Source organism: Pseudomonas sp. DTU12.3 (assembly GCF_004124275.1).
Lineage (GTDB): Bacteria > Pseudomonadota > Gammaproteobacteria > Pseudomonadales > Pseudomonadaceae > Aquipseudomonas > Aquipseudomonas helmanticensis.
The window spans coordinates 1,572,437-1,683,233 of the sequence record NZ_CP027218.1; the positions used below are offsets into that span (position 1 = coordinate 1,572,437).

Annotated in this window: 119 protein-coding genes and 2 tRNA genes (2 of these 121 cut by a window edge); 94 read left to right on the forward strand and 27 right to left on the reverse strand. The window is 58.9% G+C overall.

The genetic code is table 11. The features are described from left to right. Together C2E19_RS07025 and map are read right to left on the reverse strand one after the other, a co-directional pair. Positions 1 to 148, reverse strand: partial view of a [protein-PII] uridylyltransferase gene (locus C2E19_RS07025; RefSeq protein WP_129389789.1) — the 5' end (the start) only. It extends 2,555 nt beyond the left edge of the window; the window shows 148 of its 2,703 coding nt (coding positions 1–148); it begins with the start codon at positions 146 to 148; its stop codon lies beyond the left edge, outside the window. Positions 149 to 189: 41 nt separating this feature from the next. Continuing rightward, a complete protein-coding gene (gene map, locus C2E19_RS07030; protein ID WP_129389792.1) occupies positions 190 to 972 on the reverse strand; it encodes a type I methionyl aminopeptidase in 783 nt (260 codons plus the stop codon). A 373-nt stretch (positions 973 to 1,345) separates the two neighbouring features. Between map and rpsB the strand changes: the two genes are divergently transcribed. The 23 genes from rpsB (at position 1,346) to ispD (ending at position 27,443) form a co-directional block, all read left to right on the forward strand. Beyond that, the gene (gene rpsB / locus C2E19_RS07035; RefSeq protein WP_008052780.1) at positions 1,346 to 2,083 is read left to right on the forward strand and encodes a 30S ribosomal protein S2; all 738 of its coding nucleotides are present in this window, start codon (positions 1,346 to 1,348) and stop codon (positions 2,081 to 2,083) included. 192 nt (positions 2,084 to 2,275) lie between these two features. Further along, a complete protein-coding gene (tsf, locus tag C2E19_RS07040; protein ID WP_007908856.1) occupies positions 2,276 to 3,139 on the forward strand; it encodes a translation elongation factor Ts in 864 nt (287 codons plus the stop codon). Between the two features lie 209 nt (positions 3,140 to 3,348). Beyond that, positions 3,349 to 4,092 (forward strand): UMP kinase, encoded by a 744-nt coding sequence (gene pyrH, locus C2E19_RS07045; RefSeq protein WP_003222124.1) that lies wholly within the window; start codon positions 3,349 to 3,351, stop codon positions 4,090 to 4,092. Beyond that, a complete protein-coding gene (gene frr, locus C2E19_RS07050) occupies positions 4,089 to 4,646 on the forward strand; it encodes a ribosome recycling factor (protein WP_007908855.1) in 558 nt (185 codons plus the stop codon). Before pyrH ends, frr begins: the two co-directional genes overlap by 4 nt. A gap of 14 nt (positions 4,647 to 4,660) precedes the next feature. Next, positions 4,661 to 5,416: a polyprenyl diphosphate synthase gene (gene uppS / locus C2E19_RS07055; protein ID WP_129389795.1), complete on the forward strand. Its 756-nt coding sequence runs from the start codon at positions 4,661 to 4,663 to the stop codon at positions 5,414 to 5,416. Beyond that, positions 5,416 to 6,222 (forward strand): phosphatidate cytidylyltransferase, encoded by an 807-nt coding sequence (locus tag C2E19_RS07060; protein ID WP_129389798.1) that lies wholly within the window; start codon positions 5,416 to 5,418, stop codon positions 6,220 to 6,222. The genes uppS and C2E19_RS07060 overlap by 1 nt, the downstream gene beginning before the upstream one ends. Then, complete coding sequence (ispC, locus tag C2E19_RS07065; protein ID WP_129389802.1) at positions 6,219 to 7,409, forward strand: 1-deoxy-D-xylulose-5-phosphate reductoisomerase; 1,191 nt, start codon at positions 6,219 to 6,221, stop codon at positions 7,407 to 7,409. Before C2E19_RS07060 ends, ispC begins: the two co-directional genes overlap by 4 nt. Before the next feature lie 54 nt (positions 7,410 to 7,463). Beyond that, complete coding sequence (gene rseP / locus C2E19_RS07070; RefSeq protein ID WP_129389805.1) at positions 7,464 to 8,816, forward strand: sigma E protease regulator RseP; 1,353 nt, start codon at positions 7,464 to 7,466, stop codon at positions 8,814 to 8,816. A gap of 74 nt (positions 8,817 to 8,890) precedes the next feature. Further along, complete coding sequence (bamA, locus tag C2E19_RS07075) at positions 8,891 to 11,266, forward strand: outer membrane protein assembly factor BamA (RefSeq protein WP_129389808.1); 2,376 nt, start codon at positions 8,891 to 8,893, stop codon at positions 11,264 to 11,266. A 45-nt stretch (positions 11,267 to 11,311) separates the two neighbouring features. Then, positions 11,312 to 11,815: an OmpH family outer membrane protein gene (locus tag C2E19_RS07080; protein WP_007908849.1), complete on the forward strand. Its 504-nt coding sequence runs from the start codon at positions 11,312 to 11,314 to the stop codon at positions 11,813 to 11,815. Between the two features lie 3 nt (positions 11,816 to 11,818). Further along, positions 11,819 to 12,874 carry a UDP-3-O-(3-hydroxymyristoyl)glucosamine N-acyltransferase gene (gene lpxD, locus C2E19_RS07085; RefSeq protein WP_129389811.1) on the forward strand — a complete coding sequence of 352 codons (1,056 nt, stop codon included), beginning with the start codon at positions 11,819 to 11,821 and terminating at the stop codon, positions 12,872 to 12,874. 106 nt (positions 12,875 to 12,980) lie between these two features. Next, a complete protein-coding gene (fabZ, locus tag C2E19_RS07090) occupies positions 12,981 to 13,421 on the forward strand; it encodes a 3-hydroxyacyl-ACP dehydratase FabZ (RefSeq protein WP_003222142.1) in 441 nt (146 codons plus the stop codon). Then, positions 13,418 to 14,194: an acyl-ACP--UDP-N-acetylglucosamine O-acyltransferase gene (gene lpxA, locus C2E19_RS07095; protein ID WP_122591364.1), complete on the forward strand. Its 777-nt coding sequence runs from the start codon at positions 13,418 to 13,420 to the stop codon at positions 14,192 to 14,194. Before fabZ ends, lpxA begins: the two co-directional genes overlap by 4 nt. A 2-nt stretch (positions 14,195 to 14,196) precedes the next feature. After that, entirely contained in the window at positions 14,197 to 15,324 is a 1,128-nt protein-coding gene (gene lpxB / locus C2E19_RS07100) for a lipid-A-disaccharide synthase (protein WP_129389814.1), read from the forward strand. Between the two features lie 14 nt (positions 15,325 to 15,338). Beyond that, entirely contained in the window at positions 15,339 to 15,965 is a 627-nt protein-coding gene (rnhB, locus tag C2E19_RS07105; protein WP_129396097.1) for a ribonuclease HII, read from the forward strand. A gap of 76 nt (positions 15,966 to 16,041) precedes the next feature. Next, on the forward strand, positions 16,042 to 19,563 hold the full coding sequence (gene dnaE, locus C2E19_RS07110; protein ID WP_129389817.1) for a DNA polymerase III subunit alpha: 3,522 nt from the start codon (positions 16,042 to 16,044) through the stop codon (positions 19,561 to 19,563). A gap of 139 nt (positions 19,564 to 19,702) precedes the next feature. Further along, positions 19,703 to 20,650 carry an acetyl-CoA carboxylase carboxyltransferase subunit alpha gene (locus C2E19_RS07115; protein WP_129389821.1) on the forward strand — a complete coding sequence of 316 codons (948 nt, stop codon included), beginning with the start codon at positions 19,703 to 19,705 and terminating at the stop codon, positions 20,648 to 20,650. A 108-nt stretch (positions 20,651 to 20,758) separates the two neighbouring features. Beyond that, the gene (gene tilS / locus C2E19_RS07120; RefSeq protein ID WP_129389824.1) at positions 20,759 to 22,087 is read left to right on the forward strand and encodes a tRNA lysidine(34) synthetase TilS; all 1,329 of its coding nucleotides are present in this window, start codon (positions 20,759 to 20,761) and stop codon (positions 22,085 to 22,087) included. 274 nt (positions 22,088 to 22,361) lie between these two features. Continuing rightward, positions 22,362 to 23,993, forward strand: a complete 1,632-nt coding sequence (locus C2E19_RS07125; protein ID WP_129389827.1) for a CTP synthase — start codon at positions 22,362 to 22,364, stop codon at positions 23,991 to 23,993. A gap of 4 nt (positions 23,994 to 23,997) precedes the next feature. Next, on the forward strand, positions 23,998 to 24,843 hold the full coding sequence (kdsA, locus tag C2E19_RS07130; protein ID WP_129389830.1) for a 3-deoxy-8-phosphooctulonate synthase: 846 nt from the start codon (positions 23,998 to 24,000) through the stop codon (positions 24,841 to 24,843). 156 nt (positions 24,844 to 24,999) lie between these two features. Continuing rightward, the gene (gene eno, locus C2E19_RS07135; RefSeq protein WP_007908839.1) at positions 25,000 to 26,289 is read left to right on the forward strand and encodes a phosphopyruvate hydratase; all 1,290 of its coding nucleotides are present in this window, start codon (positions 25,000 to 25,002) and stop codon (positions 26,287 to 26,289) included. Between the two features lie 171 nt (positions 26,290 to 26,460). Beyond that, entirely contained in the window at positions 26,461 to 26,739 is a 279-nt protein-coding gene (ftsB, locus tag C2E19_RS07140) for a cell division protein FtsB (protein ID WP_007908838.1), read from the forward strand. Then, the gene (gene ispD, locus C2E19_RS07145) at positions 26,736 to 27,443 is read left to right on the forward strand and encodes a 2-C-methyl-D-erythritol 4-phosphate cytidylyltransferase (RefSeq protein ID WP_129389833.1); all 708 of its coding nucleotides are present in this window, start codon (positions 26,736 to 26,738) and stop codon (positions 27,441 to 27,443) included. The genes ftsB and ispD overlap by 4 nt, the downstream gene beginning before the upstream one ends. A 143-nt stretch (positions 27,444 to 27,586) precedes the next feature. Here ispD and C2E19_RS07150 read toward each other — a convergent pair whose 3' ends face one another. Next, positions 27,587 to 28,483, reverse strand: coding sequence for a LysR substrate-binding domain-containing protein (locus tag C2E19_RS07150; RefSeq protein ID WP_129389836.1), 897 nt, complete (start codon positions 28,481 to 28,483; stop codon positions 27,587 to 27,589). A 116-nt stretch (positions 28,484 to 28,599) separates the two neighbouring features. Here C2E19_RS07150 and C2E19_RS07155 point away from each other — a divergent pair, with 116 nt between their 5' ends. The 8 genes from C2E19_RS07155 to rpoS all read left to right on the forward strand — a co-directional run bounded on the left by C2E19_RS07155 (position 28,600) and on the right by rpoS (position 35,837). Continuing rightward, positions 28,600 to 29,712: an S-(hydroxymethyl)glutathione dehydrogenase/class III alcohol dehydrogenase gene (locus C2E19_RS07155; protein ID WP_129389839.1), complete on the forward strand. Its 1,113-nt coding sequence runs from the start codon at positions 28,600 to 28,602 to the stop codon at positions 29,710 to 29,712. Positions 29,713 to 29,807: 95 nt separating this feature from the next. Further along, on the forward strand, positions 29,808 to 30,653 hold the full coding sequence (fghA, locus tag C2E19_RS07160; RefSeq protein WP_129389842.1) for an S-formylglutathione hydrolase: 846 nt from the start codon (positions 29,808 to 29,810) through the stop codon (positions 30,651 to 30,653). 44 nt (positions 30,654 to 30,697) lie between these two features. Next, positions 30,698 to 31,171 (forward strand): 2-C-methyl-D-erythritol 2,4-cyclodiphosphate synthase, encoded by a 474-nt coding sequence (gene ispF, locus C2E19_RS07165; RefSeq protein WP_020795989.1) that lies wholly within the window; start codon positions 30,698 to 30,700, stop codon positions 31,169 to 31,171. Beyond that, positions 31,168 to 32,226, forward strand: a complete 1,059-nt coding sequence (gene truD / locus C2E19_RS07170; RefSeq protein WP_129389845.1) for a tRNA pseudouridine(13) synthase TruD — start codon at positions 31,168 to 31,170, stop codon at positions 32,224 to 32,226. Before ispF ends, truD begins: the two co-directional genes overlap by 4 nt. Then, a complete protein-coding gene (gene surE, locus C2E19_RS07175) occupies positions 32,214 to 32,963 on the forward strand; it encodes a 5'/3'-nucleotidase SurE (protein ID WP_129389848.1) in 750 nt (249 codons plus the stop codon). Before truD ends, surE begins: the two co-directional genes overlap by 13 nt. Positions 32,964 to 33,004: 41 nt before the next feature. Further along, complete coding sequence (locus tag C2E19_RS07180) at positions 33,005 to 33,640, forward strand: protein-L-isoaspartate(D-aspartate) O-methyltransferase (protein WP_174823965.1); 636 nt, start codon at positions 33,005 to 33,007, stop codon at positions 33,638 to 33,640. Between the two features lie 210 nt (positions 33,641 to 33,850). Further along, on the forward strand, positions 33,851 to 34,720 hold the full coding sequence (locus tag C2E19_RS07185) for a peptidoglycan DD-metalloendopeptidase family protein (protein ID WP_129389854.1): 870 nt from the start codon (positions 33,851 to 33,853) through the stop codon (positions 34,718 to 34,720). A gap of 106 nt (positions 34,721 to 34,826) precedes the next feature. Beyond that, positions 34,827 to 35,837 (forward strand): RNA polymerase sigma factor RpoS, encoded by a 1,011-nt coding sequence (gene rpoS, locus C2E19_RS07190; RefSeq protein ID WP_129389857.1) that lies wholly within the window; start codon positions 34,827 to 34,829, stop codon positions 35,835 to 35,837. 541 nt (positions 35,838 to 36,378) lie between these two features. Here the strand turns inward: rpoS and fdxA are convergent. Both fdxA and mutS read right to left on the reverse strand, forming a co-directional pair. After that, on the reverse strand, positions 36,379 to 36,702 hold the full coding sequence (fdxA, locus tag C2E19_RS07195) for a ferredoxin FdxA (protein ID WP_064393166.1): 324 nt from the start codon (positions 36,700 to 36,702) through the stop codon (positions 36,379 to 36,381). A gap of 163 nt (positions 36,703 to 36,865) precedes the next feature. Further along, the gene (gene mutS, locus C2E19_RS07200) at positions 36,866 to 39,436 is read right to left on the reverse strand and encodes a DNA mismatch repair protein MutS (protein WP_174823966.1); all 2,571 of its coding nucleotides are present in this window, start codon (positions 39,434 to 39,436) and stop codon (positions 36,866 to 36,868) included. Positions 39,437 to 39,687: 251 nt separating this feature from the next. Here mutS and C2E19_RS07205 point away from each other — a divergent pair, with 251 nt between their 5' ends. The 22 genes from C2E19_RS07205 (at position 39,688) to C2E19_RS07310 (ending at position 54,929) form a co-directional block, all read left to right on the forward strand. Next, a complete protein-coding gene (locus tag C2E19_RS07205) occupies positions 39,688 to 40,437 on the forward strand; it encodes a DNA-binding protein (RefSeq protein WP_129389863.1) in 750 nt (249 codons plus the stop codon). Next, positions 40,404 to 40,895, forward strand: a complete 492-nt coding sequence (locus C2E19_RS07210) for a hypothetical protein (protein ID WP_129389866.1) — start codon at positions 40,404 to 40,406, stop codon at positions 40,893 to 40,895. Before C2E19_RS07205 ends, C2E19_RS07210 begins: the two co-directional genes overlap by 34 nt. A 193-nt stretch (positions 40,896 to 41,088) precedes the next feature. Further along, positions 41,089 to 41,448, forward strand: a complete 360-nt coding sequence (locus tag C2E19_RS07215) for a hypothetical protein (RefSeq protein ID WP_129389869.1) — start codon at positions 41,089 to 41,091, stop codon at positions 41,446 to 41,448. After that, on the forward strand, positions 41,445 to 41,825 hold the full coding sequence (locus C2E19_RS07220; RefSeq protein WP_129389872.1) for a DUF1090 domain-containing protein: 381 nt from the start codon (positions 41,445 to 41,447) through the stop codon (positions 41,823 to 41,825). The genes C2E19_RS07215 and C2E19_RS07220 overlap by 4 nt, the downstream gene beginning before the upstream one ends. Further along, entirely contained in the window at positions 41,818 to 42,429 is a 612-nt protein-coding gene (locus tag C2E19_RS07225) for a hypothetical protein (protein WP_129389875.1), read from the forward strand. Before C2E19_RS07220 ends, C2E19_RS07225 begins: the two co-directional genes overlap by 8 nt. Positions 42,430 to 42,481: 52 nt before the next feature. Then, on the forward strand, positions 42,482 to 42,664 hold the full coding sequence (locus C2E19_RS07230; protein WP_129389878.1) for a hypothetical protein: 183 nt from the start codon (positions 42,482 to 42,484) through the stop codon (positions 42,662 to 42,664). A gap of 138 nt (positions 42,665 to 42,802) precedes the next feature. Continuing rightward, positions 42,803 to 43,537, forward strand: coding sequence for an XRE family transcriptional regulator (locus C2E19_RS07235; RefSeq protein WP_129389881.1), 735 nt, complete (start codon positions 42,803 to 42,805; stop codon positions 43,535 to 43,537). Between the two features lie 549 nt (positions 43,538 to 44,086). Beyond that, positions 44,087 to 44,533 (forward strand): tail fiber assembly protein, encoded by a 447-nt coding sequence (locus C2E19_RS07240; RefSeq protein ID WP_129389884.1) that lies wholly within the window; start codon positions 44,087 to 44,089, stop codon positions 44,531 to 44,533. A 131-nt stretch (positions 44,534 to 44,664) separates the two neighbouring features. Then, complete coding sequence (locus C2E19_RS07245; protein WP_129389887.1) at positions 44,665 to 45,081, forward strand: tail fiber assembly protein; 417 nt, start codon at positions 44,665 to 44,667, stop codon at positions 45,079 to 45,081. 102 nt (positions 45,082 to 45,183) lie between these two features. Beyond that, complete coding sequence (locus C2E19_RS07250; RefSeq protein ID WP_256661286.1) at positions 45,184 to 45,684, forward strand: tail fiber assembly protein; 501 nt, start codon at positions 45,184 to 45,186, stop codon at positions 45,682 to 45,684. A gap of 122 nt (positions 45,685 to 45,806) precedes the next feature. Further along, positions 45,807 to 46,145, forward strand: coding sequence for a phage holin family protein (locus C2E19_RS07255; protein ID WP_129389890.1), 339 nt, complete (start codon positions 45,807 to 45,809; stop codon positions 46,143 to 46,145). Between the two features lie 70 nt (positions 46,146 to 46,215). Continuing rightward, positions 46,216 to 46,728 carry a hypothetical protein gene (locus C2E19_RS07260; RefSeq protein ID WP_129389893.1) on the forward strand — a complete coding sequence of 171 codons (513 nt, stop codon included), beginning with the start codon at positions 46,216 to 46,218 and terminating at the stop codon, positions 46,726 to 46,728. Between the two features lie 3 nt (positions 46,729 to 46,731). Beyond that, positions 46,732 to 47,340 carry a phage baseplate assembly protein V gene (locus C2E19_RS07265; protein WP_129389896.1) on the forward strand — a complete coding sequence of 203 codons (609 nt, stop codon included), beginning with the start codon at positions 46,732 to 46,734 and terminating at the stop codon, positions 47,338 to 47,340. A gap of 14 nt (positions 47,341 to 47,354) precedes the next feature. Further along, the gene (locus tag C2E19_RS07270; RefSeq protein WP_129389899.1) at positions 47,355 to 47,687 is read left to right on the forward strand and encodes a phage baseplate protein; all 333 of its coding nucleotides are present in this window, start codon (positions 47,355 to 47,357) and stop codon (positions 47,685 to 47,687) included. Then, on the forward strand, positions 47,684 to 48,679 hold the full coding sequence (locus C2E19_RS07275; RefSeq protein ID WP_129389902.1) for a baseplate J/gp47 family protein: 996 nt from the start codon (positions 47,684 to 47,686) through the stop codon (positions 48,677 to 48,679). The genes C2E19_RS07270 and C2E19_RS07275 overlap by 4 nt, the downstream gene beginning before the upstream one ends. Further along, positions 48,676 to 49,311: a phage tail protein I gene (locus C2E19_RS07280; RefSeq protein WP_129389904.1), complete on the forward strand. Its 636-nt coding sequence runs from the start codon at positions 48,676 to 48,678 to the stop codon at positions 49,309 to 49,311. The genes C2E19_RS07275 and C2E19_RS07280 overlap by 4 nt, the downstream gene beginning before the upstream one ends. After that, the gene (locus C2E19_RS07285) at positions 49,312 to 51,759 is read left to right on the forward strand and encodes a phage tail protein (protein ID WP_129389907.1); all 2,448 of its coding nucleotides are present in this window, start codon (positions 49,312 to 49,314) and stop codon (positions 51,757 to 51,759) included. It begins immediately after the preceding gene. 15 nt (positions 51,760 to 51,774) lie between these two features. Continuing rightward, positions 51,775 to 52,203 (forward strand): phage tail assembly chaperone, encoded by a 429-nt coding sequence (locus C2E19_RS07290; RefSeq protein ID WP_129389910.1) that lies wholly within the window; start codon positions 51,775 to 51,777, stop codon positions 52,201 to 52,203. A 101-nt stretch (positions 52,204 to 52,304) separates the two neighbouring features. Further along, positions 52,305 to 52,490, forward strand: coding sequence for a hypothetical protein (locus C2E19_RS07295; protein WP_129389913.1), 186 nt, complete (start codon positions 52,305 to 52,307; stop codon positions 52,488 to 52,490). Between the two features lie 2 nt (positions 52,491 to 52,492). Further along, on the forward strand, positions 52,493 to 53,659 hold the full coding sequence (locus C2E19_RS07300; protein ID WP_034154903.1) for a tail protein: 1,167 nt from the start codon (positions 52,493 to 52,495) through the stop codon (positions 53,657 to 53,659). Then, positions 53,659 to 54,165, forward strand: a complete 507-nt coding sequence (locus tag C2E19_RS07305; protein WP_129389916.1) for a phage major tail tube protein — start codon at positions 53,659 to 53,661, stop codon at positions 54,163 to 54,165. Before C2E19_RS07300 ends, C2E19_RS07305 begins: the two co-directional genes overlap by 1 nt. A gap of 182 nt (positions 54,166 to 54,347) precedes the next feature. Beyond that, entirely contained in the window at positions 54,348 to 54,929 is a 582-nt protein-coding gene (locus C2E19_RS07310; protein WP_129389919.1) for a phage tail assembly protein, read from the forward strand. Positions 54,930 to 55,192: 263 nt separating this feature from the next. Here C2E19_RS07310 and C2E19_RS29135 read toward each other — a convergent pair whose 3' ends face one another. Then, positions 55,193 to 55,474, reverse strand: coding sequence for a hypothetical protein (locus C2E19_RS29135; RefSeq protein WP_256661320.1), 282 nt, complete (start codon positions 55,472 to 55,474; stop codon positions 55,193 to 55,195). Here C2E19_RS29135 and C2E19_RS07315 point away from each other — a divergent pair. The 31 genes from C2E19_RS07315 (at position 55,389) to recX (ending at position 79,225) form a co-directional block, all read left to right on the forward strand. Next, positions 55,389 to 57,038: a phage tail tape measure protein gene (locus tag C2E19_RS07315; RefSeq protein WP_256661307.1), complete on the forward strand. Its 1,650-nt coding sequence runs from the start codon at positions 55,389 to 55,391 to the stop codon at positions 57,036 to 57,038. The genes C2E19_RS29135 and C2E19_RS07315 overlap by 86 nt on opposite strands. After that, the gene (locus tag C2E19_RS07320) at positions 57,035 to 57,418 is read left to right on the forward strand and encodes a phage tail protein (RefSeq protein WP_129389925.1); all 384 of its coding nucleotides are present in this window, start codon (positions 57,035 to 57,037) and stop codon (positions 57,416 to 57,418) included. The genes C2E19_RS07315 and C2E19_RS07320 overlap by 4 nt, the downstream gene beginning before the upstream one ends. After that, a complete protein-coding gene (locus C2E19_RS07325; RefSeq protein WP_129389928.1) occupies positions 57,411 to 57,623 on the forward strand; it encodes a tail protein X in 213 nt (70 codons plus the stop codon). The genes C2E19_RS07320 and C2E19_RS07325 overlap by 8 nt, the downstream gene beginning before the upstream one ends. 9 nt (positions 57,624 to 57,632) lie before the next feature. Next, on the forward strand, positions 57,633 to 58,664 hold the full coding sequence (locus tag C2E19_RS07330; protein WP_129389931.1) for a phage late control D family protein: 1,032 nt from the start codon (positions 57,633 to 57,635) through the stop codon (positions 58,662 to 58,664). Between the two features lie 172 nt (positions 58,665 to 58,836). Further along, a complete protein-coding gene (locus C2E19_RS07335) occupies positions 58,837 to 59,421 on the forward strand; it encodes a hypothetical protein (protein WP_129389934.1) in 585 nt (194 codons plus the stop codon). After that, positions 59,418 to 59,600 carry a DUF2635 domain-containing protein gene (locus C2E19_RS07340; protein WP_129389937.1) on the forward strand — a complete coding sequence of 61 codons (183 nt, stop codon included), beginning with the start codon at positions 59,418 to 59,420 and terminating at the stop codon, positions 59,598 to 59,600. The genes C2E19_RS07335 and C2E19_RS07340 overlap by 4 nt, the downstream gene beginning before the upstream one ends. Continuing rightward, complete coding sequence (locus tag C2E19_RS07345; protein WP_129389940.1) at positions 59,600 to 61,096, forward strand: phage tail sheath subtilisin-like domain-containing protein; 1,497 nt, start codon at positions 59,600 to 59,602, stop codon at positions 61,094 to 61,096. Before C2E19_RS07340 ends, C2E19_RS07345 begins: the two co-directional genes overlap by 1 nt. Positions 61,097 to 61,163: 67 nt before the next feature. Then, the gene (locus C2E19_RS07350) at positions 61,164 to 61,511 is read left to right on the forward strand and encodes a phage tail tube protein (protein ID WP_007908779.1); all 348 of its coding nucleotides are present in this window, start codon (positions 61,164 to 61,166) and stop codon (positions 61,509 to 61,511) included. Further along, positions 61,508 to 61,804, forward strand: a complete 297-nt coding sequence (locus C2E19_RS07355) for a phage tail assembly protein (RefSeq protein WP_003222226.1) — start codon at positions 61,508 to 61,510, stop codon at positions 61,802 to 61,804. Before C2E19_RS07350 ends, C2E19_RS07355 begins: the two co-directional genes overlap by 4 nt. Positions 61,805 to 61,934: 130 nt before the next feature. Further along, a complete protein-coding gene (locus tag C2E19_RS07360) occupies positions 61,935 to 63,515 on the forward strand; it encodes a phage tail protein (protein ID WP_129389943.1) in 1,581 nt (526 codons plus the stop codon). Continuing rightward, positions 63,502 to 64,737, forward strand: a complete 1,236-nt coding sequence (locus C2E19_RS07365; protein ID WP_129389946.1) for a DNA circularization protein — start codon at positions 63,502 to 63,504, stop codon at positions 64,735 to 64,737. The genes C2E19_RS07360 and C2E19_RS07365 overlap by 14 nt, the downstream gene beginning before the upstream one ends. 3 nt (positions 64,738 to 64,740) lie before the next feature. After that, positions 64,741 to 65,787: a phage baseplate assembly protein gene (locus C2E19_RS07370; RefSeq protein WP_129389949.1), complete on the forward strand. Its 1,047-nt coding sequence runs from the start codon at positions 64,741 to 64,743 to the stop codon at positions 65,785 to 65,787. A gap of 114 nt (positions 65,788 to 65,901) precedes the next feature. Beyond that, entirely contained in the window at positions 65,902 to 66,411 is a 510-nt protein-coding gene (locus tag C2E19_RS07375; RefSeq protein WP_129389952.1) for a phage baseplate assembly protein V, read from the forward strand. After that, positions 66,411 to 66,809: a phage GP46 family protein gene (locus C2E19_RS07380; RefSeq protein ID WP_038358016.1), complete on the forward strand. Its 399-nt coding sequence runs from the start codon at positions 66,411 to 66,413 to the stop codon at positions 66,807 to 66,809. The genes C2E19_RS07375 and C2E19_RS07380 overlap by 1 nt, the downstream gene beginning before the upstream one ends. Next, on the forward strand, positions 66,799 to 67,839 hold the full coding sequence (locus C2E19_RS07385) for a baseplate J/gp47 family protein (protein ID WP_129389956.1): 1,041 nt from the start codon (positions 66,799 to 66,801) through the stop codon (positions 67,837 to 67,839). Before C2E19_RS07380 ends, C2E19_RS07385 begins: the two co-directional genes overlap by 11 nt. After that, positions 67,830 to 68,429: a YmfQ family protein gene (locus C2E19_RS07390; protein ID WP_038358020.1), complete on the forward strand. Its 600-nt coding sequence runs from the start codon at positions 67,830 to 67,832 to the stop codon at positions 68,427 to 68,429. The genes C2E19_RS07385 and C2E19_RS07390 overlap by 10 nt, the downstream gene beginning before the upstream one ends. Positions 68,430 to 68,442: 13 nt before the next feature. Then, the gene (locus tag C2E19_RS29060; RefSeq protein WP_174823929.1) at positions 68,443 to 69,378 is read left to right on the forward strand and encodes a hypothetical protein; all 936 of its coding nucleotides are present in this window, start codon (positions 68,443 to 68,445) and stop codon (positions 69,376 to 69,378) included. Positions 69,379 to 69,380: 2 nt separating this feature from the next. Then, on the forward strand, positions 69,381 to 69,770 hold the full coding sequence (locus tag C2E19_RS07400) for a hypothetical protein (protein ID WP_129389959.1): 390 nt from the start codon (positions 69,381 to 69,383) through the stop codon (positions 69,768 to 69,770). A gap of 142 nt (positions 69,771 to 69,912) precedes the next feature. Further along, positions 69,913 to 70,950, forward strand: a complete 1,038-nt coding sequence (locus C2E19_RS07405) for a phage tail protein (protein ID WP_129389962.1) — start codon at positions 69,913 to 69,915, stop codon at positions 70,948 to 70,950. Between the two features lie 43 nt (positions 70,951 to 70,993). After that, complete coding sequence (locus C2E19_RS07410) at positions 70,994 to 71,578, forward strand: tail fiber assembly protein (RefSeq protein WP_129389965.1); 585 nt, start codon at positions 70,994 to 70,996, stop codon at positions 71,576 to 71,578. An 82-nt stretch (positions 71,579 to 71,660) separates the two neighbouring features. Then, a complete protein-coding gene (locus C2E19_RS07415; RefSeq protein WP_129389969.1) occupies positions 71,661 to 72,584 on the forward strand; it encodes a hypothetical protein in 924 nt (307 codons plus the stop codon). Next, entirely contained in the window at positions 72,584 to 73,051 is a 468-nt protein-coding gene (locus C2E19_RS07420) for a phage tail assembly chaperone (protein ID WP_129389972.1), read from the forward strand. The genes C2E19_RS07415 and C2E19_RS07420 overlap by 1 nt, the downstream gene beginning before the upstream one ends. A 39-nt stretch (positions 73,052 to 73,090) precedes the next feature. Further along, positions 73,091 to 74,017 carry a phage tail protein gene (locus tag C2E19_RS07425; RefSeq protein ID WP_129389975.1) on the forward strand — a complete coding sequence of 309 codons (927 nt, stop codon included), beginning with the start codon at positions 73,091 to 73,093 and terminating at the stop codon, positions 74,015 to 74,017. 2 nt (positions 74,018 to 74,019) lie between these two features. Continuing rightward, on the forward strand, positions 74,020 to 74,460 hold the full coding sequence (locus C2E19_RS07430) for a phage tail assembly chaperone (protein WP_129389978.1): 441 nt from the start codon (positions 74,020 to 74,022) through the stop codon (positions 74,458 to 74,460). A gap of 42 nt (positions 74,461 to 74,502) precedes the next feature. Beyond that, positions 74,503 to 75,705, forward strand: coding sequence for a carbohydrate-binding protein CenC (locus C2E19_RS07435; RefSeq protein ID WP_129389981.1), 1,203 nt, complete (start codon positions 74,503 to 74,505; stop codon positions 75,703 to 75,705). Positions 75,706 to 75,714: 9 nt separating this feature from the next. Further along, positions 75,715 to 75,933, forward strand: coding sequence for a hypothetical protein (locus C2E19_RS07440; protein WP_129389983.1), 219 nt, complete (start codon positions 75,715 to 75,717; stop codon positions 75,931 to 75,933). A 36-nt stretch (positions 75,934 to 75,969) separates the two neighbouring features. After that, a complete protein-coding gene (locus tag C2E19_RS07445) occupies positions 75,970 to 76,536 on the forward strand; it encodes a glycoside hydrolase family 19 protein (RefSeq protein ID WP_129389986.1) in 567 nt (188 codons plus the stop codon). Next, positions 76,515 to 77,033 carry a lysis system i-spanin subunit Rz gene (locus tag C2E19_RS07450; RefSeq protein WP_129389990.1) on the forward strand — a complete coding sequence of 173 codons (519 nt, stop codon included), beginning with the start codon at positions 76,515 to 76,517 and terminating at the stop codon, positions 77,031 to 77,033. Before C2E19_RS07445 ends, C2E19_RS07450 begins: the two co-directional genes overlap by 22 nt. A 67-nt stretch (positions 77,034 to 77,100) precedes the next feature. After that, positions 77,101 to 77,601: a CinA family protein gene (locus C2E19_RS07455; protein WP_129389993.1), complete on the forward strand. Its 501-nt coding sequence runs from the start codon at positions 77,101 to 77,103 to the stop codon at positions 77,599 to 77,601. 83 nt (positions 77,602 to 77,684) lie between these two features. Beyond that, positions 77,685 to 78,746 carry a recombinase RecA gene (gene recA / locus C2E19_RS07460; RefSeq protein ID WP_129389996.1) on the forward strand — a complete coding sequence of 354 codons (1,062 nt, stop codon included), beginning with the start codon at positions 77,685 to 77,687 and terminating at the stop codon, positions 78,744 to 78,746. Between the two features lie 8 nt (positions 78,747 to 78,754). Beyond that, positions 78,755 to 79,225 carry a recombination regulator RecX gene (recX, locus tag C2E19_RS07465; protein ID WP_129389999.1) on the forward strand — a complete coding sequence of 157 codons (471 nt, stop codon included), beginning with the start codon at positions 78,755 to 78,757 and terminating at the stop codon, positions 79,223 to 79,225. A gap of 55 nt (positions 79,226 to 79,280) precedes the next feature. Here the strand turns inward: recX and C2E19_RS07470 are convergent, their stop codons facing one another. Continuing rightward, a complete protein-coding gene (locus tag C2E19_RS07470; protein WP_129390002.1) occupies positions 79,281 to 80,399 on the reverse strand; it encodes a TIGR00730 family Rossman fold protein in 1,119 nt (372 codons plus the stop codon). Positions 80,400 to 80,751: 352 nt separating this feature from the next. Between C2E19_RS07470 and C2E19_RS07475 the strand changes: the two genes are divergently transcribed. Further along, the gene (locus C2E19_RS07475; protein WP_008077170.1) at positions 80,752 to 80,946 is read left to right on the forward strand and encodes a hypothetical protein; all 195 of its coding nucleotides are present in this window, start codon (positions 80,752 to 80,754) and stop codon (positions 80,944 to 80,946) included. Here C2E19_RS07475 and C2E19_RS07480 read toward each other — a convergent pair whose 3' ends face one another. Continuing rightward, a complete protein-coding gene (locus C2E19_RS07480; RefSeq protein WP_129390005.1) occupies positions 80,947 to 81,372 on the reverse strand; it encodes a PA3611 family quorum-sensing-regulated virulence factor in 426 nt (141 codons plus the stop codon). A 189-nt stretch (positions 81,373 to 81,561) separates the two neighbouring features. On the opposite strand from C2E19_RS07480, the gene C2E19_RS07485 reads away from it, so the two are divergent. From C2E19_RS07485 to C2E19_RS07495, 3 genes are all read left to right on the forward strand, one after another. After that, on the forward strand, positions 81,562 to 82,308 hold the full coding sequence (locus tag C2E19_RS07485) for a tRNA-uridine aminocarboxypropyltransferase (protein WP_129390008.1): 747 nt from the start codon (positions 81,562 to 81,564) through the stop codon (positions 82,306 to 82,308). A 223-nt stretch (positions 82,309 to 82,531) separates the two neighbouring features. Then, positions 82,532 to 83,182 carry a response regulator transcription factor ErdR gene (gene erdR, locus C2E19_RS07490; RefSeq protein ID WP_129390011.1) on the forward strand — a complete coding sequence of 217 codons (651 nt, stop codon included), beginning with the start codon at positions 82,532 to 82,534 and terminating at the stop codon, positions 83,180 to 83,182. 74 nt (positions 83,183 to 83,256) lie between these two features. Then, on the forward strand, positions 83,257 to 83,619 hold the full coding sequence (locus C2E19_RS07495) for a diacylglycerol kinase (protein WP_129390014.1): 363 nt from the start codon (positions 83,257 to 83,259) through the stop codon (positions 83,617 to 83,619). Here C2E19_RS07495 and C2E19_RS07500 read toward each other — a convergent pair. Then, positions 83,616 to 84,542 (reverse strand): LysR family transcriptional regulator, encoded by a 927-nt coding sequence (locus C2E19_RS07500; RefSeq protein WP_008077179.1) that lies wholly within the window; start codon positions 84,540 to 84,542, stop codon positions 83,616 to 83,618. The genes C2E19_RS07495 and C2E19_RS07500 overlap by 4 nt on opposite strands. 133 nt (positions 84,543 to 84,675) lie before the next feature. Here C2E19_RS07500 and fpr point away from each other — a divergent pair, with 133 nt between their 5' ends. Further along, entirely contained in the window at positions 84,676 to 85,455 is a 780-nt protein-coding gene (gene fpr / locus C2E19_RS07505; protein WP_007908723.1) for a ferredoxin-NADP reductase, read from the forward strand. A 174-nt stretch (positions 85,456 to 85,629) separates the two neighbouring features. On the opposite strand, the gene tsaA is transcribed toward fpr, so the two are convergent. From tsaA to rimO, 6 genes are all read right to left on the reverse strand, one after another. Then, entirely contained in the window at positions 85,630 to 86,328 is a 699-nt protein-coding gene (tsaA, locus tag C2E19_RS07510) for a tRNA (N6-threonylcarbamoyladenosine(37)-N6)-methyltransferase TrmO (protein WP_129390017.1), read from the reverse strand. Positions 86,329 to 86,449: 121 nt separating this feature from the next. Next, positions 86,450 to 87,220, reverse strand: a complete 771-nt coding sequence (locus C2E19_RS07515) for an SDR family oxidoreductase (RefSeq protein WP_129390020.1) — start codon at positions 87,218 to 87,220, stop codon at positions 86,450 to 86,452. Between the two features lie 128 nt (positions 87,221 to 87,348). Next, positions 87,349 to 87,819 (reverse strand): DUF1456 family protein, encoded by a 471-nt coding sequence (locus C2E19_RS07520; RefSeq protein WP_053117744.1) that lies wholly within the window; start codon positions 87,817 to 87,819, stop codon positions 87,349 to 87,351. Between the two features lie 72 nt (positions 87,820 to 87,891). Then, entirely contained in the window at positions 87,892 to 88,602 is a 711-nt protein-coding gene (locus tag C2E19_RS07525) for an rRNA pseudouridine synthase (protein ID WP_129390023.1), read from the reverse strand. Positions 88,603 to 88,793: 191 nt separating this feature from the next. Continuing rightward, entirely contained in the window at positions 88,794 to 89,267 is a 474-nt protein-coding gene (locus tag C2E19_RS07530) for a GNAT family N-acetyltransferase (RefSeq protein ID WP_129390025.1), read from the reverse strand. Positions 89,268 to 89,476: 209 nt separating this feature from the next. Then, positions 89,477 to 90,814, reverse strand: coding sequence for a 30S ribosomal protein S12 methylthiotransferase RimO (gene rimO / locus C2E19_RS07535; RefSeq protein ID WP_129390028.1), 1,338 nt, complete (start codon positions 90,812 to 90,814; stop codon positions 89,477 to 89,479). 349 nt (positions 90,815 to 91,163) lie between these two features. Between rimO and C2E19_RS07540 the strand changes: the two genes are divergently transcribed. Beyond that, on the forward strand, positions 91,164 to 93,005 hold the full coding sequence (locus tag C2E19_RS07540) for a potassium transporter Kup (protein ID WP_372238475.1): 1,842 nt from the start codon (positions 91,164 to 91,166) through the stop codon (positions 93,003 to 93,005). 444 nt (positions 93,006 to 93,449) lie between these two features. Here C2E19_RS07540 and C2E19_RS07550 read toward each other — a convergent pair whose 3' ends face one another. The 4 genes from C2E19_RS07550 to C2E19_RS07565 form a co-directional block, all read right to left on the reverse strand. Continuing rightward, positions 93,450 to 94,745, reverse strand: a complete 1,296-nt coding sequence (locus tag C2E19_RS07550; protein ID WP_129390038.1) for a virulence factor family protein — start codon at positions 94,743 to 94,745, stop codon at positions 93,450 to 93,452. Next, entirely contained in the window at positions 94,745 to 97,384 is a 2,640-nt protein-coding gene (gene mprF, locus C2E19_RS07555; RefSeq protein ID WP_129390041.1) for a bifunctional lysylphosphatidylglycerol flippase/synthetase MprF, read from the reverse strand. Before mprF ends, C2E19_RS07550 begins: the two co-directional genes overlap by 1 nt. A 279-nt stretch (positions 97,385 to 97,663) precedes the next feature. Beyond that, positions 97,664 to 97,740 (reverse strand) — tRNA-Met (locus C2E19_RS07560). 222 nt (positions 97,741 to 97,962) lie between these two features. Next, positions 97,963 to 98,039: transfer RNA gene (locus C2E19_RS07565), tRNA-Met, on the reverse strand. 280 nt (positions 98,040 to 98,319) lie between these two features. On the opposite strand from C2E19_RS07565, the gene dinB reads away from it, so the two are divergent. Next, on the forward strand, positions 98,320 to 99,381 hold the full coding sequence (gene dinB, locus C2E19_RS07570; protein ID WP_129390044.1) for a DNA polymerase IV: 1,062 nt from the start codon (positions 98,320 to 98,322) through the stop codon (positions 99,379 to 99,381). 88 nt (positions 99,382 to 99,469) lie between these two features. Here dinB and C2E19_RS07575 read toward each other — a convergent pair whose 3' ends face one another. The 4 genes from C2E19_RS07575 to C2E19_RS07590 all read right to left on the reverse strand — a co-directional run bounded on the left by C2E19_RS07575 (position 99,470) and on the right by C2E19_RS07590 (position 104,242). Continuing rightward, positions 99,470 to 100,423: a hypothetical protein gene (locus C2E19_RS07575; RefSeq protein ID WP_129390047.1), complete on the reverse strand. Its 954-nt coding sequence runs from the start codon at positions 100,421 to 100,423 to the stop codon at positions 99,470 to 99,472. A 17-nt stretch (positions 100,424 to 100,440) separates the two neighbouring features. Then, positions 100,441 to 102,156, reverse strand: a complete 1,716-nt coding sequence (locus tag C2E19_RS07580) for a proline--tRNA ligase (protein ID WP_129390050.1) — start codon at positions 102,154 to 102,156, stop codon at positions 100,441 to 100,443. Between the two features lie 129 nt (positions 102,157 to 102,285). Next, on the reverse strand, positions 102,286 to 103,845 hold the full coding sequence (locus C2E19_RS07585; RefSeq protein ID WP_129390053.1) for an AmpG family muropeptide MFS transporter: 1,560 nt from the start codon (positions 103,843 to 103,845) through the stop codon (positions 102,286 to 102,288). Between the two features lie 43 nt (positions 103,846 to 103,888). After that, complete coding sequence (locus C2E19_RS07590) at positions 103,889 to 104,242, reverse strand: MGMT family protein (RefSeq protein ID WP_129390056.1); 354 nt, start codon at positions 104,240 to 104,242, stop codon at positions 103,889 to 103,891. Between the two features lie 164 nt (positions 104,243 to 104,406). Between C2E19_RS07590 and C2E19_RS07595 the strand changes: the two genes are divergently transcribed. Continuing rightward, positions 104,407 to 105,414 carry a DUF481 domain-containing protein gene (locus C2E19_RS07595; protein ID WP_129390059.1) on the forward strand — a complete coding sequence of 336 codons (1,008 nt, stop codon included), beginning with the start codon at positions 104,407 to 104,409 and terminating at the stop codon, positions 105,412 to 105,414. Positions 105,415 to 105,566: 152 nt separating this feature from the next. Here C2E19_RS07595 and C2E19_RS07600 read toward each other — a convergent pair whose 3' ends face one another. Continuing rightward, the gene (locus C2E19_RS07600; RefSeq protein ID WP_002554837.1) at positions 105,567 to 105,776 is read right to left on the reverse strand and encodes a cold-shock protein; all 210 of its coding nucleotides are present in this window, start codon (positions 105,774 to 105,776) and stop codon (positions 105,567 to 105,569) included. A gap of 354 nt (positions 105,777 to 106,130) precedes the next feature. On the opposite strand from C2E19_RS07600, the gene dcd reads away from it, so the two are divergent. Together dcd and C2E19_RS07610 are read left to right on the forward strand one after the other, a co-directional pair. Beyond that, positions 106,131 to 106,697, forward strand: coding sequence for a dCTP deaminase (gene dcd, locus C2E19_RS07605; RefSeq protein WP_129390062.1), 567 nt, complete (start codon positions 106,131 to 106,133; stop codon positions 106,695 to 106,697). 107 nt (positions 106,698 to 106,804) lie between these two features. Beyond that, positions 106,805 to 107,014 (forward strand): hypothetical protein, encoded by a 210-nt coding sequence (locus C2E19_RS07610; RefSeq protein ID WP_129390065.1) that lies wholly within the window; start codon positions 106,805 to 106,807, stop codon positions 107,012 to 107,014. Between the two features lie 116 nt (positions 107,015 to 107,130). Here C2E19_RS07610 and pdeM read toward each other — a convergent pair whose 3' ends face one another. The 3 genes from pdeM to C2E19_RS07630 all read right to left on the reverse strand — a co-directional run. Further along, positions 107,131 to 107,787, reverse strand: a complete 657-nt coding sequence (gene pdeM, locus C2E19_RS07615) for a ligase-associated DNA damage response endonuclease PdeM (RefSeq protein ID WP_129390068.1) — start codon at positions 107,785 to 107,787, stop codon at positions 107,131 to 107,133. Beyond that, complete coding sequence (locus tag C2E19_RS07620) at positions 107,784 to 110,273, reverse strand: ligase-associated DNA damage response DEXH box helicase (RefSeq protein WP_129390071.1); 2,490 nt, start codon at positions 110,271 to 110,273, stop codon at positions 107,784 to 107,786. The genes pdeM and C2E19_RS07620 overlap by 4 nt, the downstream gene beginning before the upstream one ends. A gap of 168 nt (positions 110,274 to 110,441) precedes the next feature. Then, positions 110,442 to 110,797, reverse strand: the final stretch of a protein-coding gene (locus C2E19_RS07630; protein WP_034154958.1) for an ABC transporter ATP-binding protein. Its footprint extends 409 nt past the window's final position; 356 of the gene's 765 nt are visible here — the last part of the coding sequence; its start codon lies beyond the right edge, outside the window; the stop codon is at positions 110,442 to 110,444.

The window sequence follows — 110,797 nt, forward strand, 5'->3', positions numbered from 1 at the left end:
GGATGTCGCGGCCATTGCGAAAACGCGCGTCGAGCACTTCGCGAGCCTGGCGGATCGCCTTCTTGAACGCCGCGATAGGACTCGCTTTCAGGGCCAGTTCAGCCTGGAACTGGCCGCGGTCGAAGAGTTCGGGATCCACCTGCGGCATCGATTGGCTTTCCTTCTATAAGGCTGGGAGCGTTGTGTGGATCAGGCCGAGATGCGCGCGATGGTGTCGTCGGCGCGCAGGGTGAAGATCTCGTAGCCGGTATCGGTCACCAGCAGGGTGTGTTCCCACTGTGCCGAGAGCTTGCGGTCCTTGGTGATCGCGGTCCAGCCGTCGCCCAATACTTTGGTGTCGGCCTTGCCCTGGTTGATCATCGGCTCGATGGTGAAGGTCATGCCGGCCTTCAGTTCCATGCCGGTGCCAGCGCGGCCGTAGTGCAAAATCTGCGGCTCTTCGTGGAAAACCTTGCCGATGCCGTGACCGCAGAACTCGCGGACCACCGAGAAACCGTTCTTTTCCGCGTGCTTCTGGATCACTTCGCCGATGTCGCCAAGGCGGCAGCCGGGTTTGACGATCTCGATCGCCTTGTACATGCATTCCTGAGTGATCTGCGACAGGCGCTCGGCCCACACCGGTACTTCGCCGACGTGGAACATGCGGCTGGTGTCGCCGTGGTAACCGTCTTTGATCACGGTAACGTCGATGTTCAGGGTGTCGCCGTTTTTCAGCGGCTTGTCGTTCGGGATGCCGTGGCAGACCACATGGTTGATCGAAGTGCAGATCGACTTCGGGTAGCCCTTGTAGTTGAGCGGGGCAGGGATGGCTTGCTGCACGTTGACGATGTAGTCGTGGCAGATCTGGTTCAGCTCATCGGTGGTGATGCCCGGTTTGACGTGTTCGGCAATCATTTCCAGCACATCGGCGGCCAGTTTGCCGGCGACACGCATGCCAGCGATGTCCTCGGGGGTTTTGAGGTTGACGGTCATACAGGCTCTCTCTGCGCTCGGCGGCGCTTGCTGATACGAATAGGGTGGCAGGTGTGCGTTTTGCGACCCTGAAAAACGCGATTCTAACAGACGCACGGCGCAATTCAGTGCCTGCGTGCATCGCTTCTCTCTATACAATGGTGCGTTCGGGGCCGATTCCAAGGGGGCTGCGCCCATGTCCTTGGTGCGAATACAGATTTCGGGTTCCGTTTCTGCGCACCCTGTGGTATAAAATGCGCCGCTTTCCGGGGATACCCCGAAAGGCTTAAATCCACACACGTGTCGACACGATGACCTGGGTGCTTTTGGCTTTATGCCACTGGTTGGTCATTGGGATACGTGGAGGCCAAACCCGACTTATTAAGGAACTATCATGTCCCAAGTCAATATGCGCGATATGCTGAAGGCCGGTGTGCACTTCGGTCACCAAACCCGTTACTGGAATCCGAAAATGGGTAAGTACATTTTCGGCGCGCGTAACAAGATTCACATCATCAACCTTGAAAAAACCCTGCCAATGTTCAACGAAGCTCTGACTTTCGTAGAGCGTCTGGCCCAGGGCAAAAACAAGATTCTGTTCGTCGGCACCAAGCGTTCCGCTGGCAAGATCGTTGCTGAAGAAGCAGCACGTTGCGGTTCGCCGTACGTCGATCACCGCTGGTTGGGCGGCATGCTGACCAACTTCAAAACCATTCGTGCTTCCATCAAGCGTCTGCGTGACCTTGAAGTTCAAGCCGAAGACGGTACTTTCGCCAAGCTGACCAAGAAAGAAGCGCTGATGCGCACTCGTGATCTTGAGAAGCTGGATCGTTCGCTGGGCGGCATCAAGGATATGGGCGGTCTGCCAGACGCACTGTTCGTGATCGACGTTGACCACGAGCGCATCGCGATCACCGAAGCCAACAAGCTGGGCATCCCGGTAATCGGCGTTGTCGATACCAACAGCAGCCCGGAAGGCGTTGACTACATCATCCCAGGCAACGATGACGCAATCCGCGCTATCCAGCTGTACATGGGTTCGATGGCTGACGCAGTTATCCGTGGTCGCAACAATGTTGCCGGCGGCACTGTAGAATTCGCAGCTGAAGAAACTCAGGCTGCAGCTGAGTAATTAACGCCCTGGCGTTGACTCAGTAAGCAAAAAGGGGGCTTGGCCCCCTTTTTGCCACCTCGAAAACCATTTGTCGGCGGCGCAGCTACAGCTTCTGTAACGTGCAGCAGCTACAAGGTGGGGTTCGGGACGAATTGAACGCCCGTTCGATCGGGTGGAATGGTTGAAAACCTATCCAAGAGGAATTTGAAAATGGCAGCAATTACTGCAGCGTTGGTTAAAGAACTGCGCGAGCGTACCGGCGAAGGCATGATGGATTGCAAGAAAGCCCTGGAAAAGGCTGACGGCGACATCGAAAAAGCCATTGATGACATGCGTGCTTCGGGCGCAATCAAGGCTGCCAAAAAAGCTGGCAACGTTGCCGCTGAAGGCGCCATCGCTCTGAAAGAAGACGGCAAATCTGCTGTTCTGCTGGAAGTGAACTCGCAGACCGACTTCCTGGCTCTGCAGGACGACTTCAAGGCATTCGTTGCTGAAAGCATCGAAAAAGCCTTCGCTGACAAGCTGACTGATGTTGCTCCACTGATCGAAGCTCAAGAAGCTGCTCGCCTGGTACTGGTCGGCAAGGTTGGCGAAAACGTCAACATCCGTCGTCTGGTTCGCGTAGAAGGCGACGTTGTTGGTGGCTACCTGCACGGCAACAAGATCGGTGTTGCAGTTGTTCTGAAAGGCGGCAACGTTGAACTGGCCAAAGACATCGCTATGCACGTAGCGGCCAGCAACCCTGAGTTCCTGCTGCCATCGGAAGTTTCGGCTGAAGCTATCGAGCGCGAAAAAGCTGTGTTCCTGCAGCTGAACGAAGAAAAAATCAAAGGCAAGCCAGAAAACATTGTTGAAAATATGGTCAAAGGCCGTATCAGCAAGTTCCTGGCTGAAGCAAGCCTGGTTGAGCAGGCGTTCGTCAAGAACCCTGAAATCAAGGTTGGCGAACTGGCCAAGAAAGCCGGTGCTGAAATCGTTTCCTTCACCTACTTCAAAGTAGGCGAAGGCATCGAGAAGCCGGTCGACAACTTCGCTGAAGAAGTTGCTGCCCAGCTGGCTGCCGCCAAGCAATAAGACGGTTTTTCAACTGTCGCCCGAAAGAGGCTGCCCGCTTACGCGCGCAGCCTCTTTTCAGATGGGGTTGCCAATTTTTTATTGGTTTCCACTTGGAACTGACTTACAAAGCCATGTTCCGATGGCGCTGAAGCAGCGCCAAGCTAGAGTGAACGCCAGCTGTAAACAGCTCGCAAAGAATTTTAAATACGCCGCAGGAGAGATTCGCAATGGCTCAGCAGGGCAGTGGTTATCAGGCTCGCTATAAACGCATTCTACTCAAGCTTAGCGGCGAGGCCCTGATGGGCTCGGAAGAGTTCGGGATTGATCCAAAGGTATTGGATCGCATGGCGCTGGAAGTCGGCCAACTGGTCGGCATCGGCGTTCAGGTCGGTCTGGTGATCGGCGGCGGCAACCTGTTCCGTGGCGAAGCCTTGAGCAAAGCCGGTATGGATCGGGTTACGGGCGACCACATGGGCATGCTGGCCACTGTGATGAACGCCCTGGCCATGCGCGACGCGCTGGAACGTGCCAATATCTCGGCCATCGTCATGTCGGCGATTTCCATGGTCGGCGTGACCGATCACTACGATCGCCGCAAAGCCATGCGCCACCTGAACTCCAAGGACGTGGTGATTTTCGCGGCCGGTACCGGTAATCCGTTCTTCACCACGGATTCGGCAGCCTGCCTGCGTGCAATCGAAATCGATGCCGATGTCGTGCTCAAAGCGACCAAGGTCGATGGCGTCTACACCGCTGACCCGTTCAAAGATCCGCATGCCGAGAAGTTCGATCATCTGACTTATGATGAAGTACTGGATCGCAAGCTGGGTGTAATGGACCTGACAGCTATCTGCCTGTGCCGCGACCACAAGATGCCGCTGCGCGTATTCAACATGAACAAGCCTGGTGCCCTGCTGAACATCGTCCATGGCGGCGCTGAAGGCACCCTGATCGAGGAAGGTCAACAATGATCAACGAAATCAAAAAAGACGCTCAAGAGCGCATGCAAAAATCCCTGGACTCTCTGGCCCATGCATTCGGCCAGATTCGTACCGGCAAGGCTCACCCAAGCATCCTGGGCAGCGTGATGGTGCCGTACTACGGCGCAGACACCTCCATCACCCAAGTGGCCAACATCACTGTAAAAGACTCGCGCACCCTGCAAGTCGTGGCTTTCGAGCGCAACATGCTCGCGGCGGTCGACAAGGCAATCCAGAGCGCTGGCCTGAACCTCAATCCGACCAACCTGGGCGAATTGCTGCTGATCTCCATGCCTGCCCTGACTGAGGAAACCCGCAAGGGCTTCACCAAGCAGGCGCGCAGTGCTGCTGAAGACGCTCGTGTTGCCGTGCGCAATATTCGTCGTGATGCCCTGGGCGAGCTGAAGAAGCTGGTTAAGGACAAAGAAATCAGCGAAGACGAAGAGCGTCGTGCTGCTGCCGATATCCAGAAACTGACCGACAAGGCAGAGGCTGATATCGACACGGCTACCAAGCAAAAAGAAGCGGATCTGATGGCCGTTTAAGGGTCGAGTTTTTAATGGACAAGACCAAGCAGACTGCGCCGTCCGCGGTGCCGCGCCATGTCGCGATCATCATGGATGGTAACAATCGCTGGGCTAAAAAACGCTTTATGCCAGGTGTCGCCGGGCATAAAGCGGGCGTGGATGCCGTGCGTGCGGTAATTGAGGTCTGCGCTGAGGCCAAGGTCGAAGTGCTGACCCTGTTCGCCTTTTCCAGTGAAAACTGGCAGCGCCCGGCCGATGAGGTCAGCGCCTTGATGGATCTGTTCTTCAAGGCGTTGCGTCGTGAGGCCAAGCGCCTCAACGACAACAACATCAGCCTGCGCATCATCGGTGATCGCTCGCGCTTCCATCCTGAGCTTCAGGCAGCGATGCGCGAAGCTGAAGCGATGACCGTCGGTGCCAATCGCTTTGTCCTGCAGATCGCTGCCAATTACGGCGGTCAGTGGGATATTGCCCAGGCTGCGCAGCGCCTGGCGCGCGAAGTTCAGGCCGGGCATCTGCGTCCGGAGGACATCACGCCGGACCTGTTGCAAACCTGTCTGGCGACCGGTGACCTGCCGCTGCCTGACCTGTGCATTCGCACGGGCGGCGAGCATCGCATCAGCAACTTCCTGCTGTGGCAACTGGCTTACGCCGAGTTGTACTTCTCCGACCTGTTCTGGCCGGACTTCAAACACGATGCCATGCGCAATGCGCTGGCCGATTACGCTTCGCGTCAACGTCGCTTCGGTAAAACGAGCGAGCAGATCGAAGCTGGAGCCCGGGTTTAATGCTTAAACAACGAATCATTACTGCACTGATCCTGCTGCCGATCGCCTTGTGCGGGTTTTTCCTGCTCGAAGGCTCGGGCTTTGCGCTGTTCATCGGTCTGGTCGTGAGTCTGGGTGCCTGGGAATGGGCACGCCTGGCAGGTTTTACCGCGCAAACCTTCCGTGTCGGCTTTGCCGCCGTGGTCGCCCTCATGCTGTTCGTCATGTACATCCTGCCCGGCCTTGCGCCATGGGTGTTGGGTGCGTCCGTGTTGTGGTGGGCGGTGGCGACCTGGCTGGTGCTGACCTATCCGCGCTCGAGTGAGCACTGGTCCAGTGCCGCGACCAAACTGGTCATTGGTCTGTTGATTCTGCTGCCGGCCTGGCAAGGTCTGGTGCAGATCAAGCAGTACCCGCTGGGTAACTGGCTGATCATGGCGGTGATGGTGCTGGTCTGGGGCGCGGACATCGGTGCGTACTTTTCCGGCCGGGCCTTCGGCAAGCGCAAGCTGGCGCCACACGTCAGTCCCGGTAAAAGCTGGGAAGGTGTCTATGGTGGCCTCGCTCTGAGTCTGGTGATTACCGCGATTGTCGGCCTGGTGCGCGACTGGACGGTGGCCGAGTTGCTCAAGGGGCTGATCGGCGCTGCACTGATCGTGTTCATTTCGGTGGTGGGCGACCTCACTGAAAGCATGTTCAAGCGTCAGTCCGGCATCAAGGACAGCAGTAACCTGCTGCCCGGCCATGGCGGCGTGCTCGATCGTATCGACAGCCTGACGGCGGCCATTCCGGTATTCGCAGTATTGCTGTGGATGGCTGCACCTTGAGCCGCCCACAGCAGATCACTGTTCTGGGGGCAACCGGCTCGATCGGCTTGAGCACCCTTGATGTCATCGCGCGTCACCCTGAGCGTTATCAGGTTTTTGCGCTGAGCGGGTTCACGCGACTGAGTGAGTTGTTCGCCTTGTGCCTGCGTCATGTGCCGCAGTACGCGGTGGTCCCGCAAGCAGAAGCGGCGCGCAGCCTGCAGGATGACTTGCGGGCGGCCGGGTTGCCGACCCGCGTGCTGGTCGGGGAAGAGGGCTTGTGTCAGGTCGCGGCGGCCCCTGAGGTCGATGCGGTCATGGCGGCCATCGTCGGTGCCGCTGGTTTGCGTCCAACGCTGGCAGCGGTCGAGGCGGGCAAGAAGATTCTTCTCGCCAACAAGGAAGCGCTGGTGATGTCTGGCGCCTTGTTCATGCAGGCCGTGCGTAAAAGCGGTTCGGTGCTGCTGCCGATCGATAGCGAGCACAACGCGATTTTCCAGTGCATGCCGCAGGATTTTGCGCGCGGATTGAGTTCGGTAGGTGTGCGGCGGATTTTGCTGACAGCTTCCGGCGGCCCTTTCCGGCAGACGCCGATGGCCGAGCTGGAACATGTTTCACCTGATCAGGCCTGCGCGCATCCGAACTGGTCCATGGGGCGCAAGATCTCCGTGGATTCGGCGAGCATGATGAACAAAGGGCTTGAGCTGATCGAGGCCTGCTGGTTGTTCGATGCCAAGCCTGCGCAGGTCGAAGTGGTGATTCACCCGCAGAGCGTGATTCATTCGCTGGTCGATTACGTGGACGGTTCGGTGTTGGCGCAATTGGGTAACCCCGATATGCGCACACCGATTGCCAATGCTCTGGCGTGGCCGGAGCGCATCGACTCCGGTGTTGCGCCGCTGGATCTGTTTGCGATTGCCCGGCTGGATTTCGAAGCGCCGGATGAAGAGCGCTTTCCGTGTCTGCGTCTGGCTCGTCAAGCTGCTGAAGCAGGCGACAGCGCACCGGCCATGTTGAATGCGGCCAACGAAGTCGCTGTGGCAGCGTTTCTCGACGGACGGGTTCGTTACCCGGAAATCGCGAGTATCATCGAGGAAGTCTTGAATCTCGAGCCGGTGGTTGCACTGGATGATCTCGATGCGGTGTTCACGGCGGACGCGAAAGCGCGAGTGCTGGCTGAACAGTGGTTGAGTCGTCACGGCCGATAAGTTTTGCAACACAATGGCTACACGCGGTACTGAACAGGATTGCGGAGAAAGTAGATGAGCGCGCTCTATATGATTGCCGGCACCCTGATCGCCTTGGGAGTGCTGGTCACTTTTCACGAATTCGGCCACTTCTGGGTCGCGCGTCGCTGTGGCGTCAAGGTTCTGCGTTTTTCCGTAGGCTTCGGCATGCCGCTGCTACGCTGGCGCGACAAGCAAGGCACCGAGTTCGTCGTTGCCGCGATCCCGTTGGGCGGCTACGTCAAGATGCTCGATGAGCGCGAAGGCGAAGTGCCGGTCGATCAGCTGGATCAGTCGTTCAATCGCAAGTCGGTACGTCAGCGTATCGCCATTGTTGCCGCAGGTCCCATCGCCAACTTTCTGTTGGCCCTGGTGTTCTTCTGGGTGCTGGCCATGCTCGGCAGCGAGCAGATCCGCCCGGTCATCGGAGCAGTCGAGTCCGGCAGCATCGCCGCCAAGGCCGGTCTGACTTCCGGCCAGGAAATCGTCGCCATCGATGGTGAGCCGACTACCGGTTGGGCCGCCGTGAATTTGCAGCTGGTGCGCCGGCTGGGCGAGAGCGGCTCGCTGCAACTGGTCGTGCGTGAACAAGGTTCCACCGCAGATTCGCCGCGCGAGCTGGCGCTGGATCACTGGCTCAAAGGTGCCGATGAGCCGGATCCGATTCGCTCGCTGGGGATTCGGCCGTGGCGTCCGGCCCTGCCGCCGGTACTTGCCGAACTTGATCCGAAAGGCCCGGCGCAAGCGGCCGGTCTGAAAACCGGTGATCGCCTGCTCGCCCTTGATGGTCAGGCGCTGAATGACTGGCAGCAGGTGGTCGATACCGTTCGTACGCGTCCTGATACCAAAATCATGCTGCGCATCGAGCGCGACGGTGCTCAAATCGACGTCCCGGTAACCCTGGCGGCGCGCGGTGAAAGCAAGTCGCCAAGCGGATATCTGGGCGCCGGTGTAAAAGCTGTCGACTGGCCACCGGAGATGATCCGCGAGGTCAGTTACGGGCCTTTGGCCGCGATTGGCGAGGGTGCCCGTCGCACTTGGACCATGAGCATCCTGACGCTGGATTCACTGAAGAAAATGCTCTTCGGCGAGCTCTCGGTAAAAAACTTGAGTGGACCGATAACCATTGCTAAAGTGGCGGGCGCTTCTGCCCAGTCGGGCGTCGCTGATTTCCTGAATTTCCTTGCTTATCTGAGTATTAGCCTGGGCGTTCTGAATTTGCTGCCCATTCCTGTACTGGATGGGGGGCATTTGTTGTTTTATCTGATCGAGTGGGCGCGTGGTCGTCCCTTGTCGGATCGGGTGCAAGGTTGGGGGATACAGATCGGTATCAGTTTGGTGGTCGGGGTGATGTTGCTTGCTCTGGTCAACGATCTGGGTCGACTGTAACGCTTCGCTGAATTGCGAATCTGCCGCATTTTGCGGCAGTTTGTTTATTGCCAGTTGGAATAAGAAAGGACTTCATGAAACGTCTGCTGCTAACTGCGGTTCTCACCGTATTGATGATCGCCGAAGTTCACGCCGAGTCCTTCACTATCTCTGATATTCGCGTCAATGGCCTCCAGCGGGTCTCCGCGGGTAGTGTCTTTGGTGCCTTGCCGTTGAACGTCGGCGAGCAGGCGGATGATCGTCGCCTGGTGGAATCCACTCGTGCGTTGTTCAAAACCGGTTTCTTTCAAGATATCCAGCTGGGCCGCGAAGGCAACGTTCTGGTAATCACGGTTGTCGAGCGCCCATCCGTCGCCAGTATCGAGATCGAAGGTAACAAGGCGATCTCCACTGAAGACCTGATGAAGGGCCTCAAGCAATCCGGTCTCTCCGAAGGCGAGATCTTCCAGCGTGCCACCCTCGAAGGCGTGCGTAACGAACTGCAACGTCAGTACGTCGCGCAAGGCCGCTATTCGGCTACCGTCGATACCGAAGTGGTATCGCAGCCGCGTAACCGCGTTGGTCTGAAAGTGAAGATCAACGAAGGCACCGTTGCGGCCATTCAGCACATCAACGTGGTGGGCAACACGGTTTTCCCCGAGGAAGACCTGACCGACCTGTTCGAACTGAAAACCACCAACTGGCTGTCGTTCTTCAAGAACGATGACAAGTACGCCCGTGAAAAACTGTCTGGTGACCTGGAGCGTCTGCGTTCCTACTACCTGGACCGTGGCTATATCAACATGGATATCGCTTCGACCCAGGTGTCCATCACCCCGGACAAGAAACACGTCTACATCACCGTCAACGTGACCGAAGGCGAGAAGTACACCGTTCGTGACGTCAAACTCAGCGGTGATCTGAAAGTCCCTGAAGACCAGGTCAAGTCGCTGTTGCTGGTGCAGAAAGGCCAGGTGTTCTCGCGCAAGCTGATGACTACCACGTCCGAACTGATCACCCGTCGTCTGGGTAACGAGGGTTACACCTTCGCCAACGTCAATGGCGTGCCTCAGCCACACGATGACGACCACACCGTCGACATCCTGTTTGCTGTCGATCCGGGCAAGCGCGCTTACGTCAACCGTATCAACTTCCGTGGCAACACCAAGTCGGAAGACGAAGTGCTGCGTCGTGAAATGCGTCAGATGGAAGGCGGCTGGGCTTCGACCTACCTGATCGACCAATCCAAGACCCGTCTTGAGCGTCTGGGCTTCTTTAAGGAAGTCAACGTCGAAACCCCGGCTGTGCCAGGTGTCGACGACCAGGTGGACGTGAACTACGCCGTTGAAGAGCAGGCTTCCGGTTCGATTACCGCCAGTGTCGGTTTCGCCCAGAGTGCCGGTCTGATACTCGGTGGTTCGATCACCCAGAACAACTTCCTCGGTACCGGTAACCGCGTCAGCGTCGGTCTGACCCGAAGCGAATACCAGAGCCGTTACAACTTTGGCTACGTTGACCCGTACTGGACCGCCGATGGCGTGAGCCTGGGCTACAACGCGTTCTATCGCACCACCGACTACAAAGACCTCGATGTCGACGTAGCAAGCTATGCGGTAGACAGCCTGGGTGCCGGTGTCAACATCGGCTACCCGATCAGCGAGACTTCGCGCCTGACCTTCGGTCTGTCCGCGCAACAGGACGAGATCAAGACCGGTACTTACACCGTTGACGAGATTTTCGACTTCGTTAACAAGGAAGGCGACAAGTACCTGAACTTCAAGGCTTCGGCCGGCTGGTCCGAGTCGACCCTGAACAAAGGTGTATTGCCGACCCGTGGTCGTTCCCAGAGCCTGACCCTGGAAACCACCATTCCGGGCAGCGACCTGTCGTTCTACAAACTTGATTACCGCGGTCAGCTGTTCCAGCCGATCACCGAGAACTACACCCTGCGTCTGCACACCGAGCTGGGTTATGGCGACGGTTACGGTTCGACTGACGGCTTGCCGTTCTATGAAAACTACTATGCTGGTGGTTTCAACTCGGTTCGTGGCTTCAAGGACAGCACCCTCGGCCCGCGTAGTACACCAAGCCGAGGCACCAACCCGGGTACGCTGGCTGACCCGGACCAGGATCCACTGCCGTTCGGCGGTAATGTCCTGATCCAAGGTGGTGTCGAGGTTCTGTTCCCGCTGCCATTCGTCAAGGATCAGCGTTCCCTGCGTACTTCGGTATTCTGGGATGTGGGTAACGTATTTGACTCGCAGTGCAAGGACACTACCAATGCCAACGGCTCGACGTCGAACACCAAGTGCAACGACATCAGCCTGAGCAACATGGCAAGTTCCGTGGGTGTGGGTGTGACCTGGGTCACCGCACTGGGTCCTCTGAGCTTCGCGTTGGCCATGCCGATCAAGAAACCGGATGACGCTGAAACTCAAGTGTTCCAATTCTCCCTCGGCCAGACGTTCTAAGCGTCTGACCCAAGATAACGACAATGGATTTTGTAGGAGTGCATCGTGCGTAAGTTGACTCAATTGGTTCTCCTGGCCTCCTTGATGGTGGCAGGCCCGGCATTTGCCGACATGAAAATCGCCGTTCTGAACTATCAGATGGCTTTGCTGGAATCTGACGCGGCGAAGAAGTACGCCGTCGATGCCGAGAAAAAATTCGGCCCGCAACTGACCAAACTGAAGACCCTGGAAAGCAGCGCCAAAGGCATTCAGGACCGTCTGATGGCCGGTGGCGACAAGATGCAGCAAGGCGAACGTGAGCGTCTGGAGCTGGAATTCAAGCAAAAGGCCCGTGACTTCCAGTTCCAGTCCAAAGAGCTGAACGAAGCCAAAGCCGTTGCCGACCGCGAAATGCTCAAGCAACTGAAGCCGAAACTGGATAGCGCAGTGGAAGAAGTCATCAAGAAAGGTGGTTTTGACCTGGTGTTCGAGCGTGGCGCAGTGATCGATGTCAAACCTCAGTACGACATCACGCGCCAGGTTATCGAGCGCATGAATCAGCTGAAGTAACCCATGACCGTGACTATCAAACTCGGCCAATTGGCCGAGTTCCTCGGCGCCACCCTGCGTGGCGACCCGGAGAAGCAAATTACTGGGCTAGCCACTTTGCAAGAGGCTGGCCCAGCTCAGTTGAGCTTTCTGGCAAACCCTCAATATCGCAAATACCTGGCGGGCTCGCAGGCAGCTGCATTGCTGCTCAAAGAGGCCGATGCCGAAGGTTTTGCCGGTAATGCATTGGTGGTGCCTGATCCTTACCTGGCTTACGCGCGTATCTCCCACCTGTTCGATCCAAAGCCAAAAGCAGCGGCGGGTATCCACTCGTCTGCGGTGATTGCGCCTGATGCCGTGGTTGATCCAACCGCCAGCATCGGCCCATTCGTGGTGATCGAGGCCGGTGCGCGGATCGCGGCGAACGTGACCTTGGGTGCGCATTGCTTCATCGGCGCGCGCAGTGAAGTCGGCGAAGGCGGCTGGCTCGCGCCGCGCGTTACGCTGTATCACGACGTACGCATCGGCAAGCGTGTGGTTATCCAGTCCGGTGCAGTGCTCGGCGGCGAAGGTTTCGGTTTTGCCAACGAAAAAGGCATCTGGCAGAAAATCGCCCAGATCGGTGGCGTGACCATCGGTGACGATGTCGAGATTGGCGTGAATACCGCGATCGACCGCGGTGCGCTCGCCGATACCGTGATCGGCAATGGCGTGAAGCTCGACAATCAGATCCAGATTGCGCACAACGTCCAGGTCGGTGATCACACCGCCATGGCCGCGTGTGTCGGCATTTCCGGCAGCACCAAAATCGGCAAGCATTGCATGCTCGCCGGTGGTGTAGGGCTGGTTGGCCACATTGATATTTGCGACAACGTTTTCCTCACCGGGATGACCATGGTGACGCACTCGATTACCGAGCCAGGCGCCTATTCTTCCGGCACAGCCATGCAACCAGCGGCCGAATGGCGCAAAAGCGCGGCCCGCATTCGTCAGCTCGATGACATCGCGCGACGTTTGAAACAGCTGGAAAAGCGCGTAGGGGAAGTGACCCCTGACGGCAATGCTTCATCAGATGGCTGATACCATTTCCATATCAAGTGTGCACAGCCTCTAGACTGCCTCCTTGATTTGCTAGAGGAGTGCGCGTCAGTCGCGCTCCCAATCTTTACATAGGCTTCCCCCCGAAATGATGGACATCAACGAGATTCGCGAATACCTGCCTCACCGTTACCCGTTCCTGCTGGTGGACCGGGTGGTGGAACTGGACACTGAAGGCAAGCGCATTCGCGCCTACAAGAATGTCAGCATCAATGAACCGTTCTTCAATGGTCACTTCCCGGCGCATCCAATCATGCCGGGCGTACTGATCATCGAAGCGATGGCTCAGGCTGCCGGGATCCTCGGTTTCAAAATGCTTGATGTGAAGCCTGCCGACGGCACGCTTTACTACTTCGTCGGTTCCGACAAGCTGCGCTTCCGCCAGCCTGTGTTGCCGGGCGACCAGTTGATCCTGGAAGCCAAGTTCATCAGTTGCAAGCGTCAGATCTGGAAGTTCGAATGCCAGGCCTCGGTCGACGGCAAGCCGGTCTGCTCGGCTGAAATCATCTGTGCGGAACGCAAGCTATGAGTTTGATTGACCCTCGCGCAATCATCGATCCGTCGGCCGTACTGGCTGACGGCGTCGAGGTCGGCCCGTGGTCGATCATCGGCGCAGGTGTGGAAATCGGCGAGGGGACCGTGATCGGGCCGCATGTAATCCTCAAAGGCCCGACGCGTATCGGCAAGCACAATCGCATCTACCAGTTTTCCTCGGTAGGCGAAGACACGCCCGATCTGAAATACAAAGGTGAAGAAACCCGTCTGGTCATCGGTGACCACAACGTCATCCGCGAAGGCGTGACCATTCACCGTGGCACCGTGCAGGACCGCTCGGAAACCACCCTGGGTGATCACAACCTGATCATGGCCTATGCCCACATCGGTCACGACAGCGTCATTGGCAACAACTGCATTCTGGTCAACAACACGGCGTTGGCTGGCCATGTGCACGTTGATGACTGGGCGATCCTCTCCGGTTTTACCCTGGTTCACCAGTATTGCCACATCGGCGCGCACAGCTTTTCCGGCATGGGCACCGCCATCGGCAAGGACGTTCCGGCGTTCGTTACCGTGTTTGGCAACCCGGCAGAAGCGCGCAGCATGAACTTCGAAGGCATGCGTCGTCGCGGTTTCAGCGAAGACGCCATCCACACCCTGCGTCGCGCCTACAAAACCGTCTACCGCCAGGGTCTGACGGTCGAGCAGGCACTGGCTGAGCTGGTCGAGCCGGCGGCACAGTTCCCGGAAGTCGCGATATTCCGTGACTCCATCCAGTCGTCGACTCGCGGCATCACTCGCTGATCATGGCCAATCTGCGTATCGCGCTGGTGGCGGGTGAAGCTTCCGGTGACATTCTCGGCGCCGGTCTCATGCGCGCCCTCAAGGCGCAGCATCCGGCGGTCGAGTTCATCGGCGTCGGCGGTCCGTTGATGCAGGCTGAAGGCCTGACTTCTTACTTTCCCATGGAGCGCTTGTCGGTCATGGGCCTGGTGGAAGTTCTTGGTCGCCTGCGTGAGTTGCTCAAGCGCCGCAAAGACCTGATCGCCATGCTGATCGCCGAGAAACCGGATGTGTTCATCGGTATCGACGCACCGGATTTCAATCTCAACATCGAACTGAAGCTGCGTCAGGCCGGGATCAAGACCGTGCATTACGTCAGCCCGTCGGTGTGGGCGTGGCGCCAGAAGCGGGTGCTGAAGATCCGCGAAGGCTGCGATCTGATGCTGACGCTGCTGCCGTTCGAAGCGAAATTCTACGAAGAGAAAGGCGTGCCAGTCCGGTTCGTCGGGCACACGCTGGCCGATACCATTCCCCTGGAAGCCGATCGCGCTGCGGCGCGCTCCGAGTTGGGCCTACCCGACGGGCCGCTGGTGGCGTTGATGCCCGGCAGCCGTGGCGGCGAAGTGTCCCGGTTGGGTGGGCTGTTCCTCGACACCGCCGAACGTCTGCGCGCCATGCGCCCAGGTGTGCGCTTTGTCATTCCTTGTGCCAATCCGGAACGTCGCGTGCAACTGGAAGAGTTGCTCGCCGGCCGCGATCTGCCGGTGACCCTGCTCGACGGCAAGTCGCATCTGGCCCTGGCCGCGTGCAATGCGGTGTTGATCGCCTCCGGCACCGCCACCCTCGAAGCATTGCTGTACAAGCGGCCAATGGTGGTGGCTTACCGCCTGGCGCCGCTGACGTTCTGGATTCTCAAGCGCATGGTCAAGAGCCCGTATGTGTCGCTGCCGAACCTGCTCGCTCAGCGTTTGCTGGTGCCAGAACTGTTGCAGGATGATGCGACAGTCGAAGCACTGGCGCAGACCCTGTCGCCGCTGATCGAAGGTGGCGAAGAGCAGACTCGTGGTTTCGACGAGATCCACCGCACGCTGCGCCGGGATGCCTCCAATCAGGCGGCGGACGCCGTCCTTAACCTGATCGGTCAAAAATAATGAGCAAGACAAGCATGCAGATGGGCCTGGACTTTACTCTGGTCGCCGAAGTCGAAGAGTTGGTCGCCGGTGTCGATGAAGTCGGTCGTGGCCCGTTGTGCGGTGCCGTGGTGACAGCAGCGGTGATCCTCGACCCGAACCGGCCGATCCTCGGTCTCAACGACTCGAAAAAACTCACCGAAGCCAAGCGCGAAAAGCTCTACGACGAAATCATCGAGAAATCCCTGAGCTGGTGCATTGCTCGCGCCGAAGTCGAAGAAATCGACGAGCTGAATATTTTGCACGCGACCATGCTCGCCATGCAGCGCGCGGTAGCTGGCCTGCACATCCAGCCGAAACTGGCGATGATCGACGGTAACCGCTGCCCGCAACTGCCGATGCGCGCCGAAGCCGTGGTGCAGGGTGACGGCAAGGTACCGGCCATCGCCGCCGCGTCGATTCTGGCCAAGGTCAGCCGTGACCGTGAAATGGCCGCATTCGAATTGATCTACCCGGGTTACGGCATCGGCGGCCATAAAGGCTACCCGACGCCCGTTCATCTGGAAGCGTTGGTGCGGCTTGGCCCGACGCCGATTCACCGGCGCTCGTTCGCCCCGGTACGTCAGGCTTATGAAGCGCTGGAAGGCCTCTCGCAGGTTTAGTCGCAAGGCTGATGTTTTGTTCGAGGCCCGGTACAATCCGGGCCTTGTTGTTTCCATGTAACTGGACAGGATCACTATGCCGGCTTCATTCGTTCATCTACGCCTGCACACTGAATACTCGCTGGTCGACGGGCTGGTACGGATCAAGCCGCTGGTCAAGGCGCTGACCGCCATGAACATGCCGGCGGTCGCGGTCACCGACCAGAACAACATGTGTTCCCTGGTCAAATTCTATAAAAACACCATGGGCGCCGGGATCAAGCCGATCTGCGGCGCCGACCTGTGGCTGTCGAACAAAGACCCGGACGCGCCGCTGAGCCGTCTCAGCTTGTTGGTGATGAACGCCAAGGGCTATCGCAACCTCACCGAGTTGATCTCGCGCGGCTTTATCGAAGGCCAGCGCAACGGCATGATCATCATCGAGCGCCAGTGGGTTGCCGAAGCCAATGAAGGCCTGATCATGCTGTCCGCCGCCAAAGAAGGCGAGATCGGCATGGCCCTGATCGGTGGCAACCCGGCTGAAGCCGAAACCTTGGCGCGCGAGTGGATGACGGTGTTCCCGGATCGTTTCTATCTGGAAATCCAGCGCACCAACCGCCCCAACGATGAAGAGCAACTGCACGGTGCCGTGGCCCTTGCCGACAAGCTCGGCGCGCCTTTGGTGGCGAGCAACGATGTGCGTTTCATCAAGCAGGAAGACTTCGCCGCCCACGAAACCCGCGTGTGCATCGGTGAGGGGCGCGCCCTCGACGATCCGCGCCGGTCGAAGAATTACAGCGATCAGCAATACCTGAAAAGCGCCGAGGAAATGATCGAGCTGTTCAGCGATATTCCCGACGCGATTGAAAACACCGTCGAAATCGCCAAACGCTGCAACATCGAAGTGAAACTGGGCACGCACTTCCTGCCCAACTTCCCGATCCCCGATGGCATGACCATCGACGAGTATTTCCGCAAAGTCTCCTTCGACGGCCTCGAAGAACGCCTGGCAGTGCTGCTGCCCAAGGACACCACCGAAGACTACGAAGCCAAGCGTCAGGTCTACGTCGATCGCTTGAATTTCGAGCTGGATATCATCATCCAGATGGGCTTCCCCGGTTACTTCCTGATCGTTATGGACTTTATCCAGTGGGCCAAGAGCAACGGCGTACCGGTAGGCCCGGGCCGTGGTTCGGGTGCCGGATCGCTGGTGGCCTACGTGCAGAAGATCACCGACCTCGACCCGCTGGAATACGACCTGCTGTTCGAACGTTTCCTTAACCCGGAACGGGTATCGATGCCCGACTTCGACGTCGACTTCTGCATGGACGGTCGTGACCGCGTGATCGACTACGTGGCCGAGAAATACGGACGCAACGCGGTAAGCCAGATCATCACCTTCGGTTCCATGGCCGCCAAAGCTGTGGTGCGCGACGTGGCGCGGGTGCAGGGCAAGTCCTACGGCCTGGCGGATCGTCTGTCGAAGATGATTCCGTTCGAAGTCGGCATGACCCTGGAAAAAGCCTACGAGCAGGAAGAAATCCTCCGTGACTTCATCAAGGTCGATGAAGAAGCCGCAGAAATCTGGGAGATGGCGCGCAAGCTCGAAGGCGTCGTGCGTAACGTCGGTAAACACGCCGGTGGTGTGGTTATCGCCCCGACCAAGCTGACCGACTTCTCGCCGATCTATTGCGACGAGGCCGGTGACGGTCTGGTAACCCAGTTCGACAAGGACGATGTTGAAGCGGCCGGTCTGGTGAAGTTCGACTTCCTCGGTCTGCGGACGCTGACGGTGATCGACTGGGCACTGAAGACCATCAACCGCGACCGCGCCAAGGTCGACGAGCCGCCGCTGGACATTGCGTTCATCCCGCTCGACGACAAACCGACGTACACGCTGCTGCAAAAAGCGGAAACCACGGCGGTGTTCCAGCTTGAATCCCGTGGCATGAAAGAGCTGATCAAAAAGCTCAAGCCCGACTGCCTGGAAGACTTGATCGCACTGGTGGCCCTATTCCGTCCGGGCCCGTTGCAGTCCGGCATGGTTGATGACTTTATCAACCGTAAGCACGGTCGCGCCGAGCTGGCGTATCCGCACTCCGACTACCAGTACGAAGGCCTCAAGCCAGTATTGGCGCCGACCTACGGCATCATCCTGTATCAGGAACAGGTGATGCAGATTGCCCAGGTCATGGCCGGCTACACCCTCGGCGGTGCGGACATGCTGCGCCGGGCGATGGGTAAGAAAAAGCCCGAAGAGATGGCCAAGCAGCGCGGCGGTTTCATTGAAGGTTGCAAGACCAACAATATCGAAGCCGACCTCGCCGGTAACATTTTCGACCTGGTGGAAAAATTCGCCGGTTACGGTTTCAACAAGTCTCACTCTGCCGCTTACGGCTTGGTCTCTTACCAGACCGCCTGGCTGAAAACCCACTACCCGGCGCCGTTCATGGCCGCGGTACTGTCGGCGGACATGCACAATACCGACAAGGTCGTGACCTTGATCGAAGAAATTCGCACCATGAAGCTGCGTCTCGACGCGCCGGATGTGAATACTTCGGAATTCAAGTTCACGGTGAACGACGAAGGCCGCATCATTTATGGTCTCGGCGCGATCAAGGGTGTGGGCGAGGGGCCAGTCGAGGCGATCACTGAGGCGCGCGCGAACGGGCCGTTCAAGGATCTGTTCGATTTCTGCGCCCGGGTCGACCTCAAACGCATCAACAAGCGCACTCTGGACGGTTTGATCCGCAGCGGTGCGCTGGATCGTCTCGGCCCGTACTTCCATGAAGAGCAAAAGGCTTATCAGGCCAACATCGACCGCAATCGCGCGGTGTTGCTGGCGGCAATGGAAGAGGCGATCAAATCCGCCGAACAGACCGCGCGCACTCACGACAGCGGCCACGCCGACCTGTTTGGCGGGCTGTTCGTCGAAGAAGATGCCGATGTTTATGCAGTGCATCGCAAGGCCAAGGAGTTGACTCTCAAGGAGCGCCTCAAGGGAGAGAAAGATACCTTGGGCCTGTACCTGACCGGTCACCCGATCGACGAATACGAAGGCGAGATCCGCCGTTTCGCCCGTCAGCGCATCATCGACCTGAAACCGGCCCGCGATACCCAGACCATCGCGGGGATGATCATTGCCCTGCGGGTGATGAAGAACAAGAAGGGCGACAAGATGGGCTTCATCACCCTCGACGACCGCTCGGGGCGCATCGAGGCGTCGCTGTTTGCCGATGCGTTCCATTCGGCGCAATCGCTGTTGCAGACCGATGCGATGGTGGTGGTCGAAGGCGAAGTCAGCAACGACGACTTCTCCGGCGGCCTGCGCCTGCGGGTCAAGCGTGTGATGAGTATGGAAGATGCGCGCACCAACCTTGCCGAGAGCTTGCGTCTGAAGCTGCAAACCCAGGATCTGAAAGGCGATCAGCTACGCTGGTTGGGGGATTTGCTCAAGCGTCACCGCGGCGCGTGCCCGGTGACCATGGAGTACACCAGCCCGGATGCGAAGACCTTGCTGCAGTTTGGCGAGACCTGGCGAATCGATCCGGCAGATGCGTTGATTCAGGCTCTGCGTGACCAGTTCGGGCGAGACAACGTCTTCCTCCAATACCGTTGACCGGCGAGTGCCATCATGGCGCTCGCCCGCGACCTGAATTTTTAATCTCGACCTCAGCGCGCCTCTCCCTTAAGGTAGGGCGCGAATAGACAACCGGCCGACCCAAGCTCATTTGGGACACGACCCAAGACGGACGCCTATGAACCCGAATTTTCTAGATTTCGAACAGCCGATCGCCGACCTGCAAGCCAAGATCGAAGAGTTGCGCTTGGTCGGTAATGACAATTCGCTGAATATCGGCGATGAGATCTCCCGCCTGCAGGACAAGAGCAAAACGCTGACCGAAGACATCTTCGGCAAGCTGACCAGCTGGCAGATCGCACGCCTGGCGCGTCACCCGAAACGCCCGTACACGCTGGACTACATCCAGCACATCTTCACCGAGTTCGACGAACTGCACGGTGATCGTCACTTCTCCGACGACGCTGCCATCGTTGGCGGCATCGCCCGTCTGGACGACCAGCCGGTGATGATCATCGGTCACCAGAAGGGTCGTGAAGTGCGTGAGAAGGTGCGCCGCAACTTCGGCATGCCGCGTCCGGAAGGCTACCGCAAGGCTTGCCGCCTGATGGAAATGGCCGAGCGTTTCAAAATGCCGATCCTGACCTTCATCGACACCCCGGGTGCTTACCCAGGTATCGACGCTGAAGAGCGCAACCAGAGCGAAGCGATTGCCTGGAACCTGCGTGTGATGTCGCGCCTGAAGACCCCGATCATCGCCACCGTTATCGGTGAAGGTGGTTCCGGTGGTGCACTGGCGATCGGCGTCTGCGATCAACTGAACATGCTGCAATACTCGACCTACGCGGTGATCTCGCCGGAAGGTTGCGCATCGATTCTGTGGAAAACCGCCGAAAAAGCGCCGGATGCCGCTGAAGCGATGGGCATCACCGCCGAGCGTCTGAAAGGTCTGGGCATTGTCGACAAGGTGATTGGCGAGCCTCTGGGCGGCGCCCACCGTGACCCGGCCACTGCGGCTGCATCGATCCGTGCCGAGCTGAGCTCGCAACTGGCGATGCTGAAGAAGTTCGATAACGAAGCGCTGTTGAAGCGCCGTTATGATCGACTGATGAGCTACGGCCTCTAAGTCGAACGCAATACCCCTGTAGGAGCTGCCGAAGGCTGCGATCGTTCAAGATCAAAAGATCGCAGCCTTCGGCAGCTCCTACAGGATCCTTGAGAAGCGACCCTCTCTATGAATTCTTCGAAGAGTGATTTGCCTTCACGGCTTCTGCTGAGCCTTGAGCCCTGGCGCAATGCCGCTCATTGGCGTATCGCCTTCTCCGGTGGCCTCGACTCCACTGTCCTGCTGCATCTGCTCGCCCATCTCGCAAAATCCGAATCCCTCCCTCCGCTAAGCGCTGTTCATATCCATCACGGCCTTCAGGCTGTGGCTGATGCGTGGCCGCAACATTGTCAGTCCGTCTGCGCTGCGCTGGGTGTGCCCCTGCTGATCGAGCGGGTGAAGGTGCAACCGGGCGCGAGTCTGGAGCGGGCGGCGCGGGATGCGCGATACGCGGTGTTCGGTTCGCTGACACAAGCCAATGACGTGTTGCTCACTGGCCAGCATCGCGATGATCAGGCAGAAACGCTGTTGTTCCGGCTCCTGCGCGGTGCCGGGGTGCGCGGGTTGTCAGGGATGCCGCAGCAACGGCCGGTGGGGCAGGGCACGCTGATTCGGCCGTTGCTGGATGTCTCTCGCGCCGAGCTGGAGGACTATGCGCGGGTTCATCAATTGACCTGGATCGAAGACCCGTCCAACCAGGATCGGCAGTTCTCGCGCAATTACCTGCGCCATCAGGTCATGCCGCTGCTGACCGAGCGCTGGCCGCAAGCGCAGGCGAGCATGGCTCGCAGCGCCGCGCATCTGCGTGAGGCGCAGGGATTGCTTGATGAACTGGCGCAAATGGATCTGGCGCACGCCAACTCCGCGCATGATTTCCAATGGCTGGGATTGCCATCGCTGGAACTGGCGCCACTGACTGCGCTGTCTGCCGCGCGTCAACGAAATGCGCTCAGCCACTGGCTCGAACCCTTCACGCGACTGCCTGATAGTGACCATTGGTCGGGTTGGACGGATCTCTGCGAGGCCGCCGCCGATGCCGCGCCGATCTGGCGTCTGGCCGATGGCGAGCTGCACCGCAGCGCCGGTCGTGTGTGGTGGCTGAGCGGTGACTGGCTGCGCACGCCAGTGATCGGTTGCGAGTGGCAGACGCCGGCGTCGGCGCTACGCTTGGCCGATAACGGCCGTGTCATGTTCAGCGGGCAGGCGCCTTGCGGGCCGTTGCGCATTGCCTATCGGCAAGGTGGCGAAGTCATGCATCTGGCGAATCGCGGGCATCGCGACCTCAAGCGCCTGCTCAATGAGCGTGCGGTGCCGGGGTTCGTCCGTGGCAGATTGCCGCTGCTGTTTCGCGCTGACGAATTGCTCGCGGTGGCGAACCTGCCGGGGCTTGATGGCAATGGGCCGGACGGCTGGCAATTGCATTGGCAGCCAACAGACGAAGATCAAGGTTTGAGCTGAAAGGAGCATTCCGGTAGACTACGCTCCCTTCTTGATACAACTTCTGTGGATTCGCCTGAATTGCAGGAGTTGCCGATTACCAAGCAGTCTTTGCTGGGCGATTCCAAAAAATGTGTAGCGAGCAACCTACCGGTGTTTCATCTGCCGGTCTGTCCCAACGCGGCGGTTTTTTTGAAAGGTGCACTGTGATTAATGCAGGTGATCGGGGGCTTCGGCCTTCCTTCGCTTTCCCCGGCGGCTCGTACCGCTTTAACGCAGACTTCTAGGGTTTTTCATGACGCGCTACATATTCGTCACGGGCGGTGTTGTTTCTTCATTGGGGAAAGGCATTGCCTCGGCTTCATTGGCGGCTATCCTGGAGGCGCGGGGGCTTAAGGTCACCATGCTTAAGCTGGATCCGTACATCAACGTTGACCCGGGCACCATGAGCCCGTTCCAGCACGGTGAAGTGTTCGTCACCCACGACGGCGCCGAGACCGACCTGGACCTGGGCCACTACGAGCGGTTCATCCGCACGACCATGACCCAGAACAACAACTTCACCACTGGCCGTGTCTACGAACACGTGCTGCGCAAAGAGCGCCGTGGTGATTACCTGGGTGCAACCATCCAGGTGATTCCGCACATCACCGACGAAATCAAGCGCCGCATCATCAAGGGTGCCGGCGACGCTGACGTGGCCATGGTTGAAATCGGTGGCACCGTCGGTGACATCGAGTCGCAACCGTTTCTCGAAGCCATCCGCCAGCTGCGTTTCGAAGTCGGCGCCAAGCGCGCGATGCTGATGCACCTGACGCTGGTTCCGTACATCGCCACCGCTGGCGAGACCAAGACCAAGCCAACTCAGCACTCGGTAAAAGAATTGCGTTCGATCGGCCTGCAGCCAGACGTGCTGGTTTGCCGTTCCGATCACCCGATCGACATCTCGTCGCGTCGCAAGATCGCTCAGTTCACCAACGTTGAAGAACGTGCGGTGATCGCGCTGGAAGACGCCGATACCATCTACAAGATCCCGGGCATCCTGCACTCGCAGGGTCTGGACGATTTCGTTGTCGAGCGTTTCGGCCTGCAGTGCGGCAGCGCTGACCTGTCCGAGTGGGAAGCGGTGGTTGACGCCAAGCTGAACCCGGAACACGAAGTGACCATCGCCATGGTCGGCAAGTACATGGAGCTGCTGGACGCCTACAAGTCGCTGATCGAAGCGATGAGTCACGCCGGCATCAGCAACCGTACCAAGGTCAACCTGCGCTACATCGATTCCGAAGACATCGAGAACCAGGGCACTGCGCTGCTCGAAGGTGTCGACGCGATCCTCGTCCCGGGCGGCTTCGGTCTGCGCGGCGTGGAAGGCAAGATCACTGCCGTTCAGTACGCTCGTGAAAACAAGGTTCCATACCTGGGTATCTGCCTGGGCATGCAAGTGGCGGTCATCGAGTTCGCTCGTAACGTCATGGGCTGGAAAGACGCCAACTCCACCGAGTTCGACCGCGCCAGCGGCCACCCGGTTGTCGGCCTGATCACCGAGTGGGAAGACGCCACCGGTGCAGTCGAAGTGCGTACTGAAACCTCCGATCTGGGCGGCACCATGCGTCTCGGCGCTCAGGAATGCCTGCTCGAAGCCGGCTCCAAGGTGCACGATTGCTACGGCAAGGACGTGATCGTCGAACGTCACCGTCACCGTTACGAAGTGAACAACAACCTGCTGCCACAAATCATCGAAGCCGGCCTGAAGATCTCCGGTCGCTCCGCTGACGCAGCCTTGGTTGAAGTGGTTGAAGCAGCGGATCATCCATGGTTCGTCGCTTGCCAGTTCCACCCTGAGTTCACCTCGACACCACGCGATGGCCACCCGCTGTTCAGCGGTTTCGTCAAGGCTGCGTTGGCTCAACACCAGAAGAAGGCGTAACCCGATGGCACAGAAGATCATCCGCGTCGGCGACATCGAGATTGCCAACGACAAACCCATGGTGCTGTTCGGCGGCATGAACGTGCTGGAAAGCCGCGACATGGCCATGCAGGTTTGCGAAGAGTACGTGAAGGTCACCGAAAAACTCGGTATCCCTTACGTGTTCAAGGCCAGTTTCGACAAGGCCAACCGGTCTTCTGTGAACTCGTACCGTGGTCCTGGCCTGGAAGAGGGCATGCGCATCTTCCAGGACATCAAACAAGCCTTCGGCGTGCCGATCATCACCGACGTCCACGAGCCCGATCAGGCCGCGGTCGTCGCTGAGGTCTGCGACATCATTCAACTGCCGGCTTTCCTGTCGCGCCAGACCGATCTGGTCGTCGCGATGGCCAAGACCAATGCAGTGATCAACATCAAGAAAGCCCAGTTCCTCGCGCCTCAGGAAATGAAACACATCCTGAACAAGTGCGTGGAAGCGGGTAACGATCAATTGATCCTCTGCGAGCGTGGTTCGAGCTTCGGCTACAACAACCTCGTGGTCGACATGCTCGGCTTCGGCATCATGAAGCAGTTCGAGTACCCGGTATTCTTCGACGTGACCCACGCGCTGCAAATGCCTGGCGGTCGTTCCGACTCCGCCGGCGGTCGCCGTGCGCAGGTTCTGGATCTGGCCAAGGCGGGTATGAGCCAGTCGCTGGCGGGTCTGTTCCTTGAAGCGCATCCGGATCCGGACAACGCCAAATGCGACGGCCCTTGCGCCTTGCGTCTGGACAAACTGGAGCCATTCCTGGCCCAGCTCAAAGCTTTGGACGAACTGGTTAAGAGTTTTCCGACGGTAGAAACCGCGTAAACCTCAATTCTCCGGTAAAGTACCGCACGATTTGTCGCTCATGCCCTCGGGCATGAGCGTTATCGTCTGCAAGTCTGCCCGCTGCACACCCCTTGCCGACGGTAAAAGATTTCCTCTAGCTGCGTCGTTTTCGTCAACTTTGGAGTGTTTACAACAATGGCAAAAATCGTCGACATCAAAGGTCGTGAAGTTCTCGACTCCCGTGGCAATCCCACCGTGGAAGCGGACGTGCTTCTCGACAACGGCATCATCGGCAGCGCTTGCGCGCCATCCGGTGCATCCACTGGCTCGCGTGAAGCGCTCGAGCTGCGTGATGGCGACAAGAGCCGTTACCTGGGCAAGGGCGTGCTCAAAGCGGTAGCCAACATCAACGGTCCGATCCGCGATCTGCTGCTGGGCACTGACCCAAGCGACCAGAAAGCCCTGGATCACGCGATGATCAAGCTCGACGGTACCGAAAACAAAGCGACCCTGGGCGCCAACGCCATCCTCGCCGTGTCCCTGGCTGCGGCCAAGGCTGCTGCGCAGGATCAGGACCTGCCGCTGTACGCACACATCGCCAACCTCAACGGCACTCCGGGTGTTTACTCGATGCCGGTACCGATGATGAACATCATCAACGGTGGCGAGCACGCCGATAACAACGTCGATATCCAGGAATTCATGGTTCAGCCGGTTGGCGCCAAGTCTTTCTCGGAAGGTCTGCGCATGGGCACCGAGATTTTCCATCACTTGAAAGCTGTGCTGAAGGCCCGTGGCCTGAGCACTGCCGTTGGCGACGAAGGCGGTTTTGCACCGAACCTGGCCTCCAACGAAGACGCTTTGAAAGTGATCTCGGAAGCTGTGGCAAACGCCGGTTACAAGCTGGGCACCGACGTGACCCTGGCACTGGACTGCGCGGCGAGCGAGTTCTACGAAGACGGCAAATACAACCTGTCCGGCGAAGGCCAGGTGTTCACCGCTGAAGGTTTCGCCGACTACCTGAAAGGTTTGACCGAGCGTTACCCGATCATCTCGATCGAAGACGGTCTGGACGAGTCCGACTGGGCTGGCTGGAAGATCCTCACCGACAAGATCGGCGAGAAGGTTCAACTGGTAGGCGACGATCTGTTCGTAACCAACACCAAGATCCTGAAAGAGGGCATCGATAAAAACATCGCCAACTCGATCCTGATCAAGTTCAACCAGATCGGCACCCTGACCGAAACCCTTGAAGCCATCCAGATGGCCAAGGCTGCCGGTTACACCGCCGTGATCTCGCACCGTTCGGGCGAAACCGAAGATTCGACCATTGCCGACCTGGCTGTGGGCACCTCGGCTGGCCAGATCAAGACTGGTTCGCTGTGCCGTTCCGACCGTGTTTCCAAGTACAACCAACTGCTGCGTATTGAAGAGCAGTTGAATGGCAAGGCCAAGTACAACGGTCGCTCCGAGTTCCGCGGCTAAGTTGTAAATGGTAAAAAGACACCGGATTGTGTCGGAAAAGTCGTGACAGCGATGGATTTGCCACTAATCTGATGCCTTATATGCACAAGCCTGGATCTTCCAGGCTTCGTGCTATCAGATGCTTCAAAGTTTTGGCGTGGCTGTCTTTTTTCACTGGATACCTGATATTCGATGCGCAGTCCTTACTGGTTGTTTCTCGTTTTGCTCTTGCTGCTGGCCGGTCTGCAGTACCGCCTGTGGGTGGGCAATGGCAGTCTGGCGCAGGTCGCCGAGCTGAATCAGCAGATTGCTGATCAACACGCCGAGAACGAAGGTTTGCTGGAGCGCAACCGAGTGATGGATGCTGAAGTCAGCGAGTTGAAAAAAGGCATGGAGACCGTTGAAGAGCGGGCTCGTCACGAGCTGGGCATGGTCAAGGACGGCGAAACCCTTTACCAGTTGGCCCAATGATCAATTCCCTTCCGGCCTTCTGGGCCGTGATTCCTGCCGCGGGCGTCGGTGCCCGAATGGCCGCGGACCGTCCCAAGCAATATCTGCAACTGGGCGGGCGCACAATTCTCGAACACAGCCTCGGCTGTTTCCTCGATCACCCGAGCCTCAGGGGTTTGGTGGTCAGTCTTGCGGTTGATGATCCTTACTGGCCGAACCTGGCGTGCGCGGGCGACTCGCGTATTCATCGGGTTGAAGGCGGGGCCGAGCGTTGCGGCTCGGTGCTCAATGCTTTGCTGCATTTGCATGCGCAGGGTGCCGATGACGAGGATTGGGTACTGGTGCACGATGCCGCACGGCCCAACCTGAGTCGCGAAGATCTCGACAAGTTACTTGATGAACTGGCAGATGACCCTGTGGGCGGTTTGCTTGCGGTGCCGGCCCGCGACACGTTGAAACGGGTCGACAAGCACGGTCGGGTGGTGGAAACCGTCGATCGCAGCGTGATCTGGCAAGCGTACACGCCGCAGATGTTTCGCCTCGGTGCGTTGCATCGGGCGTTGGCGGACAGTCTGGTGGCGGATGCGCTGATTACTGATGAAGCTTCGGCGATGGAGTGGGCGGGGCTGAAGCCGCGCCTGATCGAAGGGCGGGCGGATAACCTCAAGGTCACCCGGCCGGAAGATCTGGAGTGGTTGCGGCAGCGTTGGGCGAATCGCCGCTGATTGCTGTGGCGCATTTCAGATTGCATTCGCGAGCAGGCTCGCTCCCACATTTGATTTGCGCCTGCCCCCAAATTTGCATTCGCCGCCGATCCCCTGTGGGAGCGAGCCTGCTCGCGAAAGCGGTAGTTCAGGCAACCCATCACTCAGCTCCGATACTCCGGCCGCTCAGCCAACCCCACCTTCAAAAAATCCACCAGCTTGCGCACCTTCGGTGACAAATGCCGTTGTTGCGGATACAACGCCCACACCGCCGTATTCGGCGGCATATGTGCCTCCAGTAACGAAATCAGCGCGCCATTGTGCAAATGCTCGAGCACGTAATAATCCGGTAACTGACACAGCCCGACCCCCTGCAACGCCGCATCCAGCACCGCCTGCCCACTGTTGCAACGCCAGTTGCCCTGCACCCGCTGGGAAAATTCTCGCCCGTTCTGTTCAAGCTGCCAGATGTCCGAACTGCCAATCAGGCAATTGTGTCGGCTCAGTTCCGACAAACTGTGTGGGCGCCCATACCGTTCCAGGTAGGACGGCGACGCGCACAGATACATGCGCCGTGGCGCAAGTCGGGTGGCGACCAAACGCGAATCCTGCAGACGACCCAGGCGAATCGCCAGATCCAGCCCTTCATGCACCAGATCGAGCTGGCGATTGCTCAGTTCGATATCGATGCGCAGCTGCGGATACAGCCCCATGAACCGCGTCACCAACGGCACGATAAACCGCTCGCCGTAGGCGACGGCGCAGGTCATGCGCAGCATGCCTTTCGGTTCGCTGGTCAGATCGCCAACCGCACGCAAGGCTTCCTCGCGACCATCCTGCAAGCGTTGGCAATGTTGCAGAAAAATCTGCCCCGCCTCGGTCAGCGTTACCCGGCGGGTGCTGCGATAGAGCAGGCGTGTCTGCAAGCGCTCTTCGAGTCGGACGATTTGGCGACTGACGTGCGAGGAAGAAACCCCAAGACGTTCCGCGGCGGCGGTGAACTGGCTGCATTCGGCGACGGCAACAAACTCGTCGATGCCTTCCCAGCGGTTTTCGGACATCAAGATTATCCCTGTACGGCAATAATGTTTTGCTTTTGTTCGGATTATTCATCAACTCGCGCTGAACTACACTGGCTGTCTGCTTTTTTATTCAATGGATTCACTGGAGAGTCAGCATGATCAAGTCGCGCGCCGCCGTTGCCTTCGAGGCCAAGAAGCCGCTGGAAATCGTAGAAGTCGACGTCGCCATGCCCAAGGTCGGCGAAGTATTGCTGCGCGTAGTGGCTTCCGGGGTTTGCCACACTGACGCCTACACCCTGTCCGGCGCTGACCCGGAAGGCATCTTCCCGTCGATCCTTGGTCACGAAGGCGGTGCCATCGTTGAGGCCATCGGCGAAGGCGTAACCTCGGTTGCCGTTGGCGATCACGTCATTCCGCTGTACACCCCGGAATGCGGCCAGTGCAAATTCTGCAAGTCGGGCAAGACCAACCTGTGTCAGGCGATTCGCGCCACTCAGGGTAAAGGCTTGATGCCGGACGGCACTTCGCGCTTTTCCTACAAGGGCGAAACGATTTTCCACTACATGGGTACTTCGACGTTCTCGGAATACACGGTCCTGCCAGAAATCTCCGTAGCCAAGATCTCCAAGGATGCGCCGCTGGAAAAGGTCTGCCTGCTGGGTTGCGGCGTCACCACCGGTATCGGTGCGGTACTCAACACCGCCAAGGTCAAACCGGGTGACACCGTGGCCATCTTCGGCCTCGGCGGTATCGGTCTTTCTGCGGTGATCGGCGCTGTCAAAGCCAAGGCTGCGCGCATCATCGCCATCGACATCAACCCGGCCAAGTTCGAGATCGCCAAGCAGCTCGGTGCCACCGATTGCGTCAACCCGAAAGATTTCGATCGTCCGATCCAGGAAGTGATCGTCGACATGACCGATGGCGGCGTCGACTTCTCGTTCGAGTGCATCGGCAACGTGCAACTGATGCGTGCAGCGCTTGAGTGCTGCCACAAAGGTTGGGGCGAGTCGGTGATCATTGGTGTAGCCGGTGCCGGCCAGGAAATCGCTACCCGTCCATTCCAGTTGGTCACCGGTCGCGTCTGGCGCGGGTCGGCGTTCGGCGGCGTACGCGGCCGTACTGAATTGCCAAGCTATGTCGAGATGGCGCAAAGCGGCGAGATCCCACTGGATACTTTCATCACCCACACCATGGGCCTGGAAGATATCAACAAGGCATTCGACCTGATGCACGAAGGCAAGAGCATTCGTACCGTCATTCATTTCTAATAGCAGCGCCAAGCAGCAAGCTTCCAGCTGCAAGTCAGGGTGCTTTTGCCTTTTCTTGAAGCTCGAAGCTTGCTACTTGCAGCTGGGAGAATCCCATGAATCTGGAAAACATCTCCTGTCAGAAAAGTTTTGGCGGCTGGCACAAACGCTATCGCCACCGCTCCGACGTACTCGGTTGCGACATGGTGTTTGCCGTGTACTTGCCACCGCAGGCGGAGCAGGGCGGCAAACTGCCGGTGCTGTACTGGCTGTCAGGGCTGACCTGCACCGATGAAAACTTCATGCACAAAGCCGGCGCGATGCGCATGGCGGCTGAACTCGGGCTGATCATCGTCGCCCCGGACACCAGTCCGCGCGGTGCCGATGTACCGGGCGATCCGGATGGTGCATGGGATTTCGGTCTCGGTGCCGGCTTCTATCTGAATGCCACCCAGAAGCCTTGGTCGCGGCACTATCGGATGCATGACTATGTCGTGCAGGAATTGCCTTCACTGGTTGAAGCGCATTTCCCCGCGTCGGACAAACGCAGCATCAGCGGCCACTCCATGGGCGGCCACGGTGCGTTGGTCTGTGCGCTGCGCAACCCGGGGCGTTACCAATCGGTGTCAGCGTTTTCGCCGATCAACAACCCGATGGATTGCCCGTGGGGCCAGAAGGCATTTTCGCGTTTTCTGGGCGAAGACCGTTCGAAGTGGAAGGAGTGGGATGCCTGCGCGCTGATCGCCGAAGCGCATGAAAAATTGCCGCTGCTGGTCGATCAAGGTGATCGCGATGACTTCCTTGAAAAACAGCTCAAACCCGAAGCCCTGCAACAAGCGGCAAAACAGGCGGGTCATCCGCTGGAACTGCGCCTGCAACCGGGCTACGACCACAGCTATTTCTTCATCTCAAGCTTCATAGACGACCACTTGCAGCATCACGCACGCGCCCTGCGCGGTTAATGCAGGTAGAATCACGCCCTGACAAAAATCGGGGCGTTTTTTTTATGCGTATTGGCCACGGCTACGATGTGCACCGTTTCGCTGAAGGCGATTTCATTACTCTGGGCGGCGTGCGCATTGCACACGGCTTCGGGCTGCTCGCTCATTCCGACGGTGACGTCCTGCTGCACGCCTTGAGCGATGCCTTGCTCGGTGCTGCGGCGCTGGGTGATATCGGCAAACATTTCCCGGACACCGACCCGCAATTCAAGGGCGCCGACAGTCGTGCGCTGCTGCGTCATGTGGTAGCGCTGATCCACGCCAAAGGCTGGAAAGTCGGCAACGTCGATAACACCATCGTTGCCCAGGCGCCAAAAATGGCTCCGCATATCGAATCGATGCGCGCGTTGATCGCGGCGGATCTTCAAGTTGAGTTGGATCAAGTGAACGTGAAAGCTACCACCACCGAAAAGCTTGGCTTTGTCGGTCGCGAAGAAGGCATCGCCGTGCACTCCGTTGCCTTGTTGCTGCGCGCATGAATGAACTGCAATTGCTCGGCCCGCGTGCCTATGGTGAACCCCTCGGCACTGCGGTACTGAAAGCCATCGCTGAAGATTTTCAGGTTGATGAAGTCCTCGACATCCCGTTCAGCGGCGACGGCGAACACTTGTGGATCTGGGTCGAAAAGCGTGGCCTGAACACGGAAGAAGCGGCGCGCCGTATCGCCAAGGCTGCCGGTGTGCCATTGCGCACCGTCAGCTATGCCGGGCTCAAGGATCGTCAGGCGTTGACCCGTCAGTGGTTCAGCGTGCAACTGCCGGGCAAGGCTGATCCGGATTTGTCGGCGGCGGAAAACGACACGCTGAAGATCCTCAAGACCACCCGCCACAAGCGCAAGCTGCAACGCGGTGCGCATTCGGCCAATGGTTTCACTTTGCGCCTGACCCAGTTCGCGGGCGATAAAGACGCGATTGAACAACGTCTGCAACTGATCGCCCAGCAAGGCATCCCTAATTATTTCGGCGCCCAGCGTTTCGGCCATGACGGCGGCAACGTCGTTGATGCGCGTGGGTGGGCGGCGCGCAAAGCCTTGCCGGAGCAGCGCAATGTGCGTTCGCGCCTGCTGTCGACGGCGCGCAGTTTTCTGTTCAATAAGGTGCTGGCGGCGCGTGTTGCCGATGGCACCTGGCAGCAAGCGCAGGTCGGTGATCTGCTCGCGTTCACCGACAGTCGCAGCTTTTTCCCGGCCGGTGAAGCTGAGTGCAGCGATCCGCGTCTGGCTATTCTCGATCTGCACCCGACTGGCCCGCAGTGGGGCGAAGGTGACTCGCCCACCGCAGGCGTTGTCCATGAACTGGAGCAGGGGATCGCCGCCGGTGAAGCCGAGCTGCGAGATTGGTTGATTCACGCCGGCATGAGCCACGAACGTCGCATCCTGCGGCTGCCCATTGGCGGGTTGACGTGGCATTATCCCCAGCCTGACATTCTGCAACTGGAATTCGTCCTCCCGGCCGGATGCTTTGCCACCGTATTGGTGCGCGAGCTCGTTGATCTGGTGCCGGTGGGGCAGACGGACAGCCCATGCGTATTCTGATTTCTAACGACGATGGGGTAACCGCACCCGGTCTCGCCGCGCTTTATGCTGCGCTGGCGGATTACACCGAATGCGTTGTTATCGCCCCGGAGCAGGACAAAAGCGGCGCCAGCAGTTCGCTGACGCTCGACCGTCCGTTGCACCCGCAATACCTGGCCAACGGCTTTATCAGCCTCAACGGCACCCCGACCGACTGCGTGCACCTGGGCCTCAACCGCTTGCTGGAGCGCGAGGCGGACATGGTGGTTTCCGGGATCAACCTCGGGGCCAATCTGGGCGATGACGTGTTGTATTCCGGAACCGTCGCGGCAGCGCTCGAAGGGCGCTTCCTCGAACGTCCGTCGTTTGCCTTCTCGCTGGTCTCGCGTCAGGTGGATAATCTGCCGACAGCGGCGTACTTCGCGCGCAAACTGGTCGAGGCCCACGCCGGGCTCGATCTGCCGCCGCGCACGGTGCTCAACGTGAACATTCCCAATCTGCCGATCGATCACATTCGTGGCATCCAGCTGACCCGTCTCGGCCATCGCGCCCGTGCGGCGGCGCCGATGAAAGTGGTCGATCCGCGCGGCAAGGCCGGTTACTGGATTGCTGCTGCCGGCGATGCCGAAGACGGCGGCCCGGGTACCGACTTTCACGCGGTGATGCAGGGTTATGTGTCGGTCACGCCGTTGCAGCTCGATCGCACCTTCAACGACGCCTTCAGAAATCTTGATGGCTGGCTGGAGGGACTGCGCTGATGGCCCGTGAACACGAAGACCGACTGCGCAGCGGGATCGGCATGACCTCCCAGCGCACCCGCGAGCGCCTGATTCAGCGTCTATATGAAGAAGGCGTGTCGAACGCCAAGGTGCTGGAAGTCATCCGCCGCACGCCGCGTCACCTGTTCGTCGATGAGGCGCTGGCGCATCGCGCCTACGAAGACACGGCGCTGCCGATCGGCAACAACCAGACCATTTCCCAGCCTTATATGGTGGCGCGCATGAGCGAGCTGCTGCTGGAGGCGGGGCCGCTGGATAAAGTGCTGGAGATCGGCACCGGATCCGGGTACCAGACGGCGGTGTTGTCGCAACTGGTCGAACGGGTGTTCTCCGTGGAGCGCATCAAGGTGCTGCAGGATCGCGCCAAGGAACGCCTGGTCGAATTGAACCTGCGCAACGTGGTGTTTCGCTGGGGCGATGGCTGGGAAGGCTGGCCAGCGCTGGCGCCGTACAACGGCATCATCGTCACGGCCGTGGCCACTGATGTGCCGCAAGCGTTGCTCGATCAACTGGCACCGGGCGGGCGCATGGTGATTCCGGTCGGCGCTGGAGAAGTGCAGCAGCTGATGCTGATCGTGCGTGAAGAACACGGCTTTTCCCGGCATGTTCTCGGTGCCGTTCGCTTCGTGCCTTTGCTCAATGGGCCACTGGCCTGAGCATTTGTTTGCAGGCGCTGAATTCCTTTCGTTCGCCCGGGTCTTACTCCGGCAGCGATGGTTTAAACGCAGCAGAGTGTCAACTTGCAAACGTGTGCGCGAAGCGATTTCGCTTCATTAAAGGTAAAGCCGATTCGGCCCGTTATACTTGCGACACCTCATGCCGACATCCGGCATTCCATTTTTCAGCCACCACAAAGGGAGCGGCGGGTGAGTCTCACAGTCATTGCGCAGCGTATGGGTAACACGAGCTTTCAGCGCCTGGTGACTGGCCTTGTCTTGAGCACCTTGCTGGTGGGTTGCTCCAGCACCAAATCAAACAATGTTCGCGTGGTCGATCGCAATAACGCAGTCGCCCAGCGACCTGTGGTAACGACCGGGCAATACGTAGTCCGTCCGGGCGATACGCTGTTTTCGATCGCATTTCGCTACGGCTGGGACTACAAAGCCCTCGCGGCCCGGAACAATATTCCTACGCCGTATACGATCCATCCGGGTCAGACAATTCGCTTCGACGGCCGCACCGGTTCAACGTCGACGGCGGTGGTCAGCAACGCCGGTTCTGCGCCTTCTTCGTCGAGTAAAACCACGGTAATCCGGCGCCAGGCAAATGGCACGACGACCACGACAACCACCGGTTCTGCGGGGGCTGCACCGTCCGTCGCCAACAAGCCAGCGCCTGCTCCACTGCCTCCAGCGGGTCCGGCCCCGACCGGCTGGGGATGGCCATCTAATGGCATTCTGATTGGAAAATTCTCTTCAAACGGTAGTTTGAATAAAGGAATTGATATCGCCGGGGATTTGGGACAGCCTGTTTTAGCTGCGTCTGATGGGACGGTGGTATACGCCGGGAGTGGCTTAAGGGGCTACGGCGAATTAGTCATCATCAAACACAGCGAAACCTACGTCAGTGCCTACGGCCATAACCGCAGGCTGTTGGTTCGGGAGGGACAGCAGGTCAAGGTCGGACAGACAATTGCCGAAATGGGGTCAACGGGTACAGACCGGGTGAAACTGCATTTTGAGATTCGCCGCCAAGGTAAACCTGTAGATCCGCTGCAGTTCCTGCCAAGACGTTGATTTGTAAGCCAGCCTGTTCCGTCACGTAGAGGGGACAGGCTCCAGCGCTGCCAAGGATAAAGGCGTCGCTTGAGCTTGGGGTCGAACTCACCAAAGGACTATAACAATGGCTCTCAGTAAAGAAGTGCCGGAGTTTGACATCGACGATGAGGTTCTCCTTATGGAGACCGGCATCGATTCGGATTCTTCGATGTCGAATGATGAAGGGGCTGCTCCACCTTCCGTTCGTTCCAAATCCAAACACTCCGCTTCACTTAAACAACACAAGTACATCGACTACACGCGGGCACTTGATGCCACGCAGTTGTATCTCAACGAAATCGGCTTTTCCCCATTGCTCTCCCCGGAAGAAGAAGTTCATTTTGCGCGCTTGTCGCAAAGTGGCGATCCCGCCGGGCGCAAGCGCATGATTGAAAGTAACCTGCGGCTGGTGGTCAAAATCGCCCGGCGTTACGTCAATCGGGGGCTGTCGCTGCTGGATCTGATCGAAGAGGGCAACCTCGGATTGATTCGCGCGGTGGAAAAATTCGATCCCGAGCGCGGCTTCCGCTTCTCGACCTACGCGACCTGGTGGATTCGTCAGACCATCGAGCGCGCGATCATGAATCAGACCCGGACCATCCGGTTGCCGATCCATGTGGTCAAGGAACTCAACGTGTACCTGCGGGCTGCACGGGAGCTGACGCAAAAGCTCGACCACGAACCTTCTCCCGAAGAAATTGCCAACCTGCTGGAAAAACCAGTGGGTGAGGTCAAGCGCATGCTTGGCCTGAACGAACGGGTTTCTTCGGTCGATGTCTCGCTGGGTCCGGATTCGGATAAAACCCTGCTGGACACTCTCACCGACGATCGTCCTACCGATCCATGCGAACTGCTGCAGGATGACGACCTGTCGCAGAGCATCGATCAGTGGCTGTCGGAGTTGACCGACAAGCAGCGCGAGGTGGTTATTCGCCGCTTTGGTCTGCGTGGCCACGAGAGCAGTACGCTGGAAGATGTAGGCCTGGAGATCGGCCTGACCCGGGAACGGGTGCGGCAGATCCAGGTGGAAGGCCTCAAGCGCCTTCGCGAGATCCTCGAGAAGAATGGCCTGTCGAGCGAGTCGCTGTTCCAGTAAGCGCCTCACACGACCGCCCGCAAAAAGCCCCGACTGGTTCGGGGCTTTTTGTTGCCTGGATTCCATGTAGGAGCTGCCGCAGGCTGCGATCTGTTGATCTTGCTTTTAAGATCAAAAGATCGCAGCCTGCGGCAGCTCCTACATGGCGAGGGTTTGTAGCCTTGCGGTGTAAGCCTTGGCTTACTGTTTCGTAAGTGTTCGCTATTTTTACACTGTGGCAGACGTTGATCGTTCTCAAGCTAAGTATTTAACTTATTGATTCATATATTTATTTTTTAATGTGAAGGGCTTATGACGGTGCATTTCGGCTCGGAGTGCCGATTGCTCTCGCCAGGGAAAGCTCTAGTATTCAGGTTGTGTCGACGGACAGACACGCCCTTCAAGGAAGAGGGGAACGGACATCGCAGGATGCGATTCATCAGGACGATGAAAAGGAATACAGGGAATAGGGAAAAAATGTGGGCGGGTCATACCGCCCCTTTTTTTGCCTGCAGAAAAGCAAAAAGGCCCGTAAGGGCCTTTTTATCGAGCGCGGGACAGATCAGCGTTCGAGGTCTTTGATCTTGCCTTTGACGCCATCCCACTCTTCGGCATCCGGCAGCGATTCTTTCTTCTCGGTGATGTTCGGCCAGATTTCTGCAAGATCAACGTTCAGTTGAATGAACTCCTGCATGTCCTCTGGAACTTCATCTTCGGAGAAAATGGCCACAGCAGGGCATTCTGGTTCGCACAGTGCGCAGTCGATGCACTCATCCGGGTGAATCACCAGGAAGTTCGGGCCTTCGTAAAAGCAGTCCACCGGACAGACTTCTACGCAGTCGGTGTACTTGCACTTGATGCAGTTGTCGGTGACGACGAAGGTCATTTCTAATTTTCTCCTCAGGCGGCGGCAGCGTTGCCCCTTCACGGTTGGGGTCGCCAGGTTCGGGAGCGATATCTGCTGGCCAGGCTATTAGCCAGCAGCATCCCAAACCGCGCGAGATTCTAACAGCTTGAAGCCGTTTGCGTTATATCCGCTTCTTCAGTGCTTATATCCGGTTCTTCAGGGCATAGAGCATTTCGAGCGCACGGCGTGGCGTCAGGTCGTCCAGATCCAGTTTAGCCAGCTCATCGAGCACCGGGTGCGGCAGACTGGCGAACATGTCACTTTGTTGCGGCGTTGCCGGTTTGCCCTTGGCAGCGGGTTTCGGCGCCTCATGCGGCAAAGCGGTTTCTTCCAGACGACTCAGGTGCTCGCGCGCACGCACAATCACTTCGCTCGGCACGCCGGCCAGTTGTGCCACCGCCAGGCCATAACTCTGGCTGGCAGGCCCCGGCAGCACGTGATGCAGGAACACGATGCGTTCGTTGTGCTCTGTAGCATTGAGGTGCACGTTGGCCACCAGAGGCTCGGCTTCCGGCAACACGGTCAGTTCAAAGTAGTGAGTAGCGAACAGCGTGTACGCGCGTAACTGAGCCAAACGTTCAGCCGCCGCCCACGCCAGCGACAGACCGTCGAAGGTGCTGGTGCCGCGGCCGACTTCGTCCATCAGCACCAGACTACGCTCGGTGGCGTTGTGCAGAATGTTGGCGGTTTCGCTCATTTCGACCATGAAAGTCGAACGGCCACCGGCCAGGTCATCGCTGGAACCGATCCGGGTGAAGATGCGGTCGACCAGCGACAGCTCGCAACTGGCCGCCGGAACGAAACTGCCAATGTGCGCCAGCAGCACGATCAACGCGGTTTGGCGCATGTAGGTGGATTTACCGCCCATGTTCGGACCGGTGATCACCAGCATGCGCGTATTGTCGTCCAGGCTCAGGTCGTTGGCCACGAACGGCGTGGTCAATACTTGTTCGACCACCGGGTGACGACCTTGGGTGATACGCATGCACGGCTCGCTGACGAAACGCGGGCAGTTCAGGTCAAGGTTCAGCGCACGCTCGGCAAGGTTGCTCAGCACGTCGAGTTCGGCCAGCGCGCCGGCGGTGTCCTGCAGCGGTGGCAACTGGCTGATCAGGTCTTCCAGCAGCGTTTCATAAAGCATCTTCTCGCGGGCGAGGGCGCGGCTCTTTGCCGACAGCGCCTTGTCTTCGAACTCTTTCAGTTCCGGGGTGATGAAACGCTCGGCGCCTTTGAGGGTTTGCCGACGGATGTAGTCTGCCGGCGCTGACTCTGCCTGCTTGCTCGGCAACTCGATGAAGTAGCCGTGAATGCGGTTGTAACCGACTTTCAGGTGGCTCAGGCCGGTGCGGGCCTTCTCGCGGGCTTCCAGATCGATGAGGAACTGGCCGGCGTTTTCGCTCAGCGATTGCAGCTCGTCGAGTTCGCTGTCATAGCCGGTTTTCAACACGCCGCCGTCACGGATCACCGCCGGCGGGTTGTCGATGATGGCTTTCTCCAACAGCGCCGCCAGTTCCGGATAAGTGCTGGTGATCGTCGCCAAACCTTGCAGGTGCGGCGCTTCCAGATCGGTCATCGCCACTTGCAGCTCAGGCAGGGCGCCGAGCGCATCACGCAGGCGCGCGAGGTCACGAGGACGAGCATTACGCAGACCGATACGCGCCAGAATCCGCTCGATGTCGCCGATTTCCTTGAGCTGCGGTTGCAGTTTTTCGAAGCGGTAGCGGTCGAGCAGGCAAGTGATCGAGGTCTGGCGCGCCAGCAGCACGGTCAGATCGCGCAACGGCCGGTTCAGCCAACGGGTCAGCAAACGGCTGCCCATGGCGGTCTGGCAGCGGTCTACCACCGATTGCAGCGTGTTGTCGCGGCCGCCAGCGAGGTTGGTGTCGAGTTCAAGGTTGCGGCGGCTCGCGCCGTCGAGCACCACGGTGTCGTCGAGACGTTCGTGACGCAGGCTGCGCAAATGCGGCAGGGCGGTGCGTTGGGTTTCCTTGGCGTAAGCCAGCAGGCAGCCGGCAGCGCCGATGGCCAGGCTCAGGTTCTCGCAGCCGAAGCCTTTCAGATCCTGGGTGGAGAATTGCTGGCAGAGGCTCTTCAGCGCCGAATCACGCTCGAAGTCCCACGGTGCACGACGACTGACGCCACGGCGTTTTTCCGCCGGCAGGTCTCGTGGCCAGTCATCCGGGATCAGCAACTCGACCGGGTTGATCCGCTCCAGTTCCGCCAGCAGATTTTCCCAGCCTTTGATTTCCGACACGCTGAAGTTGCCGCTGGTGATGTCCAGCACGGCCAGGCCGAACAGACGCTCGTCACCCAGCAACGCGGCGATCAGGTTGTCGCGGCGCTCATCGAGCAGCGCCTCATCACTGACCGTACCCGGCGTGAGGATGCGCACCACCTGACGATCAACCGGGCCCTTGCTGGTGGCTGGGTCACCAACCTGCTCGCAAATCACCACCGACTCGCCAAGCTTGACCAGTTTCGCCAGATAGCCTTCCGCCGCGTGATAAGGAATCCCGCACATCGGAATCGCCTGCCCCGCCGACTGCCCGCGTGCCGTCAACGTAATGTCGAGCAACTTGGCCGCCTTCTTCGCGTCTTCGTAGAAGATCTCGTAGAAGTCGCCCATGCGGTAGAACATCAGCTGATCCGGGTGCTGGTTCTTCAGGCGCCAGTACTGCTGCATCATCGGGGTGTGGGAGGACAGGTCTGAAATAGCTTTATTCATCAGAGGTTTAGCTTTACCGGAAAAAGTGACAAGGCAAAAACGGGGTCGTTTGCATCTACGAAATAGCGAGTGTTTGCCAGCGATGCGGCCCGTGGGTTGATTCAGTGGGACGGAGTATGAAGTTTTTTTGAAGTGGATGCAGCAACGCGCGGCCGCTCGGGTTGGCATTGTGTCCTATAGTGCCGAAAAGCTATCGAATCATCAGAATTCGTGGATTGCAGGTCAGTTGAGGACTCAGCTTGGAACAGTCAGAGGGCATCGACTCAGGATCGTCATCGAGCGATTGTTTTTACGATGCGGAAAAAATGACCCTCAGCCGGGCAGGGCGGTCAGCCAGTCTGGGCAGCAATGAAAGTGATCTGCTACTGGCACTGATCGCCGGCGTTACCGATAAGGAACAACTGATTTCGCGAGTCTGGGGTGACCGCGGGCTAGTGATTTCCGACAGCAGCTACTACAAAACCCTGCACATGCTTCGCGCGCATTTTGCAGACACAGGTTTGCCGCGGGACAGTCTCAAGACCTTGCCGCGCCGTGGCGTGGTGCTGTTGTGTGAGATCAGGTTGGTTAGCGCATCGATGACTGAGCCTGAGTCAGCCCCAGCGGCGCCAGCAATTGACGAGCGGCCGACCATCACTGCGACGAGGCCATCACGCCGCTACTGGCGCTTTCTGTTGTCAGCCCTCGTGGTACCCGCGATTGCGCTTCCGCTTTTTTACGCCTATTTGATCTTAAAACAGCCCGCCGATCTGGAAGAGTGGAAACTCATCTGGCAAGAGGGCGAGGCGAAGTTGTACGTGGAAGAAAGTGAAAAGATGTCCAAAGACGAGATTGTACAAGCCCTTGGTGAATTCGAACCGCCCATTGTTTTGACCGATACTAACTACTATGTGCGTAAGCCGCTCTCCCAGTTATTGATCAAGTGCGTCAAACCTGAAAGTAAAGGGGAGGCCATATGCGTGAATTATCAAATCGTTGGAAAAAAATAATCGCGCTGTCAGTAATTTCATCATTATTGATTTTTGGTGTGTTGGTCTTCAGGTATTTCTATTTGATCAATCGCGATATCCCGCGAGCACCGTGCTTCGCTTCCATCGATTTTGTACATACTCATGATCATAAAGCTCGCTGGCATGGCGTTGGTGATATGACGATCAATCCGAAGGATGGCGCTCTTTACGTGTATTACGTAGTTAAAACTCCCGAAGGGAAAGTTTATACCTATGATCGTAAGTTCGACATCAGTCTTACTCACCTGGACACTTCCAGATTTCTGTTCAAGACGCGCTCCATCGTGAAATTTGATGCCGACACGGCTGGAGATGAACTGCCGTTTATGGAACGAGGCTTTCAGGGCGGCATGATCACCTTCAACTATTTCTCCGATGCCGAGTATTACTACAACATCAATAACCTGATCAATGGTGTCTGTCACGTCCCGCGCTAGCTAAAACTCATGGGCACAAGGCCCCGCAACGACTAAGTAAGACTGAGTAAGACCCCGGTAAGGCCAAAAAAGCCCTGCGTTGTTAAGGTATATCGAGTCAAGCCTATAGCCCCTGCGACTGTACCGGAGAGTCAGCGCAACGCGGCTGTTGGCGTTGTTTCGAAAAGTATGACAACGCTCGGGGAAGTTATAAATGCTCTGGTTATGCGTGCGCAGTCCTTATGGAGTCAAGGCTCCTTCCTGGAAACGATCAATTGCAATAAACAGAGACGGTACTGTTTTTGTGGCAGCGGCAGTCGCAGGTAAGGAAAAAGAGGTCAGTATTTCGACGTTGACCAAGCCAACATCGGTGCTGATTTGTTTTGATCATGTTTATGTGCCCATGGCGTGGATGGTCGAAAACTTTCCGACGTCGAAAGTGCGATGCCGTGATATGGCGAGTGCGGCACTTTCCGGGTTGCAGAAAACCTTGGCTTGTCGTGACGCCTGGTCACAGGTCAGTTGTTTTTTTGGTCGGCGTGGAGAAAAGAGCTACTTGAGGTTTGTCCCATGAGATCAGCTCTGCTCTTAAGTATTTGTCTGTCAGTAAGTTGCGTTCTCATCGTTGACAGTTCATTAGCCGGTGGTCCTGAGAACTGCGCAGAACGGCGTTTGGAAATCTTGCGTCAGATCGATAGGGCCGATGCTGCCAATAACGCTTATCGCCAAATGGGCCTGGAACAGGCGTTGGCGAATGTCGAGCGCTACTGTCGAGAACCCGCTGTAGACGAGGAACAGAAAGGCGCCATCAAGCAAGCCGAGGCGGAAGTTCGACGCAGACAAAACCATCTGAAGGCGGCACGTCAGTATGGCGATGTGAAAGTCATCAAAAAGCATGAAGCCAGACTGGAACGGGCTGAAGCCAGGCTGCTCAGGCTGACAAATGAGTAGGGCATCGGGCGCGGCACTTATCTTGTGTCTGGCGATGCTGACCGGCTGCACGTCCGCACCCCCCAAAGATCAAGGCGATCTGTGCAGCATCTATCGGCAATACCCGCGCTGGTACAAGGATTCGCTGAAAATGCAAAGCGAGTGGGGAACACCGATGCATGTGGCCATGGCCATCATGAAGCAGGAGAGCAGTTTCATTGCCGATGCTCGTCCGCCACGGGCCTATTTTTTATGGGTGATTCCGTGGGGGCGGGTCAGCTCTTCCTATGGTTATGCACAGGCACAGGATCCGGCGTGGAGTGATTACCGGAAAAATACTGGGAAGGGTGGTTCGCGCGACAACTTTGCCGACGCCTTGATGTTCATCGGCTGGTACACGGCAGCAACGCATCGGCAGTTGGGCATTTCCAGGGCAGATGCTTACAACCAGTACCTGGCCTATCACGATGGTCGCGGCGGATATCGCCGAGGCACTTATCGCAACAAGCCGTGGTTGATGAAAGTAGCACGCAAAGTCGCGCAACAGTCACACACCTACGGAGCGCAGCTCAATCAATGCCGCAGGGAACTGGAAAGAAACCGCAGTTGGTTTCCTTTCTTTTGAGGTGCTCTTCAGCCCTGCAATTCAATGTGTCAGTGATAGCGGAAAATCCACTATGAAAAACATCCTTATCTTTGCCTCGGTCTTTACTTCTGCTGTATTGATCTCCGGCTGTACCGCCACCGACTGGGTGCATGCCGCCGGGGGAATCATGGGCGGCAAGGACGATCACGACAGGAAGGCCCGAACCGATCGGCTGAAACGAGCCAATGCGGCGGCGCGTCGAGTCAAAGGCTGAACACCTTTTAAAACCGGCTCTTGACTCGAGAGTGAATGATCAAACGGTAATGCCGCGTGTAAATCGAATTTTGATTTATGCGCGGTTTATGCAAATCAGCATTTGTCTTCGTGAATAACTTCAAGCACTATGCGCGTTATGCAAAAACGCAACGTAGCCTCCGTCTTAAGAGCACTGCTCGACCAGCACGGGATCTCCCCCACGGAGCTCCACCGTCGCACCGGCGTGCCTCAATCCACTCTCTCGCGGATTCTCAGCGGGAAGATCGTCGATCCTTCGGATAAACACATTTCGAAGATCGCCGAATACTTCGCCGTGAGCACCGATCAATTGCGCGGCCGCGCGGATGTCGCCTCTTCGGCCGCTGTCGCGCGTGATGATGTACACGCGGAACTCAAGGACATAATGCTGTGGGACGACGATACCCCTGTCGATGACGACGAGGTATCGGTGCCGTTTCTTCGCGAGGTTGAATTGGCAGCAGGATCAGGAAGATTCGTCATTGAAGAGAGCGAGCGCTCTAGCTTGCGCTTCGGCAAGCGCAGCCTGCGCCATAATGGTGTGCAGTTCGACCAGGCCAAATGCGTGACGGTGCGCGGCAACAGCATGTTGCCGGTGTTGCGTGATGGCGCCACCGTCGGCGTCAACGCAGGCAAGTGCGGCATCGGCGACATCATCGATGGCGACCTCTATGCGATCAATCACAATGGCCAGCTGCGTGTGAAGCAACTCTATCGCCTGCCGACCGGCATTCGTTTGCGCAGCTTCAACCGCGATGAACATCCGGACGAGGACTACAGCTTCCAGGAAATCCAGGAAGAACAGATCGTCATCCTTGGTCACGTCTTCTGGTGGGGCATGTACGCCCGCTAACCAGACCTCCTTCAGATAAAACCCGCCCTTCGGCGGGTTTTTTTTCGCCTCCAGCAAACCGCCAGGCCCTTGCATACCGGAGCTTTCATGCGTTTGCGCATTTCTTGTGCATAAATAAATGCATTTACGCATTGACTGTATATGCATCCATGCATATTCTTGTCACCAAGCCGCTCGACAAAGCGGCTGGAAACGAAAGCTCTTTAGTTCCACAAGAACAGGCAGCGATGAACCGGCCTCAACGGTTCAGAGGGTTGGCAACTGACCCGGGTGTGCAGCGTAAAGCACCAGAAGCAGTTATCCGGCGGGCAGGGACCGCGGTCGGAAAAACAATCTGAATGGACTCGTACCGCGCCAGTAGCGCCGAAAAGTCAGCTTCCTTCTTGAACACAGGATTTGAAGGAAGGCGAAGGAGCGCATTACTGAAAAGCCCGGCAGATTGCCGGGCTATTTGGAATGCCTGCCTCTGGCCTCAACGCGCCATAGATCAGCGGCTAAACGACAGGTTGGCAGACATCAGAGCAGCCTTGAACTTCTAAGGGAATGAAAATGAATCGATATGTCTATATCGGCGACATCTACAACACCCACTTTCCACAGGTCATCCAGATTTTGGATACGGAGAATGGATTTCCTACTACGCCCGTCGAAGGGGTGTCGGGCATATGGGTTGATGCAACAGGTAATACAGCAGTACAAGTCGGCTGGAAGGTGTTGCAGTCGTGGCAGCCAAATGGCACCAGTGTATTTGTTTTTGTTGAACCGACCTACGAAGACCACGTTGCGATCACAAGTGCTCGTATTCGCAAGGAACTAGATAAGGCCATTGAATGGCTGACTTTCCACCCTCTTCATTACAAGCATGATCTGGGCGTTGCGACGTCTGATGAAGAGGCGAGTTTGCGTGCTTATAAACAGTACTTCGTTGCCCTCACCGAAGTGGAAAATCAACCGGATTACCCTTCCACGATCAACTGGCCAGTGATTCCCTTCTGATCCTGCGACGATCAGCAGTGCAAAAGCGGGAGCGCATTACTGAAAAGCCCGGCGAATTACCGGCTTTTTGGAATGCCTGCCTGGGCAGTAACCGAAATGCCGGGATGCCGGTACTAAATAAGGATATGACCATGAAGAAGTACGCTCGCGTTGTTAATGGCAAGGTCGACAACATTTACGAAACCGACAACCCGATCACCGATGAGTTTCCATCCAATCAAGTCTGGGTAAATGTCACCGCATTGCCCAAGATCGATTACTCCTGGAACGCCGTGAATACCGACGGCGTCTGGACTTTCACCGACAGCGACATGTATGGGCAACCATCCCAGTTGTCCCTTCAACTGCGCAGTGCAAGAACGCCACGACTCGAACGCGCCAATAACACACTGGCGTCGAGTGCACTGGCATACAAGGTCGAACTTGGTCTCGCCACGCCTGCCGATGAAGCTGCACTACTGGCTTACAAGCAGTTTTTCATCGATATGAGCAATGTCAACAAACAACCAGGCTATCCGCTGACGGTCACTTGGCCAGAAGTTCCTTAAGCACTGGTTTGACGCCTTCCCGCGGTTAGCCATGAAATTGAAAAGCCCGGTGCTGGTTACCGGGCTTTTTGGAATGCCCGCCTCGGTAAATGCCGTGTACTCATGGATACCGCACGGTTACAGGCGGATCAGGTTGAACCGCTCAATCTCTGTCCATCTCCAAAAGGTGAATTTATGAATCGATATGTTCTTATTGACTACAGCACCACCTCTCCATTTTCCCGGGTCGCTGACATCCAGGATGCTGAAGAACAACCTCTGAATATTCCGTCCGGTATGCAGGCCTTCTGGAATCAGATTGCCATTGATACGGTCGTTCAAGTGGGCTGGAAAGCTGAAAACTCAGAGAACGGTTGGGTCTTCTCTGAGCTGACGCATGACGACTACGTGAATCTGGTCGCGGTGCAGGTGCGGACAAAGTTGGGATTTGCGACGGGTTGGCTGACTATCAATCCGGTAAATTTAAAAGTGAATCTTGGCGTCGCCACGCCTGCAGAGCAAGCCGCATGGCTGGCCTATCAGCAGTACCACATCGCTGTCAGCGACGTGAAAACCCAAGCTGATTACCCCTACACGATCAACTGGCCTGTGGCTCCCTTTTAAAAAAGCGAGTACGCATTACTGAAAAGCCCGGACACCGCGCCGGGCTTTTTGGAATGCCTACCTCAAGAGAAACCGATTGAACCCAACACACACCATTCATCCATCACACCAGGAGGCGTGACATGACAAACGAGCAACAAGCGTTGGCGGACATGCCGATCTGGCTGGTCATCCTCCTTGCCGTTGTCGGCGGGGTGTCCGGCGAAATGTGGCGCGCCGACAAAGAGGGCGCCCGTGGCTGGCCGCTGGTACGGCGTCTGGCATTGCGCTCCGGCGCCTGCATGATCTGCGGCGTGTCGGCGATCATGCTGCTGTATGCCGCCGGCATGTCGATCTGGGCTGCCGGCGCCTTCGGCTGCCTCACCGCGATGGCCGGGGCCGACGTCGCCATCGGTCTGTACGAACGCTGGGCCGCCAAGCGCATCGGCGTTTGCGAAGTTCCACCCCGCGACCAGCCTTAACCTTGAATGCTATTCGTGCCGCCCTTTGGGCGGCAGGGCTGCGCGTGGACGATTGAAAAGGAGGTCATGTATGCCCACACCGATCCAGCAGCCGTCGCAATTGTTCACTGCTATCGCGATAACGCTGCGCAACACCGCCGGGCTCAACATCATCGTCGGCAATCAGGACGATTTCACTGCGCCTGGCGATCAGGCCTGGGTGCTGATCGACTTCAACCGCAATGCTTCTGGAGTGCGCGGCGCTGACGGGCGTATCGCTCATGTCATGACGCTGTCGTTGCAAGTCATCCCGGCGCTTTCTGCAACCGCATTTGCCGCGTGCGATCTGATCGCCGTGCTGAAGAATCTGATCACTGACAATCGCTGGGGCCTGCCCGGCGATCAGTGTGATCTGCCGATGAACATTGATGGCTTGCCGTCACTGCTCGGCCAGCAATACAAGGCCTGGACCCTGACGTTCGAGCAGACCCTCTACCTCGGCCCGACCTTGCTTGACGATCCACTCGGAACGCCGAAATTCGCCCGCACCTGGGAAGTCAGCGACATCGACGATCCCGACCAATACACCACGCTGGAGGCCTGATCGATGTTCGACGCATTACTGCGCATGCAACTGGGCCCGATCATCGAACGCCTGGCCGAGATGGAAGCGGAAATCGAAGACCTGCACCGCCGCGCCGAGAGTTTCTGTCGCATCGGTATCTGCCAGACCGTCGACGCCGCGAGCAACACCTGCCAGGTCAGCCACGGTGGTTTGCTGACGCCGGCCATCAAATTCTTCAACCCCAGCGCCGGTGCACAAAGCGAGTCGCGGATTCCAACAGTGGGTGAGCAGTGTCTGTTGTTCAACTACGGCAGCGGCGAAAGCGGCGCGCAATCCGTGGCGCTGTTTGGTCTGAACAGCGATCGTTTTCCACCCACCGCCACCGTACCGACGCTGACGCGCCGAGTGCATGTCGATGGTAGCGAAAGCGGTTATGACGACGCCTCGCACACGCTGCATTGGCAAAACGGCCCGGCCGCATTCAGCGGCTCTCGCGAATCGCTTGAACTGAGCATCGGCCCGGCGCGACTGGCGCTGACGCCGCAACTGATCACCCTGCAACTCGGCGCCGTCGGCCTGACCATTGACGCCTCGGGCGTGCACTTCAGCGGCCCGTTGGTCGATCACCAGGGCCGAGTCATCAGCCCCTGATTCAAGAGCTTCCCATGATCGGAATCGATAGAGACAGCGGGGCCACGGTCGACGACTGGCTGCAATTTGTGCAGCGCGCGACCCGGGCCCTGACCACACCGCTGGGCACCCGGCAAAAACGGCCGCTTTATGGCTCGCTGATCCCCACGCTGCTCGGGCAAAACCTCGGTGACGACGTTCTGCTTCTGGCGCAGAGCCACGCGGCGCAAGCGTTCTACAACGCGCACAACGGCATCAGCGATTTTCAGCCGCAAGTAATCGTCGCCAGCCGCCAGGGCGCCGGTCTGCTGCTGCGTTTCGCCGGCACCTGGAAAAACCGTCAACAAACCTTCGAGGTCGTGACATGAGCATGTTGATCCCCGGCCAGAACCAATTGGCCGAACCTTCGTTGATCAAGGTCGATGCCTTCGAAGACTTGCTCGCCGAATTCAAGACGTTCGTCGTCGAATACGTCGGCGCTCGTTCGCCGGACAATGCGGCGAAACTCAAGACCAGCCTCGACAACGAGAGCGAATTGCTGACGCTGGCGCTGGAAGCCTTCTGCGTGCGTCTGCAAACCCATGAACGCAAATACAACGCCCGTATCAAGCAGATGCTGGCGTGGTGGGCGACCGGTAGCAACCTCGATGCGCGGCTGGCGGACATGGGCCTTGAAAGGCAGTTGCTCGATCCGGGCGACCCGGCAGCGTTCCCGCCCGTGCCGGCGATTTATGAAAGTGATGACGACGCTCGTTTGCGCTATTACCTGGCGCCGCATGCGCCGGCCGCCGGTTCGCGAATGCAGTATCGCCGCGAGGTGTTCACCCTCGGCGAGCGGCCAACCGTGAACGTCGAATCCACCGATGCCGGTGTGGTGAATGTCACCTACACCTTCAACCCCGATGGTCTCGCCGCGCAGGTCAAGGATGGCAACGGTCGCCGCACTGCCCCCGGTGAAGTGCAGGTCACTGTGCTGTCGCGAGAGGGTGACGGCACGCCATCGCCAGTGTTGCTTGAGGGTGTCCGCCAGCACTTCGCGCGTCCCGATGTCTGCCCCGAAACCGACCTCGTCACGGTCAAGGCTGCCGACATCCAACGCTACAAAATCCGTGTGGTCGCGAAGATCAATTCCGGCCCCGATTCGGGCCTGACCAAGGTCGCTGCGCAAGCGCAGTTGCAGGCTTACGCTGACAGCTGTCATCGCCTCGAAGGCCGCGTTGATCCGAGCTGGATCGACTACACGCTGCACAGCGCCGGCGCTGTGCAATTGCAGATTCTTGAACCGCTGGCGCCGATCGTGACCACCGCGTTTCAAGCACCTTATTGCACGGCGGTCGAGGTCGAGGTGCTGACGTTATGAGTGAGCAGACTCTGCGCCCGACGCTGTTACCGGCCAACAGTTCAGCACTCGAACGAGGCCTGGATCTGGGCTTTGGTGCCTTGCTTGATCGCGTTGCACCGCCGTTTCCCGAGCTGATGAATCCTGCAGAAACACCCGCCGAATTTCTGCCGTATCTGGCGGCGGATCGCGGTGTTGCTGAATGGAGCACCGATGCGCCGCAAGCTGAAAAACGCCTGACCGTCGAACTGGCCTGGCCCACCGCGCGCCAGGCCGGCACTCGCAAGGCGCTGGAAAACGCCGCCAAGGGTTTGCAATTAAGACCCGAGATCCGCGCCTGGTACGAACAGACACCAGCGGGCGAGCCCTACAGCTTCTCCGTCCGCGCTTTCAGCGAGCAACCCTACAGCGAAGCCATCGACGCCCGTCTCGATCGACGTCTGGCTGATGCCAAGAGCGAACGCGATGTGCTGACGGTCTCCGTTGGCCTCAGCGCTTTCGGCAATCACGTCATCGGTGCCGCGACGTTCTGCGGTGAGCTGACCACGGTTTATCCGGTGTTCATCGAAGGGCTGGAAACCTCGGGAGAGGCGTTCATGGCTGCCGGTATGTACACCGTCGAAACATCCACTATTTATCCTCAGGGGGCCTGAATGGCTGACTATTACACCCTGCTTACCAACGCAGGGATTGCCTACGAAACGGCGTGCAAGGCCGCGGGCACGCCGATCAAGTTGACGCAGATTTCCGTCGGCGACGGCGGCGGCTCGGTCTACAACCCGGCCGCGACCGCCACCGCGCTGAAACGCGAAGTCTGGCGCGGGCCGCTCAATGCGCTGTTCCAGGACGAAAAGAATCCGAGCTGGCTGCTCGCAGAAGTCACCATTCCGCCTGACGTTGGCGGCTGGTACGTGCGTGAAGCAGGGCTGTGGACTGACACCGGAATTCTCTACGCCATCGTCAAATATCCAGAGTCGTTCAAACCGGTTCTGGCCACATCCGGTTCGGGCAAAGAGTTCTACATTCGTTCGATTTTCGAGACCAGTAATGCGTCGCTGGTGACGTTGTTGATTGATGACACCGTGGTTAAGGCCACGCGTGCCTGGGTCATGAGTTATCTCGCCGAAGAGCTCGGCAAACTGGATGGCAAGCAATCCGCGCGTGTTGCTGCATCCAGCAACATCGTGCTGAGCGGTGCGCAGCAAATTGACGGTGTCGCAGTGATTGCTGGCGACCGCGTGCTTGTTGCGAATCAGACGCTGGCCAAGGACAACGGCTTGTGGATCGTCGCCAATGGCGACTGGGTGCGGGCGACGGATGCCAACAGTAACGCCAAGGTCACGCCGGGCCTGACGGTGATGGTCGAGGAGGGCACAGCAAATGGAGATTCGTTGTGGCACCTGACCACCAATGCGCCGATCACCCTCGGCACTACCGCGCTGGCGTTCAAGATGCTGGCCGGGCGAACCGGAATTGCGGCTGGGACTTACAAGAGTCTGACGGTTGATGAATATGGTCGGGCGACGGCGGGTGCTAATCCCGAGACGCTGGCTGGGTTTGGCATCAAGGATTCGTACACCAAGGCTGAAGTTGAAGCGCTGATTGCCAAGGCATCAGCGTTGCCGGTGGGCTCGATTGTGGCGTTCCCGGTTGATGCACCGCCGCCTGGGTTTCTGGAGCTGGATAACAGCGTCAAAAGCAGTGCGACGTACCCGGACTTGAGCGCTTACCTGGGCGGCAAGTTCAACAAGGGTGATGAGGGTGTTGGCAATTTCCGTTTGCCGGAGGCCCGCGGGGAGTTCTTGCGCGGTTGGGATCATGGGCGAGGCGTAGACGCTAGCCGTGTGGTTGGCTCGACCCAAAAGGGTACGGTAACTACTTTCGACAGCAACCCGAATCCGAACCTCACGGTCGAGGTCGTGCAGGCATCGGTGGCGGCTGCACAGGCCGATGTATTCGTATCCACTGATTATCCTGGGGTAGCCAGGACGTACACGACTTCGGGGGTTGTAACCTCATCGATACTGGCGGATGGCGGAGTTGTGAGGCCGCGCAACATCGCAGTCATGTGGTGCATCAAAGCCTGGAACGCCCCGGTCAATCAGGGAAACATCGATGTCGCCGCGCTGGCCAAGGAAGTCGAACGGCTCAAATCCGCCGTCCCGGTAGGCGCTGTTCTGGCATTCCCGACCGGCATCGTCGCTCCCGGTTATCTGGAGCTGGACGGCAGTGTGCAGAGCATTGCGACTTATCCGGATCTGGCGGCTTATCTCGGCACCACTTACAACAAGGGTAATGAAGGCCCAGGCAACTTCCGCTTGCCGGATTCACGTGGCGAGTTTCTGCGGGGCTGGGATCATGGGCGCGGTGTAGATGGCGGACGCCCGATCGGTAGTTGGCAGAAAGGTAGCCTCCAGTCTTTCGACCCCTCCAATGTCTCTCCGGCTGTCTCGGGCCTCTGGCATAACACGGCATCAGATGCCGGACTTCAGGAAGCACATGGCCTTGATCCTCATAACACGACGGATTACGGCGTTTCCAATGCGGTATTCACCGCTGGCAACACTCCGGTCAGTGCTGGGGCATTGGGAGTCATGCGTCCGCGCAACCTCGCCGTCATGTGGTGCATCAAGGCCTGGAACGCGCCGATCAATCAGGGAAACATTGACATCAGTGCGCTGACCGCTCTCGCGCAACAAGCGACTGAACCCAATCAAGGCACGGCAAAACTGGCCTCTCAGGCACAGACCGATGCCGGCGTGGATGACAAAACCATTGTCACGCCGAAGAAGTTGCGCTGGGGCTTTTCTATGTCCAAGGAGCGAGTTGGTTACCTCATGCTGCCGAGCTGGCTGGGTGGAGTGATCATCCAGTGGGGGACGATCAATGCGATTGCGGCAGGAGCCCAAGTGAGCGTTACGTACCCGATAGCCTATCCGACTGCCGAAATCATGACACTGGTCGGCAACAGTTCCTCGGCGGGCTCTACCTCGATCACTTCCACCCTATGTGTCATGTACGGCGGTCTTACGAAGTTCACTGTTTCTGCCATCGGTAGCAGTGGTCAACCGAATGGGCCGTGGATTTCGATCGGCTGGTAACAGGGAGAATTATTCATGTCACTTTTTTATGCCGCCTCGACTGGTGGCTTTTACGACGATGCCGTTCACGTTGCAATGCCTGACGATGCAGTGGAAATCACCACACAACTGCGCTCTGAGCTTTTAGCGGGAGAAGCGCAATCGCTGGTGATCGGTGCAGATGAGCATGGAAGGCCTGTCCTGAGGACGCCTGAACTGAACCGTGAATCCGAGGCTGATCGGGAGCGCATTTGGCGTGACGGCAAGATTGAAAACGTGAAGTGGTTGCGTGAGCGTCATCGCGATGAACTCGAAATGTCCAGCGATACAACACTGACCGTCGATCAATATCAGGCGTTGCTGGCTTATTTGAAGGACTTGCGCGATTGGCCACAGTCAGAGCAATTTCCGAATGAGCAGGCTCGGCCTGAACAACCTGATTGGATCGCTTTGCAAGTACGTTGAACGCCCCGAACCCCGGGGTGTTTTTTTCTACCCCCCAAAGCACTCAACACCCGCCAAGCCCCTCCCCACGAGGGGCTTTCCCGTTTATGGAGAAACGAAAAATGGCAACCCGCCAAACCTACACCGTGCTCGTCCCATTCCCCACCGGCGGTGGGCACTGGTCGAGCATCGGCCAAGACCTTGATCTGCTCGACGTCGAGGCCAGTGCTCTGCACTTCGCCGGTCGACTGGAACTGAAAACACCTATCACCCAGGCCAAAAAGGCCGCTGCCAAGAAGGCTGACTGAACATGGCTGAGGTTTTGAACTTCGAGCACAACGGCATTACCGTCAATGCCACTGAATCCCCCGAGGCCATGGGTGGCCTGGGTGACAACGTCATCGGTCTGGTCGGCACCGCGCCGAAAGCCGATCCGCTGATTCCGCGTAACGCACCGTTCCGCATCAACAGCTTCACCACCCACGCGCTGCTCGATCCGACCGGTTCGGAAGAGGGCACGCTGTATCACGCGGTCTACCAGATCCTCAAAGTGGTCAAGGTGCCGGTCTACGTGGTCATCGTCGAAGCGGGTGCGACCCCGGCCGACACCGTCAACAATGTGATCGGTGGCGTTGATCCGTTGACCGGCCGCAAGCTCGGTCTGGCCGCGCTGGGTAGTGTTCCGGAAGACCTGACCATCATCGGTGCGCCGGGCTTCACCGGCACTAAAGCGGTGGCCAGCGAGTTCGCCTCGTTCGGCAAGCGCATCAAGGCCCGTGTAGTGCTGGACGGCAAGGACGCTTCGGTCGCCGATCAAGTGCTGTACAGCCAGGAACTCGGCGGCGCCGACCTTGGTTTCGACCGTTGCCTGGTAGTGCACAACATGCCTGCCGTGTACTCGAAGGCGGCGAAGAAAAACGTTTTCCTGTCGCCTTCCAGTCTGGCGATTGCCGCACTGGCCAAGGTCAAGCAGTGGGAGAGCCCGGGCAACCAGGTGACCTACGCCGAGGACGTTTCGCGGGTCGTTGAATACAACATCCTCGACACCTCCACCGAAGGCGATCTGCTCAACCGCTACGGCGTCAGCTACTACGCCCGCACCGTGCTCGGCGGCTTCTCGCTGCTGGGTAACCGCTCGATCACCGGCAAGTTCATCAGCTACGTCGGCCTCGAAGATGCGATCAGCCGCAAGCTGGTCAAGGCCGGCCAGAAAGCCATGGCCAAGAACCTCACCAAATCCTTCATGGATCAAGAGGTCAAGCGCATCAACGACTGGCTGCAAACCCTGGTCGCCGATGAAACCATTCCTGGCGGCAGCGTGTACCTGCACCCGGAACTGAACAGCGTCGAGAAGTACAAGAACGGCACCTGGTACGTGGTCATCGACTACGGCCGCTACGCGCCGAACGAACACATGGTTTATCAACTCAACGCCCGCGATGAAATCATCGAGCAGTTCCTGGAGGACGTTCTCTAATGTTTACCAACCGCGTAAGACAGGCCATCGCGGCCACCCTGCAAGGTTTGCCGTTGTCGGCGACCGTTGAGGAATTCACTCCGCCGAAAATTGATTTCGATATGGAAACCATGGCGGGCGGGCGCTTCATCGTTGAAGAAATGGCCAAGAGCGCCAAGCCGCTGAATGCCACGCTGAAGCTTCAAGGCATGGGCGCTGAAGTCATGCTTGCGCTGGGTGTGAAGCTGGGCGACGACATCCTGCTGAACGTGCGCGAAGCCGGGCAGGATCAGGACGGGAACACTTGGTTCACCTACCACACCGTCGGCGGCAAGCTGAAATCCTTGACTGAAGATGCCCTGAAAATGGGCAGCAAAGCCATCACCACACTGGAGCTGTCCTGCCGCACCTACAACCGCCTGGAAAACGGCGTACCGGTGATCGACATCGACGTGCGCACCCAGAAGTTCGTGCTCAACGGCGTCGACATCCTCGGTGATGCCCGGCGTGCGGTGCTGATGCCGTAACGCTGTAAGCAAGCCAGGCACCTGACCCTGTAGGAGCGGGCTTGCTCGCGAATGCGGCGTGACAGCCGACGCATATTTATCTGACACACCGCTTTCGCGAGCAAGCCCGCTCCCACACTGGATCAGTGTGCGTTGGCAGATGTTCAGTAACACCCCCTCAAGAATCACCAAGGAATTCATTCATGTCGTGGATGCCACCCCAGCACGACCTGCTGTCGCCGATCACCGGCGACGACGGTTCGCAGATCAACCAGATCCAGCTCAAGCCGCTGTTCTACGCCGCGCAAAAAGAAGCGCTGGAACGCGCCGGCGATGACGAAGACGATCAGTTTTTCGAACTGGCGCTGCTCGCCACCGGCCTGTCGGTCAAGGAACTCGACCAGCTCAAACGCCCGGACTACGTGAGCATCGCGCAGTACGTGCACGAGATGTCGACCCGTCCGGCGGCGTACTTTCTCGACCAGGCCGAAGACGCGGAAAAATCCGCCGATCCCGATCAGATACAGCTGCTGCAACCGCTCGCCGTCACTGGCCGCACCGTGGATTCGCTGAGCCTGGAAATGCCTGCTCTGCGCGCCACCAAAGTGATGAAGAAACTGAAAACGGCCAAGGAACGCGCCGAGTTCATCACCGCCCATTGCACCGGTCTGATGATCCCCGATCTGGCCCTGATGACTGTCCCGGACTGGACGCAGCTACAGGTGCGCATAGACGATTTTTTAAACCAGCCGGCGGCCTACTTTCGGAACGCGACATCGAAGTAATCCTCGATATCGTCCCGCTCATTTACCCGGTAAGTGAAGCGGAAATTCTCGAATGGGACGCCGACAAGGCGTTGCGCCGCTACGACATAGCGATCACTCGCCTTGGCGTGAAACAGGAGTAGAGCGGCAATGGCAGAGAGTAAATATGCGCCGGTGAATGCCGGTGAGCGCAGTGCGGCGGCCCCCGGCAATAGCCCTTTGAGTTTGCCAGTGGCGAACACCGGTACAGGATCGTTCGGCCCCGAGCAGATCTCCAGCCTGAGTCAGGCGCTCATCACCGCCAGTGTCAAGATCGGCGCGTTGACGACGGCAATCGATTCATTGAGGCTGGCGTTGTCCAATCTGCGTTCGATTTCGCTGAGCAGCAATGCGAAAAGCGAATCCACCCGCGAACCGGCAACGCCTTCTGATACCAGTGAGCGGGCCAGGGCGCCTGAGAGTCTTAAGCCAGCGATTGACTTGTACTCGGCTGCCGCCGAGTTCGGCAGCGCCGCACAACTGCCGCCAAAGCAGGCCAATGAAATGGCGCTGTCGAGCCTGATCATGGCCAGTAAGCCATTGGTGGCGGGAGGGGGCACCAGCGGTCTGGAGTTGCTCAAGGTCGCCACACTGGCGGCTGACGCAGGGGTCGGCAATGAGCTGACCAATGCGGCGGACAAGCCTTTTGAATTGCTCAACTTCGCCGGCGACGTTGCGATCGTTGCGTCAGCCTTCAAGGTCCCGGCCATGGAAGTCGCCGAAATGATGGCGGTGTGGCGCACTTCGATGAAGCTAACTCGCGATCAGGCGTTTGACCTCGCGGATGCGACAAAACAGCTCGGCAAAATACCGGGTGGCGCCAAACCGGCAGACATCGGTGTCGTTCTCAAACAGTCGGGTGATGCGGCGATTGCGGCGGGCCTGCAACCCGAGCAAGCCGCCGCGCTGTCCGCAGCCTTGCTCAACAGCGGGACGAAAAAAGACGATGCCGGCGAGGCGTTGAAGCGCATTTCCCTCGCGCTGGACAAGGGGGGCAACGCGTCCGCCACCGAGCGTGGCGCCTGGAAGCAACTTGGGCTGGATCCCGCCGCGGTGACCGCGGCGATGCATGACCCGGACAAGCAAAGTGCACAGGGCGCGGTGCTGTCGGTACTGGCTGCGCTGAACGCCAAACCGGCCGAGCAACGCGCCCAGTTGGCGCAGACACTATTTGCCGATGGCGGTAATGCGGTGCAGTTGCTGTCGCAGAGCCTTGGTGACGTCAACGAGGCCTTCACGCAAGTGAAGGACAAAGACCAATACGCGACGTCGAAGGTCGGTGATCAGAGTTCGGTGCGCCAATCTGCACTGACGCTCTCCAATACCCCGCAAGGACAGTGGAACGCTCAGAACGCGCGAAGCGAGCGCTTGGCCATCGCCAGCGCCAATGCGGTATCGCCTTCTCCAGAAGCGCTGAGTGTTGCCGGTGCCAGCATCGACAGGATGAGTGAATTCGCCGAGGACCATCCGACGATTGCAGCAGTGATTATCACAGCCGGCACAGCCCTGAAAAAATTATTCGATGTGCTGTTGGACGCCGCTGTCGATGAGGGGAAAGACCGGTTTGGCAAACGGATACCCGGCGTTGCGTCGGGCAATCCTCCCGATCTTTCATCTACCCGCGATTCTGCAGTGCAGCTTCCAACGGATGCGCCGGTGACGGAAATCGCCAGTCTGGCGCCCGCGACCGTCAGGGAAATGAAAATCGGCCAACCATCCTCTTTGATCGATGCGCCACACCACAGGCCATCGAGCGTCACCATGAGGACGGTTGCCGAGGTTGCTCCAGTTTCGGACAGGGACGCGGGAGCCGCGTTGGGTGAACGGCTGGCGGTCTTCGCCGCCGACACACTCTCCGCACCCGGCCAGGTCAGCAAAGATCTGGCGAGCGCCCAAGCCGCCAATCAGCATCTCACCTTTGCACCTTCGGTTCAGGTGTACTGCAGCGATCCGGGCAGTTCGGAAAATATCGGATTGCTGGTGACACAGCACCTGCGAAGCCAATTCGACAGTCAATTCACTCCGTTCATGAACACTAACCCTCTCGCCACCCGCCGTGACGCAGCCCTGACCGATGGAGTCGCCACATGAAACAACAAATGGCTCTGGGCAGTTTTATCTTCGGCCTGTCGCGCAACTTTGCGTACCACACACTGCTGCGCAAAACGGACGGTGGCTGGGCGGAAATACAGATTCTCACCAGCAAACCGAAATCCAGCCAGATCGGCCAGAAGTCAGAAACCCTGACGATTACCGGCAAGTCGATGTACGCCGTGGCCATGGAGCGCCTGGATGAATTGCGGACGTTGCAGGCACTGCGTATTCCGCTGCCGCTGATTGATGGCATCGGACGTAATTGGGGCTTGTGGCGGATCAACACGGTCACCGAAACCCAGACCTACATCATCGATGACGGCACGGCGATGGTGCTCGACTGGGTCATTGAATTGGCGGAGTTCAACAATGCGTAAGGTACGAAGCGTGGCCGGTGATTCGGTGAATCTGCTGCTCTACCGCGAAACCGGGCGCAGTGATGATGCCGCTGAAGAGGCCCTGTGGAAGCTCAACCCGACCCTGGCCGAGTCCGACCCGGTTCTGCCCGCTGGCATCTGGGTCGTGCTGCCTGAACTCGACAGCAAACCCGCCGCGATCAAAGCGCTCACGGCCTGGGATTAAGGAGGTTGTATGGCACTGGGTTTTACCCCGGTCGTGCAGATTTATGGCGAAAACGCGGATCTGCTCAACCAGCGTCTGATCAGTTGGGAACACATTGATGCCGCCGGTATCGAGTCCGATCAACTGACCCTGACCATTGATCTGGAAGGCCTCGAAGGGCTGCCGAAACTCGGCGGAAAAATCGGCCTGCTGGTGGGTTACCTGGAAATGGAAGAAATGGTCGACAAGGGCCAGTTCAAAGTCACTCGCCTGACGCCGACACTGTTTCCGTTTCGCCTGACTCTGGTGGCCACTGCAGCGCCGTTCACCAAGGATGATGAAACCGGCTTCAAACAGCGCCGCACCGCCAGTCATGGACCGACGACGCTCGGTCAATTGTTCAGCAAACTGGTGACGCAGCACGGTTTTTCATCGCGTGTCGCAGCGGACGTAGCGATGATCAAGATCGCCCACGTCGACCAGTCCAATGAAACCGACATGGGCTTTCTGACGCGGCTGGCGAAGAAGTACAACCTGGTCGCCAAACCTTATGGCGATGCGTATGTGCTGGCGCGACCCGGGCAGATCAAATCAATCTCGGGGCAGAAACTGCAGGATGTGACGTTGTCGGTCACCCACAACAATCGTCCCGGTGATCAGGCCTTCATCAGCGCCACGCTGGAAGAGGCCGCCCGCGAGCAGACGCAAGGCTGCAAGACCTGTTTCTGGGACGCCGCAGCGGCCGTAGTGCGCTGGATTGAAACCGGTGTGGCACCGCACAAGGTCATCCGCCAGCAACAGCCCAACGAAGCCGATGCCATCGCGGTGGGCGAGGGTGAGGTGCGCAAAATGCTGCGGAAAAAGTTCAAGGTGAAAATCACCTGCCCGGGCAATCCGCTGCTGACGGCTGAGGGGTTGTTGTTGCTCGACGACACCTGGCCAGACTTCATGCGCGGGCGCTGGTCGATCGAAAAAGTCACTGCCAGTGGCAACCGTGAAAACAGCTATCGCTGCGTGATCGATGCTGCCTGCCTCGACCCCAAGGCCGCCGCCAAGGACTGATTCCCCGCTTTCTCACTGCGATGAAGATCCCTGTGGGAGCGGGCTTGCCCGCGAAGAGGCTAGCCCATTCAAAAGAGATGCCGGTTGATCCACCGACATCGCTGGCAAGCCAGTCCCCACAGGTTTTGCAGTGTTCTGCAAACCGCTTTTCATTCAATTCTGGAACATCCCCATGAAGATCACCCCGATCCTCACGCAGCTGCGTGGGCAATGCCCTGGGCTTGCCAATCACATTTCGGTGGGCGTCGATCTGGCGTTGCTGCAAGGCAATCCCGATCTGCCAACACCATCGGCGCATGTGCTGCCGCTGGCGGATCTGGCCAGCACCAGTGCTGCACAAAACCTCACCGCTCAACCGATCCGTGAACGCTTCGAAGTCGTCCTCATGCTTGACGCCAGCGACGCTACAAAAGCGCTGGATCTGTTGCATGACCTGCGTGCCGAGTTGTGGCGCGCATTGGTGGGGTTCAAGCCGGACAAAGACTACAGCGCCATCGCTTATGACGGCGGTGAGCTGGTCTCGATTAACAGCAGCCGGGCTTTCTATCGGCTGCGCTTTTTTGCCGAGTTCCAGCTCGGCCGCAATCTGCCAAGTCAGCCTGCGGAGAGTTGGCACGAACGCGAACTGGACGGTTTGTCGTCCTTTACCGGGGCCACCGTGCGGGTCGATGCGATCGACCCGGCCGACCCCAACCTGAAACGCCCGGGCCCCGATGGGCGCGTGGAAATGACTTTCTCTGGAGACGTAACCCCATGAGCAATCGCATCACCGTATTGCCGGCCGCCGGCCGCGCCGTACCTGACCCGGAGGCCGGCGATCTGCTGCCCCTCGAAGGCCGTGAAGTGCTGGACAGCGCCTGGTGGCGCCGACGTCTGGCCGACGGCGATATCACAATCAAAACCGCAAAAGCGGCTAAACCACAGGGAGCCAAATAATGGCGATCGGATTCAGCAACATCCCCGCGGACATTCGTGTACCGCTGTTCTATGCCGAAATGGACAACTCGGCCGCCAATAGCGCGAGTTCGACCATGCGCCGTTTGATCGTGGCTCAGGTCAACGACAACATCGCACCGACTGAAGTCGGCAAACTGGTGTTGGTGTCCAGCGTTGCGCTGGCGAAAAGCATCGGCGGCCAAGGCTCGATGCTCGCCTCGATGTACGAGACCTTCCGCAAGGCCGACCCGATCGGCGAGATCTGGTGCCTGCCGCTGCACAACGCTGAAGGCGCCGTCGCCAAAGGCGTACTGACCCTGACTGGCGCTGCAACTCAGGCCGGCCTGCTCAATCTGTATGTCGGTGGCGTGCGTGTGCAAGCCACCGTGGTCAACGGTGCTACCGCAGCCCAGGCAGCCACTGCACTGGCGCAGAAAATCAACGCCACCGCCGACCTGCCGGTCAACGCTGCCGCTGCCGAAGGTGTGGTCACCCTGAACGCCAAATGGACTGGCGACAGCGGCAACGACATCAGCCTGCAATTCAATCGCCTGGGCAAGAGCAACGGCGAAGAAACCCCGGCCGGCCTGACTGCTGCAATCACCGCCATGACCGGCGGTGCCGGTGTGCCGGATCAGGTTGAAGCGATCGCCGCACTGGGTGATGAACCGTTCGAATTCATCGCACTGCCATGGTCCGATCTGTCGACCCTCAACACCTGGCAAGCCGTCATGGATGACAGCACCGGTCGTTGGTCGTGGGCCAAGCAACTGTTCGGTCACGTCTACAGCGCCAAGCGCGGCACCGTCGGCACTCTGGTTGCTGCCGGCCAGGCACGCAACGACCAGCACATGACCATTCAGGCGCTGGAACCGGGCGTACCGCAACCGTTCTGGGTACAGGCTGCCGCACTGGCTGCACGCACTGCCGTGTTCATCTCCGCCGACGCCAGCCGTCCGACTCAAAGCGGCAGCCTGCCGGGCGTTGATCCGGCGCCGGCGAGCGAGCGCTTCACTTTGACTGAGCGTCAGTCGCTGCTCAACTACGGCATCGCCACCGCCTACTACGAAGGCGGTTACGTGCGCATCCAGCGCTCGATTACCACCTACCAGAAAAACGCTTACGGGCAGGCCGACAACTCCTACCTGGACAGCGAAACCATGCACCAGTCGGCGTTCATCGTGCGCCGTCTGCAAAGCGTGATCACCAGCAAATACGGCCGGCACAAACTGGCGTCCGACGGCACCCGCTTCGGCGCCGGCCAGCCGATCGTCACCCCGGCGACCATCCGTGGTGAGCTGATCGCCCAGTACGCCAAGCTCGAACTGGAAGGCCACGTGGAGAACGCCGAGCTGTTCGCCGAGCACCTGATCGTCGAGCGCGACGTGCAGGATCCGAGCCGCGTGAACGTGCTGTTCCCGCCGGATTACATCAACGGTCTGCGCGTGTTCGCACTGCTCAACCAATTCCGTCTGCAGTATGACGACGCGGCTTGATCAGCGCGTTTGACCACCAGCATTCAGCCCACCTCGCGTGGGCTTTTTTATTCAAGGGAGTAACACCATGGGTCAACTGATTGCAGGCACCTGCTACGTCAAGGTCGACGGCGCACAACTGACTATCAATGGCGGCTGCGAAGCCCCGCTGATGGCCGTCAAACGCGAAACCGTCGTGCCGGGTTTCTACAAGGAAACCGATATCGCGCCGTCGTTCAAAGTGACTGCGCTGCACACCGCCGACTTCCCGCTGAAGAAGCTGATCGAAGGCACCGACATCACCGTCACCTGCGAATTCAGCAACGGCAAAGTCTACGTGCTGGCCGGCGCCTATCTGGTTGAAGAGCCAGTCTCCAAGGGCGATGACGCCACCATCGAACTGAAATTCGAAGGCATCAAGGGGACCTGGCAATGAGCGGCGCCGTGAAGCTTCAGGTTGCGATCGAAGCTCACGGCGAGCCCCTGACCGAACTCGTCCTGCGCCGTCCGACGGTGCAGGAAGTGCGAGCGATCAAGGCGCTGCCGTACAAGATCGACAAGAGCGAAGAAGTCAGCCTCGACATGGACGTGGCGGCCAAATACATCGCCGTGTGCGCCGGCATTCCGCCGTCGTCGGTCAACCAGTTGGATCTGGCTGACCTCAACGCGCTGAGCTGGGCTGTTGCGAGTTTTTTCATGAGTGCGGCGTCGGAGCCATCACCGACCTGATCGCAGTCGCCTATGACCTGGCCTGGTTCTGGAAGGTTGACCCCGAACAGATGATGGCCAGGCCACTGGATGTGCTCCGCGAATCGCTGGAGCACGCGCAACGGATCAATGCGATGCAGCAGGTGCAGTGATGGCAGACGAAGAAACCAAAGTGAAAACCCCGGTGCTGATCACGGGCATCGATGAACTGTCGCCCAAGCTCGGCGCGTTGCGAGCGAAGGTCGACAGCTTCAAGAAAAACCTCGAACAGACCGGCCTCGGCAAACTGGACATCAGCGGTCTGTTCAAGGGCGGCAGCGTGATCACGCCGTTTGTCGACGGGATCAAGTCGGCGGCCGCGTTTCAGGGCAAGTTGACCGAAGTCAGCGACACGGCAAAAACCGTCGACTTGCCCGCCGCGCCGAACGTCGCCGCACAGACCATGAACGTGTTCAGTGCGTCGATGGATAAGGTCTCGACGGCGGTGAATGCCGCGTTGGTGCCGGCGGTTGGCGCGGTGGTGATCGGTCTTGAACCAATGCTCAACGGTTTCGGCAGCTTGCTGGCCGACAACCCCGAGCTGGTACAAGGCCTCGCGGCGGGAGCCATCGCCTTCTCGGCAATGCAAACCGCGGTGACGGGCGCGACTCAAGTGTTCGACGTCATGAGCCTGGTAATGAAGGCCAACCCGATCATGCTGATCGCCACCGGCATTGCCCTGGCCGCCGGTTTGATCGTCGCCTACTGGAAACCGATCTCGACATTTTTCAGCGAGCTCTGGCAGAAGATTGCCCCGGTAGTGATCCCGATGGCCGAGTTCTTCAAGACAATGTTCAGCTACACCCCGCTGGGAATGCTGATCAACAACTGGGGACCGGTCACTGAGTTTTTCGCGGCGTTGTGGGACGGCCTCAAAGCGGTGGCCGCGCCGGTGATCGAGTTTTACAAAACCTTGTTCAATTATTCGCCGCAAGGACTGATCTTGAACAACTGGGGGCCGTTGGTGAGCTTGTTCTCATCGATCTGGGACTTGCTTCGAGCAGTTTCGGTGCCGGTTAAGGCTTTCCTTCAGGGGTTCTTCGACTGGTCACCCCTTGAGGTGATTCAGGCGATCTGGGGCGGGGTGGTCACTGTCTTCAGCGCGATCTGGGATTACATCAAGCTGCCTTTCCTGGCGATGTACGCGGTGATTCGCGAACAGTTGGGATGGTCGCCACTGGAAAAAATCATCGAAAACTGGGCGCCCGTTACGGCCTGGATTGACCAGTGGTCGAACAAGTTTCAAGAGGCCATCGCGCCGATCAAGGCGTTTTTCAATGGCGGCTTTGGCGAGCTGGTTGCCGAGGCCAAGGCTCGGGTCGATGTATTCACGCAGGCGCAACTGAAAACCAATGCCGAGGGCAAAGGCGAGTTGGCGCCGGTGTTTTTCAAGGGCAACAGCGAATCCTCCTCGAGCCAGTTGTCGACACCGGGCAACCTGCCCACGCCGGGAAATCTTGCGCAGAAACCGGCTCTGCAGGGCAGCTCGCTGTCGCAGACCTCCAACACCCTGATCCAGCAAAGCGCAATCAACAGTCGCACGCAACTCGAAGGCGGCCTGACCGTACGCTTCGAAAATGCCCCGCCGGGGATGCGTACCGATCAACCGCAAACCAATCAACCGGGCCTGGCGCTGTCTTCGCGCATTGGCTATCGCTCGTTGTCCGTGGGAGGTTCCAATGAACTGGCGTGACCGTTTGTTGCCGGCATCCTTTCGCGGTGTCGGTTTCTGGATCGATTCGACGAAAACCCCGGTCGGTCGCAAGGGGCAGCTGCACGAGTACCCGCAGCGTGATCTGCCGTACTTCGAGGACCTTGGCCAGCAGGCGAGGATTCACGACGTCACGGCGTTCATCATCGGCGCCGATTGCCTGGAGCAGCGCGACAAGTTGCTCAAGGCATTGGAGGCGGGCAGTGGCGAGCTGGTGCATCCGTGGCTTGGACGCCTGCAAGTCAAGGTCGGCGAATGCGACATGACCCACACCCGCCAGGACGGCGGGTTGGTGACCTTTACCCTGAAGTTCTATCCCGATAAGCCGTTGCAGTTTCCGACTGCGTCCGTCAGTACCCAACAGGCGATACTGCTCAAAGCCGGGACTTTCCAGGCTTCTGCCCTCGCGCGGTTCGAGCAGGCGATGACGATGATCAAAGCGGCGCGGATCGGCATTGCCAATTTGCGTAACAGCCTCGCCGGGGTATACGAGATCATCAAAGAGCAGCTCCAGCCGCTGATCACGTACTACAAAGACATCACCGACCTGGTCAAAGCGGTCAAGGAGTTGCCCAAGGAACTGGCGGCGGAGTTCAACGGCTTGCTCGGCGATATCAAGGAGCTGAAGACGTTTGCGAAGGAAGGCTACCGTGGCGTGATTGCCGACGTGTCGCAACAACTCGAAGCGATCCGCAAGGCCGATGCGCCGAAGCTCACCACCGGCACGGACACCAATGCGGCGGCGCAAGCCATGGCCGATCTGGTGCAGGACACGCTGATCGTGAAAGCGGCGCAGTGGATCGCGTCGATGCCGGTCGCCAGCAAACCGATGAAGTTGCCGTCGACGCCTTCTGTCAACAATCAGGCCAGCCAGCCAATCACTCATCAGGACGTGCCGTCCACCGACGATACGCTGGCGATGCTGAAGAATCTGGTCAGCACGCTGGATCTGGCGAAGAACAAATCCAGCCCTGCGCATCACCAGGTAGCCAGCGATTTGCAGGATGCGTTGGTCACCCACCTCAAGGCCGTTGCGTCCTCGGGTATACGGGTTGTCACTAAAACCATTCAGGAAAGCGCACCGGCGCTGGTGATCGCCTACAAGTACCTGGGCGATGCCACGCGGGCCCTGGAAATCCAGCAGCGCAACCCGACGAATCATCCCGGGTTCTCACCCAACCAAGTGAAAGTCCCCGGGGAGTGAACCATGAGCGAGATGGATAACCGCGTCACGCTGACGGTCAACAACCTGGAATATGGCGGCTGGAAAAGCGTGGAAATCACGGCTGATCTGGAGCGCCAGTTCCGTACCTTCAAACTCGACATTACCTGGCAATGGCCAGGGCAAACGGTGGATAAACCGATCAAGCCCGGCGACCCGTGCGAGGTGAAGATCGGCAACGATCTGGTGCTCACCGGCTACGTGTTCAAGGCGCCGATCCGCTATGACGGGCGGCAGATCAGCCTGACCATCGAAGGCAGTTCGAAGACCCAGGACCTGGTCGATTGCGCGGCCATCAATCGCCCGGGTCAATGGCAGGAGCAACCGCTGCTGAGCATTGTCGAGGCGCTGGCGATGGGCTATTCGCAGTCGGTGGTCAACGAAATACCCGAGACCGCACGACTGACCAAACACACCATCGTGCCAGGTGAGACGGTGTTTCAGTCGATCGACCGTTTGCTCTCGCTATTGCGGGTGTTTTCCACCGATGACGAGCAGGGCCGGCTGGTGCTGGCCAAGCCCGGCAGCGGCGGTCGGGCCAGTGATGTACTGGAACTGGGCAAGAATATTCTTTCGGCCAACGCGGCGATGGATTACAGCCAGGTGTTCTCCGAATACCGGGTGATCGGCCAGCAAAAAGGCTCGGACAAGAAGAGCGGGGCGGCGGTCAGCGAAGTCGAATCGATTGCTGCCGACCTGACCTTCAAACGTCGCCGCACCACGGTGATCAACGAAGGCACGCAACTGACCTTTGAGTTGGCGCAGCAGCGTGCCCAATGGGAAAGCGCCACCCGCATGGGCCGCGCGCAGACCACCACCTATCAGGTGCAGGGCTGGCGTCAGGCCAACGGCGATCTGTGGCGGCACAACACGCTGGTACGGGTGAAAGATCCGGTGCTTGGGTTTGATGGTGACATGCTGATTTCCAAGGTCACGTATTCGCTGTCGGCGCAGGGTTCGGTGACCACGCTGCAAGTGGCGCCGCCGCATACCTTCGACGCCAATCCCAGCCCCCCGAAAAAAACCACATAGGCCCTGAAAAGATCGCAGCCTTCGGCAGCTCCTACAGGTGTACGCCGATCCTGTGTAGGAGCTGCCGCAGGCTGCGATCTTTTGACGTCGGCCCGTTTCTTACAGGAACCAAGCATGAGCCTACTGACACGCCTGCTGGCGCGCGGCACTGTCGTGCTCGCCAATTCGGCATCCAAGCTGCAATCGCTGCAAATGCGCCTCACCGCCGGCGAAGTGAACGACGACATGGAACACTTCGAACCCTACGGTTTCACCAGCCATCCGCTGGCCGGTGCCGAAGGTGTCGTCACGTTCATCGGTGGCGATCGCTCCCACGCCATCGCCCTGGTCATCGCTGACCGCCGCTATCGCCTGCAATCGCTGGCTGCCGGCGAAGTGGCGATCTACACCGACGAGGGCGACCGGATTCACTTCAAGCGTGGCCGGATCATCGACATCGAAACCGCCACGCTGAACATCCGCGCCAGCAGCGCGGTGAACTTCGATACGCCGGTAATCAACCAGACCGGCAAAATCGTCTCCACCGGCGACCAGCTCGCCGGTGGCATCAGCCAGATCAAACACGTGCACGTCGGCGTACAGGCCGGCAGCGGCCAGACCGGCGCGCCGGCGGGAGGCAAATGATGCTTATCAGCCCGAACCTTCACGCCGCGCTGACCCGCGCCGTGCTCATCAGCCTGTTTACCTGGCGCCGCGCCGCCGATGACGACGCCCTCGATGACGACGAGCGCTTTGGCTGGTGGGGTGACAGTTTCCCCACCGTCGCCGACGATCGCATCGGCTCGCGGCTGTGGCTGTTACGCCGGGTCAAGCTGACCCGACAGACCCAGATGGACGCTGAATTCTATGCCCGCGAAGCCTTGCAATGGCTGATCGATGACGGCCATTGCAGCGCCATCGACATCATCAGCGAACGCCTCGACGCTCAGCGCCTGAACCTGCGCACGGTCCTGACCCTGGCCGACGGCGAACGCCTGGACATCAACCCCGATAACAGTTGGCAGGTGATCTATGCCGTTTGAAACCCCTTCGCTGCCGGTGCTGATCAAGCGCACCCAAAGCGACCTGGCCGGCGATTCGCTGCGCCAGTCCGATGCGCAAGTGCTGGCCCGAACGCTCAGCGGCGCCGCGTATGGCTTGTACGGTTACCTCGACTGGATTGCCGAGCAGATCCTGCCGGACAAGGCCGACGAATCGACCCTGGAACGCATCGCTGCACTGCGTCTGAACCAGCCGCGCAAACCGGCGCAAGCGGCCACCGGCACGGTGAGTTTTACCGCCACCGCCGGTGCGGTGCTCGACGCCGATACGTTGCTGCAAACCAACGACGGCCGTACGTATAAAGTCACCAAGGCACGCACCACGACCAATGGCAGCAACAGCACCACCATCGCCGCGCTCGACGCTGGCAGCCTGGGCAATGCCGATGCCGGTCTGACGCTCACTCCGGTGCAACCGATTGCCGGTATCGTCGGTAATAGCTTCGTCGTTATCGAGCCGGGCCTGAGTGGCGGCGTCGCCCCGGAAAGCCTGGAGTCGCTGCGTTCGCGGGTGATCCGTTCCTATCGGGTGATTCCGCATGGCGGTGCGGCCAGCGATTACGAGACCTGGGCATTGGAGCTGCCAGGCGTGACGCGCGCATGGTGCCGCGGCGGTTTGCTCGGGCCGGGCACGGTCAGCCTCTACATCATGCGCGACGACGATCCGCAACCGGTGCCCAACGCCGAGCAACTGGCTGAAGTCCAGGCATACATCGAACCGTTGCGCCCGGTCACCGCCGAGGTCCACGTACTGCCTCCGGTGCAGGTGCCGGTGACCTACAACCTGAAGCTGACGCCGGACACCTCTGCCGTGCGCGCGGCGGTTGAAACCCAGTTGCGCGACCTGCACAACCGCGAGGCCGACCTCGGTCAGAACCTGTTGATCAGCCATATTCGTGAAGCGATCAGCAGCGCCGCCGGTGAAACCGATCACGTGCTCAACTCGCCGACCGGCAACGTCGCTGCCGATGACAGCGAACTGTTGACCTTCGGAGGTTGCGTATGGGCGTGATCAGATCCGCTGCGCAATACCAGGCGCAACTGCGTGCGCTGCTGCCGAGCGGCCCGGCGTGGGATCCGGAGCGCGTCCCCGAACTTGAGGAAGTGCTGCAAGGCGTCGCCGTCGAACTGGCGCGCCTCGACGCCCGCGCCGCCGACCTGCTCAACGAGATGGACCCGGCCGGCGTCAGCGAACTGGTGCCGGACTGGGAACGGGTGATGGAACTGCCCGATCCGTGCCTGGGCGCCACACCGCTGTTCGACGACCGCCGCCTCGCCGTACGCCGACGCCTGCTCGCGGTCGGCAGCCAGGCCGTCGGTTACTACCTCGATATCGCCAAAAGCCAGGGTTATCCCAACGCCACCATCACCGAACTCGAAGCACCGCGCATGGGCCGTTCGCGTTTTGGTTCGGCGCACTGGGGCACGTGGGAAGCGCAGTTCATGTGGACGCTCAACACCGGCGGGCGCCTGCTGCTCGGCCGGCGTTACGGCGCGAGCTACTGGGGCGAGCGCTTCGGCGTGAACCCGGGTTCGGCGCTGGAGTGCCTGATTCACCGCAGTGCGCCGGCGCATACCAAGGTGCACATCAATTATGACTAAGGAGGCATGAGCCATGGATTATCCGAACAGTGTGCCCAGTTCAGGTCTGGTGAACGGCAAGTTCGTCGATGAGAACCCGTTGACCGGCACGCCGGGTTCGCTGATTCCGGCGACTTGGGGCAATGCTGTAACTGAGGAGCTGCTGACTGTGATTCGTGCGGCGGGGCTGGTGCCTTCCGAGACTGAGTCGAATCAACTGCTCAGGGCGCTCAAGAGCGTGCTATCGCAGGACGCCTTGCCCTTCGCCGCGTTGGCATTTCCAACAGTGTCCACGACGGATGGACGCATTGCAGTGTCCGCTGCCAGCGGCACGGCGGGTGGCACTGTGTCTGTTCCAGGCGGGGTCCTGGTCGGTCTCTGCGAGGAAGTGACTATTGGCATGACGGCCCGTCCGCGTGGGTTGTTTACGCCGGTGTGGGCATCGCCTGCGCTAGACATCAACAGTACTTATTTTCTGCGAATGCAGGTGCGTGACGGGGCGCTGGTTTGCTACACGCAAAAAGGCGCGGATACCGATGCGATTCCGGCGTCGATGAAGGGCGGATCCGGTGTCAGTGGCGGTGGTTTCGATTCCACCTGCATCGACATGCTGGTGGCCAGAATAGTGACCACGGGTGCAGGGACTTTGCCCACGCTGACGCTCTTGGCGAACAAGGCTCGCCTTGAGGCTGTCGGCGTCTGGTCTGGTGCCAATGGCAACTACTCGGTGACGTTGAATTGGGCGCGTAAACCCCGTGCCTACCTGGCCGGCATTTTTGACTTCGATGACAACGTCAAAACCGATTACGGCGTGATCAGTGAGGATACGGGCGTCAGTTTCGTTGGCACACAATTCATGCCGGCGGGTGGGTTTACTGATCGATATATGGGCCGGGTGGCTATTACTGCGTGGGCACAGAACCTGAGTGCCGTCGGGCGCATGAACGCCCGTGTCCGATGGGAGGTTTGACAATGAAAGCGATGATCGAAAATGGCGTGGTTACCGGTTTCGTGACCGGTGATATCGACTGCGGTATTACGGTGCCGGCAGGCGTGTCGGTGTGCCCCGGTTGGATCTATCAGGACGATACATTCAGCGCACCGGTCGAGGCACCTGTGGCGCAACAGATCACATTCAGTGTGGAGCGTCTGTGGCGTACGACAGCGCTGACGCAGTCGGACTGGCTGGTGACCCGCCATCGCGACGAAGTGGATTCTGGAGTACAGACCAGTCTGAGCAGCAAGCAGTTTGCGAAGTTGCTGGCCCATCGTCAGGCCCTGCGTGATTGGCCGGGCGCCAACGATACCGCCGACGCCGAATCGCGTCCGCAACCACCCAAGTGGCTGGTGCGGATGTCCTGACGGCCAACTGCAAACTTCCTCCGCGCATTATTCAAGCCCACTTCAATGTGGGCTTTATTTTCCGAAAACCGATCGTGGACAGACACGCGAAAGACGCCGCGTCGACGTAGGTCATTTGTCATTTCAAAGGAACGAACAACCTATGGATTATCCAAAAAGCGTCCCCAGCGTCGGCCTGGTCGATGGTCGTTTCGTCGATGAAAACCCGGTGGCAGGTACGCCGGGTTCGTTGATTCCGGCTGTGTGGGGCAATGCGGTCACAGAGGAAGTACTCAACGTTGTCATTGATGCAGGACTGACACCTGCTGAGGGAGACAACCGGCAGTTGCTCAAAGCCTTGCAAGTGCTGTTGGCATTGGCCAGCCCTATGGCAACGTCCGTGACCAGTGTGGCGAGCTCCAAAGCGTTGGCGGCAAATGAACTCGGGCTGGTGCTCGTCAATGCGAGCAGTGGTGCGACCACCATCAGCCTGCCGTCGGCTGACCTCACGCTGGGGGTTCGCGACGTCATAGTTCGTCGTGTCGACAACTCGACATCGCGCTTGGCAGTGCGCGCTTCGGGCACCGACAAAATCAGATTTCATACCCATCTTGTCGCGGCCGGGTACCCCTTTTTTGTGCTGATGGGGTCGGGTGACTGGTGGCATCTGCGCAGTGATGGTGCAGGCAATTGGTGGCCGATCGGACGGTTCGATGGAACACCGTTGGGCCGGGCCGTCTTCGAGACCACGGCACTGCTCAACCCCGGAGGATATGGTCCGCTTAACGGGGCGGTATTCAGTCGCAGCGACTGGCCGTGGTTGTGGGATCACGCGCAGCTGTCCGGTGCCCTGACCACGGAAGCCGCGAGGGTCGGCGCCGAGGGTGGCTGGACCAGCGGAGATGGCTCGTTGACCTTTCGCGGGCCGGAAGGTCGAGGTGAGTTCATCAGAGTGTGCGATGAGGGGCGTGGGGTTGATACCGGTCGCTCGATCGGCAGTTGGCAGCTCGACATGTTCCGCTCTCATCGACACGAACTCAAAAGCGACATGCTGGGCGTTCCGCTGGTGTCGGCACCGAACGCGGCGCCTGACGCCTTGTTTAATCAGGCCAACATCAGTCTCGGGTTTACCGAAAATACCGGCGGTGTCGAAACCCGTCCGCGCAACATGGCTTACGCAGGCAGGATCAAGCTCATCTGACGCCGCTGCTCCGGCATTTCTCAGCCGCAAAAGGAAGTGAACAATGACTTACTACTATGTTGTAAATGAAACGACCCAGGAATTGACCGGGCCCATCGAGTTACCGATTACGCCCGGAATAGGCGTTCAGGTTCCCGGCAATGTGATTGAGTTGGCGGAACAATTGCCAGCCGCCGAGCCAGGGTATGTATGGGTTCGGCGCAATGGCCAGACCTCGCAGTTGATCGATTTGCGCAACCGGTTCGTCTATCGCAAGGACGATGGCAATTATGTCTACTGGACCGAACTGGGACCGCTGCCTGATGACCTGACGTCTAAGCCGCGTCCCAACGCATATTACTTCTGGAAGGACGATAACTGGGTGCTCAACGTCGAAGCCGAACGGGCCGGTCTGGCAGCGCAGGCGGATGTCGAACGCGATAGTCGCCTGCGTGAAGTGCTCATTCGCGTCGCGCCATTGCAATACGCCTATGACCTAGGGGAAGCCACCAGTGATCAATTAGCTTCGCTGCAGGCTTGGAAACGTTACGTCCTGAACCTGGCTCGAATTGAATTGCAAGCGAACTACCCATCGATCATCGAATGGCCGAGCGCACCTGCCCGACTCTTGGTCGAGTACACCGTTTAACCCGCAAGTCTTTCACTAAAAACTTACCGGCGGCCTCGTGCTTCCAGCATTCGGCTGCCTGTAAATCAAAAAAGGTGCCGACATGGACTATCCAAAAAGTATTCCCGGTGTGGGATTGGCTGACGGCGGCTTCGTCGATGAAAACCCGCTCGCCGGAACACCGGGATCGTTGATTCCCGCTGCGTGGGGCAACAGCGTCACTAAAGAAATTCTCAACGCGATCAAGGCTGCCGGATTGACACCGGATGAAGCCAAAACCGATCAACTGGCCAGCGCAATCGGTGCACTGGTCGACTTCAACAAACTGAAAAATACCCCGACCACGTTGGCCGGCTACGGCATCACCGATGCGGTGGGGCGGTTGCTGGCGGTCAGGCAGTTCGAAACGATCGGGATTACGGTCTACGTGCCAAATCCGAAAGCCAAGCGCATTCGCGTGCGATTGGTCGGTGCGGGTGGCTCTGGCGGTGGATGCACGCCGGTGCCGGTTAACAATCAGATCCTCGGCGGCGGCGGTGGCTCAGGTGCCTACGCCGAAAGCCTGTTTGAGGTGACGGCGCCAATGCTTGCCGGCGTGCCGATTACTCTTGGCGCAGGTGGCGCTGTCAGCAATACCACTGGTTTATCGGGTGGCGGAGCTTCTTTTGGCGCTTACATGAGTGTTTCGGGAGGCGGTGGCGGGCAAAAACTTGCGATCGTGGTCACGGGCACTTCGTCCGGATTCATTCAGGGCGGTGTGGGCGGTGCGGTGACTGGCGGCAACCTTTGCAGCGCGCGTGGCGTTACGGGCGGATACGGTATGAGCAATGCCAATTGGGGGTTGCTCTCCGGTAGCGGAGCCGCCAGTCCGTTTGATGGCGGCGCTTCCTTTACGGGTTCCAATACGGTTGGCAACGCCGGTATTCGTGGTTCCGGAGGCAGCGGTTCATGCTCGGTCAACCCTTCCGCTTCAGTCGTCAGCGGTGCCGGCGGTAACGCGTTCTGCGAAATCTGGGAGTACGAATAATGGCCGTTTATGCACGGATCGAGAACGGCGTCGTCGTCGAACGGATTGACACGGGTGACTACGCAATCAGCCAACTGTTTGCGCCGTCCTTTGTCGAATCGATGGTGCGAGTACCGGAGGGGCAGGAAGTAGAAATCGGCGGGCCGATCAGCAGGTTGACAGTGGCTGCCGAACCACTGCCTGCGCAGCGAAGTCAGGCGATCCTGCAGGCGCCGATTGCTGCAGATCAAGCGCCTGCGGCAGTGGAGCGTAGCTGGCGTCAGGTATCTCTTGGCGCGACAGAATGGTTGGTCACGCGTCACCGCGATGAACAGGAGTTGGGGCGCGGAACCTTGCTCAAGGCTGCGCAATACCTGGAGTTGCTCGAGTACCGACAAGCGTTGCGTGACTGGCCTGATTCGGCGCTTTTCCCCGCGGTGTCTTCGCGGCCATCAGCGCCGCCCTGGCTGGCCAGCGTGATTGGCTGAGGCCTGCGCACCCACTGTATTTAATCAAGGAGATGAACATTGGATTATCCCAAGAGTGTGCCCAGTGTCGGCCTGGTCAATGGCCAGTTTGTCGACGAAGACCCGATCGCCGGTAAACCCGGCTCGCTGATCCCGGCGACGTGGGGCAACAGCGTCACGCAAGAGATTCTTAACGTTGTTCAGGCGGCCGGTCTGACGCCGAACGAGTCGTCGAACAATCAGTTGTTGGCGGCATTGCGCAGCCCGACATTGTTCACGACGGCGCCGCAGTTTGATGGTGGACGCTCGGCAGCAACGTCCGAGTTTGTGCAGCGGGCGCTGGGCAGTTATGCCAGTGCTCGCGGTATATCCGCCGCTGCCCAATTGACCCAGGCCGATGTCGGTTGTTCGATCGGTCTGGGCGGTAATGCGGCGTATACCGTTACGCTTCCGGATGCCGCAGCGGTGCCGAGCGGCGCCGCGATCAGCTTGCATTGTCGCAACAGCGCACCCGTTACCGTGGCCAGTAAAACCGGCACGCAGATCAGTCCGCAAGGGACTTATCTGGCGTCGCTCGTCATCAACAATGGTGAGAGTGCGAACTTCGTCAGAGAGTCTGGGGTGTGGGTGGTTTATGGCACTGCTGCGTTGAAGTACTCGGCGTTTGCGGCGCAACTCAATCCAAGCAGTCAATTCGGCTATCAAAAATTTCCCAGTGGTTTGATCGTGCAGTGGTTGATCGGCGCGTCTGACGTCAATGCAACCATGAGTCTGTCACTGCCTATCAGATTTCCTACTGCAGTCCTCGGTGGCGTGGCCAATGAGGCTTACCCCGGCGCCTGGGTTTCCAGCACCGGGACAATCTGGGGATTCGATACGTCCGCATCATCCACGTCTGTAGCCGTTGCACGCGTCAGGGTGGCTGACGGAACAACTGTAAGACCGGGACCAGGCGTTTCCGGTCGAATTCTGGTTTGGGGGTATTAGAGATGTCTATTTACTTTTACGCACAAACCCTGGGATTTGACCTGCCAGACAACCCGTATCCGCAGTTGCCCGAAGGCGCCGTAGAAATTACCCGCGCTCAGTACACCGAGCTATTTGTCGGGCAGGCCATTGGCAAGGTCATCAGCGCCAGTGCCAGTGGGCAACCCGTGCTCACCGAGTCGGTTGTCGACGCGTTCGCGCTCGCCAGCCATGAACGTTCCTGGCGCAACCAAATGCTGCAAGACACCCAATGGCTAGTGTTCCGTGACGCTGAGGAGCTGGACGTCGGTGAGGGCACCACCTTGCGTGCTGAAGAATTCAAACAACTGCTGGCTTACCGGCAATTATTGCGCGAATGGCCGAACGATCCCGACTTTCCCGATGCACAGGCTCGCCCTGTCGAGCCTGATTGGCTGGATGGTTTGCTGCGGGCGAATAGCTGAAGTCAATCCGCTGGTTCGCGTCTGAGCCACTGAGGAATTAACATGGATTACCCGAAAAGCGTCCCCGGCTCCGGCCTGGAGAACGGCAAGTTTGTCGATGAAGACCCGATTGCGGGCAAGCCCGGTTCACTGATCCCGGCCAGTTGGGGCAACAGCGTTACCGAAGAAATTCTCAGCGCTATTAAAGCCGCAGGGTTGACCCCGGATGAAGATCAGACCAATCAACTCGCGCAGGCGATTCGGCTGTTGTCGAAGCCGGATCCGTTGCAGCAATTCCCGGTGCAGGTGTACCGAAAGAATTTGCTGATCAACGGTGGATTCGATATCTGGCAACGCGGGACGACCAATCAGGGGCCGAATATTGGTGGTTACGTGGCTGATCGGTTTCGCTGTGACTGGAGCGGTAATGCGGCTGTAGCGATCAGCCGGCAGAGCTTCGTTCCGGGGCAGGCCGAGGTGGCCGGTGAGCCGGCGTATTTCCTGCGCTGGCAACAGACCACGGCGGGCGTTGGTGCAACGGAGCATAAAATTTCCCAGGCTATCGAGTCGGTTCGGAGCCTGGCCGGGAAAACGGCCACCGTGACGTTCTGGGCACGTTCCGATGCGGCGCGTGCACTGAAAGTAGCGGTTACGCAATATTTTGGCACAGGCGGTTCGGAACCCGTGACCAAAGCGGTCGAAGCCTTTCAGTTGAACACGGCCTGGACCCAGTACACCGCGACATTTCAGGTGCCAACCATTGCCGGCAAAATGCTCGGCACGAACGATTTCCTGAGACTGGCATTCGACCTGCCGCTCAACGTCGTGCAGACGGTCGATCTGGCGCAGATCCAGTTGGAAGAAGGGCCGGTTTCTACGCCTTTCGAATACCGTCCGGTCGCTGAAGAGTTGATGCTGTGTCAACGATATTTCGAGAAATCTTTCGCCAACCGTCTACCGGTTCAGGCGAACAATGGCGCCAGTACGTGCATTCTTTCGTTTAGCCAGTCAGCGGGTGCCAACAGTGGCCAATATGGCTTGGCTATCCACATGCAGATACTGAAGAGAGTGCAACCTACGGTTGTGCTGTATAGCCCTGCAAATGCAACTAATCAGGTCTGGAACTACACGGTTCAAACAACCTGTACGGGGACATTCATACACGGTGTGACGCAGCGTACTTTCGCCATTAGCACAGTGACGTCACCCAACAGCGTGCCCGGTAACGGGCTGCAAGTTGAATGGACAGCAGATGCTGAAATCTAGGAGTGACTCATGACGTATCAATTGACAGCGTGCGGCGTATTGCGCATCGAGGATTCCGCGTTCATCCCACAAGACCCGACCAATCGCGACTGGCTCGAGTATCAGGTGTGGCTGGTATCGGGCGGGCAAGTGCTGCCATTGGATGAAACCTCTAATGAAGTTGCTCCGGGCGGCACCCTGAAAACTCTGGCAAATAAATGGCTGGCAGGCATTGGCCGGCAGCCGTGATTCAATCGGGGGAATATCCAGGGAGGATTACGCATCATGCAAATAACTGAAAACAACCTTATCGACATCATGCCCAACGCCCGCTCCCAAGCGGGCGTTTTTGTTTCTGCGCTCAATGCCGCCATGACGCGCCGCCGCATCGACACGCCCAAACGTATTGCGGCGTTTCTGGCGCAGGTCGGCCACGAGTCGGGGCAACTGCGTTATGTGCGCGAGCTGGGCAACAACCAATACCTGAGCAAATACGATACCGGCACATTGGCGCTGCGTCTGGGCAATACCCCAGAGGCTGATGGCGACGGGCAAAAGTATCGCGGACGTGGGCTGATACAAATCACTGGCCGTAGCAATTATCGACAATGCAGCGTTGGCCTGTTTGGCGATGAGCGGCTGTTGTCGTTGCCCGAACTGCTCGAACAGCCGCAATGGGCAGCCGAATCCGCCGCGTGGTTCTGGGAACAGAACGGTTTGAACGAACTGGCCGATCGCGACCAGTTCAACACCATCACCCGGCGCATCAACGGCGGGTTGAACGGCTTGCAGGATCGTCTGGAAATCTGGGCGCGGGCGAGGGCGGTGTTATGCCAATCCCCTGGCGAATGATCGGCATCTTGTTGTTGGCGCTGGGAGCTTTTGCCGTGGCCTGGCAGTTGCAGGACTGGCGTTACGGCCGGCAACTCGCCGAGCAGGCTCGGTTAAACGCCGAAGTCCTCAATCAACAGAATTTTGCCGCGGCCTCAGCCCAACAGGCCGAGCAGGATAAACGCCTGGCGCTGGAGCAACGGCTCGCCGCCAGTGAACAAACCCACTATCGAGCACTGAGCGATGCCCAACGTGATCAGGATCGCCTGCGCGATCGTCTTGCCACTGCTGATGTGCGCCTGTCAGTCCTACTCGACGCCAGCGACGTTGCCCCAGGCTGCAACGTGCCAGCCGCCGCCGGCCCCGGCGGCGTGGATCATGCAACCGTACGCGCCCGACTTGACCCGGCGCATGCTCAACGAATTATCGCTATCACCGACAGCGGCGACCGCGGATTGATCGCGCTGCAGGCGTGTCAGGCCTATGTCAGAGCGTTGGCTCCCGAACATTTTGAATGACTCTGTGTATTGAAAGCGCAACCGGCTCGTGTACGGTGAAGGCATCCCACACGATCCGGAGTGCGCCGTGAAAGAGATCACCCAATTGGCTGCTGAACTTGGCCGACGCCTGCAAGTGCTCAATGCCCACGTCACCACCGCCGAGTCCTGCACCGGCGGCGGTATCGCCGAGGCGATCACGCGGATTCCCGGCAGCTCGGCGTGGTTTGAAGCGGGTTACGTGACGTACTCCAATCGGCAGAAAACCCAGCAATTGAATGTGCCGGTCGAGTTGTTCGAGACGGTGGGTGCGGTCAGTGCCGAGGTGGTCGAGGCAATGGTGCGTGGCGCGCAGGACAAAAGCCTGGCGCGATTTGCCGTGGCGGTCAGCGGGGTGGCCGGGCCGGATGGGGGTTCACCGAACAAACCGGTGGGCACGGTGTGGCTGGCCTGGGGTGTTGGCGAAACGGTCACCAGTGAGGTTCAGCACTTCCCCGGTAACCGCGATGAAGTCCGCCGACAAACGGTGAAGGCCGCGCTAGAGGGGCTCCTGCGACTAGCGGCACGAGAAATCGAAAATCAGGGGTAGGCGATCCGCGAACGCTGTGGAATAATACTGGCTACTTATACAGGTGTTGGCCGTCAGGCCTTATTGATTACGTGAGGACTTTAATGGACGACAACAAGAAGAAAGCCTTGGCTGCGGCCCTGGGTCAGATCGAACGTCAATTCGGCAAGGGTGCCGTGATGCGTATGGGCGATCAGGACCGTCAGGCGATCCCGGCTATCTCCACTGGCTCTCTGGGGCTGGACATCGCACTCGGCATTGGCGGTCTGCCAAAAGGCCGTATCGTTGAAATCTACGGTCCGGAATCCTCCGGTAAAACCACACTGACCTTGTCGGTGATCGCCCAGGCACAAAAAGCCGGCGCGACCTGCGCATTCGTCGACGCCGAACACGCTCTCGACCCTGAGTACGCCGGCAAACTGGGCGTCAACGTTGACGACCTGCTGGTATCCCAGCCGGACACCGGCGAGCAGGCCCTGGAAATCACCGACATGCTGGTGCGTTCCAACGCGGTTGACGTGATCATCGTCGACTCCGTGGCTGCACTGGTACCGAAGGCTGAAATCGAAGGCGAAATGGGTGACATGCACGTGGGCCTGCAAGCCCGTCTGATGTCCCAGGCGCTGCGTAAAATCACCGGTAACATCAAGAACGCTAACTGCCTGGTAATCTTCATCAACCAGATCCGCATGAAGATCGGCGTGATGTTCGGTAGCCCGGAAACCACCACCGGTGGTAACGCGCTGAAGTTCTACGCCTCGGTTCGTCTCGACATCCGCCGTACCGGCGCGGTGAAGGAAGGCGACGAAGTGGTCGGCAGCGAAACCCGCGTCAAGGTTGTGAAGAACAAGGTTGCTTCGCCGTTCCGTCAGGCCGAGTTCCAGATTCTTTACGGCAAAGGCATCTACCTCAACGGCGAGATGATCGACCTCGGTGTGTTGCACGGTTTCGTCGAGAAGTCCGGCGCCTGGTACGCCTACGAAGGCACCAAGATCGGTCAGGGCAAGGCCAACTCGGCCAAGTTCCTGGCAGACAACCCGGAAATCGCTGCGAAACTCGAGAAGCAACTGCGTGACAAGCTGCTGACGCCTACAGTGATCGACTCCAAGGCCTCGGCAGTCGCAGTCAAAGAGACTGCAGACGACCTGGCCGACGCTGACATCTGATTGCAGCGATGACCACCGCCGTACTCGATACCCTCGTCGCGGTGCGGCGAACCGCCATGGACCTGCTCGCACGTCGCGAGCACGGTCGAGTCGAGCTGACGCGTAAACTGCGTCAGCGCGGCGCTGAGGCGGAGTTGATCGAAACAGCCCTCGATCGTTTGACGGAAGAAGGGCTGCTTTCCGAAGCCCGTTACCTTGAAAGTTTTGTGTCCTACCGTGCCCGTTCCGGCTATGGCCCTCTGCGGATTCGCGAAGAGCTGGGCCAGCGCGGTTTGCAGCGTGCTGATATCGAACTCGCCCTGCGCGAATGCGGTATCAGTTGGCAGCAGCAGCTTCAGGACACCTGGCAACGCAAGTTCTCCGGACATTTGCCGATCGACGCGAAAGAGCGGGCCAAGCAAGGCCGTTTCCTGGCGTATCGAGGCTTTTCGATGGAGATGATCAACCGCTTGTTCAGCGGTCGCGGCATGGACGATTAAAACGATTCAACAAAAACGGCCCTCTATGAAAATAGCGGGCCGTTTTTTTTTGCTTTCAAATGACCTTTGACGGTTCGCGCGCGCGTTGCGCTGCTTGCGGTTTGGAGTCTGCCCAGTTTTCCGGCAGGTTGATGTAATCGATCAACTCCCGCAGACGCCCGTGAGTGCGAGCGTTAAAAGCGAAGGCCAGTCGCGCCAGATGGCTGAACTGCGCTTCGTCGTGTTCCTCGCCGTTGTAGGCGTGTTGATGAAACTGGTCGCTCAGGCACAGATCGGCGAAAGCTTCCTGCATATGCTCCAGCGCCTGATCGTTGAGTTTGTGATGCATGCGAATCACGAACTGCCGCTTGAGCCAGCGGCTCGAGTGGAAGTTGCTGTAGAACTGGTTGATCTGTTCTACGGCCTCTTCAACGCTGTAGACCAATCGCATCAGCTTCATGTCAGTCGGCAGGATGTAACGGTTGTCCTCCAGTTGCTGACGAATGAAGTCCATTGCGACCTGCCAGAACGTGCCGCCCGGCGCATCCAGTAACACCACAGGCACCAGTGGACTTTTACCGGTCTGGATCAGTGTCAGTACCTCCAGTGCTTCATCCAGCGTGCCGAATCCGCCAGGGCACAAAACCAGCGCGTCGGCTTCTTTGACGAAAAACAGTTTGCGCGTGAAGAAGAAGTGGAACGGCAGCAGATTATTGGTGCCATCGACAGTCGGGTTGGCATGCTGCTCGAAGGGTAGGGTGATGTTGAACCCGAGACTGTGATCACGTCCGGCACCTTCATGCGCGGCGGCCATGATGCCGCCCCCGGCGCCGGTAATGACCATCATGTCTGAATGCGCCAACGCGGCACCGAGTTCGCGCGCCATGGCATACAACGGATGCTCGACCGGCGTGCGCGCCGAGCCGAATACGGTGACTTTACGGCGGCCCTTGAATTGTTCCAGCACACGAAACGCCTGCTCCAGTTCGCGCAGGGCTTGCAGGGTGATCTTGGCGTTCCAGCGGTTGTGGTCTTCCTGTGCCATGCGCAGCACGGTGAGGATCATGTCGCGGTAGATGGGGATGTTCGGGCTGTTGGGGGAAACACGGTTGAGTTGTGCTTCGACCTGGCTGATAAGGTCGGGACCGCTTTCCTGAAAATGCCGGCTGAGCAAGTCATTCGGTTGGTAAGGCATTCAACGTCTCCTTCTGCACAGAGCGGATGGCCCTGACGAGCGGCGTCAGTGCCGCGCTGCAAAAAAACACACGATCGGCAGTTCCTTGTCTGCCGTTGAAAAGTGATCGGGAATACTCTGAATCTAGACCCTTGCGCGCGTTTGCGCTGGCTTGATCATTGCGCCGCAACGTTCTGGCTGGCAACCGCTTATTGATTTTTTGCCAGTGTCGGCACCGCTCGTCCGAACGCACGCCGAGTGGCCATCCCTCTGATTAACTAACTGACAGGCACCGTACGACAGCATTGCGTCAATCACCGTATGCAAGGTGCACGTGATTCAAGGATTTGCGGGTGGCAAGGAGGCGGGACACATGGCCAGAGTGATTCTGGAGATCGATACGCAGCTGTATCGAATGTTGAAGGCATCAGCCGAGACCAATCATGTCAGTCTCGAAGAGGAGTGCTGCCGGCGGTTGGCTGGCGGCGAGCGCCGTTCGCACTATTTACAGGCCTTGCTGGCCGAACTGCGCGCCGAGGATGAACAGCGGCGCGCCAATTCACGTTGATTACTTCTTCTTCGCCGGGCCGGCTTTCGGGCAATCCGATTCCTGGTAGCTGGCGGAGCCGACCGCTTTGTTGGTTTTCACTTCGGTGAAGTCGTAACGCATGATCGCGCCCTTGGCCATCAGCTTGCGAAACGAAGGGTTGTTGCACACCGAGGCGCCCAACTGGAAATACACGGCTTTGGGGTCAGCGCGCATCTTGTCGGCGTGGCTCTTTTGCACGCTCAGGTGGTTGATCAGCTGTGTGCCTTCAACGGTGAAGCCCTGATCAAGAATGTCTTCACTGATGGCGCGTGGCGTGCCGACGCTGCTTTGGGCGGCGACGTTGCGCAGCTCACGGTTCAGATTCTGCTCACTCAAGGAGGCGGCCTGAGCGGTGAAGGACGACGCCAGCAGAATGGCAGCGGTGGGAACGATAAGGCGCAGCATGAAACTCTCCTGATTCGGTGACTGGTGGTTCGACCAGCCTCGGGGCTGTGCGTTCAGTGGCGGCGAATTATAGGGGAGCCGGTCGGGAGGGTACAGGCTTGTGCCCGTTGCTCTGGTAAACTGCCGCCCTTTATTGCCCTGCCGAGTGCTGTTCGTGTCGAGTTTCCCTGTCTGCCGGCGTTATCCGCGATGAACCATGCCCCCAACGCCGTCGCCCGTTTGCGCGACCAGCGCGAAGATGAAGGCATCAAGCCGATTCAGGCCCGTGGCTTTCGCTCCGAACGTTGCCGTGACTGCCGGGTGATCATCAGCCATTGCCTGTGCGCCTGGCGGCCGAGTGTCGAGACCCGTTCCGGCGTGTGCCTGATCATGACCGGCAAGGAAGTGTTCAAACCGAGTAATACCGGTTGGCTGATTGCCGATGTGGTGCGCGATAACCATGCGTTCATCTGGTCGCGCACCGAGCCCGATCCGCAGATGCTCGCACTGCTCAATGACCCGCAATGGCAGCCGTATCTGGTGTTTCCCGGTGAATATGTCGAGCCGTCGCGAGTGACCAACACTGTCGCCATCGATAGCAGCAAACGCCCGCTGTTCATTCTGCTGGATGCGACTTGGACCGAAGCCCGGAAGATCTTCCGCAAAAGCCCTTACTTCGACCGTTTGCCGATCCTCAGCCTGCTGCCCGACAAACTCTCGCGCTATCGCTTGCGCCGTTCGACCCGCAGCGAGCACCTGTGCACCGCCGAAGTCGCGGCGCTGTGTCTGGAGCTGGCAGGCGACACGGATGCGGCCTCTGCCCTGGACGCTTACTTTGACGTGTTCAGCCAGCACTATCTGGGCGCCAAGCAGCAACTGGACATGAACGAGTCGACGCCGGCCCATGCCGAGTTGCAAGCCTATATACCAAAGCCGCAGCCGGTGTCGGCCGCATAGTGGCCCATACTGTACGCAACGGTGGCCGTGCTGCTTGACCACCCCGTCTTCGCTGGGCATGCTTGGCGCCGATTAGGGTGCGGCCAAGGTTTGAAACGCCGTGTTTGCTGTTGATTGGCGTTGAACGTGCCCCTGTGGATATCGCTTCAAAGCGGCATCTCGAGTTGCTTTGGCCAGACCGGAATGCACCGCGTCTGCCATCAAAAACAGGATCATTTGAAAAATGGCCACATACGACATCCTGATTGCCGATGATCACCCTCTGTTTCGTAGCGCACTGCATCAGGCGGTGACGCTGGGCCTTGGCCCGGATGTACGCCTGGTGGAAGTGGCAAGCATTGCCGAACTGGAAACCCGCCTGACCGAAAAAGCCGACTGGGATCTGGTCCTGCTCGACCTCAACATGCCCGGCGCTTACGGATTTTCCGGTTTGGTGCTGCTGCGCGGGCAATACCCGCAGATTCCGGTGGTGATGGTTTCGGCGCAGGAAGAAGCTTCGGTCATGGTCAAATCCCGTGAGTTTGGCGCCAGTGGCTTTATTCCCAAGTCCAGCGACCTCAGCGTGATTCAGCAAGCAGTGCGCAAAGTGCTCGATGGCGATGTGTTCTGGCCGCCGCAGGCGTTCGAAGCGGTCGCTGTTTCCGACGAAGCCAAAGCCGCCAGCGACGGCCTTGCCAGCCTGACCCCGCAGCAATTTCGCGTGTTGACCATGGTCTGCGAAGGCCTGCTGAACAAGCAGATTGCCTATGAGCTGAGTGTGTCGGAAGCGACCATCAAGGCCCACGTTACGGCGATCTTTCGCAAGTTGAATGTGCGTACTCGCACGCAAGCGGCTTTACTGCTGCAACAACTTGAGTCAATTCCGAGCCATTAAAGGCTGGTGTCTTCACGCTTTTTTGACTTTTATTGATCTAGCTTTCTCACTCCTTTTTGGTTGGTTTCTTCCTTATGTCACCTTTCAAGGGCCAGACCGGCCTGAAACGTATCCTCAACGCCTCCGGTTATTCGCTCGATGGCCTGCGCGCCGCCTTCACCGGTGAAGCGGCGTTCCGCCAACTGGTGCTGCTCAATGTCGTGCTGATTCCGCTGACATTCTTCCTCAATGTCAGTCGCGTAGAACAGGCGCTGTTGATTGCCGTGTGCCTGCTGGCGCTGATCGTCGAGCTGCTGAACTCGGCAGTCGAAGCGGCCATCGACCGCATCTCGCTGGAACTGCACCCATTGTCGAAGAACGCCAAGGACATGGGCAGCGCCGCGCAATTTGTCGCGCTGACCATGATCGCGCTGGTGTGGGCCGTTATTCTGCTTTAAGCAATTGTCGGCAAGACGATCTCGTCGCTGCGCTGCACCCCGGCGGTGAAAGCGCGGCACAGCTCGAGAAACTCGCGCATCGCCGAGGTCTGGTATTTCTGCTTGTGCCAGATGAAGTAGAACTGCCGCGCCAGATCGAGATCCGGCGTTTCTACCGGCACCAGACTGCCGCGCCGGAACGCATCGCGCAGCGCCAGCCGCGAGATGCAGCCAATCCCCAGTCCCGACTCCACCGCGCGCTTGATCGCTTCGGTGTGCTCCAGCTCCAGACGGATATTCAGCGAGCTGCGATGGTGACGCATGGCCTGATCGAAAGTTAGCCGCGTGCCCGAACCCTGCTCACGCAGGATCCATGCTTCGTGGGTCAACTCTTCCATGGTCGCGCTGCCGCGTTGGGCCAGCGGATGCTGTGGCGCGCAAAACACCACCAGCTCATCCTCGACCCAGCTCTGCACTTCGATGTCGGGATGGCTGCAATCGCCTTCGATTAGACCCAGATCAATTTCGTAGTGGGCGACTTGTTGCACGATATTGGCAGTGTTCTGTACGTGCAGCTTCACCTGACTTTCGGGGTGGCGCTGCATGAAACTGCCGATCAGCAACGTCGCCAGGTAATTGCCGATGGTCAGGGTGGCGCCCACCGACAGCGAGCCGAAACCGGATTTGCCGTTGAGCAGGTCTTCGATTTCCTTGGCCTGATCGAGCAGGGCCACCGCTTGCGGCAACAGCTGTTTGCCGAGGGCGTTGAGGCTCAGCCGTTTGCCGGCGCGGTCGAATAGCTGGCAGCTGGATTGGCGCTCGAGTTCGGTGATCGAGGTGCTGGCGGCTGACTGTGAGAGGTTGAGCAGACCCGCAGCACGGGATACGCTTTCCTGCTGGGCGACGGCGACGAAGACTTGCAGTTGACGGAGAGTAAATCGCATATCGATATAACCGATAACCCTTATCTTAATAATCCAGTTAACAGATATTGTCGTCGCTATTAGAATGCGATGCAATTGCGCACTCTCAGCGGTATAAGCCAGCGCAGACCCAATCTCCAGGAGTCAAACGTACATGAGCAACATGAACCACGAGCGTGTCCTCAGTGTTCATCACTGGAACGACACTCTGTTCAGCTTCAAGTGCACCCGCGATCCGGGCCTGCGCTTCGAGAACGGTCAGTTCGTGATGATCGGCCTGCAGCAGCCCAACGGCCGCCCGCTTATGCGCGCTTACTCGATCGCCAGCCCGAACTGGGAAGAGCATCTGGAATTCTTCAGCATCAAGGTGCAGGACGGTCCGCTGACTTCGCAGTTGCAGCACTTGAAGGAAGGCGACGAGATCATCATCTCGAAGAAGCCTACCGGTACTCTGGTGCTTGACGACCTGAACCCGGGCAAGCATTTGTACCTGCTGAGCACCGGCACTGGTCTGGCACCGTTCATGAGCGTGATCCAGGACCCGGAAACCTACGAGCGCTTTGAAAAAGTGATCCTTGTGCACGGTGTGCGTTACGTCAACGAAGTCGCCTACCGCGAGTTCATCACCGAGCACCTGCCGCAGAACGAGTTCTTCGGCGAAGCGCTGCGTGACAAGCTGATCTACTACCCGACCGTGACCCGTGAGCCTTTCGAGAATCAGGGCCGTCTGACCGATCTGATGCGCAGCGGCAAGCTGTTCAGCGACATCGGCCTGCCACCGATCAACCCGCAGGACGACCGCGCGATGATCTGCGGCAGCCCGAGCATGCTCGACGAGACCAGCGAAGTGCTCGACAGCTTCGGCCTGAAGATCTCGGCGCGGATGCGTGAGCCGGGTGATTACCTGATCGAGCGTGCGTTCGTCGAGAAGTAATCCCCCAACTCCTGTGGGAGCGGGCTTGCTCGCGAATGCGGTGTATCAGACACATGTCAGTTGACTGGTACGACGCTTTCGCGAGCAAGCCCGCTCCCACAATTGGTTTTGTGGTGTGACAGTAAAAGCCCGCGTTGCCTGAGAAGGCAGCGCGGGCTTTCTCGTTTTCGGGGGTTATGCTTCGGCAGGAATGACTTCGAGTACGCGTATTTGCTCGGGTGTCGGGTAATGCCAGCGCACATCCAGATCCCAGAACTGCGCGCCGTACTCGCGTTCCGGCGCCGGGGTTTGATACGCCGGACGCGGGTCCTGAGCCAGACACTGTTCAATCAGCTCAACCAGCGGCTCGTCGAGGCGCTGAGCGTGGCTGTGCGCTTGTTTCAACGCCGAGTCCGTCCACTGCACGTCAATCAGCTGCGGCGCGGCGCTGGCGATGCTATTGACGGCGTTAGGGATGATATCGGCATAGGGCACATACGGTTTGATGTCCAGCACCGGCGTGCCGTCGAGCAAATCGATGCCAGAGATGAACAGTCGATTGCCTTCGACCTTGTCCAGTTTCACCACCGATTGGCCGATGCCGTTCGGCCGGTGAGTGGCGCGGGTAGCGAACACGCCCATGGACTTGTTGCCGCCCAGTCGCGGTGGACGGACTTTCAGGCGAGGCTTGTCTTCCAGCGCTTGATGGAACAGAAACAGCAACCAGACGTGGCTGACCTGTTCCAGACCTTGCACGGCGTCACCCTGATCGAACGGCGCCACCAGTTCCAGCACGCCACGGGCGGCGGGCGCTAGTTGCGGTTGGCGGGGAATGGCGAATTTCTCCTTGAAGCAGGAGCGCACGAAGCCGATGGGGGAGACGCTGTAAGTCATGGTTTGCATTCGAAGCGGGGCAGGGTGGCATGATGCCCGAAAGATCAAAAGATCGCAGCCTTCGGCAACTCCTACAGGGGCGCGTCGATCCCATGTAGAAGCTGCCGAAGGCTACGATCTTTTAAAGGCTGAACCCACCATCCAGCGGAATGATATTCCCGGTCATATATGCGCCAGCGGTACTCGCCAGACTGATCGCCAACGCCGCCATTTCTTCCTCACGCCCCCAGCGCTTCATCGGGATCAGCGCCGTGTCTTCAGCCAACGCCTGCTGATCATTGCCAATATGCTGGGTCATCTTGCTCGGAAAGCGCCCCGGTGCGATCACGTTGACGTTGATGTGCTGGCTCACCAGTTCCCGCGCGAGAATGCGCGACAATTGGTGTAGGGCCGCTTTACTCGGCCCGTAGGCATAGGCCTGTTCGCCAAACGAAGAAATTCCCGCCACAGAACCGATGTTGATGATCCGTGCCGGATTCGCCGCTGAACCGGCTTTGCGCAACAGCGGCAGAAACTGCTGGATGCAGCTGAACACCGAGGTCACGTTGAGCTGCATGACCTTCTCCCAACCCTTCACCGGATAGCTCTCCAGCGGCGCGCCCCAGGTGGTGCCGGCGTTGTTCACCAGAATATCCAGATGAGTGATCTGCTCGCCCAGGCGGGCGGCCAGCTCCTGTACGCCTTCTTCCGTCGCCAGGTTGGCGGCGATGCTATGACATTTGCCCAGGGCGCTGAGTTCTTCGGCGGTTTGATGACACGCTTCAGCGTCACGCGAGCAGACATAGACACGCGCGCCAGCCTCGACAAAGGCTTTGGCGATCATTTTGCCGATACCACGGGTGCCGCCGGTCACCAGAGCGGTGCGGCCTTGCAGGGAAAAGTATGGGTGCATGGCGAGTCCTGAGGATTAGGGATCAATACACCCTAGTCGTCAGCCGCAAAAAGCGGAGCCACTATTTTCGCAGGGAATGAACGGTCATGCGCTGCGGCGGCGACTATTGGTCGCCACCGCAAAGAGGATCAGGCTGGGCGAACGCGCAGGGTCAGGCCCTTGAGGAAGTTGCGCAGCAACTGGTCGCCGCAAGGACGGTAGTTGGTGTGGCCAACCTTGCGGAACAGCGCGCTCAGCTCAGGCTTGGACACCGGGAACTCGGCCGCCTTGAGAATCGCGTGCATGTCGTCTTCTTTCAGTTCGAAGGCCACGCGCAGCTTTTTCAGGATGATGTTGTTGGTGACTGGCACTTCGATCGGCTGCGGCGGACGGCTTTCGTCCTTGCCACGCTTGAAGATCACCAGGCCATCGAGGAAGTGCGCGATGACTTCGTCCGGGCAGCGCACGAAACCTTCTTCGTCTTCTTCTTTCTTGTCGAGCCAGGTCAGCACGTCAGCGAGCGCGACGTCCATGCCGCCGAGCTTGATGATCTCGACAACCTTCTTGTCGCTGATGTCGAGCATGTAGCGCACGCTGCGCAATACGTCGTTATGAATCATGTGAGTAATCCTGATAAGCGTTGTGGGCAGCACGCAGGCGCGCTGCCGGAATGTGTGGCGGCAGTGGAAGCGTTAGAACTTCTCTTTGCCGGACAGGTAGCGCCATTGGCCGACCGGGACTTTGCCTATCGAGACGCCGCCGATGCGGATGCGGCGGATGCCGATGACCTTCAGGCCGACCGCTTCGCAGAACTGGGCGATGATCCCCGGCTGCGGATTTTTCATGGCGAAGCGCAGACGGTTTTCGTTCTGCCAACTGGCCTTGACCGGCGGCAGCTCCTTGCCCTTGTGCGTGAGGCCGTGCTGCAAGCGATTGAGGCCGTGGGCGACCATGTCGCCTTCGACTTCGACAATGTATTCCTGCTCGATCTTCGCGGCGTCAGCGGTGAGCTTGCGCAGGATTTTCCAGTCCTGAGTGAACACCAACAGCCCGCTGGCCTTGGCTTGCAGGTCGGAACTGGCGGTCAGGCGCAGGAAGTGCCCGCGCAGGGGGCGCTTGCTGAAACGATGCTCTTCGCTGAGGGTTTCGGCGCTGAGCGACTGCATGGCGGTCTCGACGTCGATGCCGGCCGGCGCGTTGAGCAGGATGGTCACCGGCTCCGGCGCGGTGGCCTTGGCGTCCTTGTCGAGCTCGACTTTCTGCTCGCCGACCTTGAATTGCGGCTCGTCAATCACTTCGCCGTCCACGGTGACCCAGCCGCCCTCGATGAACAGCTCGGCCTCCCGGCGGGAGCAACCGACCAGTTCGATGAGGCGTTTGGAGAGGCGAATCGGGTCAGTCATGACAGGGCCGTAACAAAAAAGGGGTGGGCATTGTACCTGTGTGGCGCCGGTTAAGCCCGGTTCCATTTACGGGGTGTTCGCATTTCCCTGTGGGAGCTAGCCTGCTAGCGATTGCATCACCGCGGTGTATCTGACGGACCGCGGCGCCTGCATCGCTAGCAGGCTAGCTCCCACAGTTGTTTTGGGTTGGGTCAGCCGTTGCTTGAGCGCTGCTGGTTTTGTCGCAAGCGCATGTGCAGCAACGGGTACGGCTGGCCCATGCCATCCACCTCAGAGCGGCCGATCACTTCAAACCCCTGCTTGAAGTAAAAGCCCAGCGCCTGTGGATTCTGTTCGTTGACGTCCAGTTCATCGGCATTCAGATGCTGCATCGCGTAGTTCAGCAGTTTCTTGCCCAAACCCTGGCCGCGATGATCGGGATCGATGAACAGCATCTCGATCTTGCCCGCTGCCACCCCGGCAAACCCGGTGATGCGCTGGTTGGCGTCCTTGGTGCAGATCAGCATCACCGCATCGAGGTAACGCGTCAGCACCAGATTGCGCAGCAATTCGATGTAGCTGTCCGGCAGAAAATCATGGGTGGCGCGAACCGAGGCCTCCCAGACCCGGGTCAGTTCCTGATAATCGCTGAGTTTCGGTGTGTGGATGACCGAATGGTGACGCATGCCCGTCTGCCTCTTGTCCGTTTCAAGGGAGTCCGTCCCCCGCTAAACGATAGCCGTAAAAAAGCCCCGCATCGAGCGAGGCTTTTAAATTCAGCACTGTGCCGAATCCCTGTAGGAGCTGACGAGTGAAACGAGGCTGCGATCTTTTGATCTTGTTTTTCGAGATCAACAGATCGCAGCCTTCGGCAGCTCCTACAGGGGGTGCGGCGTTAGATCTGTTCGGCCCACAGGTCGTATTCGTCGGCGTCGGTGACTTTGCACCAGACCTTGTCGCCCGGCTTCAGGTTGCTGCCGTTGTCGATAAACACGTTGCCGTCGATTTCCGGTGCGTCGAAGAAGCAGCGGCCAACTGCGCCTTGCTCGTCGACTTCGTCCACCAGCACTTCGATTTCACGGCCGATGCGCAGTTGCAGGCGTGCCGAGCTGATCGCTTGCTGGTGCGCCATGAAGCGATCCCAACGATCCTGCTTGACGTCGTCCGGTACGATCTCCAGATCCAGATCATTGGCCGGAGCGCCTTCAACCGGCGAGTACTGGAAGCAGCCGACGCGGTCGAGCTGGGCTTCGGTCAGCCAGTTCAGCAGGTACTGGAAATCTTCTTCGGTTTCGCCCGGGAAACCGACGATGAAGGTCGAACGGATGATCAGGTCCGGGCAGATTTCGCGCCAGTTCTTGATGCGCGCCAGGGTCTTGTCTTCGAACGCCGGGCGTTTCATCGACTTCAGCACTTTCGGGCTGGCGTGCTGGAACGGGATGTCCAGGTACGGCAGGATCTTGCCGGCGGCCATCAGCGGAATCAGCTCGTCAACGTGCGGGTACGGGTAAACGTAGTGCAGACGGACCCAGACGCCGAGGGTGCTGAGCGCTTCGCAGAGTTCGGTCATGCGGGTTTTCACCGGCGCGCCGTTCCAGAAGCCAGTGCGGTATTTCACGTCAACGCCGTAAGCGCTGGTGTCCTGCGAAATGACCAGCAACTCTTTAACGCCGGATTTGACCAGACGCTGAGCTTCGTCGAGCACATCGCCAACCGGACGGCTCACCAGTTTGCCGCGCATCGACGGGATGATGCAGAACGAGCAGCTGTGATTACAGCCTTCGGAAATCTTCAGGTACGCATAGTGACGCGGGGTCAGCTTGATGCCTTGCGGCGGCACCAGGTCGATCAGCGGGTTGTGATCCTTACGTGGCGGCACCACTTGGTGCACGGCGTTGACCACTTGCTCGTACTGCTGCGGACCGGTCACGGCCAGCACGCTCGGGTGGACGTTGCGGATGTTGCCTTCTTCTACGCCCATGCAACCGGTGACGATCACCTTGCCGTTTTCCTTGATCGCTTCGCCGATCACTTCCAAAGACTCAGCCTTGGCCGAATCGATGAAACCGCAGGTGTTGACGACTACAACGTCGGCGTCCTGATAGGTGGACACCACGTCATAGCCTTCCATGCGCAGCTGGGTCAGGATGCGCTCGGAGTCGACCAGTGCTTTCGGGCAACCCAGAGATACAAAGCCAACCTTTGGATTGGCCGGCGCAGGAGTGGTGGACATGTCTAACCTCGGTATTTTGTGACATCGCTTTCTTGGTGCGAAAGCCGACGGATGGGCGCTTAGGGCGCGCCTCTGATCAAAAAGTGCGCAATTCTAGCGGCGAGCAACGCACTTGACCAGCTTTATGCAGGGAAATACGACGAGTGCTGCGCTATGCTTCGCGCCGTGGAGCTTTACCAATTTTTTACAGTCAACAAAACGTCTGTAACAACAGGTAAAACGGCGCATGCTGCACCACAAAGCATAGTGCTTCATTCAAAGAAGCCGGTTCTAAAATCAGGAGTGTTGGATGGGTCAGGCAAGTAGTCATGCGGCAGGCGCCGAGGGTTCGGCCTCCAAGCCGCTGAGCATGCTGGTCGCGGCAGTCGGGGTAGTTTACGGCGACATCGGCACGAGCCCGTTGTACACCCTCAAAGAAGTGTTTTCCGGCGGTTACGGCGTACCGGTCAACCACGACGGCGTGCTGGGCATTCTGTCGTTGATCTTCTGGTCGCTGATCTGGGTCGTGTCGATCAAATACATGATGTTCGTGCTGCGCGCCGACAACCAGGGCGAGGGCGGCATCATGGCGCTCACCGCACTGGCGCGGCGGGCGGCAGGGCATCGCAAGAAACTGCGTTCGTTGCTGGTGGTTTGCGGGCTGATCGGCGCGGCGCTGTTTTACGGCGACAGCATGATCACCCCGGCGATTTCCGTGCTGTCGGCGATTGAGGGGCTGGGGCTGGCATTCGATGGCATCGACCATTGGGTGGTGCCGCTGTCATTGGTGGTGCTGGTCGGTTTGTTCCTGATCCAGCGTCACGGTACGGCGCGGATCGGCATTCTGTTTGGGCCGATCATGGTCACCTGGTTCCTCGTCCTTGGCGCTCTCGGCGTGTATGGCATCAGCCACACCCCGGAAGTGCTGCATGCGATGAATCCTGCTTGGGCGGTGCGCTTCTTCACTGTTCACCCTGGCATGGGCGTGGCCATCCTCGGCGCCGTGGTGCTGGCGTTGACCGGTGCCGAAGCGCTGTACGCCGACATGGGCCACTTCGGCCGCAAGCCGATTGCCCGCGCCTGGTTCATTTTGGTGTTGCCGGCGCTGGTGCTTAATTACTTCGGTCAGGGTGCTTTGCTGCTCGACAACCCGGAAGCGGCGCGTAACCCGTTCTATCTGTTGGCACCGAGTTGGGCGCTGATTCCACTCGTTGGTTTGTCGACCCTGGCGACAGTGATTGCCTCGCAAGCGGTAATTTCCGGCGCGTTCTCCCTGACTCGTCAGGCGATTCAGCTTGGCTATATTCCGCGCATGTACATTCAGCACACCTCCAGCGATGAACAGGGCCAGATCTACATTGGCGCGGTGAACTGGGCGCTGATGGTGGGCGTGGTCCTGTTGGTGCTGGGCTTCGAGTCCTCCGGCGCACTGGCCTCGGCCTACGGCGTGGCGGTGACTGGCACCATGCTGATGACCACCATTCTGGTGTCGGCGGTGATGCTGCTGCTGTGGAAATGGCCACCGATACTCGCGGTGCCGGTGTTGATCGGCTTCCTGCTGGTGGACGGCCTGTACTTCGCCGCCAACGTGCCGAAAATCGTGCAGGGCGGTGCGTTCCCGGTGATCGCCGGTATCGCGCTGTTCGTGCTGATGACTACGTGGAAGCGCGGCAAGCAATTGCTGGTCGAACGCCTTGACGAAGGCGCGCTGCCGCTGCCGATCTTCATCAGCAGCATTCGCGTGCAACCGCCACATCGGGTGCAGGGCACCGCGGTGTTCCTCACCGCACGCTCCGACGCCGTGCCGCACGCGTTGTTGCACAACCTGCTGCACAACCAGGTGCTGCATGAGCAGGTGGTTCTGCTGACGGTCGTCTACGAAGACATCCCGCGCGTACCGCCATCGCGACGTTTCGAGGTCGAGGCTCATGGCGAAGGCTTCTTCCGGGTGATCCTGCACTTCGGCTTCACCGACGAGCCGGACGTGCCGCAGGCGCTGAAGTTGTGTCATCTGGATGATCTGGACTTCAGCCCGATGCGGACGACCTACTTCCTCAGCCGGGAAACGGTGATTGCCTCGAAGCTTGAAGGTATGGCGCGTTGGCGAGAGGCGTTGTTTGCGTTCATGTTGAAAAATGCCAACGGCAATTTGCGCTTCTTCAATCTGCCGCTGAACCGGGTGATTGAGTTGGGGACGCAGGTGGAGATGTAGCCTGCGCCTCAACTGAAAAGCCCCCGTCAGCCTTGTGGCTGGCGGGGGCTTTTTTGTGCCTGAACACATTGCTTGAATCCTGCACCAATCCCCTGTGGGAGCGGGCTTGCTCGCGAATGGGGTGGATCAGCTACTGGAGATGTCGTCTGACACAACGCCTTCGCGAGCAAGCCCGCTCCCACAGGGGATCTACGTCCTGCCGAAAATCCCGAATCAAACTCAGGCCCTGTGGGAGCTGGGTATCTCCTGTATCCCGTGATCAACACAAATCTCCTGTGGGAGTGAGCCTGCTCGCGATAGCGGTGTGTCAGTGGCAGATAGGTGGCTGACACTCCGCTATCGCGAGCAGGCTCGCTCCTACAGGGGATTTGGGTGGCTGCTGGAATGTAAAAGCCCCCGCAGCTGCGAAGTTGCGGGGGCTTTTTTGGGGTGGGGCGCTTCAGATCACTCTTCGGCGACCGAGTCCTTGCTCTGACGCTTCTCGATCAGATCCACCAAGCGCTTGGCCAGCGCCGGGTAGTTCTCGTCGAAGTGGTGGCCGCCAGGGAGTTTCACTGCTTCACCGACTGCAGTCTTGTCGGTGCAGCCACTTTCATCCGTCTCTTCTTCGCCGTAGATGCAAATCACCTTGGCCGGAGGCAGTTTGGCCATTTCCGGCCCGGTGGCGGCTTCTTTGCCGGCGTTGCCCAGCCAGCCTTCGACTTCGATTTCGAAGCTGCCGGTGCGGGCGAAGGCCAGCAGGATGATGGCGTCGATGCGTTGCTGCTCGGTGTCCGGCAGGCGGTTGTAGATCGCCGGCAACACGTCAGCACCGAACGAGTAACCGGTGAGGATGAAGCGTTTGGTGCCCCATTTCTGCCGGTAGTGCTGCATCAGTTCGGTCAGGTCCAGTGCGCTTTGCTCCGGGCTCTTGTGCTGCCAGTAGTAGCGCAGGGTGTCGATGCCGACGACCGGATAGCCGATCTTGGCCATTTCACCGGCCACGTCGCGGTCGAGGTCGCGCCAGCCGCCGTCGCCAGAAAGAAACAGGGTGACGGTGTCTTTCGCCTGGCCGGCCGGCACTTCAACCACCGGAATCGCCAGACCGCCGTTGGCCTTGTCGCCGCCGACGAGGATCTTGCGCAGTTCGTTGTTCAGCACTTGCGGCAGGTTGATGTCGTAGTCGCTGATGCTGGTTTCGGCGTTCGGTTGATCGCGTACGAAACCTGCGCTGGCGTCATCCGGGTTGTCGTTCCACGCCACCAGCCAGTGGCCGTGGGCGGCGGATTTCGGCAGCAGGTGGGTGCAGCCACCTTTTTCCAGAGCGAGGTCGACGGAGATGGCCTGGGCCTTGTCGTCTTTCTGCTCCGACAACCAGCGCCAGGCCAACACAGCACCTGGGCCTATGCCGCTGACCAGAGTGGCCGGGCCATTCAGTTCACGCAGACCCGATTGCAGGGCGCGGCTTTGCAGCAGGCAGTCCTTGGGCAGAATCACCTGGACGATTTGCGCCGAAGCGCTGCGGCTCAGGGTGGTCAGTTGCTTTTCATTGAGCTTCTGATCGTCATTGACGGCGATCAGCACCTGCGCCTTGGCCTTGGTGCCGGGGATGACGCGGGTCATCGCCGCGCCATCGGTCGGGTTGAGCTGTTCGACGGTGGGTTCCGGTGCCGGGCGTTTCAGGTACCAGTAACCGCCGCCGGCAATCACGGCCAGCACGATCAGTGCGGCCAGGATGTACTTCAGGGAGCGTTGAATCATCAGCGTTTCACCAATCCAGTCAAGCCGCCCGCGATCAGGGCAGCAGTGTCGGCCAGCGCCACCAACGGATCGAGTCCGGCGGGCACGGCCATATAACGGGGTTCCCAGTCAGGCTGGAATTTGTCTTTGAAGCGGCGCAAGCCTTGGAAGTTGTACAGCTGCTCACCACGGCGGAAAACCATCGAGCCCAGACGCTGGGTCAGCGGTGCACCGCGCCGGGGTTGCAACCCCGACAACGGCACCATGCCCAGGCTGAAGCGCGCGTATCCGTGACTCTTATAGTGTTGAATCAGGCCGACCATCATGAATTCCATGGTCAGCTTGGGGGCGTCCGGGTGCGCGCGCATCAGGTCGAGGCTGGCCAAGTCGTGGCTGTAAGTCTCGAGCAGGTTGGCGAACGCCACCGGGCGGCCTTCGAAGCGAATCACCGCAATACGGAAATGCTTCAGGTACTCGTCGCTGAAACGACCGAGCGAGAAACCTTTCTCGCGCACGTTCTTGCCGGTCAGCCACGCATCGGAAATCACTCTCAGCTCATCCATCGGCGCCTGGCCCGGCTCATGGATCTCCAGCGACAGACCGTCGCGGGAGCCACGGTTCCAGGTATAACGCAGGTCCTTCATCTCTTTGCCCTTGGCTTCCAGGTCAAAGCGCCGCAGATCGACCCGGGCTTCTTCGCCAAGCTTGATCGCAGTCAGGCCGATGTCCATGTAGTACGGCAGGTTCTCCGCGCGCACCTGGTAGAACACCGGGCGGGCGTGGTGGATATCGCAGAGGTCACGGAACTGCCAGATCATCTCGGCGCGTTGCTGGCCGGGGCCGATCGGGTCGTACAGTGCCACCAGGCTGCGGCCACGGCGCGCGTACATCAAAAAGGCTTCGTCGTTCGGGTGAAACAGCAATGCCTTGTCACCGGTCAGTGCGAGGCCGCCGTCGGGTTGCGACGAGGCCATCAGAATCTTCACCGCGCGATCGAGCTCGTCAGGCGTCGGCAAGTGAATGACCGGGCGCGCGGTGCGCAGCAGCCAGGTCAGCGCGATCACCAGCAACAACACCGCAGCGCCGAGCAGCGAACGCAGGCCACGCGGCGCGTCAGCATCAAGGGTGAACTGCCACCAGAGTTGATGGCTATATGGCACGTCCTGATAGGCGAACAGCAGCAGCCACGTCGAAGCGCCCAGCACACAGAGGCTGGCCACCAGATACAGCGGCGAGAAGGGCAGTTCGGTCAGGCGACTCGGGCGATAGAACGAGCGACGGAACACACCGAGCAGCGCAGCCGTCAGTGTCATCAGCGTCGCTTCTTCCCAGTCGAAGCCTTTAAGCAGCGAGAGCAGGGCGCCGACCAGCAACAAAATGGTGGTCAGCATCCACGCGGCCGACAGGCGCCGACGCAGGCCCTGAGCGAGCATCAGGCAGAGCACGCCGATCAGGCTGGCGCCAAAGTGCGAAGCGTCGACCAGACGATGCGGGATCAGAAAACCGATGTGTTCCAGACGTGTGTCGATCTCCGGAGTGGCGCCGGAAAACAGCAGGACAACACCCGAGAGGAAAACCAATACCGCCAGAATCGGCGCCGCCAGACCGGATGCGGCGCGCATGGTCTGGGTCTGGAACAGGCGTTGACCTTCGTTGATCAGCAGCAACACGCAAGCGACCAACAACGGCAACACCACGTAGATCAGGCGATACAGCAGCAGGGCGGCGGCCAGTGGCGCGGCACCGAGCTTGTCGGCGAAAGCGGCCAGCAGGATCGCTTCGAACACACCAACGCCGCCGGGCACATGGCTGAGAACGCCAGCGGCCAAGGCCAACAAGTACACGAGCAGGAACGCACCAAACGGTGGCGCTTCCGGCAGCAACAGATAAAGCACGGTCGCGGCAGCAGCAACGTCGAGGGCGGTGATGATCAGTTGCAGAAAGGTCAGGCGCCGACCGGGCAGGCGCAGGGTGCGGCGACCGGCCCTGACCAGCAGGTTGTCCGGATAAGGCTGATCCGGCAGGCGGCGGCGATAGATGCCGATGGCCAGGATCGCGCCGAGCAGCAGAACAGTGACGGCAACGGTGCCGAGCAAGCCTTCGGACAGGCCCAGTGCCTGAGAGGCGGCGGGCAGGTCACTCAGGGTTGCCAGTGCGGCGAGCGGCGGCAAAGCGCAGCCCAGCGACAGGCTGGCGAACAGGGTCATGTGCGCGACTTCTGACGCCCCCAGCCCCAGTCGTGCATATAAACGGTAGCGCACCGAACCGCCGGACAGCAGCGACAGGCCGATGGCGTTGCCGATCGCAAATGCGGTGAAGCCGCCGAGGGCCAGCGTACGCGGAGGCAATGTCACGCCGGCATAGCGACTGGCCGACCATTCATAGCCCAGCAGAATAATGAAGCCGACGACAGTAGCGCCGAACGCGCCAAGCATGGCGGGTTTCGGCACGTCGAGAATCGAGTCATGCAACGCATCGAGATCGAGTTCGGCGAGCAGATGACGACAGGCAATCAGCGCAATGGCGAACAACAGCAAAGTGACCGCCAGACCAATCGGTTGTCGGTATTTGCTCACCCGATCAAGCAAGCGCAGACGCTCGGGCTTGATCGGATGTTCCGCTGTGACGGTGTCTTGTGGATCAGACGAGTTGGCGCGCATCAATCACCTCTTGGATTGTGCGCGACAGGATGGGGGTATCCAGCCAAGTTACCAATCCCTGTAGAAAAAAATAATCACAAAATACTACGCCTCTCACCGGGTATCGGCGAGGGCAGTCATGGATTGCAGACGTCATGCCTGCGACTCAAAGCATAGTCGCAACTTGGCGCGTCTGACGATCCTGGACGATTCACTGCACGATGACAGATCATTGTTGCGAAAGGACTTTTTCGACAGATACAAAAAAGGCCACTCTTTCGAGTAGCCTTTTTTGATGTTTGGTTGCGGGAGCCGGATTTGAACCGACGACCTTCGGGTTATGAGCCCGACGAGCTACCAGACTGCTCCATCCCGCGTCTGTGTGGCGGCATTCTACAGAGGAACGCTGGGGTGTCAACCGCTAATCCCATAAAGGGTCAAATAAGTGTGCAATAGCGTCAAACGGTCGCAGTTGAAGCGTTAAGCATCGGAAATGCAACGAATTCCTGTTTGGCGATTGCTTCTCTATAAGTAGAAGAAAACGACAAAATAGAAGCGCACAAAAAAGGCCACTCTTTCGAGTAGCCTTTTTTGATGTTTGGTTGCGGGAGCCGGATTTGAACCGACGACCTTCGGGTTATGAGCCCGACGAGCTACCAGACTGCTCCATCCCGCGTCTGTGTGTCGGCATTCTACAGAGGAACGCTGGGGTGTCAACCCGCAATCTGGATAAAATCTGTTGAGGTTCAATCGGTTAGCGTTTTTTCTCGGGTGTTTTTCGCGCTGCAGGGCAGGCGGGGCAAGGCTTTCAGCTCTATTGGAGGGCGTTGGTCGATTGATAAAATAAATTCAAAGATGTTTTCCTACACGCGTAAAAGAACATTCATACCACTGGTGCTATATACAGGTGTCAGTGAGATACTGCCGATCCGGCTCGCCACGTTTCCTTTTCTGACATGACTCAGCGAAAAATCATCCACATCGACTGCGATTGTTTCTACGCCGCCATCGAGATGCGCGATGACCCGCGTCTGGCCGGCAAGCCGTTGGCGGTGGGTGGTTCGGCGGATCGGCGTGGGGTGATCGCCACCTGCAACTATGAAGCGCGGGCGTATGGCGTGCGTTCGGCGATGGCTTCGGGGCATGCCTTGAAACTGTGTCCGGATCTGACCATCGTCAAGCCACGCATGGACGCCTATCGCGAAGCCTCGAAAGAAATTCACACAATCTTTGCCGACTACACCGATCTGATCGAGCCGTTGTCACTGGATGAGGCTTATCTGGATGTGTCGGACAGCGCGCATTTCGGCGGCAGCGCCACGCGTATCGCCCAGGACATTCGTCGCCGCGTCTCCAATCAATTGCACATCACCGTTTCCGCTGGCGTAGCGCCGAACAAGTTTCTGGCGAAAATTGCCAGTGACTGGAAAAAGCCCAACGGTTTGTTCGTGATTACTCCCGATCAGGTCGAAGACTTTGTCAGCGGATTACCGGTGAGCAAATTGCACGGCGTCGGCAAAGTCACCGCCGACAAGCTGGGCAAGCACGGCATCGTCGACTGCTCGCAATTGCGCGAGTGGGACAAACTGGCGCTGGTGCGCGAATTCGGCAGCTTCGGTGAACGACTGTGGAGTCTGGCGCGTGGGATCGATGAGCGCTTGGTGCACAACGACAGTCGGCGTCAGTCGATCAGCGTGGAAAATACCTACGACGTTGATCTGCCGGATTTGCGCAGTTGCCTGGATAAGCTGCCGGAGTTGCTCGAAACCCTGAAAACCCGCATGGCGCGGATCGACAGCAGTTATCGACCGGGCAAACCGTTCGTCAAAGTGAAGTTCCATGACTTTACCCAGACGACGCTGGAGCAGGCCGGGGCAGGGCGGGACCTGGGCAGTTATCAGTTGATGTTGACGCAGGCGTTCAATCGCGGCGCAAAACCGGTGCGGTTGTTGGGGGTTGGGGTGCGGCTGGAGGATTTGCGCGGAGGGTTTGAGCAGATGGAGTTGTTTGAACGTTAAAGTCAAAAGATCGCAGCCTTCGGCAGCTCCTACAGGAAAACGCGTTCCAATATAGGAGCTGCCGCAGGCTGCGATCTTTTAATAGGCCTTAATTCGGTCCCGGATCCGCCACCAGACGCCCGGCATCCTTGGTCAGCGACTTGAGAAACTCAGTCTGCAACTCAGGATCGTTACGCGTCAGTTCGATCAGGCTTTGTTCCAGTTCGCTGGCTTCTTCTTCCAGACCCAGTTCCGACAGACGTTTGACCCGGTGTACCCACTGGCTCACTTCGTCGTCTTCCAGATCGTCATAAATCAGCCCGTGCGCTTCCAGCAGTTTGCCGCGCAGGTGACTGCTGATCATCAGCGTCGAGTCCGAGTGCACGTCATCCTTGGCGTCTTCGACGCTGATCTGCAATTTGCCGACATGATTGAGGTCATTTTCGGCAAAGGGGCTGTCGAGCAGGTTCAGGCGCAGAACGCCGTTGCGATCGGTGGTCATATCGAAGGTCTGCTTGCCGGCCTTGACCTGCACCGGACGCTCGCTCCACGGCAGGCTCGAGTACTCCGTGCGCTTGTCGCGCTGGACTTCATCGATGCCGGCCAGATTCTGCTGCGCGCGACCGTTGGATTGCACGTTCATGAACGGGTTGAGTCCGGCGAAACCGTAGCTGAGCCAGTCCTTGGTCACGCTGTCCGGCAGACTGCCGAGCGCAAACACGTTGACCACATTCGCGCCGACACCACCGACCACGGCCACCACGCCCAGCGGAATTTCGTAGACCTCCCGCCAAGGCTGGTATGGCGTGTAGCGATCGTAATGACGGGTGACCTCGAACTCGGTGACTTCAAAAGTCTTCTGTTCGTTGATCTTCACGCGACGCTGCGGCAGCTCAAGCGCCTTAGGCTCACCGACATCAATCTGCAGGCTATGATCGAGCAACTTTCGCTCGACCCGCTCTTCGTGCTCGCTGCGTTGTGACATGTGATTGGCACAGCCGCTGACCAGCAGGGCACCGCACAGGGCGGTGCCTCCGAGGCCTAAGGTGTTTCGCTTGAACATGACGTCTCTATCTGGTTTCAGCGGCGGATACGAGCCTGCAGGAAGGACAATACGTCGGCCACCGGCAGTGCTTGCGCTTCGCCTTCGGTCCGGCTCTTGTATTCCAGGTTGCCTTCGGCGAGGCCGCGGTCGCTGACCACGATCCGGTGTGGAATGCCGATCAGCTCCATGTCCGCGAACTTGATGCCCGGGCTGGTTTTCTTGTCGCGATCGTCCAGCAGCACTTCGAAGCCTGCCGCTGTCAGTTCGGCGTACAGCTTGTCGGTGGCTTCGCGCACCTGCTCGGTTTCATAACGCAGCGGTACCAGGGCGATCTGGAATGGCGCGAGGGTGTCGCTCCAGATGATGCCGTTGGCGTCGTTGTTCTGCTCGATGGCAGCCGCCACCACGCGGGAAACGCCGATGCCATAGCAACCCATTTCCAGGGTCACTGGCTTGCCGTTCTCGCCCAGCACTTCGCACTTCATCGCCTTGCTGTACTTGTTGCCCAGCTGGAAGATGTGCCCGACTTCGATGCCGCGTTTGATTTCCAGCGTGCCCTTGCCGTCCGGGCTTGGATCGCCGGCTACAACATTGCGCAGATCAGCTACGGTCGGAACTGGCAAATCACGCTCCCAGTTCACACCGAAGTAATGCTTGTCATCGATGTTCGCGCCGATGCCGAAGTCGCTCATCAGCTCGACCGAACGGTCGATGATGATTGGCAGTGGCAGGTTCAGCGGGCCGAGCGAACCGGCGCCGGCGCCAATGGCGTCACGCAGTTCGGCATCGGTGGCCATGACCAGCGGGTTGGCCACGCCTGGTTGCTGGGCAGCCTTGATTTCGTTGAGTTCGTGGTCGCCACGGATGACCAGTGCGATCAGTTTGCCTTCTTCTTCGGCGCGCACGATCAGGGTCTTGATGGTCTTTTCAATCGGCAGATTGAATTTTTCCACCAGCGCCGCGATGGTCTTGGTGTCTGGCGTATCGACCAGGCGCAGCTCTTCGGTCGCAGCAGCGCGCGAAGTCTCGCGTGGCACCGCTTCGGCCTTCTCGATGTTCGCCGCATAGTCGGAACCGTTGCTGAAGACGATGTCGTCTTCGCCGGATTCGGCCAGCACGTGGAATTCGTGGGAACCAGCGCCACCGATCGAACCGTTGTCGGCTTCAACCGGACGGAATTTCAGGCCCAGACGCGTGAAGATGTTGCAGTAGGCTTCATGCATGCGGTCATAAGTGATCTGCAGCGACGCCTGATCCGCGTGGAAGGAGTACGAGTCCTTCATGATGAATTCGCGGCCGCGCATCAAACCGAAGCGTGGACGGATTTCGTCACGGAATTTGGTCTGGATCTGGTACAGGTTGATTGGCAGCTGTTTGTAGCTGCTCAACTCGTTGCGCATCAGATCGGTGATCACTTCTTCGTGGGTCGGGCCCGCGCAGAAGTCGCGACCGTGGCGGTCTTTGATGCGCAGCAGCTCAGGGCCGTATTCTTCCCAGCGCCCCGATTCCTGCCACAGCTCGGCCGGTTGGGTGCTCGGCATCAACACTTCCAGAGAGCCGGCGGCGTTCATCTCTTCGCGAACGATGGCTTCAACCTTGCGCATAACCCGCAGGCCCATGGGCAGCCAGGTGTACAGGCCCGAGGCGAGTTTGCGGATCATGCCGGCGCGCAGCATCAGCTGGTGGCTGATGACGACCGCATCGGAAGGCGTTTCTTTCTGTGTGGCGAGCAAAAATTGACTGGTGCGCATGGTTGGCCGTTGTCGGTTGCTATGACTGGAAATGACGGAGCAGTGTACCGGCGAGTTTTGCTGACGTACAGGCGTGCGGCCGGTGGAGAGGTTCAACGGCGGGATTCCTCCCGCCGTTGAGGAAACGTCTTACGATTCTTCCGCCACCGGCGTCGGGACCGGCTCGGGCGTTGGTGTCGGGCCTGCGCGGCGGCTTTCCTGGAACCAGTGCAGGGCGATCAGCACCAGGGTCGGTACGCCGAGCAGGGCGGTGATGAGGAAGAAGCTGTGATACCCGAACTTCTCGACCATCACCCCGGAATAGCCGCCCATCAGACGTGGCAGCAGCAGCATGATCGAGCTGAGCAGGGCGTATTGCGTCGCCGAGAACTTCAGGTTGGTCAGGCTCGACAAATAGGCAACGAACGCCGACGTGGCGAGGCCCGAGCTGAAGTTGTCGAGGGAAATGGTCACTACCAGCATCTGCAGGTTCGGGCCCATGTCGGCCAGCATCACGAACAGCAGGTTGGTCGCCGCCGAGGCTACGCCGCCGATGAACAGAATCGGCAGAATGCCGAAACGCACGATCAGCAGACCGCCCATGCCTGCACCGACGAGGGTCATGATCAGGCCGAAGATCTTGCTCACGCTGGCGATCTGATCCTTGGTGAAGCCTTGGTCGATATAGAACACGTTGGCCATGACACCCATCACCGTGTCCGACATTCGATAGGTGGCGATCAGGCCGAGCAGCAACAGCGCTTGCCAGCGGTAACGCAGGATGAAGTCGTTGACTGGCGTCAGTACCGGCGCCAGGCCGCGGCGGCCCATGGTCGACAGGCACAGACCGGTCAGCAGCGTATAGAGAATGGCGCGCAGGAAGGCGCGGTCTTCGAGCAGCAGGTCAAGCGGACTCATGCCGCCGAACAGCACGCTGGCGAAGTCGGTGTTGTAGAGTTGGGTGAACATCGCCGGTACGGACACCAGCAGGACGATCAGCACGAACACCGACATCAATTGATGCATGAAGGTGTAGCGCCCGGCCTGCAGTTGGGTGCGCAGCGGCACGGGTGGCTCGCGCATGAACAGCGTGGTCAGCAGCGCGGGCACCATCAATGCGCCGAACAGCACGTAAGTGCCGGTCCAGGCCGTGTGTTTATAGTTGAAGCCGGTAGAGCCGAAGCCTTCAGCGAAAAACAGTGCTCCGGCAGTGGCGAGCAGGGCTGCGACGCGATAACCGGACATGTAGCTGGCGGCGAGGGCGGCCTGACGGTTGTCCTCGGCGATTTCCAGGCGATAGGCGTCGACCGCAATGTCCTGGGTGGCAGAGGCGAAAGCGACGACAACGGCAATGGCGATCAGCCAGGACAGGTGTTTCTGCGGATCGCAGAAACCCATGCCGATCAGGCCGAGGATCACCAGCACCTGTGAGAGCACCAGCCACGAGCGGCGACGGCCAAGCTTGCCGAGCAACGGCAGGCGCCATTGGTCGAGTAACGGTGACCAGACCCATTTGAACGCATAGGCCAGACCGATCAGGCTGGCGTAACCGATGGTTTCACGGGCGACGCCCGCTTCACGCAGCCAGACTGAAAGCGTCGAAAACACCAGCATGTACGGCAGGCCGGCGGCGAAACCGAGCAGCAACAGCACGAGCGTCGAAGGACTGGCATAGGCGGCGAGCGCGGCGCGCCAGGTTTTACGGGGCATGGGCTGAAGTCTGCCTCAAGATTGCGAAAACAAAGCGCGCACTCTAACCGCTGTGCTCTACCGGACGCCAGCCATGACGCTGAATATCCACACGATTATTCCGGACGGTGATGCCTTCCGTGCGCAATCGCGCCCGTTGTTCATCGCCTGAGGGTGTGCCCAGCGGCAGGCTGATCCGACCGCCGGCGCCCAATACGCGGTGCCAGGGCAGTTTGGTATCGCCAGGCAACTGGCTTAAGGTGCGTCCGACCCAGCGCGCGGCGCGCCCCAATCCGGCGAGTTCGGCTAACTGGCCATAACTGACGACTTTACCTTCGGGCACTTGCGCGAGGGTCGAGTAGAGCGCCGTGCGTCGGATTTGCGCTTCGCTGTCAGCTTCGTGGGTCGGGTCTGTCACGGGCGTGGTTCCTGAACTTCGGCGTGATGTTCGTTTAAGGGTAATCCGTCGCCGCGCTGTTGAGAAATGAACTCAATAGAAATAGTCCGGTCAGTCCTTGTCAGGGTCTTATTCCTACGGATAATGCCGACCTTTTTTCGCAAACCTGAGCCCTCGATTCGCTTATGTTGTCCAGAACCTTGCTGTGCCTTGCTGTTTTCAGTGCGTCTACGCCCCTGCTTGCCGACACCGTCTGGTTGAAGAACGGTGACAAGTTGAGCGGCACAATCACCGTGTTCGATGGCGGTAAGCTGTTGATCCAGACCAAGTATGCCGGTGCCGTCACGATTGACTGGAAAGAGGTCAAGACTCTGGACAGTGATCAGCATTTGCTGGTCAAGCAGGACGCTTACACCGGAGAGGTGTCGAAATCGCTGACCGCCGCTGAAGACGGCAAGGTCACCCTGGCCAATGGCGAAGCACCGAGAACGGTCGAGCTGGCGAGCATTCAGCAGATTCTCAAGCCGAAACCGGTGGTCGAGGATCTGGTCTGGAAGGGTAATGTCGATATGGCGCTCGATTATCAGCGCGCCGAAAAGGACACCGACGACTACGACGTTGGCTTCAAGACGTCTGCTCGTCATGGCCGCTGGCGCCACACCGCCGAAGGCGAATACAACCGCGAAGTGCAGGACGACGAAGTCACGACCAACAACTGGCGCGCCGAATACTCCCTCGACCGCTTCCTGACGGACAAATGGTTCTGGCAGGGGCGTTTGAATTACAAGCGTGATTACGTCGAAGAGTTGTCCCGTCAGCGCGTGGTCGGTACCGGTCCGGGTTATCAGTTCTGGGATGACGAGCTGGGTGCGTTCTCGCTGGGCTCGCTGCTCAACCGTACCGATTACGAGTACAGCGATGGCGGCAAGGACAACTTCTACTCGGTCGCGATGAAGTGGGACTACAACCGTTACCTGATCGGCAAAAAGGTCGAGTTCTTCACTAACGGTGAAATCGGCAAGCCGTTGTCCGGCGTGGCTGACTATGCGCTGGATGCCGAGATGGGCTTGCGCTACAAGGTCACTGACTGGGCGTCGCTGAACCTCAAGGCTGAGCGCGATATCATCAGCGGCACCAACGATGCTGACTTGAACAAAACCCGATACACCGCAGGGTTTGGCGTGGCCTGGTAAGGCACAAGCAAAAGATCGCAGCCTGCGGCAGCTCTTACAGGGATTAATGTAGGAGCTGCCGCAGGCTGCGATTTTTTTTGCGCCTGAAAAACAGACGCCCACAAAAAAGCCCCGCTTTTAAGGGCGAGGCTCTTTTCTAAAGAAGCTACAAGTTAGATAACTTGTACTTCTTCAGCTTGCATGCCTTTCTGACCGCGGGTAGCGATGAAAGAAACCTGTTGGCCTTCTTTCAGGCTTTTGAAGCCGTCGGATTGGATAGCTTTGAAGTGAACGAACAGGTCGTCACCGGATTGTGGAGTGATGAAGCCGAAGCCTTTTTCATCGTTGAACCACTTAACGGTACCGGTTTGGCGATTAGACATGGTGTAACTCCTTGAACAAAGATAACTGCGACTCAGGAAGAACCCTGGCCGAGACTGAGTGCAAAGAGCAGGAAAAATTCTTGTAGATGGTTGGATCGAAATTCAACATATCGTGTAGAGATTCTCAGTGACACAAGCAGCACAGTGGCGCCACCTTAACCCTTTTTCCGAGACGTGCCAATGCTTCTTGCGAAGGTTTCTGAGATTTAGGGATCGACGGTGTGACGGTTCGTCGCCAGACCGCGTAAATCATGGGGGATCGGCGAGAATTGCAGCCCGCACTTTGAACCCGGCGGCGCGCCCGGTAAGATGCCGGACAGAATTTTTCCACCTCGCTATTCAGGACACCCCGCCATGAGCATCAAATCGGACAAGTGGATTCGCCGCATGGCGCAGGAACACGGCATGATCGAGCCGTTCGTTGAGCGCCAGGTGCGTGGCAACGACGACAACCGAGTGATCTCCTACGGTGTGTCGAGCTACGGCTACGATGTGCGTTGCACCAATCATTTCAAGGTGTTTACCAACATCAACTCGTCGATCGTCGACCCGAAAAACTTCGATCCGGGCAGCTTTGTCGACGTCCACAGCGATGTCTGCATCATTCCGCCGAACTCGTTCGCACTGGCCAGCACCGTCGAATATTTCCGCATTCCGCGCAATGTATTGACCATCTGCCTGGGCAAGAGCACCTACGCGCGCTGCGGCATTATCGTCAACGTCACTCCGCTCGAACCAGAGTGGGAAGGTCACGTGACCCTGGAATTTTCCAACACCACCAACCTGCCGGCAAAAATCTACGCCAACGAAGGCGTGGCGCAGATGCTCTTCCTCGAATCCGATGAGGAATGTGAAGTTTCCTACAAGGATCGCGGCGGCAAGTACCAGGGCCAGCGTGGCGTGACTCTGCCGCGTACCTGATTCGTCCATCCGGCGGATGTCGGGAATTCTTTGGCGGGCAGACACTCTATGGGGTGTACTGCCCGTTTTTGTTTCTGGCAAAGCGGGCCTTCGCCGAGGAGTGCTCCATGAAGATCGACCCGCATATCACTGCCGAGCTGGCAAGGCTTGAGCCCAATCAGGTTGGCGTATTGGCCTGGTCCTTGTTGGCACAACCATCCTTGAGCATGGCCGGTGGAATTCCCGGTCAGCCCGATCCCGACACGCCCAACGAACAGCCGACCGAACCGGGCGAACCGACCCTGCCGGATGAGCCACCACCGGCGCCAGTGGCCTGATGCTTGTGCTTCTCTAGGAGCAACGCTTGCTCGCGAAGCCGTCTGTCTTTTTCATCTTGGGTGAATGGGCGAACGCCTTCGCGAGCAAGCTTGCTTCTACAGGGTTGAGGGGCGGATCAGCTGACTGGCCAGATTTCGTTATCGCCGATGACAAAGATTTTGCAGCTGTCATCCCTCTCGACCGGATAACCGCCGGTAAACGCGCCGAACGCCGGCATCAGACTGATGCGTTCACCCAACCTGAAACATGCCAGCCGCAAACTCTGGCGGCCCTTGCCGTGCAGGCGATAAACCGGATGCACATGCCCGGCCAGCACATGCCGCTCAGGATGTGGCTCCGGCTCATGCTGCAGAGCGAATGGGCCCAACAATAGTGGCTCCGGCACCACTCGAATGTTCAGCGCCGCCGGGGGATCCCCCGCGCGCTTGTCATGATTGCCGCGAATCAGCGTCATCGGCAGATCAACGTGACGTGCGCGCCATTGCGCCAAGGCGCCCAAGGTGCCCGCCGCATGAGAGCCTGGGCCATGCAGGAAATCCCCGAGAAATATCAGTTGCCGGCAGGGCAGCGTTGCCAGCAGGCGATCAAGTACCGCGATATTGCTCGCCGTGGTGCCTTGCGGAACCGGTTGGCCGAGGCTGCGGTAAGCCGCGGCCTTGCCGAAATGCACATCGGCGATCAGCAGCGCTTGTTGCGCGGGCCAGTACAGGGCTTTTTCCGGCAGCAGCCACAGCTCTTCCCCGGCCAGCCTTACGGGATAAGGCGTATTCATAGGCGTTTGCCTTTGTCGGCCGATTTTTCCAGATCACCGACCATGCGCCTGATCCGGTCGGCGAGTTTTTCCGAACTCATGCTTTCGCGCATTCGCTCCACCAGCAACGGAAAGCCCAGCGGCGTAGGACGTTTGATCTGCTGCACGTCCAGTTTCATCCGGTTGATGCGCTCCAGCGTCTGTTCCAGTCGACGAATATCCAGCTCTTCGCGTAGGACTTCTTCCCCGGCCTGGGCGAGCAACAGGTTGTCCGCGTCATATTGTTTGAATACTTCAAAGAACAGTCCGCTCGAAGCCTGCACCTGTCGGGTGCTTTTCGGGGCGCCGGGGTAGCCGGCGAACACCAGCCCGGCAATTCGCGCGATTTCGCGGAAACGCCGCAAAGCCAGTTCGCCAGCATTGAGGCTCGCCAGAATGTCAGCCAAAAGATGCGCAGGATCGAGCAGTTCAGCGTTGAGCTGTTTCGACCAATCCACCGGCGTCGCACTGAGCAACTCCAGACCGTAATCATTTACCGCGATCGAGAAGGTCACCGGTTGGCGCTGACTGACGCGCCAGGCGAGCAAACTCGCCAGCCCCAGATGCACCTGCCGCCCGGCGAACGGATAGAGGAAAAGATGCCAGCCCTCGCGGGATTTCAGCACCTCCGCCAGCAGGTTGTTAACGGTCGGCAGCCCCGACCAACGCGCCTGAGTCTCCAGCAGCGGTCGCAGCGCCTGCATTTCCGCGCCAATGAACTCACCTTCTGCGGCCGCACTGAAGCGTGCCACCACGGCTTGCGCCAATTCGTTGGAAAGTGGCATCCGCCCGCCATTCCAGCGCGGCACCGCCGCTTTTTTCACGCTGCTGCGTTTGACGTAAGCGGTCATATTTTCCACGCGCACCAACTCCAGCAAACGCCCGGCGAACAGAAATCCATCACCAGGTTTGAGCCGCGCGATAAAGCCTTCCTCGACGCTGCCCAGCTGTTTACCGCCGCCGCCCTTGCTCCAGAATTTCAGGTTGATACTGGCATCGCTGACGATGGTCCCGACGCTCATGCGGTGGCGCCGCGCCAGACGCGCATCCGGTACACGCCAGACGCCATGTTCATCCGGTTCGACCCGGCGATAATCCGGATAGGCTGTCAGAGACATCCCGCCGTGGCGTACGAAAGCCAGCGCCCACGCCCAATCCGCAGGCGTCAGATCGCGATAAGCCCACGTAGTACGGACTTCTTCGTACAACTCATCCGGCAAAAATCCACCACCGAGAGCCATGCTGACCAGATGCTGTACCAGCACATCCAGCGATTTATGCGGCGACAGGCGTGGTTCGATGCGCCGTTGCTCGACCGCGTCGCGGGCAGCTGCGGCTTCGATCAATTCAAGACTGTGGGTCGGCACCAGCGTCACGCGAGAGATACGCCCGGGTGCATGGCCCGAACGCCCGGCGCGTTGCATCAACCGCGCGACCCCTTTGGCCGAGCCGATTTGCAGCACACGCTCAACCGGCAGAAAATCCACGCCCAGATCCAGGCTCGAGGTGCAGACCACGGCTTTCAACAGGCCATCCTTCAAGGCTTTCTCGACCCAGTCGCGGGTGTCGCGAGACAGAGAACTGTGATGCAGTGCGATCAATCCGGCCCAATCCGGTCGTGCCTCGAGCAGCGCCTGATACCAGATCTCCGACTGCGCTCGTGTGTTGGTGAACACCAGCGTGCTGGCGCAGGCGTCGAGTTCGGCGACCACCTGTGGCAGCATTTTCAAGCCGATGTGTCCGGCCCACGGAAAGCGCTCGATGGACGGTGGGATCAGGGTGTCGACCTTCAGCGATTTTTCGCTTTGCCCTTGAACACTGATGCCACCGCCCTGTGGGATCAGTACTTCCTCGGCGTGGGATTGATTACCGAGCGTGGCGGACACGCCCCAGACAATCAGATCCGGTTGCCAGCGCCGCAAACGCGCGAGGGCCAGTTGCAGTTGCACACCGCGCTTGTTGCCAAGCAGTTCGTGCCATTCGTCGACGACGATCATCCGCAGCGTCGACAGCGCGACCTGCGCATCGGCTCGGGCCAGGAGCAAGGTCAGGCTCTCCGGCGTAGTGATCAACGCGGTCGGCAGGCGTCGACTTTGGCGCGCGCGTTCGCTGCTGCTGGTGTCACCGGTGCGCAGACCGATGCTCCACGGTATTTGCAAATCATCGACAGGGGTTTGCAGAGCGCGCGCGGTGTCGGCGGCGAGGGCGCGCATGGGCGTGATCCACAATACGGTCAACGGTTCGGCCGGTGGTTTGCGCTTGCGCGAGGTTTCAACGATGGCAGCGGGTTTGGCGAAACGGTTGAGTGCAGCGAACCACACCGCATAGGTTTTACCGGCACCGGTGCTGGCATGCAGCAACCCGGATTCTCCGCGTTTGACCGCCGCCCAGACCTGCTTCTGAAAGGCGAACGGCTTCCAGTCGCGGGCGCTGAACCAGGTTTTTGCGTGGTCGGGATATTTCGCCATGCCGGCTGCGCGCGCTCTGGAGGTGTAATTCCAGTGACCACGCTGACCAGCGAAAGGTTTAAAAACAACGCGAACCCCTGTAGGAGCTGCCGCAGGCTGCGATCTTTTGATTGTAAAAAACAAGATCAAAAGATCGCAGCCTGCGGCAGCTCCTACATGAGTGAGGCGTTACTTCAGGTTGCCGCTGAGGAATTGCTTGAGGCGTTCGCTTTTAGGGTTGCCCAACACATCCTCGGGAGCGCCTTCTTCTTCCACCAGGCCTTGGTGCAGGAACAGCACCTGGCTGGAAACCTTGCGGGCGAAGCTCATCTCGTGGGTGACCATGATCATGGTGCGGCCTTCTTCAGCCAGACCTTGAATCACCTTCAACACTTCCCCGACCAACTCCGGATCGAGCGCTGAAGTCGGTTCGTCAAACAACATCACTTCCGGCTCCATCGCCAACGCCCGGGCAATCGCCACGCGTTGCTGCTGACCGCCCGACAAAAACGCCGGGTATTGATCCGCCACCCGTGCCGGCAAGC

What these genes read in the sequence shown, in the direction of transcription:
- C2E19_RS07325 (WP_129389928.1), top strand. Translation starts at nt 57,411, where the DNA reads ATGCGTAAGGTACGAAGCGTGGCCGGTGATTCGGTGAATCTGCTGCTC.
- dnaE (WP_129389817.1), top strand. Translation starts at nt 16,042, where the DNA reads ATGCCGGCTTCATTCGTTCATCTACGCCTGCACACTGAATACTCGCTG.
- C2E19_RS07340 (WP_129389937.1), top strand. Translation starts at nt 59,418, where the DNA reads ATGAGCAATCGCATCACCGTATTGCCGGCCGCCGGCCGCGCCGTACCT.
- C2E19_RS07115 (WP_129389821.1), top strand. Translation starts at nt 19,703, where the DNA reads ATGAACCCGAATTTTCTAGATTTCGAACAGCCGATCGCCGACCTGCAA.
- C2E19_RS07355 (WP_003222226.1), top strand. Translation starts at nt 61,508, where the DNA reads ATGAGCGGCGCCGTGAAGCTTCAGGTTGCGATCGAAGCTCACGGCGAG.
- C2E19_RS07245 (WP_129389887.1), top strand. Translation starts at nt 44,665, where the DNA reads ATGAAGAAGTACGCTCGCGTTGTTAATGGCAAGGTCGACAACATTTAC.
- C2E19_RS07405 (WP_129389962.1), top strand. Translation starts at nt 69,913, where the DNA reads ATGGATTATCCAAAAAGCGTCCCCAGCGTCGGCCTGGTCGATGGTCGT.
- C2E19_RS07600 (WP_002554837.1), bottom strand. Translation starts at nt 105,776, where the DNA reads ATGTCTAATCGCCAAACCGGTACCGTTAAGTGGTTCAACGATGAAAAA.
- C2E19_RS07375 (WP_129389952.1), top strand. Translation starts at nt 65,902, where the DNA reads ATGAGCCTACTGACACGCCTGCTGGCGCGCGGCACTGTCGTGCTCGCC.
- C2E19_RS07575 (WP_129390047.1), bottom strand. Translation starts at nt 100,423, where the DNA reads ATGTTCAAGCGAAACACCTTAGGCCTCGGAGGCACCGCCCTGTGCGGT.
- lpxB (WP_129389814.1), top strand. Translation starts at nt 14,197, where the DNA reads ATGGCCAATCTGCGTATCGCGCTGGTGGCGGGTGAAGCTTCCGGTGAC.
- recX (WP_129389999.1), top strand. Translation starts at nt 78,755, where the DNA reads ATGACCACCGCCGTACTCGATACCCTCGTCGCGGTGCGGCGAACCGCC.
- rseP (WP_129389805.1), top strand. Translation starts at nt 7,464, where the DNA reads ATGAGCGCGCTCTATATGATTGCCGGCACCCTGATCGCCTTGGGAGTG.
- C2E19_RS07180 (WP_174823965.1), top strand. Translation starts at nt 33,005, where the DNA reads ATGACCTCCCAGCGCACCCGCGAGCGCCTGATTCAGCGTCTATATGAA.
- C2E19_RS07480 (WP_129390005.1), bottom strand. Translation starts at nt 81,372, where the DNA reads ATGCTGCGCCTTATCGTTCCCACCGCTGCCATTCTGCTGGCGTCGTCC.
- C2E19_RS07300 (WP_034154903.1), top strand. Translation starts at nt 52,493, where the DNA reads ATGGCTGAGGTTTTGAACTTCGAGCACAACGGCATTACCGTCAATGCC.
- C2E19_RS07125 (WP_129389827.1), top strand. Translation starts at nt 22,362, where the DNA reads ATGACGCGCTACATATTCGTCACGGGCGGTGTTGTTTCTTCATTGGGG.
- C2E19_RS07390 (WP_038358020.1), top strand. Translation starts at nt 67,830, where the DNA reads ATGGGCGTGATCAGATCCGCTGCGCAATACCAGGCGCAACTGCGTGCG.
- tsf (WP_007908856.1), top strand. Translation starts at nt 2,276, where the DNA reads ATGGCAGCAATTACTGCAGCGTTGGTTAAAGAACTGCGCGAGCGTACC.
- C2E19_RS07515 (WP_129390020.1), bottom strand. Translation starts at nt 87,220, where the DNA reads ATGCACCCATACTTTTCCCTGCAAGGCCGCACCGCTCTGGTGACCGGC.
- C2E19_RS07225 (WP_129389875.1), top strand. Translation starts at nt 41,818, where the DNA reads ATGAGTAGGGCATCGGGCGCGGCACTTATCTTGTGTCTGGCGATGCTG.
- C2E19_RS07580 (WP_129390050.1), bottom strand. Translation starts at nt 102,156, where the DNA reads ATGCGCACCAGTCAATTTTTGCTCGCCACACAGAAAGAAACGCCTTCC.
- C2E19_RS07280 (WP_129389904.1), top strand. Translation starts at nt 48,676, where the DNA reads ATGAGTGAGCAGACTCTGCGCCCGACGCTGTTACCGGCCAACAGTTCA.
- C2E19_RS07350 (WP_007908779.1), top strand. Translation starts at nt 61,164, where the DNA reads ATGGGTCAACTGATTGCAGGCACCTGCTACGTCAAGGTCGACGGCGCA.
- C2E19_RS07295 (WP_129389913.1), top strand. Translation starts at nt 52,305, where the DNA reads ATGGCAACCCGCCAAACCTACACCGTGCTCGTCCCATTCCCCACCGGC.
- C2E19_RS07500 (WP_008077179.1), bottom strand. Translation starts at nt 84,542, where the DNA reads ATGCGATTTACTCTCCGTCAACTGCAAGTCTTCGTCGCCGTCGCCCAG.
- C2E19_RS07260 (WP_129389893.1), top strand. Translation starts at nt 46,216, where the DNA reads ATGCCCACACCGATCCAGCAGCCGTCGCAATTGTTCACTGCTATCGCG.
- C2E19_RS07345 (WP_129389940.1), top strand. Translation starts at nt 59,600, where the DNA reads ATGGCGATCGGATTCAGCAACATCCCCGCGGACATTCGTGTACCGCTG.
- C2E19_RS07210 (WP_129389866.1), top strand. Translation starts at nt 40,404, where the DNA reads ATGCGTGAATTATCAAATCGTTGGAAAAAAATAATCGCGCTGTCAGTA.
- C2E19_RS07265 (WP_129389896.1), top strand. Translation starts at nt 46,732, where the DNA reads ATGTTCGACGCATTACTGCGCATGCAACTGGGCCCGATCATCGAACGC.
- C2E19_RS07230 (WP_129389878.1), top strand. Translation starts at nt 42,482, where the DNA reads ATGAAAAACATCCTTATCTTTGCCTCGGTCTTTACTTCTGCTGTATTG.
- C2E19_RS07365 (WP_129389946.1), top strand. Translation starts at nt 63,502, where the DNA reads ATGAACTGGCGTGACCGTTTGTTGCCGGCATCCTTTCGCGGTGTCGGT.
- C2E19_RS29060 (WP_174823929.1), top strand. Translation starts at nt 68,443, where the DNA reads ATGGATTATCCGAACAGTGTGCCCAGTTCAGGTCTGGTGAACGGCAAG.
- C2E19_RS07360 (WP_129389943.1), top strand. Translation starts at nt 61,935, where the DNA reads ATGGCAGACGAAGAAACCAAAGTGAAAACCCCGGTGCTGATCACGGGC.
- C2E19_RS07270 (WP_129389899.1), top strand. Translation starts at nt 47,355, where the DNA reads ATGATCGGAATCGATAGAGACAGCGGGGCCACGGTCGACGACTGGCTG.
- recA (WP_129389996.1), top strand. Translation starts at nt 77,685, where the DNA reads ATGGACGACAACAAGAAGAAAGCCTTGGCTGCGGCCCTGGGTCAGATC.
- tsaA (WP_129390017.1), bottom strand. Translation starts at nt 86,328, where the DNA reads ATGACTTACAGCGTCTCCCCCATCGGCTTCGTGCGCTCCTGCTTCAAG.
- C2E19_RS07420 (WP_129389972.1), top strand. Translation starts at nt 72,584, where the DNA reads ATGGCCGTTTATGCACGGATCGAGAACGGCGTCGTCGTCGAACGGATT.
- mprF (WP_129390041.1), bottom strand. Translation starts at nt 97,384, where the DNA reads ATGCGCGCCAACTCGTCTGATCCACAAGACACCGTCACAGCGGAACAT.
- uppS (WP_129389795.1), top strand. Translation starts at nt 4,661, where the DNA reads ATGGACAAGACCAAGCAGACTGCGCCGTCCGCGGTGCCGCGCCATGTC.
- C2E19_RS07620 (WP_129390071.1), bottom strand. Translation starts at nt 110,273, where the DNA reads ATGGCGAAATATCCCGACCACGCAAAAACCTGGTTCAGCGCCCGCGAC.
- rnhB (WP_129396097.1), top strand. Translation starts at nt 15,339, where the DNA reads ATGCAGATGGGCCTGGACTTTACTCTGGTCGCCGAAGTCGAAGAGTTG.
- C2E19_RS07595 (WP_129390059.1), top strand. Translation starts at nt 104,407, where the DNA reads ATGTTGTCCAGAACCTTGCTGTGCCTTGCTGTTTTCAGTGCGTCTACG.
- rimO (WP_129390028.1), bottom strand. Translation starts at nt 90,814, where the DNA reads ATGTCCACCACTCCTGCGCCGGCCAATCCAAAGGTTGGCTTTGTATCT.
- fghA (WP_129389842.1), top strand. Translation starts at nt 29,808, where the DNA reads ATGAATCTGGAAAACATCTCCTGTCAGAAAAGTTTTGGCGGCTGGCAC.
- C2E19_RS07385 (WP_129389956.1), top strand. Translation starts at nt 66,799, where the DNA reads ATGCCGTTTGAAACCCCTTCGCTGCCGGTGCTGATCAAGCGCACCCAA.
- C2E19_RS07060 (WP_129389798.1), top strand. Translation starts at nt 5,416, where the DNA reads ATGCTTAAACAACGAATCATTACTGCACTGATCCTGCTGCCGATCGCC.
- C2E19_RS07410 (WP_129389965.1), top strand. Translation starts at nt 70,994, where the DNA reads ATGACTTACTACTATGTTGTAAATGAAACGACCCAGGAATTGACCGGG.
- C2E19_RS07415 (WP_129389969.1), top strand. Translation starts at nt 71,661, where the DNA reads ATGGACTATCCAAAAAGTATTCCCGGTGTGGGATTGGCTGACGGCGGC.
- C2E19_RS07540 (WP_372238475.1), top strand. Translation starts at nt 91,164, where the DNA reads ATGCTGGTCGCGGCAGTCGGGGTAGTTTACGGCGACATCGGCACGAGC.
- C2E19_RS07335 (WP_129389934.1), top strand. Translation starts at nt 58,837, where the DNA reads ATGAAGATCACCCCGATCCTCACGCAGCTGCGTGGGCAATGCCCTGGG.
- rpsB (WP_008052780.1), top strand. Translation starts at nt 1,346, where the DNA reads ATGTCCCAAGTCAATATGCGCGATATGCTGAAGGCCGGTGTGCACTTC.
- dinB (WP_129390044.1), top strand. Translation starts at nt 98,320, where the DNA reads ATGACTCAGCGAAAAATCATCCACATCGACTGCGATTGTTTCTACGCC.
- C2E19_RS07475 (WP_008077170.1), top strand. Translation starts at nt 80,752, where the DNA reads ATGGCCAGAGTGATTCTGGAGATCGATACGCAGCTGTATCGAATGTTG.
- C2E19_RS07610 (WP_129390065.1), top strand. Translation starts at nt 106,805, where the DNA reads ATGAAGATCGACCCGCATATCACTGCCGAGCTGGCAAGGCTTGAGCCC.
- C2E19_RS07285 (WP_129389907.1), top strand. Translation starts at nt 49,312, where the DNA reads ATGGCTGACTATTACACCCTGCTTACCAACGCAGGGATTGCCTACGAA.
- C2E19_RS07485 (WP_129390008.1), top strand. Translation starts at nt 81,562, where the DNA reads ATGAACCATGCCCCCAACGCCGTCGCCCGTTTGCGCGACCAGCGCGAA.
- rpoS (WP_129389857.1), top strand. Translation starts at nt 34,827, where the DNA reads ATGGCTCTCAGTAAAGAAGTGCCGGAGTTTGACATCGACGATGAGGTT.
- C2E19_RS07310 (WP_129389919.1), top strand. Translation starts at nt 54,348, where the DNA reads ATGTCGTGGATGCCACCCCAGCACGACCTGCTGTCGCCGATCACCGGC.
- ftsB (WP_007908838.1), top strand. Translation starts at nt 26,461, where the DNA reads ATGCGCAGTCCTTACTGGTTGTTTCTCGTTTTGCTCTTGCTGCTGGCC.
- C2E19_RS07290 (WP_129389910.1), top strand. Translation starts at nt 51,775, where the DNA reads ATGTCACTTTTTTATGCCGCCTCGACTGGTGGCTTTTACGACGATGCC.
- C2E19_RS07440 (WP_129389983.1), top strand. Translation starts at nt 75,715, where the DNA reads ATGACGTATCAATTGACAGCGTGCGGCGTATTGCGCATCGAGGATTCC.
- C2E19_RS07400 (WP_129389959.1), top strand. Translation starts at nt 69,381, where the DNA reads ATGAAAGCGATGATCGAAAATGGCGTGGTTACCGGTTTCGTGACCGGT.
- pyrH (WP_003222124.1), top strand. Translation starts at nt 3,349, where the DNA reads ATGGCTCAGCAGGGCAGTGGTTATCAGGCTCGCTATAAACGCATTCTA.
- C2E19_RS07470 (WP_129390002.1), bottom strand. Translation starts at nt 80,399, where the DNA reads ATGCCTTACCAACCGAATGACTTGCTCAGCCGGCATTTTCAGGAAAGC.
- C2E19_RS07525 (WP_129390023.1), bottom strand. Translation starts at nt 88,602, where the DNA reads ATGACTGACCCGATTCGCCTCTCCAAACGCCTCATCGAACTGGTCGGT.
- C2E19_RS07550 (WP_129390038.1), bottom strand. Translation starts at nt 94,745, where the DNA reads ATGATTCAACGCTCCCTGAAGTACATCCTGGCCGCACTGATCGTGCTG.
- C2E19_RS07585 (WP_129390053.1), bottom strand. Translation starts at nt 103,845, where the DNA reads ATGCCCCGTAAAACCTGGCGCGCCGCGCTCGCCGCCTATGCCAGTCCT.
- fabZ (WP_003222142.1), top strand. Translation starts at nt 12,981, where the DNA reads ATGATGGACATCAACGAGATTCGCGAATACCTGCCTCACCGTTACCCG.
- kdsA (WP_129389830.1), top strand. Translation starts at nt 23,998, where the DNA reads ATGGCACAGAAGATCATCCGCGTCGGCGACATCGAGATTGCCAACGAC.
- eno (WP_007908839.1), top strand. Translation starts at nt 25,000, where the DNA reads ATGGCAAAAATCGTCGACATCAAAGGTCGTGAAGTTCTCGACTCCCGT.
- C2E19_RS07150 (WP_129389836.1), bottom strand. Translation starts at nt 28,483, where the DNA reads ATGTCCGAAAACCGCTGGGAAGGCATCGACGAGTTTGTTGCCGTCGCC.
- C2E19_RS07430 (WP_129389978.1), top strand. Translation starts at nt 74,020, where the DNA reads ATGTCTATTTACTTTTACGCACAAACCCTGGGATTTGACCTGCCAGAC.
- lpxA (WP_122591364.1), top strand. Translation starts at nt 13,418, where the DNA reads ATGAGTTTGATTGACCCTCGCGCAATCATCGATCCGTCGGCCGTACTG.
- C2E19_RS07220 (WP_129389872.1), top strand. Translation starts at nt 41,445, where the DNA reads ATGAGATCAGCTCTGCTCTTAAGTATTTGTCTGTCAGTAAGTTGCGTT.
- truD (WP_129389845.1), top strand. Translation starts at nt 31,168, where the DNA reads ATGAATGAACTGCAATTGCTCGGCCCGCGTGCCTATGGTGAACCCCTC.
- tilS (WP_129389824.1), top strand. Translation starts at nt 20,759, where the DNA reads ATGAATTCTTCGAAGAGTGATTTGCCTTCACGGCTTCTGCTGAGCCTT.
- erdR (WP_129390011.1), top strand. Translation starts at nt 82,532, where the DNA reads ATGGCCACATACGACATCCTGATTGCCGATGATCACCCTCTGTTTCGT.
- C2E19_RS07495 (WP_129390014.1), top strand. Translation starts at nt 83,257, where the DNA reads ATGTCACCTTTCAAGGGCCAGACCGGCCTGAAACGTATCCTCAACGCC.
- dcd (WP_129390062.1), top strand. Translation starts at nt 106,131, where the DNA reads ATGAGCATCAAATCGGACAAGTGGATTCGCCGCATGGCGCAGGAACAC.
- lpxD (WP_129389811.1), top strand. Translation starts at nt 11,819, where the DNA reads ATGACCGTGACTATCAAACTCGGCCAATTGGCCGAGTTCCTCGGCGCC.
- C2E19_RS07320 (WP_129389925.1), top strand. Translation starts at nt 57,035, where the DNA reads ATGAAACAACAAATGGCTCTGGGCAGTTTTATCTTCGGCCTGTCGCGC.
- C2E19_RS07305 (WP_129389916.1), top strand. Translation starts at nt 53,659, where the DNA reads ATGTTTACCAACCGCGTAAGACAGGCCATCGCGGCCACCCTGCAAGGT.
- C2E19_RS07250 (WP_256661286.1), top strand. Translation starts at nt 45,184, where the DNA reads ATGGATACCGCACGGTTACAGGCGGATCAGGTTGAACCGCTCAATCTC.
- C2E19_RS07240 (WP_129389884.1), top strand. Translation starts at nt 44,087, where the DNA reads ATGAATCGATATGTCTATATCGGCGACATCTACAACACCCACTTTCCA.
- fpr (WP_007908723.1), top strand. Translation starts at nt 84,676, where the DNA reads ATGAGCAACATGAACCACGAGCGTGTCCTCAGTGTTCATCACTGGAAC.
- C2E19_RS07520 (WP_053117744.1), bottom strand. Translation starts at nt 87,819, where the DNA reads ATGATTCATAACGACGTATTGCGCAGCGTGCGCTACATGCTCGACATC.
- C2E19_RS07450 (WP_129389990.1), top strand. Translation starts at nt 76,515, where the DNA reads ATGCCAATCCCCTGGCGAATGATCGGCATCTTGTTGTTGGCGCTGGGA.
- C2E19_RS07235 (WP_129389881.1), top strand. Translation starts at nt 42,803, where the DNA reads ATGCAAAAACGCAACGTAGCCTCCGTCTTAAGAGCACTGCTCGACCAG.
- C2E19_RS07255 (WP_129389890.1), top strand. Translation starts at nt 45,807, where the DNA reads ATGACAAACGAGCAACAAGCGTTGGCGGACATGCCGATCTGGCTGGTC.
- C2E19_RS07215 (WP_129389869.1), top strand. Translation starts at nt 41,089, where the DNA reads ATGCTCTGGTTATGCGTGCGCAGTCCTTATGGAGTCAAGGCTCCTTCC.
- map (WP_129389792.1), bottom strand. Translation starts at nt 972, where the DNA reads ATGACCGTCAACCTCAAAACCCCCGAGGACATCGCTGGCATGCGTGTC.
- C2E19_RS07155 (WP_129389839.1), top strand. Translation starts at nt 28,600, where the DNA reads ATGATCAAGTCGCGCGCCGCCGTTGCCTTCGAGGCCAAGAAGCCGCTG.
- frr (WP_007908855.1), top strand. Translation starts at nt 4,089, where the DNA reads ATGATCAACGAAATCAAAAAAGACGCTCAAGAGCGCATGCAAAAATCC.
- C2E19_RS07445 (WP_129389986.1), top strand. Translation starts at nt 75,970, where the DNA reads ATGCAAATAACTGAAAACAACCTTATCGACATCATGCCCAACGCCCGC.
- C2E19_RS07435 (WP_129389981.1), top strand. Translation starts at nt 74,503, where the DNA reads ATGGATTACCCGAAAAGCGTCCCCGGCTCCGGCCTGGAGAACGGCAAG.
- bamA (WP_129389808.1), top strand. Translation starts at nt 8,891, where the DNA reads ATGAAACGTCTGCTGCTAACTGCGGTTCTCACCGTATTGATGATCGCC.
- fdxA (WP_064393166.1), bottom strand. Translation starts at nt 36,702, where the DNA reads ATGACCTTCGTCGTCACCGACAACTGCATCAAGTGCAAGTACACCGAC.
- C2E19_RS07530 (WP_129390025.1), bottom strand. Translation starts at nt 89,267, where the DNA reads ATGCGTCACCATTCGGTCATCCACACACCGAAACTCAGCGATTATCAG.
- pdeM (WP_129390068.1), bottom strand. Translation starts at nt 107,787, where the DNA reads ATGAATACGCCTTATCCCGTAAGGCTGGCCGGGGAAGAGCTGTGGCTG.
- ispD (WP_129389833.1), top strand. Translation starts at nt 26,736, where the DNA reads ATGATCAATTCCCTTCCGGCCTTCTGGGCCGTGATTCCTGCCGCGGGC.
- C2E19_RS07275 (WP_129389902.1), top strand. Translation starts at nt 47,684, where the DNA reads ATGAGCATGTTGATCCCCGGCCAGAACCAATTGGCCGAACCTTCGTTG.
- ispF (WP_020795989.1), top strand. Translation starts at nt 30,698, where the DNA reads ATGCGTATTGGCCACGGCTACGATGTGCACCGTTTCGCTGAAGGCGAT.
- C2E19_RS07380 (WP_038358016.1), top strand. Translation starts at nt 66,411, where the DNA reads ATGCTTATCAGCCCGAACCTTCACGCCGCGCTGACCCGCGCCGTGCTC.
- C2E19_RS07330 (WP_129389931.1), top strand. Translation starts at nt 57,633, where the DNA reads ATGGCACTGGGTTTTACCCCGGTCGTGCAGATTTATGGCGAAAACGCG.
- C2E19_RS07370 (WP_129389949.1), top strand. Translation starts at nt 64,741, where the DNA reads ATGAGCGAGATGGATAACCGCGTCACGCTGACGGTCAACAACCTGGAA.
- C2E19_RS29135 (WP_256661320.1), bottom strand. Translation starts at nt 55,474, where the DNA reads ATGATCAGGCTCGACAGCGCCATTTCATTGGCCTGCTTTGGCGGCAGT.
- surE (WP_129389848.1), top strand. Translation starts at nt 32,214, where the DNA reads ATGCGTATTCTGATTTCTAACGACGATGGGGTAACCGCACCCGGTCTC.